Annotated in this window: 109 protein-coding genes and 1 pseudogene (2 of these 110 cut by a window edge); 41 read left to right on the top strand and 69 right to left on the bottom strand. The window is 65.5% G+C overall.

The window, feature by feature from the left end:
• Positions 1-580 carry the 3' portion of an alpha-L-glutamate ligase-like protein gene (locus A6723_RS16245; RefSeq protein WP_024765708.1) on the top strand. Its footprint begins 407 nt before the window's first position, so only the last 580 of its 987 coding nucleotides appear in the window; its start codon lies off the left edge, out of view; its stop codon occupies positions 578-580.
• A gap of 221 nt (positions 581-801) precedes the next feature.
• Here A6723_RS16245 and A6723_RS16250 read toward each other — a convergent pair whose 3' ends face one another.
• The 7 genes from A6723_RS16250 to A6723_RS16280 form a co-directional block, all read right to left on the bottom strand.
• On the bottom strand, positions 802-1,983 hold the full coding sequence (locus tag A6723_RS16250; RefSeq protein ID WP_054908502.1) for a MalM family protein: 1,182 nt from the start codon (positions 1,981-1,983) through the stop codon (positions 802-804).
• A 10-nt stretch (positions 1,984-1,993) separates the two neighbouring features.
• Positions 1,994-3,592 (bottom strand): outer membrane protein transport protein, encoded by a 1,599-nt coding sequence (locus tag A6723_RS16255; protein ID WP_139093005.1) that lies wholly within the window; start codon positions 3,590-3,592, stop codon positions 1,994-1,996.
• A gap of 18 nt (positions 3,593-3,610) precedes the next feature.
• Positions 3,611-4,615, bottom strand: a complete 1,005-nt coding sequence (locus tag A6723_RS16260) for a transporter (protein WP_054908496.1) — start codon at positions 4,613-4,615, stop codon at positions 3,611-3,613.
• Positions 4,616-4,663: 48 nt separating this feature from the next.
• Positions 4,664-5,425, bottom strand: coding sequence for a C39 family peptidase (locus A6723_RS16265; protein WP_024765704.1), 762 nt, complete (start codon positions 5,423-5,425; stop codon positions 4,664-4,666).
• A gap of 78 nt (positions 5,426-5,503) precedes the next feature.
• Positions 5,504-5,959: a DUF6160 family protein gene (locus tag A6723_RS16270; protein ID WP_037010433.1), complete on the bottom strand. Its 456-nt coding sequence runs from the start codon at positions 5,957-5,959 to the stop codon at positions 5,504-5,506.
• Between the two features lie 231 nt (positions 5,960-6,190).
• The gene (locus A6723_RS16275; protein WP_054908495.1) at positions 6,191-8,914 is read right to left on the bottom strand and encodes a helix-turn-helix transcriptional regulator; all 2,724 of its coding nucleotides are present in this window, start codon (positions 8,912-8,914) and stop codon (positions 6,191-6,193) included.
• 1 nt (position 8,915) lies between these two features.
• On the bottom strand, positions 8,916-11,624 hold the full coding sequence (locus tag A6723_RS16280) for a helix-turn-helix transcriptional regulator (protein ID WP_082450636.1): 2,709 nt from the start codon (positions 11,622-11,624) through the stop codon (positions 8,916-8,918).
• 162 nt (positions 11,625-11,786) lie between these two features.
• Here A6723_RS16280 and pabB point away from each other — a divergent pair, with 162 nt between their 5' ends.
• On the top strand, positions 11,787-13,130 hold the full coding sequence (gene pabB, locus A6723_RS16285; RefSeq protein ID WP_054908494.1) for an aminodeoxychorismate synthase component I: 1,344 nt from the start codon (positions 11,787-11,789) through the stop codon (positions 13,128-13,130).
• 88 nt (positions 13,131-13,218) lie between these two features.
• Here the strand turns inward: pabB and thrH are convergent, their stop codons facing one another.
• Positions 13,219-13,836, bottom strand: coding sequence for a bifunctional phosphoserine phosphatase/homoserine phosphotransferase ThrH (gene thrH, locus A6723_RS16290; RefSeq protein ID WP_024765701.1), 618 nt, complete (start codon positions 13,834-13,836; stop codon positions 13,219-13,221).
• 189 nt (positions 13,837-14,025) lie between these two features.
• On the opposite strand from thrH, the gene A6723_RS16295 reads away from it, so the two are divergent.
• The 3 genes from A6723_RS16295 (at position 14,026) to A6723_RS16305 (ending at position 15,932) form a co-directional block, all read left to right on the top strand.
• On the top strand, positions 14,026-14,760 hold the full coding sequence (locus tag A6723_RS16295) for a phosphoadenylyl-sulfate reductase (protein WP_054908493.1): 735 nt from the start codon (positions 14,026-14,028) through the stop codon (positions 14,758-14,760).
• A gap of 85 nt (positions 14,761-14,845) precedes the next feature.
• A complete protein-coding gene (locus A6723_RS16300) occupies positions 14,846-15,190 on the top strand; it encodes a hypothetical protein (protein ID WP_054908492.1) in 345 nt (114 codons plus the stop codon).
• Between the two features lie 112 nt (positions 15,191-15,302).
• Positions 15,303-15,932, top strand: coding sequence for a phosphatase PAP2 family protein (locus tag A6723_RS16305; RefSeq protein WP_054908491.1), 630 nt, complete (start codon positions 15,303-15,305; stop codon positions 15,930-15,932).
• A 55-nt stretch (positions 15,933-15,987) separates the two neighbouring features.
• Here A6723_RS16305 and cysB read toward each other — a convergent pair whose 3' ends face one another.
• From cysB to A6723_RS16330, 5 genes are all read right to left on the bottom strand, one after another.
• Complete coding sequence (gene cysB, locus A6723_RS16310) at positions 15,988-16,962, bottom strand: HTH-type transcriptional regulator CysB (RefSeq protein ID WP_024765699.1); 975 nt, start codon at positions 16,960-16,962, stop codon at positions 15,988-15,990.
• A 167-nt stretch (positions 16,963-17,129) separates the two neighbouring features.
• Positions 17,130-17,615: a universal stress protein gene (locus A6723_RS16315; protein ID WP_054908490.1), complete on the bottom strand. Its 486-nt coding sequence runs from the start codon at positions 17,613-17,615 to the stop codon at positions 17,130-17,132.
• Between the two features lie 96 nt (positions 17,616-17,711).
• Complete coding sequence (locus A6723_RS16320) at positions 17,712-18,623, bottom strand: 5'-nucleotidase (RefSeq protein ID WP_054908489.1); 912 nt, start codon at positions 18,621-18,623, stop codon at positions 17,712-17,714.
• A 17-nt stretch (positions 18,624-18,640) separates the two neighbouring features.
• A complete protein-coding gene (locus A6723_RS16325; RefSeq protein WP_054908488.1) occupies positions 18,641-19,591 on the bottom strand; it encodes a putative 2-dehydropantoate 2-reductase in 951 nt (316 codons plus the stop codon).
• Entirely contained in the window at positions 19,591-19,977 is a 387-nt protein-coding gene (locus A6723_RS16330; protein ID WP_054908487.1) for a hypothetical protein, read from the bottom strand. Before A6723_RS16330 ends, A6723_RS16325 begins: the two co-directional genes overlap by 1 nt.
• Here A6723_RS16330 and A6723_RS16335 point away from each other — a divergent pair.
• Together A6723_RS16335 and A6723_RS16340 are read left to right on the top strand one after the other, a co-directional pair.
• On the top strand, positions 19,976-20,395 hold the full coding sequence (locus A6723_RS16335) for a PilZ domain-containing protein (protein ID WP_024765464.1): 420 nt from the start codon (positions 19,976-19,978) through the stop codon (positions 20,393-20,395). The genes A6723_RS16330 and A6723_RS16335 overlap by 2 nt on opposite strands.
• A 180-nt stretch (positions 20,396-20,575) precedes the next feature.
• Entirely contained in the window at positions 20,576-21,652 is a 1,077-nt protein-coding gene (locus tag A6723_RS16340) for a 3-deoxy-7-phosphoheptulonate synthase (protein ID WP_024765463.1), read from the top strand.
• A 228-nt stretch (positions 21,653-21,880) separates the two neighbouring features.
• Here A6723_RS16340 and A6723_RS16345 read toward each other — a convergent pair whose 3' ends face one another.
• Both A6723_RS16345 and A6723_RS16350 read right to left on the bottom strand, forming a co-directional pair.
• Positions 21,881-22,165: a GNAT family N-acetyltransferase gene (locus tag A6723_RS16345; protein ID WP_024765462.1), complete on the bottom strand. Its 285-nt coding sequence runs from the start codon at positions 22,163-22,165 to the stop codon at positions 21,881-21,883.
• A 22-nt stretch (positions 22,166-22,187) separates the two neighbouring features.
• A complete protein-coding gene (locus A6723_RS16350) occupies positions 22,188-23,462 on the bottom strand; it encodes a hypothetical protein (protein WP_054908486.1) in 1,275 nt (424 codons plus the stop codon).
• A 236-nt stretch (positions 23,463-23,698) separates the two neighbouring features.
• On the opposite strand from A6723_RS16350, the gene A6723_RS16355 reads away from it, so the two are divergent.
• Both A6723_RS16355 and A6723_RS16360 read left to right on the top strand, forming a co-directional pair.
• The gene (locus A6723_RS16355) at positions 23,699-24,388 is read left to right on the top strand and encodes a crotonase/enoyl-CoA hydratase family protein (protein WP_054908485.1); all 690 of its coding nucleotides are present in this window, start codon (positions 23,699-23,701) and stop codon (positions 24,386-24,388) included.
• Between the two features lie 157 nt (positions 24,389-24,545).
• The gene (locus tag A6723_RS16360) at positions 24,546-24,737 is read left to right on the top strand and encodes a hypothetical protein (protein WP_024765460.1); all 192 of its coding nucleotides are present in this window, start codon (positions 24,546-24,548) and stop codon (positions 24,735-24,737) included.
• A gap of 109 nt (positions 24,738-24,846) precedes the next feature.
• Here A6723_RS16360 and A6723_RS16365 read toward each other — a convergent pair whose 3' ends face one another.
• Entirely contained in the window at positions 24,847-25,350 is a 504-nt protein-coding gene (locus A6723_RS16365) for a macro domain-containing protein (RefSeq protein WP_054908484.1), read from the bottom strand.
• A gap of 284 nt (positions 25,351-25,634) precedes the next feature.
• On the opposite strand from A6723_RS16365, the gene A6723_RS16370 reads away from it, so the two are divergent.
• Together A6723_RS16370 and A6723_RS16375 are read left to right on the top strand one after the other, a co-directional pair.
• A complete protein-coding gene (locus A6723_RS16370) occupies positions 25,635-25,856 on the top strand; it encodes a hypothetical protein (protein WP_037010437.1) in 222 nt (73 codons plus the stop codon).
• A 92-nt stretch (positions 25,857-25,948) separates the two neighbouring features.
• Positions 25,949-26,920: a magnesium and cobalt transport protein CorA gene (locus A6723_RS16375; RefSeq protein ID WP_054908483.1), complete on the top strand. Its 972-nt coding sequence runs from the start codon at positions 25,949-25,951 to the stop codon at positions 26,918-26,920.
• A 193-nt stretch (positions 26,921-27,113) separates the two neighbouring features.
• Here the strand turns inward: A6723_RS16375 and A6723_RS16380 are convergent, their stop codons facing one another.
• From A6723_RS16380 to A6723_RS16395, 4 genes are all read right to left on the bottom strand, one after another.
• A complete protein-coding gene (locus A6723_RS16380) occupies positions 27,114-27,866 on the bottom strand; it encodes an amidotransferase (protein ID WP_054908482.1) in 753 nt (250 codons plus the stop codon).
• 203 nt (positions 27,867-28,069) lie between these two features.
• On the bottom strand, positions 28,070-28,624 hold the full coding sequence (locus A6723_RS16385; protein ID WP_054908481.1) for a cysteine hydrolase family protein: 555 nt from the start codon (positions 28,622-28,624) through the stop codon (positions 28,070-28,072).
• 174 nt (positions 28,625-28,798) lie between these two features.
• On the bottom strand, positions 28,799-30,943 hold the full coding sequence (locus A6723_RS16390) for a 3-hydroxyacyl-CoA dehydrogenase NAD-binding domain-containing protein (protein ID WP_054908480.1): 2,145 nt from the start codon (positions 30,941-30,943) through the stop codon (positions 28,799-28,801).
• Between the two features lie 15 nt (positions 30,944-30,958).
• Entirely contained in the window at positions 30,959-32,164 is a 1,206-nt protein-coding gene (locus A6723_RS16395; RefSeq protein WP_054908479.1) for an acetyl-CoA C-acetyltransferase, read from the bottom strand.
• 688 nt (positions 32,165-32,852) lie between these two features.
• Between A6723_RS16395 and A6723_RS16400 the strand changes: the two genes are divergently transcribed.
• Complete coding sequence (locus tag A6723_RS16400; RefSeq protein ID WP_054908478.1) at positions 32,853-33,656, top strand: cytochrome c; 804 nt, start codon at positions 32,853-32,855, stop codon at positions 33,654-33,656.
• Between the two features lie 248 nt (positions 33,657-33,904).
• On the opposite strand, the gene A6723_RS16405 is transcribed toward A6723_RS16400, so the two are convergent.
• The 4 genes from A6723_RS16405 to A6723_RS16420 form a co-directional block, all read right to left on the bottom strand.
• On the bottom strand, positions 33,905-34,639 hold the full coding sequence (locus tag A6723_RS16405) for a proteasome-type protease (RefSeq protein ID WP_054908477.1): 735 nt from the start codon (positions 34,637-34,639) through the stop codon (positions 33,905-33,907).
• Between the two features lie 79 nt (positions 34,640-34,718).
• Positions 34,719-35,528 (bottom strand): transglutaminase family protein, encoded by an 810-nt coding sequence (locus A6723_RS16410; RefSeq protein WP_054908476.1) that lies wholly within the window; start codon positions 35,526-35,528, stop codon positions 34,719-34,721.
• Positions 35,525-36,475: an alpha-E domain-containing protein gene (locus A6723_RS16415; RefSeq protein WP_054908475.1), complete on the bottom strand. Its 951-nt coding sequence runs from the start codon at positions 36,473-36,475 to the stop codon at positions 35,525-35,527. The genes A6723_RS16410 and A6723_RS16415 overlap by 4 nt, the downstream gene beginning before the upstream one ends.
• Before the next feature lie 2 nt (positions 36,476-36,477).
• On the bottom strand, positions 36,478-37,890 hold the full coding sequence (locus A6723_RS16420) for a circularly permuted type 2 ATP-grasp protein (protein ID WP_054908474.1): 1,413 nt from the start codon (positions 37,888-37,890) through the stop codon (positions 36,478-36,480).
• Positions 37,891-38,240: 350 nt separating this feature from the next.
• Between A6723_RS16420 and ydcS the strand changes: the two genes are divergently transcribed.
• The 5 genes from ydcS to A6723_RS16445 all read left to right on the top strand — a co-directional run bounded on the left by ydcS (position 38,241) and on the right by A6723_RS16445 (position 43,994).
• Positions 38,241-39,413 (top strand): putative ABC transporter substrate-binding protein YdcS, encoded by a 1,173-nt coding sequence (ydcS, locus tag A6723_RS16425; RefSeq protein ID WP_139093006.1) that lies wholly within the window; start codon positions 38,241-38,243, stop codon positions 39,411-39,413.
• Between the two features lie 274 nt (positions 39,414-39,687).
• Entirely contained in the window at positions 39,688-40,707 is a 1,020-nt protein-coding gene (locus tag A6723_RS16430; protein ID WP_054908473.1) for an ABC transporter ATP-binding protein, read from the top strand.
• Positions 40,704-41,606, top strand: coding sequence for an ABC transporter permease (locus A6723_RS16435; RefSeq protein WP_054908472.1), 903 nt, complete (start codon positions 40,704-40,706; stop codon positions 41,604-41,606). Before A6723_RS16430 ends, A6723_RS16435 begins: the two co-directional genes overlap by 4 nt.
• Positions 41,596-42,417: an ABC transporter permease gene (locus A6723_RS16440; RefSeq protein WP_054908471.1), complete on the top strand. Its 822-nt coding sequence runs from the start codon at positions 41,596-41,598 to the stop codon at positions 42,415-42,417. The genes A6723_RS16435 and A6723_RS16440 overlap by 11 nt, the downstream gene beginning before the upstream one ends.
• 152 nt (positions 42,418-42,569) lie before the next feature.
• Positions 42,570-43,994 carry a gamma-aminobutyraldehyde dehydrogenase gene (locus A6723_RS16445; RefSeq protein WP_054908470.1) on the top strand — a complete coding sequence of 475 codons (1,425 nt, stop codon included), beginning with the start codon at positions 42,570-42,572 and terminating at the stop codon, positions 43,992-43,994.
• Between the two features lie 160 nt (positions 43,995-44,154).
• Here the strand turns inward: A6723_RS16445 and A6723_RS16450 are convergent, their stop codons facing one another.
• From A6723_RS16450 to A6723_RS16475, 6 genes are all read right to left on the bottom strand, one after another.
• Positions 44,155-44,859: a type 1 glutamine amidotransferase gene (locus tag A6723_RS16450; RefSeq protein WP_054908469.1), complete on the bottom strand. Its 705-nt coding sequence runs from the start codon at positions 44,857-44,859 to the stop codon at positions 44,155-44,157.
• A 187-nt stretch (positions 44,860-45,046) separates the two neighbouring features.
• Complete coding sequence (locus tag A6723_RS16455) at positions 45,047-45,385, bottom strand: ribonuclease E inhibitor RraB (protein WP_024765445.1); 339 nt, start codon at positions 45,383-45,385, stop codon at positions 45,047-45,049.
• 277 nt (positions 45,386-45,662) lie between these two features.
• Positions 45,663-46,346, bottom strand: a complete 684-nt coding sequence (locus tag A6723_RS16460) for a VIT1/CCC1 transporter family protein (protein WP_054908468.1) — start codon at positions 46,344-46,346, stop codon at positions 45,663-45,665.
• A gap of 33 nt (positions 46,347-46,379) precedes the next feature.
• Entirely contained in the window at positions 46,380-47,141 is a 762-nt protein-coding gene (locus A6723_RS16465) for an SDR family oxidoreductase (protein WP_054908467.1), read from the bottom strand.
• Positions 47,138-48,085 carry an alpha/beta hydrolase gene (locus tag A6723_RS16470; RefSeq protein WP_054908466.1) on the bottom strand — a complete coding sequence of 316 codons (948 nt, stop codon included), beginning with the start codon at positions 48,083-48,085 and terminating at the stop codon, positions 47,138-47,140. Before A6723_RS16470 ends, A6723_RS16465 begins: the two co-directional genes overlap by 4 nt.
• The gene (locus A6723_RS16475; protein WP_054908465.1) at positions 48,069-49,544 is read right to left on the bottom strand and encodes an NAD(P)/FAD-dependent oxidoreductase; all 1,476 of its coding nucleotides are present in this window, start codon (positions 49,542-49,544) and stop codon (positions 48,069-48,071) included. The genes A6723_RS16470 and A6723_RS16475 overlap by 17 nt, the downstream gene beginning before the upstream one ends.
• Before the next feature lie 156 nt (positions 49,545-49,700).
• On the opposite strand from A6723_RS16475, the gene A6723_RS16480 reads away from it, so the two are divergent.
• A complete protein-coding gene (locus A6723_RS16480) occupies positions 49,701-50,717 on the top strand; it encodes an AraC family transcriptional regulator (RefSeq protein ID WP_054908464.1) in 1,017 nt (338 codons plus the stop codon).
• A 139-nt stretch (positions 50,718-50,856) separates the two neighbouring features.
• On the opposite strand, the gene A6723_RS16485 is transcribed toward A6723_RS16480, so the two are convergent.
• The 3 genes from A6723_RS16485 to speE form a co-directional block, all read right to left on the bottom strand.
• Positions 50,857-51,642, bottom strand: a complete 786-nt coding sequence (locus A6723_RS16485) for a sulfite exporter TauE/SafE family protein (RefSeq protein ID WP_054908463.1) — start codon at positions 51,640-51,642, stop codon at positions 50,857-50,859.
• Between the two features lie 268 nt (positions 51,643-51,910).
• Positions 51,911-53,989 (bottom strand): LTA synthase family protein, encoded by a 2,079-nt coding sequence (locus tag A6723_RS16490; protein WP_054908462.1) that lies wholly within the window; start codon positions 53,987-53,989, stop codon positions 51,911-51,913.
• Between the two features lie 292 nt (positions 53,990-54,281).
• The gene (gene speE, locus A6723_RS16495) at positions 54,282-55,142 is read right to left on the bottom strand and encodes a polyamine aminopropyltransferase (RefSeq protein ID WP_054908461.1); all 861 of its coding nucleotides are present in this window, start codon (positions 55,140-55,142) and stop codon (positions 54,282-54,284) included.
• Positions 55,143-55,321: 179 nt separating this feature from the next.
• On the opposite strand from speE, the gene A6723_RS16500 reads away from it, so the two are divergent.
• Together A6723_RS16500 and A6723_RS16505 are read left to right on the top strand one after the other, a co-directional pair.
• Complete coding sequence (locus A6723_RS16500; RefSeq protein WP_054908460.1) at positions 55,322-56,227, top strand: DNA-3-methyladenine glycosylase; 906 nt, start codon at positions 55,322-55,324, stop codon at positions 56,225-56,227.
• Positions 56,228-56,229: 2 nt separating this feature from the next.
• Positions 56,230-56,706 carry a methylated-DNA--[protein]-cysteine S-methyltransferase gene (locus A6723_RS16505; protein ID WP_054908459.1) on the top strand — a complete coding sequence of 159 codons (477 nt, stop codon included), beginning with the start codon at positions 56,230-56,232 and terminating at the stop codon, positions 56,704-56,706.
• A 9-nt stretch (positions 56,707-56,715) separates the two neighbouring features.
• Here the strand turns inward: A6723_RS16505 and A6723_RS16510 are convergent, their stop codons facing one another.
• Complete coding sequence (locus A6723_RS16510) at positions 56,716-57,252, bottom strand: methylated-DNA--[protein]-cysteine S-methyltransferase (RefSeq protein ID WP_256233786.1); 537 nt, start codon at positions 57,250-57,252, stop codon at positions 56,716-56,718.
• 24 nt (positions 57,253-57,276) lie between these two features.
• On the bottom strand, positions 57,277-57,855 hold the full coding sequence (locus tag A6723_RS16515) for a TetR/AcrR family transcriptional regulator (protein WP_054908457.1): 579 nt from the start codon (positions 57,853-57,855) through the stop codon (positions 57,277-57,279).
• Between the two features lie 67 nt (positions 57,856-57,922).
• On the opposite strand from A6723_RS16515, the gene A6723_RS16520 reads away from it, so the two are divergent.
• Positions 57,923-58,450: a dihydrofolate reductase family protein gene (locus A6723_RS16520; RefSeq protein WP_054908456.1), complete on the top strand. Its 528-nt coding sequence runs from the start codon at positions 57,923-57,925 to the stop codon at positions 58,448-58,450.
• 75 nt (positions 58,451-58,525) lie between these two features.
• Here A6723_RS16520 and A6723_RS16525 read toward each other — a convergent pair whose 3' ends face one another.
• From A6723_RS16525 to aroC, 6 genes are all read right to left on the bottom strand, one after another.
• Positions 58,526-58,717 (bottom strand): PLDc N-terminal domain-containing protein, encoded by a 192-nt coding sequence (locus A6723_RS16525; RefSeq protein WP_024765432.1) that lies wholly within the window; start codon positions 58,715-58,717, stop codon positions 58,526-58,528.
• Positions 58,718-58,803: 86 nt separating this feature from the next.
• On the bottom strand, positions 58,804-59,487 hold the full coding sequence (gene mtnC / locus A6723_RS16530; protein ID WP_054908455.1) for an acireductone synthase: 684 nt from the start codon (positions 59,485-59,487) through the stop codon (positions 58,804-58,806).
• 175 nt (positions 59,488-59,662) lie between these two features.
• The gene (locus tag A6723_RS16535) at positions 59,663-60,208 is read right to left on the bottom strand and encodes an acireductone dioxygenase (protein WP_024765430.1); all 546 of its coding nucleotides are present in this window, start codon (positions 60,206-60,208) and stop codon (positions 59,663-59,665) included.
• 47 nt (positions 60,209-60,255) lie between these two features.
• Positions 60,256-60,882, bottom strand: a complete 627-nt coding sequence (locus A6723_RS16540) for a methylthioribulose 1-phosphate dehydratase (RefSeq protein ID WP_054908454.1) — start codon at positions 60,880-60,882, stop codon at positions 60,256-60,258.
• Positions 60,866-62,026, bottom strand: a complete 1,161-nt coding sequence (locus A6723_RS16545) for an MFS transporter (RefSeq protein ID WP_054908453.1) — start codon at positions 62,024-62,026, stop codon at positions 60,866-60,868. Before A6723_RS16545 ends, A6723_RS16540 begins: the two co-directional genes overlap by 17 nt.
• Before the next feature lie 59 nt (positions 62,027-62,085).
• The gene (gene aroC, locus A6723_RS16550) at positions 62,086-63,177 is read right to left on the bottom strand and encodes a chorismate synthase (RefSeq protein ID WP_054908452.1); all 1,092 of its coding nucleotides are present in this window, start codon (positions 63,175-63,177) and stop codon (positions 62,086-62,088) included.
• Between the two features lie 122 nt (positions 63,178-63,299).
• On the opposite strand from aroC, the gene A6723_RS16555 reads away from it, so the two are divergent.
• Positions 63,300-64,331 carry an alpha/beta hydrolase gene (locus tag A6723_RS16555; protein WP_054908451.1) on the top strand — a complete coding sequence of 344 codons (1,032 nt, stop codon included), beginning with the start codon at positions 63,300-63,302 and terminating at the stop codon, positions 64,329-64,331.
• A gap of 48 nt (positions 64,332-64,379) precedes the next feature.
• A complete protein-coding gene (locus A6723_RS16560; protein WP_054908450.1) occupies positions 64,380-65,162 on the top strand; it encodes a hypothetical protein in 783 nt (260 codons plus the stop codon).
• A 232-nt stretch (positions 65,163-65,394) separates the two neighbouring features.
• Here the strand turns inward: A6723_RS16560 and prmB are convergent, their stop codons facing one another.
• The gene (prmB, locus tag A6723_RS16565) at positions 65,395-66,309 is read right to left on the bottom strand and encodes a 50S ribosomal protein L3 N(5)-glutamine methyltransferase (protein ID WP_054908449.1); all 915 of its coding nucleotides are present in this window, start codon (positions 66,307-66,309) and stop codon (positions 65,395-65,397) included.
• Positions 66,310-66,489: 180 nt separating this feature from the next.
• On the opposite strand from prmB, the gene A6723_RS16570 reads away from it, so the two are divergent.
• From A6723_RS16570 to folE, 4 genes are all read left to right on the top strand, one after another.
• Positions 66,490-67,086: a cysteine hydrolase family protein gene (locus A6723_RS16570; RefSeq protein ID WP_024765423.1), complete on the top strand. Its 597-nt coding sequence runs from the start codon at positions 66,490-66,492 to the stop codon at positions 67,084-67,086.
• A gap of 173 nt (positions 67,087-67,259) precedes the next feature.
• Positions 67,260-67,580 (top strand): hypothetical protein, encoded by a 321-nt coding sequence (locus tag A6723_RS16575; RefSeq protein ID WP_045208670.1) that lies wholly within the window; start codon positions 67,260-67,262, stop codon positions 67,578-67,580.
• A 70-nt stretch (positions 67,581-67,650) separates the two neighbouring features.
• A complete protein-coding gene (locus tag A6723_RS16580; protein ID WP_054908448.1) occupies positions 67,651-68,208 on the top strand; it encodes a Smr/MutS family protein in 558 nt (185 codons plus the stop codon).
• 143 nt (positions 68,209-68,351) lie between these two features.
• Positions 68,352-68,897, top strand: a complete 546-nt coding sequence (gene folE, locus A6723_RS16585) for a GTP cyclohydrolase I FolE (RefSeq protein WP_024765420.1) — start codon at positions 68,352-68,354, stop codon at positions 68,895-68,897.
• A 63-nt stretch (positions 68,898-68,960) separates the two neighbouring features.
• Here folE and A6723_RS16590 read toward each other — a convergent pair whose 3' ends face one another.
• From A6723_RS16590 to A6723_RS16605, 4 genes are all read right to left on the bottom strand, one after another.
• Positions 68,961-69,809 carry a cache domain-containing protein gene (locus A6723_RS16590; protein ID WP_054908447.1) on the bottom strand — a complete coding sequence of 283 codons (849 nt, stop codon included), beginning with the start codon at positions 69,807-69,809 and terminating at the stop codon, positions 68,961-68,963.
• Between the two features lie 97 nt (positions 69,810-69,906).
• Positions 69,907-70,368: a bacteriohemerythrin gene (locus A6723_RS16595; protein WP_054908446.1), complete on the bottom strand. Its 462-nt coding sequence runs from the start codon at positions 70,366-70,368 to the stop codon at positions 69,907-69,909.
• A gap of 367 nt (positions 70,369-70,735) precedes the next feature.
• Positions 70,736-71,338 carry a glutathione S-transferase family protein gene (locus A6723_RS16600; protein WP_054908445.1) on the bottom strand — a complete coding sequence of 201 codons (603 nt, stop codon included), beginning with the start codon at positions 71,336-71,338 and terminating at the stop codon, positions 70,736-70,738.
• A gap of 10 nt (positions 71,339-71,348) precedes the next feature.
• Complete coding sequence (locus A6723_RS16605; protein ID WP_054908444.1) at positions 71,349-72,506, bottom strand: PLP-dependent aminotransferase family protein; 1,158 nt, start codon at positions 72,504-72,506, stop codon at positions 71,349-71,351.
• Positions 72,507-72,588: 82 nt separating this feature from the next.
• Here A6723_RS16605 and A6723_RS16610 point away from each other — a divergent pair, with 82 nt between their 5' ends.
• On the top strand, positions 72,589-73,029 hold the full coding sequence (locus A6723_RS16610; RefSeq protein ID WP_054908443.1) for a MarR family winged helix-turn-helix transcriptional regulator: 441 nt from the start codon (positions 72,589-72,591) through the stop codon (positions 73,027-73,029).
• Here the strand turns inward: A6723_RS16610 and A6723_RS16615 are convergent.
• The gene (locus A6723_RS16615) at positions 73,026-73,667 is read right to left on the bottom strand and encodes a hypothetical protein (protein WP_054908442.1); all 642 of its coding nucleotides are present in this window, start codon (positions 73,665-73,667) and stop codon (positions 73,026-73,028) included. The two genes, A6723_RS16610 and A6723_RS16615, sit on opposite strands and share 4 nt — an antisense overlap.
• Positions 73,668-74,029: 362 nt before the next feature.
• On the opposite strand from A6723_RS16615, the gene A6723_RS16620 reads away from it, so the two are divergent.
• Genes A6723_RS16620 through A6723_RS16630 form a run of 3 tightly spaced genes read left to right on the top strand, consistent with a single transcriptional unit; the run spans position 74,030 to position 77,056 of the window.
• Positions 74,030-74,632: a LysE family translocator gene (locus tag A6723_RS16620; protein ID WP_024765413.1), complete on the top strand. Its 603-nt coding sequence runs from the start codon at positions 74,030-74,032 to the stop codon at positions 74,630-74,632.
• Positions 74,633-74,645: 13 nt separating this feature from the next.
• Positions 74,646-75,845: a benzoate/H(+) symporter BenE family transporter gene (locus A6723_RS16625; RefSeq protein ID WP_054908441.1), complete on the top strand. Its 1,200-nt coding sequence runs from the start codon at positions 74,646-74,648 to the stop codon at positions 75,843-75,845.
• Between the two features lie 47 nt (positions 75,846-75,892).
• A complete protein-coding gene (locus A6723_RS16630) occupies positions 75,893-77,056 on the top strand; it encodes an AAA family ATPase (protein ID WP_054908440.1) in 1,164 nt (387 codons plus the stop codon).
• A 146-nt stretch (positions 77,057-77,202) separates the two neighbouring features.
• On the opposite strand, the gene A6723_RS16635 is transcribed toward A6723_RS16630, so the two are convergent.
• Both A6723_RS16635 and A6723_RS16640 read right to left on the bottom strand, forming a co-directional pair.
• Complete coding sequence (locus tag A6723_RS16635) at positions 77,203-78,093, bottom strand: bile acid:sodium symporter family protein (RefSeq protein WP_024765410.1); 891 nt, start codon at positions 78,091-78,093, stop codon at positions 77,203-77,205.
• Positions 78,094-78,528: 435 nt separating this feature from the next.
• Positions 78,529-79,290: an SDR family oxidoreductase gene (locus A6723_RS16640; RefSeq protein WP_024765409.1), complete on the bottom strand. Its 762-nt coding sequence runs from the start codon at positions 79,288-79,290 to the stop codon at positions 78,529-78,531.
• A gap of 228 nt (positions 79,291-79,518) precedes the next feature.
• On the opposite strand from A6723_RS16640, the gene A6723_RS16645 reads away from it, so the two are divergent.
• Both A6723_RS16645 and A6723_RS16650 read left to right on the top strand, forming a co-directional pair.
• Positions 79,519-80,523, top strand: coding sequence for an NADP-dependent oxidoreductase (locus A6723_RS16645; RefSeq protein WP_054908439.1), 1,005 nt, complete (start codon positions 79,519-79,521; stop codon positions 80,521-80,523).
• Positions 80,524-80,933: 410 nt separating this feature from the next.
• Positions 80,934-82,682, top strand: coding sequence for a SulP family inorganic anion transporter (locus A6723_RS16650; protein ID WP_054908438.1), 1,749 nt, complete (start codon positions 80,934-80,936; stop codon positions 82,680-82,682).
• Here A6723_RS16650 and A6723_RS32665 read toward each other — a convergent pair.
• Positions 82,650-83,531 (bottom strand): methyl-accepting chemotaxis protein, encoded by an 882-nt coding sequence (locus tag A6723_RS32665; protein WP_371914060.1) that lies wholly within the window; start codon positions 83,529-83,531, stop codon positions 82,650-82,652. The two genes, A6723_RS16650 and A6723_RS32665, sit on opposite strands and share 33 nt — an antisense overlap.
• Positions 83,508-84,626, bottom strand: a pseudogene (locus A6723_RS32670) (HAMP domain-containing protein); the annotation flags it as partial. The pseudogene A6723_RS32670 and the gene A6723_RS32665, both read right to left, overlap by 24 nt.
• Before the next feature lie 259 nt (positions 84,627-84,885).
• On the opposite strand from A6723_RS32670, the gene A6723_RS16660 reads away from it, so the two are divergent.
• Entirely contained in the window at positions 84,886-85,260 is a 375-nt protein-coding gene (locus tag A6723_RS16660) for a hypothetical protein (protein ID WP_054908436.1), read from the top strand.
• Between the two features lie 24 nt (positions 85,261-85,284).
• Here the strand turns inward: A6723_RS16660 and A6723_RS16665 are convergent, their stop codons facing one another.
• A complete protein-coding gene (locus tag A6723_RS16665; protein WP_054908435.1) occupies positions 85,285-85,893 on the bottom strand; it encodes a flavin reductase family protein in 609 nt (202 codons plus the stop codon).
• A 64-nt stretch (positions 85,894-85,957) separates the two neighbouring features.
• Positions 85,958-86,236, bottom strand: coding sequence for a hypothetical protein (locus A6723_RS16670; RefSeq protein WP_024767322.1), 279 nt, complete (start codon positions 86,234-86,236; stop codon positions 85,958-85,960).
• 150 nt (positions 86,237-86,386) lie between these two features.
• Between A6723_RS16670 and A6723_RS16675 the strand changes: the two genes are divergently transcribed.
• Positions 86,387-86,734 carry a GFA family protein gene (locus A6723_RS16675; RefSeq protein WP_054908434.1) on the top strand — a complete coding sequence of 116 codons (348 nt, stop codon included), beginning with the start codon at positions 86,387-86,389 and terminating at the stop codon, positions 86,732-86,734.
• Between the two features lie 110 nt (positions 86,735-86,844).
• Here A6723_RS16675 and mnmH read toward each other — a convergent pair whose 3' ends face one another.
• Positions 86,845-87,945 (bottom strand): tRNA 2-selenouridine(34) synthase MnmH, encoded by a 1,101-nt coding sequence (gene mnmH / locus A6723_RS16680; RefSeq protein ID WP_054908433.1) that lies wholly within the window; start codon positions 87,943-87,945, stop codon positions 86,845-86,847.
• Positions 87,945-88,979: a selenide, water dikinase SelD gene (gene selD, locus A6723_RS16685; RefSeq protein ID WP_054908432.1), complete on the bottom strand. Its 1,035-nt coding sequence runs from the start codon at positions 88,977-88,979 to the stop codon at positions 87,945-87,947. Before selD ends, mnmH begins: the two co-directional genes overlap by 1 nt.
• Before the next feature lie 107 nt (positions 88,980-89,086).
• Between selD and A6723_RS16690 the strand changes: the two genes are divergently transcribed.
• Positions 89,087-90,124 carry a patatin-like phospholipase family protein gene (locus A6723_RS16690; RefSeq protein ID WP_054908431.1) on the top strand — a complete coding sequence of 346 codons (1,038 nt, stop codon included), beginning with the start codon at positions 89,087-89,089 and terminating at the stop codon, positions 90,122-90,124.
• Positions 90,125-90,563: 439 nt separating this feature from the next.
• On the opposite strand, the gene A6723_RS16695 is transcribed toward A6723_RS16690, so the two are convergent.
• The 6 genes from A6723_RS16695 to kdpF all read right to left on the bottom strand — a co-directional run bounded on the left by A6723_RS16695 (position 90,564) and on the right by kdpF (position 98,856).
• Positions 90,564-91,256: a response regulator gene (locus tag A6723_RS16695; protein WP_054908498.1), complete on the bottom strand. Its 693-nt coding sequence runs from the start codon at positions 91,254-91,256 to the stop codon at positions 90,564-90,566.
• 43 nt (positions 91,257-91,299) lie between these two features.
• Complete coding sequence (locus A6723_RS16700; RefSeq protein ID WP_054908430.1) at positions 91,300-93,957, bottom strand: sensor histidine kinase KdpD; 2,658 nt, start codon at positions 93,955-93,957, stop codon at positions 91,300-91,302.
• Positions 93,958-94,227: 270 nt separating this feature from the next.
• Complete coding sequence (gene kdpC, locus A6723_RS16705; RefSeq protein ID WP_054908429.1) at positions 94,228-94,776, bottom strand: potassium-transporting ATPase subunit KdpC; 549 nt, start codon at positions 94,774-94,776, stop codon at positions 94,228-94,230.
• A gap of 214 nt (positions 94,777-94,990) precedes the next feature.
• On the bottom strand, positions 94,991-97,051 hold the full coding sequence (kdpB, locus tag A6723_RS16710) for a potassium-transporting ATPase subunit KdpB (protein ID WP_054908428.1): 2,061 nt from the start codon (positions 97,049-97,051) through the stop codon (positions 94,991-94,993).
• Positions 97,052-97,063: 12 nt separating this feature from the next.
• Entirely contained in the window at positions 97,064-98,758 is a 1,695-nt protein-coding gene (kdpA, locus tag A6723_RS16715) for a potassium-transporting ATPase subunit KdpA (protein WP_054908427.1), read from the bottom strand.
• Between the two features lie 8 nt (positions 98,759-98,766).
• Positions 98,767-98,856 carry a K(+)-transporting ATPase subunit F gene (kdpF, locus tag A6723_RS16720; protein ID WP_009618573.1) on the bottom strand — a complete coding sequence of 30 codons (90 nt, stop codon included), beginning with the start codon at positions 98,854-98,856 and terminating at the stop codon, positions 98,767-98,769.
• A 321-nt stretch (positions 98,857-99,177) separates the two neighbouring features.
• On the opposite strand from kdpF, the gene A6723_RS16725 reads away from it, so the two are divergent.
• The 5 genes from A6723_RS16725 to A6723_RS16745 all read left to right on the top strand — a co-directional run bounded on the left by A6723_RS16725 (position 99,178) and on the right by A6723_RS16745 (position 104,025).
• Entirely contained in the window at positions 99,178-99,933 is a 756-nt protein-coding gene (locus A6723_RS16725; RefSeq protein WP_054908426.1) for a response regulator, read from the top strand.
• Positions 99,914-101,023: a cell wall metabolism sensor histidine kinase WalK gene (locus A6723_RS16730; RefSeq protein WP_054908425.1), complete on the top strand. Its 1,110-nt coding sequence runs from the start codon at positions 99,914-99,916 to the stop codon at positions 101,021-101,023. Before A6723_RS16725 ends, A6723_RS16730 begins: the two co-directional genes overlap by 20 nt.
• Before the next feature lie 108 nt (positions 101,024-101,131).
• Positions 101,132-101,917, top strand: coding sequence for an EF-hand domain-containing protein (xopAW, locus tag A6723_RS16735; RefSeq protein ID WP_054908424.1), 786 nt, complete (start codon positions 101,132-101,134; stop codon positions 101,915-101,917).
• Between the two features lie 126 nt (positions 101,918-102,043).
• Positions 102,044-102,691 (top strand): FadR/GntR family transcriptional regulator, encoded by a 648-nt coding sequence (locus A6723_RS16740; protein WP_054908423.1) that lies wholly within the window; start codon positions 102,044-102,046, stop codon positions 102,689-102,691.
• 53 nt (positions 102,692-102,744) lie between these two features.
• Positions 102,745-104,025 carry an MFS transporter gene (locus A6723_RS16745; RefSeq protein ID WP_054908422.1) on the top strand — a complete coding sequence of 427 codons (1,281 nt, stop codon included), beginning with the start codon at positions 102,745-102,747 and terminating at the stop codon, positions 104,023-104,025.
• Positions 104,026-104,252: 227 nt separating this feature from the next.
• Here the strand turns inward: A6723_RS16745 and A6723_RS16750 are convergent, their stop codons facing one another.
• From A6723_RS16750 to A6723_RS16785, 8 genes are all read right to left on the bottom strand, one after another.
• Positions 104,253-105,308, bottom strand: a complete 1,056-nt coding sequence (locus tag A6723_RS16750) for an AI-2E family transporter (protein ID WP_054908421.1) — start codon at positions 105,306-105,308, stop codon at positions 104,253-104,255.
• Between the two features lie 62 nt (positions 105,309-105,370).
• The gene (locus tag A6723_RS16755) at positions 105,371-106,165 is read right to left on the bottom strand and encodes a DUF4892 domain-containing protein (protein ID WP_037007732.1); all 795 of its coding nucleotides are present in this window, start codon (positions 106,163-106,165) and stop codon (positions 105,371-105,373) included.
• A gap of 174 nt (positions 106,166-106,339) precedes the next feature.
• Positions 106,340-107,203, bottom strand: a complete 864-nt coding sequence (locus A6723_RS16760; RefSeq protein ID WP_024766922.1) for an alpha/beta fold hydrolase — start codon at positions 107,201-107,203, stop codon at positions 106,340-106,342.
• A 9-nt stretch (positions 107,204-107,212) separates the two neighbouring features.
• Entirely contained in the window at positions 107,213-108,013 is an 801-nt protein-coding gene (locus A6723_RS16765; RefSeq protein ID WP_054908420.1) for an alpha/beta fold hydrolase, read from the bottom strand.
• Between the two features lie 238 nt (positions 108,014-108,251).
• Positions 108,252-108,899 carry a LysE family translocator gene (locus A6723_RS16770; protein WP_038803673.1) on the bottom strand — a complete coding sequence of 216 codons (648 nt, stop codon included), beginning with the start codon at positions 108,897-108,899 and terminating at the stop codon, positions 108,252-108,254.
• A gap of 43 nt (positions 108,900-108,942) precedes the next feature.
• On the bottom strand, positions 108,943-109,746 hold the full coding sequence (locus A6723_RS16775) for an AraC family transcriptional regulator (RefSeq protein WP_024766924.1): 804 nt from the start codon (positions 109,744-109,746) through the stop codon (positions 108,943-108,945).
• 196 nt (positions 109,747-109,942) lie between these two features.
• A complete protein-coding gene (locus A6723_RS16780; RefSeq protein WP_017517381.1) occupies positions 109,943-110,368 on the bottom strand; it encodes a hotdog fold thioesterase in 426 nt (141 codons plus the stop codon).
• Positions 110,369-110,388: 20 nt separating this feature from the next.
• On the bottom strand, positions 110,389-111,530 hold the 3' portion of the coding sequence (locus A6723_RS16785) for an AMP-binding protein (protein ID WP_054908419.1). 526 nt of this gene lie beyond the right edge of the window; the window shows 1,142 of its 1,668 coding nt (coding positions 527-1,668); its start codon lies off the right edge, out of view; it ends in the stop codon at positions 110,389-110,391.

Here is a 111,530-nt window from a genome sequence, read left to right on the forward strand (position 1 = left end):
CCGCGACCGCGCGCTGATCGAGTACCGGGTGACCCCGGACCAGATCTTCAAGAGCATCAGCTACGAAGGCGTGCCGGACATCCGCATCATCGTCCTGATGGGCTACCCGGTGATGGCGATGCTGCGCCTGCCGACCCGCCAGTCCAACGGCAAGGCCAACCTGCACCAGGGCGCCATCGGCGTGGGTGTGGACCTGGCCACCGGCCTGACCCTGCGCGGCACCTGGCTGAACAACAAGATCAGCAAGCATCCGGACACCACCAATGCGGTGGACGGCGTGCAGCTGCCGAACTGGGACGGCTTCATGAAGCTCGCCGCCGGCTGCTACGAGCTGTGCGGCCTGGGCTACATCGGCGTGGACATGGTGCTGGACCAGGACAAGGGCCCGCTGATCCTCGAGCTCAACGCCCGCCCCGGCCTGAACATCCAGATCGCCAACGACTGCGGCCTGACCCTGCGCACCCATGCCGTCGAGGCGCATATCGCCGAGCTGGAAGCCAAGGGCGTGAAGGAGACGGTGGAGGAGCGCGTGCGCTTCTCCCAGCAGCTCTTCGGCCATGTTCATCCGAAGGAAGTCTGAGGCGCCCTGCGCCATGAAAAAGCCCGGCAATTGCCGGGCTTTTTCATGGGTGACCGCTGGGATGCAACCCCGTAGAGCGCATAACCTGGAACAGGTTATGCGCCGGATACTCTATGGCGGATAACGCTGACGCGTTATGCGCCCTACGCAACTGGACGGTTCGCGAGCAAGAACTAGGCGTCCCCCTCGCTCCTACGAAAAGCATCGACCCCGCGCACAGCTCAGCGCACCACGGCCAGCTCGAAGCCCCCCTGGTCGCCGTGATCGCGCACCTTCATCCCCGCCTCGTTCACCGCCAGGTTCTCCAGCGGGCGCTTGTACGGTTTGTTATCCAGAGTCTGCAGGCTGCGGTCCTCATCGGTGGTCAGCAGCAGCACGTAGCGCTCGCCCTGGTTCGCACGCACCGGGATGGTCCCCTCGATGAACGCATAGCGGTACCAGGTTTCCGGATTGAGCTTGTACACCGCGTCGCTCACCAGCCGGGTCGGGCGTTTCTGCTCGTCGAGGAACAGCAGCGACGGGTAGACCACCTGGTGATTGGCGAAGCTGCGCACGCGCAGGCCGTAGACGCGCTGGGAGCTGGGCAGCTTCATCGCCACGTAGTAGCTCTTGCCCATGGGGAAGTCGAAGCTCGGCGAGAACTTGTTCAGCTCCTCGTAACGCGGCTCCTCGGCCGACAGCTCGGTGAAATCGCCTTCGCCCATCTGGTCGCAGCAGCGCCGCTGCAGGTCGACGTAGAGATCATCCAGGGTCTTGCCGCTGCCCTTGAGCAGTGCCTTCATGGCGTCGGTCTGCTCGCCTGCGCCATCGAGCCCCGGCAAGTTGCTCGGGCGTGTTTTCAGGTCGATCTGGCGGCCTTCGGTGAAAGCGATCTGGCTGCCGCCCTGCTCGCCACGACGGAAGGTTTCGCCGCGCTGCTCCGCAGTGATCGGCGAGTTGCGTACCTGGCCCTTGTCGTCGACCCAGGTGAAGTACGGGCTGCCGTTCTCGCTGCGGACGAAGCCGCGGTCCTCATAGGACTCGGCATCGATGTACTCGGAGGAATGGTCGCCGTTGGGCAGCACATAGTCGGCCCGGCCGGGCGCGACCTGGCCGGCGGCGTAGAAGCTGTTCTGCAGGTTGCCCTGGGCATCGACCCAGGTGAAATAGCGCCTTTTGCTCTCCCCCGCTGGCCGGCTTCCCGGCCACTGGGTAGCGCTGACGTCGATCAACCGCGCTCGGTCGCTCTGGTCGATGCGCTTGTCCGCCTGGCGTTGCTGTTTGGCATAGCTGTCGTCGACGAAGGTGTTGTGCACCTGGCCGCTGTCGTCGATCCACGACAGGTAGCGGCCGCTGGCGGCCTGCGCCGACGCGCTGAGGCCGGCGGCGGCGATGCAGGAGATCAGGAGGGTCAGCCTGCCCATGTTCATGCCCTCAGAAGGTGGTGCGGTAAGTCATGGCGAAGACGTAGGCCTTCACCGTGGTGCTGACATCGAGGCCGGCATAAGGGTTGTAGACCAGGTTGTCGATGCCGGTGCAGTTCAGGTTGCAGCTGGTGCCCGCCTTGATGTTCTGCTTGGAGACGAAGTAGTTGAAGCCCAGGTCGATCACCGTGTCCTTGTCCCACTGATAACCCAGGCCCAGGCCGTAGAGGTTGGCATCGCCAATGGGCACCAGGGCGTCCGCCTTGTCCTTGGGGATCGCCGAGGGCCGGTATTCGTAACCGGCGCGCAGCTGCAGGCGGTCGTTGACGTCATACTGCATGCCCATGGCGTAGCTCCAGGTGTCCCGGTAGCCGCGGTCGAGGATGATGCTGTGGTCGGTGGCGCCGTTGGGTGCGAAGTTCTTGGCGATACGCAGCAGGTCGAGCTCCTTGTCGAACTCGATTTCCAGCTTGTTCCAGTCGCTGTAGTCGGTCCACTTCAGGTCGAAGTTGAACTGCCACTTGTCGAACGGACGCACCTTGATGCCGGTGGAGAAGCTGTCCGGGTTGACCATGTTCAGCGTCGCCACACCGTGCTCTTCCTCGGCATTGCCATAGGGGAACAGCGGGCTGAGGAAGGCGCCGAACACCGAGCTCTGCATGCCGGACCAGAAGCCCTGCCAGTCCTTGGTGTAGTCGACGCGGTATTTGCCCTTGAGGTGCATGCGTGACTCGCTCTGGTAGGTCGCGCCCCAGGCGAACCAGTCGTAGGGCTCCCAGAGCACCCCCAGGTTGAAGCTCGGCGACAGGGTTTGCTGCATGTCCAGCTTGAGGTTGGCCAGCGAATCGTAGGGGCCGATGCGGCCACCGCAGACGTTGAACACCAGTTCGACGATTTCCTGCGCGCCCGGCACGCAGGTGGTGTCGTGCAGGGTCTGCAGCAGGCCGGTGAGCAGGCCGGGGTTGCGGAAGTCGGTATCCAGCGCCATGGCCTGGTGCGAGAAGCCGATCGACAGGCCCGCCGACAGCGTGTCGTTGACCTCATAGCCCACCGAGGGCGAAAAGTAGGTGATGCGTTGCAGCGAGACGCGACGGCCTTCGTAGCGTGCCGGGTCGCTGTCGGAGTCGCGCGAATAGCCCAGCGCCTGGGGCGCGTAGACGTTGGTGGCGAAGGTGAACTTGGAGCCGGGCGGGTTGATCGACAGCCCCGCCAGTGGTGCCACCAGCAGCGGCATGTCGGTCATGCCGCCGAGGCCCGGCAGGTACATGGTCGGGGTCAGGGTACGGCTGTTCTGGCCGGCCACCGGGTCGTCGTCCAGGCCGAATGCGGCGGAGCCATAGTCCGGCGGTGCCTTGAAACCAGCACGGATGTCCATGACCCCGGTGATCAGCTTGATCTGCGTCTGGCGGCCCTTGAGCTTGGTCAGGGCGGCGGGGTTGTAGTGCACCGCATCGATGCCGGTGGAGTCGGCCGTGACCGCGTTGGCCATGGCCATGGCCTTGGGGTTGCCGATGGTCAGGTCGTTGGCCAACTGGGCGTTGGCGAGCGTCGCCCAGCCAAACCCTACCCCTGCCATCGCCACCGCGAGGGGCGAAATGCGCATAGTCATGTGGTAGTCGCTCGTCGGTTACTGGGCTTTGAGGCCTTGGATATCCAGGGGCAGGGAAACCCCCAGCAGTACATCCGGCGAGTCTTCGGTCAGACCGAAACCGGCGTTCACGTTGACGATGTAGTCCGGCGATGTTCGCAGGCCGAGCGAGAAGTTCATGATCGCGCTGGTCTGCTCGGGTGCCTCGACCGTACGGTCGTTGAAGTAGTACTTGTTCTTGAACGAGTAGGCCATCTGATAGGAAGTGGCCAAGGAAACGTCGTAGGACAGCGCATAGGCCATGCCCATGGCGAAGTTGAGGGTATCGCCCGGCACCACCTTCTCCAGCTCTTCGCCGTACTGGTTCTGGTGGATGTCGTCGACCTTCATGTTGTAGGTGTAACCCAGCGAGCCGTAGAGCACGACCGGGTCGATCACGTAGGACATGTTGGCCCCGGCGCCGAGGCTGTAGTAACCAGCGCCGGTGGATACGTCGTCCTGCACATTGCCCTTGTACGGGCTGTCGCCGGTGGGCAGGCCGAGGGTTGCGTAGAGCGTGGTGACCGGCCGGCCACGGCGCGCGGCCCAAGGCTGCCAACGCATCGTCGCGGAGATGTCACCCAGGCTGTAGGCATGGATGTCGCGCTCGGTGTCGTACTTGGCCACGAACGGCAGGCGCATGCTGAAGGTCAGGTTGTCCCAGATGCCGTAGTCGAAGGTGAAGGAGTTGGTGAAGGTGTGCTGCGCCTCGCTCTGGGCCAGCACGCTGTAGACGTTCTCGCCACTGCGCACGGCCTGCAGGCGCGTGTCGCGCATCAGGGTGTAGTCGAAGCCGTAGGTCAGCTGGCGTTCACCCTTCTTGAGCAGGGTGTAGCTCTTCTCGGCGGCCTGGAACACCTGCTCCAGCGCCTTGGCGCTGTCGGCGTCGGTGTCCTTCTTGGCCAGCGCGTCACGCGCATCTTCGGTTGTCGCTTCTTCGGCGATGGCGCTGGCATTCACCAGCAAGGCCAGAGCGGCAACGCACGCAAACCCCTTGAAATCCATGTTGCTATCCCCTGGTCTTGTTCTTATTCGTATGGGCCGATCGGGCGATCACTTGCGCCGGATGTACTGGACATCCCCCTTCGTGGCGGCTTCGCCAATCTGGTTCTGGGTGAGCTTGCTCATCTCCGGGAACTCGCGGAATGCCAGCAGGCTGACGGTCCGGTCGTCCACCAGGCGCAGGTCGGCCTCGCGCAGCTCCAGGGCGTTCTTCGGCTCCTGGCCGCTGGGGTAGATGACGAAGAGCACGTTCTGGTCCCAGATTTCCTCGAAGCGGGCGCGGGTGAAACTGATGTTGCCCAAGGCAGGATCGGCAACGAAAACGTGGTCGTTGTAGACGTCGCGGACCACGACGAAATGCTTGAAGCCGGCATAGTGGATCGGCACCAGCGCCGGGTGTTCGAGCGAGTCCAGGTCGGAGAACTCGGCACGGAAGCCGCCACTCTTGTAGCCGAGTGCGGCGGCATAACGCTTCATGTCCAGAAGCGAGAATCCACGGCGCTGGACGATCTTGTCGGCCTCGCCGTACTTGATCAGGCCTTCCATGACCTGACGCTCTTCCAGGTTGCGGCCCAGGTAGTAGTCCAGCAGCGTGGTCAGCGCCGCCGAGCCGCAGCTGTAGTCATAGGCCTGGCGGATAACGTTGCGGAACTGCACCTGGCTCATCGGTTCGAGCTGCACCGACTCGCGGAACGGTCCGTTGGGCGTGAGCGGCTGCGAGATATTCACTGTGCCCTGCTGCTGCGGCTTGGTATCCACCGCCTGGGTAAAACCGAACAGACCCAGCAGGCTTCCCAGCAGAATCTCGAACATCCAGCCCCCTTCTCTTCAATCCTGGAAGAACCTTGCCGGCGAGCGCCGGCAAGGGTTACCGCGCGTACAACCTCGGGATCAGTGACCCCAGACCTTCACGGTCGAACCGGCCAGGTTCAGGTTGGAAACGGTCAGCGAGCCAATGCTGGCTCCAGTGGTGCCAACCTTGACGGCGTCGATGGTAACGTCGCCGGTCACGGTGGGCAGACCGATGGCGAGCTGCTGGGTTGCAACAGCGGTGCCGCCACCGGACGGGGTGATGTTGGTGGTCACCACGTCGACAGTCATCGGGGCGTTGTCGGCGATGGTCACGCTCGGCAGGTGGATACCCTGCAGGACCAGGGAGCCGCCGCCGGCATCGGCGTCCTTGTAGGTAACGGCGCCGATGGAAGCGTTGAAGGTACCGGAAATGCTGATGCCATCCTGGCCGGTGATACCGGACAGTGCAGCGTCATCCATGGATTTCATGTCGGCATGTGCCAGGAACGGAGCGGCCAGAACTGCGCTTGCAAGAACCAGTTGCTTGATTTTCATTGTTATAACTCTCCAGTGTTCAGGTGGGGTTGCCCCAGGCACTGCAAGGGGCGTCCTACCCCGCTGCAGGTTGACCGGCTGCTGCCGATCTTCCAGACCCACGACTTCTTCCTTAGGCGCCGCGGGTATGGATTCGTGAAGCACGAAGCTTCGCGTCCTGATCTCCAAGCTACTGACCCGCCGTGAACCTGCCAGCCCATCCAAGGGATGGCGCAAAACCAACCGTCTGACTCAAGCTTCGCTCAGCAATCCCAGACTCTTCCCCTTGAGAACCGCCTGGGTCCGACTGCGCACGCCGAGCTTGGCGAACAGGTTGTGCAGATGCCACTTGATGGTGGCCTCCGACAAATGCACCGCCTGGGCGATGTCGCGGTTCGACAAGCCCGCCGCGACAAGTCGCAGGATCTCCCGCTCGCGATGGCTAACATCCTGATTTTCATCGAAACTTTCCGGATCGACAGACAGCCTGCGGCACTGCTCGCGGAGCATCTCCGCTACCCCCTGCCAGGCCGAGGCACGCTTGGGTTCCGCTACCTTCCAGGCCTCCCAGAGTGGCAGCAGCCACAGCGCGTCGTCCTGGAACAGGCGCCGGTAGCCCAGGTTCCAGGCTTCTTCCAGGGTGGGAGCGAACAAAGCGAAGGCTTTTTCGCTGTTACCTTTCTGCCAATACGCCACAGAAAGTAACAGCGAAAGACGCAGCCGTCGGTCGCGCTGGTAAGGCGAGGTAAAGCCCGCCAGGCACGATTCCAGACGCTGCTGGGCGCGCTCGGCGTGGCGCTCGGACAGTGCCAGGCGCGCCTCCGCCATCACCAGTGCGGAGTGGGCGTCGGCATAGCGTTCGGCGTTGAGCCCGGAGAGATGCCGCGCCAGCTGCAGGCACACCCGCTCGGCCTCGTTCGGCCGACGCATCCACAGCAGCAGTTGCACCTTGCAGCTCATGGCCAACGCATGCACCCGTTCGTAGCCCGGCGACTGCAGGCCAACCAGCCATTCGTCGAGCTGGGCCAGCCCCTGTTCGGCCTCACCGGCAAAGAAACGCGCCCGAGCCATCACCAGCTGACCACGGCTGATCAGCTCCACCGGCGTGGCGACGTCGCGCCAGGTGGTGGCCAGCGGCAATTCGGCGAGGATCGCCGCGTGGCGATCCTGCTCGTACAGCAGATCGGCATAGGCAAGGGACAGCGGTCCGCCGACCCGGCTGCGCCGGCCGAAGACCCGTTCCACGCGGCTGCGCGCGCTTTCGGCGATGGTCCGGCCGCGCTCCAGTTCGCCGCGCTCCTTGCAGATCAGCGCCTCGATCATGCTGACCACGACCTGCAGGTATTCGCTGTCGGCCATGCGCAGGCAATCGCGGGCGACACCGATGGCGTTGGCCGCCTCGGCATAATCCCCAAGCAGCGCATAGGCCGCCGCCTGGATGCACGACAGGCTGGCGCGAAACACCGGCTGATTGCCCGGCACCAGCGCCAACCACTGGCGCGCCACCTTCAGGCAGGCCTCCAGCTTGTCCTGGTAGAGCAGCACGAGCGCCTTCAGCACCTGGGCCACGGCGAGCAACTCGGCCATGCCGAAGTGGCGCACCTTGCCCTGGCCCTGCAGCAGCCGGACGCTGAGCTCTTCGATCAGCGCCTCGGCCTCGGCGAACTTCTGCTCGAAGGCCAACTGCCAGGCATAGAAGATCTGGAACACCGGATGTTCGCGGATCACCTCGGCGGGAATGCTGCTGAGCATGCCGAGGATGCCGTAGACGCGGTTACCGGCGATCAGCTTGGCACCCTGGCGCTCCAGCAGGTCGGCGGCAAACGCATAGTCACGGGCGCGCAGGGCGTACTTGATCGCGCGGTCGGCCATGTCGCGACTCTCGCACCAGCGCGCCGCGGCGTGCAGCAGCGGTGTCGGGTCGGAGTTGCGCGCCAGGCGCCCCTGGAGGAATTCGGCGAACAGGTGGTGATAACGGAACCACTCGCGCTGGTCGTCCAGCGGAATGATGAACAGTTGCTCGTTCTGCAACCGCATCAGCATGTCCAGGCCGTCGCGGCGCCCGGTCAGGGCATTGCACAGTTCGGCGCAGAATTCGTCCAGCACCGAGGTCTGGTCGAGAAACTGCTGCAGCGGTTCGGGCAGGCTGCGCAGCACGTCCTCAGCGAGGTAATCGGCGAGGTCGCGCTCGGTGCCGGAGAGCCCCTTGAGTAGCGCCGCCCGGTCCGGATTGCGCGCCAGCGCCAGCGCCGCGAGATGCAGCGCGGTGATCCAGCCTTCGGTGCGCTTGTGCAGCAGCTTGAGCTCGCTGTCGCTCAGCGCCAGGCCCTTGAGTTCGGTGAGGAAGGTATCGGTTTCCTCGCGGGTCAGGCGCAGGTCGTCACCGCTCAGGCAGAAGGCCCAGGGCGCCAGGCCCGGCTCGTCCACCAGGAAACGCGGACGATAACGGGTGCTGGTGACCAGGCGGATGTTGTCCGGCAGGTGCTCGATCAGGTAGCGCGCGCCGTGGGCCAGGGCCGGGTGGCGAATCTGGTGGAAGTCGTCGAGGAACAGGTACAGCGGTCCGTCGAGGCGGCTGAGATCCGAGAGGAAGGCGTCGATGATGCCTTCCAGCGGCAGGGTCATGTCCGACTGCAGCAGGTTCGAGGTGTTGGTGCCGAAGTCCGCCTCGACACTGCGAATGCTCGCCACCAGGTACTGCACCAGTCGCTGCGGTTCGCTGTCACCCTCGTCGCAGGACATCCAGGCGACCCGTGCCTCGCTCTGCATCAGGCGCTGGCGGAACAGGCTGAGAATGGTGCTCTTGCCGAAGCCGGCCGGTGCACTGAGGATCAGCACGCGCTGCTGGCGATTGGCGTACAGGCGATCGATCAGGGCGCGGCGCGGCAGCAGCGAATCGCTGTCGGTGCGCGGCGGGAACAGCTTGGTGCGCAGCAGCGGCATGGGCTGCTGCGGCAGTGTGGTCAGGGTCGTCATGTCAGAGCAGACTCAGCTCGCGGGCACGGCGTATCGCTTGGGTCCGATTGCGCACCTTGAGCTTCTCGTAGATGTTGTGCAGGTGCCATTTGACGGTGCCCAGGGCCAGCGACAGCTGCTGGCCGATCTCCTCGTTGGAGAGTCCCTGGGCCGCCAGGCATACCACCTCGCGCTCGCGGTCGGTCAGACCTTCCTCGAGCACCTCGGGTGACCTGCGTGCTTCCTGCCCCGGCCAGACGGTCAACATTCCGCGAATGAAGACCTGCAGTGCCGGTTGTCGCTCGGTGGATTCCAGCTGCTGCAGCAACTGGCGAATCCCCTCGCCTTCCTCGATGAAAATGCTCCGCACCCCCTCCCGCTCGGCACCGACCAGGCATTGGCCGAGCAGGCTGTGGGAGCGCTCCTGATAGCCCAGGCGCTGGTAGCTCAAGGCCGCCAGCAGGTCCAGGCGCAGCCGTTGGAGGCCGTGCCAGCCCGGCTGCAGCATGCCGCGCAGCTGGGTGATTTCGTGCAGCGCCTCGCTAAAGTGCCCGCGTGCCTGGAGCAGGCGAACCCGGCTGATGCCCTGTACCCAGAGCACCGGGTTGAACGGCATCTGCTTGTAGTGGCTGGCGAGCTTGGCCCAGTCGATGGCCTTGAGGCGCTGCTCGGCGCGCTTGCAGCGATCGGTGGCGGTTTCCTGGAGGATCAGGTTGATCTCCTCGCCCACTGCCATGGCAAAAAAGCGCCAGGATTGGTTGCGCGAGGCCAGGGTCTGCATCAGGCCCAGCGTGGCCAGCGCCTCCTTGCCGCGCCCCTGCAGGCGCTGGATGCGCGCCAGGCACTGCATGCCCTGGGCGTAAAGATCGATGGGATTGACCACGTCGACCCGCCCCAACGCCCAGCGCAGGCGCTCTTCCAGGCCGTCCAGCTCGGTACGGTAGTAGGCGGTCAGCGCTTCGGCGATGGCCGGCAGGGCGAGCGCCTGGGAGCGCTTGTCGAACAGCGGCATGGCCTGCTCGCGCACGCGCTCGATGAGCATCTGCGCCTGCTTGACCTGGCCCTGCTCCAGCGCCAGCACCACTTCGATGGTGCACTGCTGCATGTGCAGGTAGCGGCCATCGAGGAAGTGATTGCGCTGTTGTGCCAGCCCCATCAGCCGACGCGCCTGCTCCGCCTGGCCACGCACGACCTGGGCGAAGGCAGCGATCAGCAGGATGGCTCCCTCGAGAAACGCGGAGTTCTGTCCCAGCTGGCTCTCCACCTTGCGCGCCAGGGTGATGCACTGCTCCAGGTCATCCTTCTGCAGCGCCAGCACGGCCTTCACCGCCAGCGCCGAAAGGTACTGGTTGCCCATCGGGCCACTGCCGCGCGAGTCGCCCCAACGTGCCAGCAGCTCGTCGATCATGCGGTTGGCCTCGGGCAGGCTGAGCTCCGTGGCACGGGTCCAGACGTCGCTGAGCACGAGGATCGGGTAGCGCTCGGCGATCTCGTTGGGCACATGTTTGCGCCAGCGCGAAATCAGGTACAGCTGACCACGGTTGATCAGCTCCAGGCCGCAGCCGTCCACCAGCGCAGCGAGCATCTCCGGGTCCTCGGCAAGGCAGGCGTGCTCGATGGCCAGGGTCGGCATGTGGTGGTTGGTGAACCACAGGCTGGCGTTGAAGTGCAGTTGCTTGAAGCGTTCCGGGTCGCGCTCGCGCAGGCGGGCCCGGAGAAAGTCGGCGAACAGCTGGTGGAAGCGGTACCACTGGCGATCGCGGTCCAGCGGCAGGAGGAACAGCTGCATGCTGTCCAGGTGCTCCAGCAGCGCCTGGCCATCCTGGCGACCGGTCAGGGTGTTGGCCAGGTCGCCGTTCAGGCGATTGGCAATGCCCAGCGAGAGCAGCGCGCCCTGCACATCGGCAGGCAGGCGCTCGAACACCGCACGCAGCAGGTAATCGCCCACGGCCGCCTTATCGCTACTGAGCAGCTTGAGGTCCTCCGGCGCGCCAGACTGCTGGCGCAACCAGAGGCTGACCAGGTGCACCCCCGCCATCCAACCTTCGGTCTGGTTGTGCAGCGACTGCAGGCAGCTATCTTCGAGTTGCAGGCCATCGCGGGCCAGGTATTCGCGGGTTTCGTCGCGGGACAGGCGCAGCTCGTCCTGGCCGATTTCCAGCAGCAGCCCCTTGGCGCGCCAGGTGGCGAGGTTCAGCGGCGGCTGGGAACGGCTGCCGATGGCCAGGGTGAGGCCGGGCGGCGCGTATTGCACCAGGCGATTGAGGCCGGCGAAGACGTCGGAATGGGTGATCTCATGCAGGTCGTCGAGTACCAGCAGGACCTTGCGCTCGTCGCGGGAGAGGTCCATCAGCAGGCTTTCCATGACCGCGACCACGGGCACGCGCATGGTGTTGCGCACGTAGCCCAGCGCATCCTCGCCGATGCCCGGCACGGCAGTGGCCAGCGCCTGGATGAGTTTCAGGCAGAAGCGGCCAGGGTCGTCGTCGTCACTCTCCAGGGAGAGCCAGGCGACCTGGTGGCCTTCGCTCGCACGCTTGCCAGCCAACGCCGCCAGCGCGGTGGTCTTGCCAAAACCGGCCGGCGCGCAGAACTGCAGTATCGAGGCATAAGGATGACGGTCCAGGGCATTCTGGACCGCAGGACGAATCAAATAATCAGCAGGCACCCGAGGGGGTGTTAATCTGGAGCGCAGAAGGCTGCCGGCTGCGGGTTCGAGCACTACATCCACGGCCTGTATCCCTATGTCATTATCGTTGTTGGTACGGAGCATCGTCCGCGTGGGATTCGTCACTTCTTATCAGAATGCCTTTCCTACGTAAACTGAAGAAATAGCTCTAGGATCGATACTTCAGCCGACCTGATCACCTCATTTGCCTGCACGCTGTTACCCATGCCTGACTGTTTTTTGCACCCGCTTCCCTACCAGGAAGACCCGGGCGAACGCTTCGCCCTGATCCATCGGGCACCCGGCGCCGTCCTCCTGGACGCCGGTCGACCCATTGCCACACGTGGACGCTATGACCTTCTGAGCGCCTGGCCATTGGCAGAGTTGGCACCTTTGGCCGGAGAATCGGCCAACCGCTTTTTCGCTCGCGTCAGAAGTGCCCTTCAGAGCCTGGGCGAAGCTCGAGCACCCGATACTGTCGATGTGCCATTCGTCGGCGGAATGATCGGGTATCTCGGATATGACTTCGGCCGGCGCATCGAGCGCCTGCCTGAGCCGAACCAGGATGATCTCGGCCTGCCCGACGCACGCCTGGGGCTCTATGCCTGGGCGCTGGTCACTGACCACGAAGAACGCAGCAGCCGGTTGGTATTCCATCCGGCACTGGCGGCGGACGAGCGGGAGCGCCTGATCAGGCTGTTCGAAGATGGTCACGATGGCGACGCCCTGCCACCCTTCCAGCTGGCAGCGCCGTTCCGGCCGGACCTGAGCCGTGAGCAGTACCGCGACGCGCTGGAACGCGTACACGGCTACATCCTGGCCGGCGACTGCTATCAGGTGAACTACACCCAGCGCTTCCGCGCCCCCTGCAGCGGCTCACCCTGGCTGGCCTACCGCGCGCTGCGCGAGGCCTGTCCTACGCCGTTTGCCGGCTATCTGGCATTGCCTGAAGGCGCCGTCCTCAGCCTGTCGCCGGAGCGCTTTATCCAGCTTCACGGCGGCCAGGTGGAAACCCGCCCGATCAAGGGTACCCGCCCGCGCGGCGATACTCCCGAGACCGACCGGAACAACGCCGAAGCCCTGCTCGCCAGCGAGAAGGACCGCGCCGAGAACCTGATGATCGTCGACCTGCTGCGCAATGACCTGGGCCGCAGTTGCCGGCCGGGCAGCGTGCGTGTACCCGAGCTGTTCGCAGTGGAGACCTACCCCAACGTCCACCACCTGGTCAGCAGCGTGCGCGGCGAACTGGCGGCCGACAAGGATGCGCTGAACCTGCTCGAAGGCAGCTTCCCCGGCGGTTCCATCACCGGCGCACCGAAGGTTCGCGCCATGCAGATCATCGACGAACTGGAGCCGACCCAGCGCAGCATCTACTGCGGCAGCCTGCTCTACCTCGACGTGCGCGGCGAGATGGACAGCTCCATCGCCATCCGCACCGTGCTGGTGAAGGACGGCCAGGCAAGTTGCTGGGCCGGCGGCGGCATCGTGGCCGACTCCAACTGGGAGGAAGAATACGAGGAGTCGCTGACCAAGGTGGGCGTGCTGCTGCGCACACTGGAAAGCCTGTGAGGCTCGCTGGGACTGCCAGTTACCTACAGAAAAAGAAGCCGATAAGAAAAAGCCCCGCATCCGCGGGGCTTTTTCATCACAGCCGGTCTTACAGGCTGAGCGGGCGATTGGACGCCTTGAGGAATTCCTTCTTCAGGTCCTCATAGGTGTGCACCGCCGGGAACTGCGGGAACTCGCGAATCACGTTTTCCGGCGCATGGAACAGGATGCCGGCGTGGGCTTCGGAGAGCATGGTGGTGTCGTTGTAGGAATCGCCAGCGGCGATGACACGGTAGTACAGGCTCTTGAAGGCGATGACCGACTGACGCTTCGGATCCTTCTGGCGCAGCTGGTAATCCACCACGCGATCGGTCTCGTCGGTGATCAGCTTGTGGCACAGCAGGGTCGGGAAACCGAGCTGGCGCATCAGCGGCTGGGAGAACTCATAGAAGGTGTCGGAAAGGATCACCACCTGGAAGCGCTCGCGCAGCCAATCGACGAACTCCACGGCGCCTTCCAGCGGCTTCAGGGTGGCGATCACTTCCTGGATGTCGGACAGCTTCAGGCCGTGCTCGTCGAGGATGCGCAGACGCTGCTTCATCAGCACGTCGTAGTCCGGAATATCGCGAGTCGTCGCCTTGAGCGCTTCGATACCGGTTTTTTCAGCGAAGGCGATCCAGATTTCCGGAACCAGAACCCCTTCCAGGTCGAGACAGGCGATTTCCACGAACGATTTCCCCGCAGGATTGACTTGAGAGGCGGCACTCTAGCCGCTCGCTCCAAGCGGCGCAACGCGGCGCTTATACCCAAACACCTCAGTCGACCTTCCTGATGGTTATTTAGGGGCATATCCGCCTCTTTGCTACCATCGCGCCCACAGAGCGCACTGCGCCATTAAAACTAGGAATACCGCCTGATGAGCCTCCCGTTCGATATCGCGGAAATCGCCGCGAGCTACGCCAGCAAATCCCCGCAGGACATCCTGAAGTTTGCCTTCGAGCACTTCGGCGACGACCTGTGGATTTCCTTCAGCGGCGCCGAGGACGTGGTGCTGGTGGACATGGCCTGGAAGCTCAACAAGAACGTCAAGGTATTCAGCCTGGACACCGGCCGCCTGCATCCGGAGACCTACCGCTTCATTGAACAGGTCCGCGAGCACTATGGTATCGCCATCGAGGTGATGACCCCGGACCCTCGCCTGCTGGAGCCGTTCGTCAAGGAAAAGGGCTTGTTCAGCTTCTTCAAGGACGGTCACGGCGAGTGCTGCGGCATCCGCAAGATCGAGCCGCTCAAGCGCAAACTCTCCACCGTGACCGCCTGGGCCACCGGCCAGCGCAAGGACCAGAGCCCCGGCACCCGCAGCCAGGTCGCTATGGTCGAACTGGACGGCGCCTTCTCCACTCCGGAAAAGCCGCTGGTCAAGTTCAACCCGCTGGCCAACATGAGCAGCGAAGACGTCTGGGCCTACATCCGCATGCTGGAAATCCCCTACAACAGCCTGCATGAGCGCGGCTTCATCAGCATCGGCTGCGAGCCCTGCACCCGCCCCGTGCTGCCGAACCAGCACGAGCGCGAAGGCCGCTGGTGGTGGGAAGAAGCCACACAGAAAGAGTGCGGCCTGCACGCTGGCAATTTGATCAGCAAGGCCTGAAGCCTTACCCTCGGCTGACGGAAAATTCCTTGTCAGCCCGCAGCTCAGGATCGGACTCCTGCACGCCTGCGGCGGAGTCGATCCCATGCGTATCACCCTGGTGAAAAAGGTCCTGGCCGATGGCCAGGACTGCCGCAAGTGCCGCGAAGTGCACGAACGCCTGGTCAAGGGCGGCTACCTGAGCCGCATCGACCGCACCCTGGTCGCCGACGAGCGCAACCCCGCCAGCACCGGCTGGCTGGTCGCCGCACAGTACGGCGTGGACACCGCGCCGTTCTTCATCGTTCGTCACGATGACGGCCGCGAGGTCGTCTACACGGTGTTCATGAGCTTCCTCCACGAGGTGCTCGAAGGCCGTGGAGAGCTACCGCTGGACTCACGCGAGGCCCTCGCTGAACTGGCGCGGCGCGACGACCTCGACAATCTGTGACGCACGCATTTCTTCGCGCACAGCACCCGCTGCCCGCGCCTTAACGCGTCCTTCACACTCCCGCGAATAGGCTTGCTGACTTCATGCCCGGCCACCTGTCAGTCCTCTCCCGATGCCAAGCGCGCTTCCACCCGCCCCCAGCAATCTGCTGGAGGCCCTCAATCAATCCCTGTTCATCTCCATCAACGCCCGCCCGGACACCCCCGCCGGACTGATTCATCTGGCCCAACTGGTCGCCACGGTGCCGCTATTCCTGCTTCCGCTGGCACTGCTGTGGCTCTGGTGCCGGGGCAACTCCGTGAAACGCAATGCGTTGTTGCGGGCTGTGCTCGTCATGGCGACGGGCCTGACCTTGGCCCAGGCCATCGGTCTGCTATGGCCTATGCCTCGCCCCTTCGTCATGGGGCTTGGCCATGCCTGGCTGAATCACGCCGCCAATGCCTCGTTCCCCAGCGACCACATGACCCTGTTCGCCTGCGCGGCACTTAGCCTGCTGTGCGATGGAGTCATCCTGGCGGGTAGCCTGCTTGCCGTGATCGGCATTCTGGTCGGATTGGCACGGGTCTATCTGGGTATTCATTTTCCGCTGGACCTGTTCGGCGGCTGCGCCCTCGCGGCCATCGGCAACACGCTGGTGTGGATGGGCTGGGAGCACTGCGGAACACGCTGCACCCAGGCAGCAGAGAACATCCATCGCCGGTGGCTGGCCCCGCTGATTCGGCGCGGCTGGGTTCGCGCCTGAGGTGCAGACGTGAAAACGCCCGGCCGAGCCGGGCGTTTTTCTGCCGCCGTCGTACTCAGTAGACCGGCAGTTCGATACCGTCGAACAGTTCGTCCAGCTCGGTCTTGTTGTGGCACTGCACGGCCTTGGCCAACAGGTCGCGGGTCAGGTGCGGGGCAAACTTCTCGATGAAGTCGCACATGAAACCGCGCAGGAAGGTGCCGCGACGGAAGCCGATCTTGGTCACGCTGGATTCGAACAGGTGGCTGGCGTCGAGCATCACCAGATCGCTGTCCAGCTTCGGATCGACCGCCATGTGGGCGACGATGCCGACGCCCAGGCCCAGGCGCACGTATGTCTTGATCACGTCGGCGTCGGCCGCGGTGAACACCACCTTGGGCACCAGGCCGCGCTGGTTGAAGGCCTCGTCCAGCTTGGAGCGGCCGGTGAAGCCGAACACGTAGGTGACGATGGGCTGCTCGGCCAGCAGCTCCAGGGTCAGCTTCGGCACCTTGGTCAGCGGGTGGCCCTGGGGCACGATCACGCAACGGTTCCAGCGGTAGCAGGGCATCATGATCAGGTCACCGAACAGCTCCAGCGCCTCGGTGGCGATGGCGAAATCGACGGTGCCGTCGGCGGCCATCTCGGCGATCTGCATCGGCGTGCCCTGGTGCATGTGCAGGGAGACGTCCGGATACTGCTTGATGAAACCACTGATCACGCCAGGCAGCGCATAACGCGCCTGGGTGTGGGTGGTGGCGATGGACAGGGTGCCCTTCTTCTCGTTGGAGAACTCCTGGGCGATCTGCTTGATGCTTTCGACCTTGCGCAGGATCTCGCCGGCCGTGGTGATGATGCGCTCGCCGGCGGGGGTGACGCGGGTCAGATGCTTGCCGCTGCGAGCGAAGACTTCGACACCCAGTTCGTCTTCCAGCAGGCGGATCTGCTTGCTGATGCCGGGCTGGGAGGTATAGAGGCTTTGGGCGGTGGCCGAGACGTTCAGATCGTGGTGCGCGACTTCCCAGATATAGCGCAGTTGCTGAAGCTTCATGGACTTTCCTCGAAATGAATGTCGCGACCCGCGATCAGGGGCTTGTCGTTTTATAACCATATTAATGGTTTAAGGAATAAAACTAGACGTTTTTTTTTGCCCTGCATGCCATTCGTCTAAAGCCCCACGCAAATTCCGGGCTTGCCCGACGTATCGTCACAAAGCGCTCAGCGATGCTGCAGCATCGGTACCAGGTAGACCGGCACCTCGGCCAGTTGCACGAGCCGCCCGGCGGTGCGCCCCAGTGGCGTGTTCAGCCCCTCCCCGTGGCTGTGGCTGCCGGCGACTATGATGTCGACGCCCAGGCGCTTGGCTTCATCGAGGATCACCATCGGCGCATCCCCCTGCACCACGCGCACTGAACGGATCAGTTCGGCATCCTGGCGCGCTTCCCCCAGTTCGTCGCGGAACCCCTCCATCACCCGCTGCTCGATGCTGCCCATGACGTTGGTCAGGCCATTGGTGCGCATCTCGTTCAGCGTGCCTTCGTCCAGATAGGTCTGCAGGACAGACTCGGCGAACAGCCCCAGCGGCTCCACCGCGTGCACGACATACACCTCGGCTCCGTAGGCACGGGCCAGCGAGAGTGCGTGCTGAAGGACATAGGGGGCGTAGAGACCGAGGTCAGTGGCGTAAAGAATCGATCGGATCATGCGGCCTCCTCGACAGCCTGCGCGGCGGGGCCTATCCAGCAGCGTAGCAGGAGAACGCGAATCGCTCCGAGAAGGCCGGATGTCGCGGCCGAGCGGCTATCCGGCGACCTTCTTCTCGTTGCTCACACCGTGGGGGACATGACCGGTGGCCACCACCTCCCTGGCCTTCTCGCAGTGCATCGGCTGGTCGTCGAAGAACACGTCGGCAGCGAAGGCTTCGAGGAAAGCGGCCTTGTCCAGACCACCGAGGAACAGCGATTCGTCCAGGCGGATATCCCACTCGCGCAGCGTGCGGATCACCCGCTCGTGGGCCGGGGCGGACCGCGCAGTGACCAGCGCCGTGCGGATCGGGCAGGACTCCTGCGGGAAGGCCTGCTGCACACGGTTCAGCGCCGCCAGGAAGGGCTTGAACGGCCCGCCGCCCAGCGGCTCGCGGGCGGACTCGCGCTCGTGGGTCTGGAAGGCTTCAAGCCCGCCCTGCTGGTAGACGCGTTCGGAGTCGTCGGAGAACAGCACGGCATCGCCGTCGAAGGCAAAACGCAGCTCGCCATTGGCCTCCCGGCGGGTGCCGCCGGAGAGAATGGTTGCCGCGGCGAAGCCGGCATCCAGCGCGTTGCGCACATCCTCGATGTGGGTCGAGAGGAACAGGTGGCAGTTGAACGCCTTGAGGTACGGATAGGGGCTGCGGCCGCCTACAAAGGCGGCGCGCGAGATGCCCAGGCCGTAATGCTGGATGGAGTTGAACACGCGCAGGCCGGTGTCGGCACTGTTGCGCGAGACCAGGATGACCTCCACCGGCGCGCTGTCGGTCCCGCCATTGAGGGCCAGCAGCTTCTGCACCAGGGCAAATGCATCGCCTGGCGGCAGGACTTCGTCCTCGCGGGCGATCTGGTATTGGCGATAGGCCTCGACACCCTCGCTTTCATAGACCTGATGGCTTTCCCGCAGATCGAACAGCGCCCGCGAGGAAATCGCCACCACCAGCTTGTCGCCCAACCCTTTTGCCATGCTTCCCCCTGCGTTCGTCAGCGAGCCTGGTTGCGCGCGTCGATGAAGCGCAGCGCGCGATACAGCGCCTCGATCTTCGGCAGTTCGCACCCGGCCCGGCGTGCAGCTTCCAGCGGCGCCGCGTAGATTGCGCCCAGTTCCAGCGGTCGGCGCTGGGCGAAGTCATGGTACATGCTCGGCAGGTAGTCAGGCATGGCATCCGTGGAGCTGAGCATGGCGCCAACAATGCCCGAAGGCAGCGAATGCCCGCAGGCGGCGGCGCCGGCAATCACTTCTTCCATCAGCTCGGCGACCAGGGCGCGGCTGTCAGGGTTGTCCATGATCGCCCGCGTGCCGCTGTCGAGCAGCACGGAGAGGCCGTTGTAGGGGATGTTCCAGACCAGCTTCTGCCAGCGCGCCTGCTCCAGGTTCGGCATGGCGTTGGAGTCCAGGCCGGCGCTGCGAAACAGTGCGGCGCCCTCCTCCACGATCATCGCCTGGCGCGCCTCGGCCTCGTCGGCAGGGCCGGAGTGATAGCCGATGTTGACGCCGCCGAAGGCCTGGTGCTCGATCACACCCGGCTCGGCGCGATGCACGCAGATGAAGCACAGTCCACCCAGCAGATGGATGTGCTCGGGCAACAGAGCCCGCAATTCGTCTTCCACGGCGAGGCCGTTCTGCAGCAGCAGGACCTTCGCCCCCTGTGCAGCGGCCTGAATGATCAGCGGTGCGAGGTCTGCGTTGCTGGTGGTCTTGGCGCCCACCAGCAGCCAATCGCAGGGCGGCATCTTCGCCACGTCGGAATAGGCATTCACTGGCGCCAGGCTCAGAGTGCCATGCACCTGGCTGTTCAGGCGCAGGCCGTTCTGCGCAACAGCGGGGTATTCGCTACGCAGCAGGAAATGCACGTCGTGGCCGGCGCGGGCCAGCATCAGGCCGTAGAAACCGCCAATGGCGCCGGTTCCGATGATGCCGATTCGCAGATTCATCAAGGCAACTCCTCAGCAGGGCGCGACAGGGCAGCGCGCAGGGCTTGGATCAGGGGTTCGGGGCGCAGTGGTGCATGGACAGGGCCCAGGAAATGGCCGTCACGCACCAGGAACAGGGAAGGCAGGTGGAAGACTTCGTAGCGCTCGACCAGGCCGCCGCTGTGCCCGGCATCGATCCAGCACAGGCGATCCACCGGCAATTGGAACTGCGGCAGAGCCTGCCGCGCCCAGCGACAGGTGGAGCAGCCTTCCCCAGTGAAAATCAGCAGCGACACGCCCGGCAGCTCCAGCAGCCGGCGGTCGGCATCCAGGTCGGTCAGCTCCAGGGCCGGCACTATACTCAAGGTGCCAACACTATAAAGATTGCAGTCGGAGCGTTCCGTCATGCGTCAGTTCCTGCGTCACCCTTGCGATTTTCCGGTCGAGCTGGTCATCCGCAAACAGACTTTCCTGCCGCGCCAGCGGTTGCACAATATCAGCCTGGGCGGTGTCGCGTGCAATTCGCCACGGGGCTTTCGCCGCGGCACCTCCATCGAACTGCGCATCCCGCTGCTGGGCGACTCCGCCCGCTACCCCGGCATCATCGCCTGGAGCCGCAAGCAAGCCAGCGACTATCGCGTGGGTATCGCCTTCATCGACGAGGACACGCTGTTCCGGGCACGCATGGTGGAGCAGGTCTGCCAGATCGAGCAGTACCGCCGCCAGCGGGAACGGGCCAGCGGCAACAGCCTGCCTTTCGAGGACCTGGCACTGGAGTGGATCGCGCAGAACGCCGCGGACTTCCCATTGTTTTGCGCGGTCTGATCGACCCAGCGCAGAAAGTTGCGCAAATGCCCGTGTTGCGGGCACTTTCCTGCATCGAGCCATTGTCGAGGCCACGCCTGAACGGTTAAGGTTCGGGTTCCCCTTAGCGACACATTTGCCTGCGCCCCATCGCACGGGGATTTCTGGCGGCCGGCACCCGTGACCTGATTGAGTACCACGATGGCTGATTTACAGATCGACGACCTTAACGTTGCCTCCAACGAGACACTGATCACGCCGGAGCAGCTCAAGCGCGAAATCCCCCTGACCGATGCCGCCCTGCGCACCGTCGCCAATGGCCGCCAGGTCGTCCGCGACATCCTCGACGGCAAGGACCACCGCCTGTTCGTGGTGATCGGCCCCTGCTCGATCCACGACATCAAGGCCGCCCACGAATACGCCGAGCGCCTGAAGGTGCTGGCCGCGGAAGTCTCCGACACCCTGTTCCTGGTGATGCGCGTGTACTTCGAGAAACCGCGTACCACCGTCGGCTGGAAGGGCCTGATCAACGACCCGTACCTGGACGACTCCTTCAAGATCCAGGACGGCCTGCACATCGGCCGCCAGCTGCTGCGCGACCTCGCCGAGATGGGCCTGCCCACCGCCACCGAAGCGCTCGACCCGATCTCCCCGCAGTACCTGCAGGACCTGATCAGCTGGTCGGCCATCGGCGCACGCACCACCGAATCCCAGACCCACCGCGAGATGGCCTCCGGCCTGTCCTCGGCGGTCGGCTTCAAGAACGGCACCGACGGCAGCCTGACCGTGGCGATCAACGCCCTGCAGTCTGTTTCCAGCCCGCACCGTTTCCTGGGTATCAACCAGGAAGGCGGCGTCTCCATCGTCACAACCAAGGGCAACGCCTACGGCCACGTGGTGCTGCGCGGCGGCAACGGCAAGCCGAACTATGACTCGGTCAGCGTCGCCCTGTGCGAGCAGGAACTGACCAAGGCGAAGATCCCGCTCAACGTGATGGTCGACTGCAGCCATGCCAACTCCAACAAGGACCCGGCCCTGCAGCCGCTGGTGATGGACAACGTCGCCAACCAGATCGCCGAAGGCAACAATTCCATCGTCGGCCTGATGGTGGAAAGCCACCTGGGCTGGGGCGCTCAGCCGATCCCGAAGGATCTGTGCCAGCTGAAATACGGCGTGTCGATCACCGACGCCTGCATCGACTGGGACACCACCGAGAAGGCCGTGCGCAGCATGCATGCCAAGCTCAAGGACGTCCTGCCCAAGCGCCAGCGCGGCTGACGCTTCGAGCGGACAGGAAGAAGCCGGGCAGATGCCCGGCTTTTTCTTTGGCAAATTCTGCACCGGTGCTTTTTGTAGGAGCGAGCCTGCTCGCGAAGCGCTTGACGCTGGGCAGGAAGACCCTTCGCGAGCAAGCTCGCTCCTACAGAACTTCTGCCGGAAATGGAATTCCATCAGGCATAAAAAAGCCCGGCATTGGCCGGGCTTTTCGTTTCTGCACCCTGATGATCAGAGCGCGGTATCAGTGTGGCGCTGACGGCGCTCCAGGTAGCGCTCCACGTAGGAGCACGACGGGATGACGCTGTAGCCCTTGCGCTCGGCGAACTGCAGCGCGTGTTCGGTGAGGGCGGCGGCAATGCCGCGGCCGCGAAGGCTGTCCGGAACGAAAGTGCGATAGATGTCGAGCGTCTGCTTGCCCAGATCCATGTAGGCCAGATAGGCGCGATGACCATCAACAGTCGTTACGAACTGGTGGCTGGTTTCATCATGCTGGATGGACAACGACTCACTCACTTGCTCTCTCCTTCCGGGGGCCTCACAACATGACCCGCACCTGATTGATCTTGTTCAGGCGGAGGAACATTTCTGCCGAGCCGGTCCCCATCAGGACCGTGATATAGGCTCGACCGTTCTCCACCTTGTGCAGCACACCCTGGTAATAGGCACCATCGAACGTGATGAACTGCAGGCGCTTGCCGGTGTACTGGGCAAGGCTTTCAACGCTAACGAACTCATATTGCTGCGTTCTGGCCTGCGACTCAACCGTTTCTTGGGCCGAAACCATTTGATATTGGCTTTCCGGCGTGATTTTTTTCTTCAGCGGATCGACCCAGGCGAATCCCAGCGGTGTAACCGACTGCTGGTTTACTAAGACGACCGGATGCAGCATCTGAATCACATCCTTGGGCTCGAAAAATTGCAGGCCGTCCCAGGCCATACCCTCACTGGGGGTCAGCTCAACGCGCAGCGAGCGCGGGTCTTCCAGGTAACGGCCGTAAGCCTCGAGCACCGGCTTGTCCAGGGCGATACGCTGTTGGCGCAGCGCCTTGTCGAACTGTTCCAGCGAGAGCGCGGTATACGCCTTCTGGTCCACGCCCAGCTTGCCCCGGCAGAACTCGCTGACTCGGCGCTGGTACTGGTTGTCGTTCATCTCGACGACGACCTGAGACACTCGCGGAGGGTTCACACGCATATCGCCCGGGCGCTCGGAGACGTTCATCAGCGTCATGCTGGTGTGCATGTCCAGCATGTCGCGGGTGTCGCTACGCAGGTCGAAGGTCAGGGTCTGCGCGCCCGGCTGCAGGCGGTAGGAGAACTCGATGTCCGATTCGAGGGTGCGGTAACCCATCTGCAGCAGCTCATCGACACCGATGTTGCGTACGTTGCCGCAGGCCACTTCGCTCATGGCGGTGAAGGCGCTCTTCTCCGCCGGCTGGGCGTACAGCGACTGCATGAACGGGCCGTGAATCTGCAGTTCAACGCCCTTCAGGTCCACCGCCATCTGCTCCGGCAGCTTGCCCTCGCCCAGGCGTTCCTTGAAGCTGAGCAGTTCGCGCAGGCCATTGAACTTCAGCTGTGCATGGGAAACCTTCAGGCTGTCACCGGCCATCGGCACCCTGATCACCACGTTCTGCAGCCCCACCCGACCGTCGAAAGACGAGGAAATGCCGCCATAGGTGATCTCCATGAACGGCGAGACACGGGCAATGGCGTCGTTCACCACGCTACGCACGGAGAGCCAGAGCGACGCCTTGATGATCAGGGCGATCGCGACGACGGCAAAGAGGGACCACTTGAGAATCTTCGACATGACAGGCACATCCTGGATTGTGCGAGGGGGGACGCGGGGATGCTGGCAGCTTAACAGCACGCCTAGGACCTCTCTATGAGCACCTCAGGAATTTGCGTGCATAGCGCACAGAAATCTCTCCATTTCTGTGGCAAGCGCCTGACTCACCAGTCAGTCAAAACGCTTTACGCCCCCTCCCGGCGTCAGTATGTTCTGGCCACTTCCAATCCAAGGACTCCAACCCAGGACCCTCTGCCATGAGTGAGCTGATCAGCTACCAATTCGAAGACGGCATCGCCACCCTGACCCTGAACAACGGCAAGGTGAACGCCATCTCCCCGGCGGTCATCGATGCCTTCAACCAGGCCCTGGACCAGGCGGAGAAGGACCGTGCGATTGTCATTGTCACTGGCCAGCCGGGCATTCTCTCTGGCGGCTACGACCTCAAGGTGATGACCTCCGGCCCGGAGAACGCCGTGAACCTGGTGGCCGCGGGCTCGACCCTGGCGCGCCGCATGCTGTCGCACCCGTTCCCGGTCATCGTCGCCTGCACCGGCCACGCGGTAGCCAAGGGCGCCTTCATCCTGCTTTCGGCGGACTACCGCATCGGCGTCGATGGTCCGTTCCAGATCGGCCTGAACGAAGTGGCCATCGGCATGACCATGCACCACGTCGGCATCGAACTGGCCCGTGACCGCCTGCGCCGCTCTGCCTTCACCCGCTCGGTAGTGAACGCGGAGATGTTCAACCCGCGCGACGCCGTGGACGCCGGCTTCCTCGACAAGGTGGTACCGGCCGAGCAACTCCAGGCCGCTGCCCTGGAAGCCGCACAGCACCTGAAAAAGCTGAACATGACAGCCCACCGCAATACCAAGCTGAAAGTGCGCAAGCAGTTGCTGGAAACCCTCGACAAGTCCATCGAGCTGGACAAGAACCACCTGGCCTGATCGCTCGAGAACGAAAAGCCCGGCCTGTGCCGGGCTTTTTCATGCCCACACTGTTACCTAAAGAGCAACACTGATTAAGCCTGTTTGCTATTTTTCAAAAATTATTACGCATTAACCTATAGATGAACCCAAGCAAAACCAACCGGAGGTGTTCATCATGAAACTCAACATCATCGCCGCCAGCGTCCTGGCCGCCGCTACTGCCTTTGCCGCTCAAGCCAGCTTCGCCGAAGAGTCCCCGCTGATGCAGGACCGCATGGTTCACATGACCCAGGCCGCCATCCAGCAGCAACAGTCCGAGCAGTCTGCCAGCAAGGTGAATGTCGAAGCCGCTGCCAAGCAGGGCTGAGACCTTTACACCCCTCCAGCCGCCTGCAGCAGGTGACGTCATGCAGTCGAGCCCGAAGCCGAAAGCCCGGCGTGAAGCCGGGCTTTTCAGGGGCGACGACGCAGCGGCCTCAGAGCCCTTCGGCGGCCACGACTCCCCGGCGGTAGGTCTCATAGACCCACACTGTGGCGGCCAGGTCACCCAGGTAGCGTTCCACCAGTGGCTTGACGTCCTTCCACTCCAACCCACCGACACCCGTTGCCAGACAGGGCAGCGCAACGCTTTCAACGCGCTCACTCTGCAGGTATTTCGCCAGTTCCTTCAGGCAATGGCTGACGTTTTCCAGTGTCGCTTCGGCAGGCTTAGCACCGCGCCCCTCGCCCTGCATGCCCTGGGTGAGCAGGTTGGCGATGCAGCGGGTGGAGCCATCGGCGTCCACGCCCGACCAGATCCAGATCGAACCCGGTCTGGGCGCCTTCGAGTGCGACGCGTGACGGTAATCGCGAACCATCGACGGCCAGCGTTCGCGCAGGTCCAGCGCCAGGCCGCTATCGAAATGGTCCTGCGGCGCAATACCGTGCGCGATGACCTGGGCCTTGCTCAGCAGAATGTCGCCTTCAACGTATCGAATCATGGGGAGTTCCTTGCGTCCTGGGAGTCCGTGGCAGCTTCGCGCCACCGTCTGATTTCCACGCTACGCCAGGCAACCGCCCCCTCCTTGACGAGGGTCAAGCAGCCATGAAGACCGCCAGAGTCCCGGAAACGTCCGACGAGATCCCACCACCCGCAGCCTTGCGCCTGGTCGTTGCCCCGCCATCTATCAATTCGCCTGATACCGGGAACCAACCGGCATCGTTATTCAATCGAATTGGCCAAAGCGACACTGGGCCATCCCATCCCGGTCCCCGAGTCGCCAGCATGAATCGCCAAGCCCACCGCTATGCCCGCAACGGCGCCCTCGCCGCCCTGGGGCTCTATACCATCGTGATCCTGGTGGTCACGGCGCTCACTGCCGGCTTCGACGGCGCGCGCCGTGCTCCAGTGGACAATGTCGACCGCAACGGGCTCTTCGAGCGTTTCAACCAGGCGGTGCCCGTCGCGCTGCAAGGTATCCAGGCCGCCCTCACTCCCCACTCCTGACTGCACTTCACTGGCGCGTCTCGCCAGGCTGGCCAACACTCAATCCCTGCAGAACGACTCCCGACCGATCCAAGAGCAGGGTGGGTTTCAGCATGGGCCGAGTCATCGCTTCCGCCGTCTACAGCAAGGGCCGCAAGGTTTCCGATATTCCGCTCGAGGACGGCTATCGATGGGCCTGCCAGCCCGACCACTTTGTCTGGACCGGCCTGCAGGAGCCGACGCCGGAAGAAATGTTCAACCTGCAACGGCAGTTCAACCTTCACGAACTGGCTGTCTCCGACGCCCTGGAAAAGCACAGCCGGCCGAAGCTGGAAACCTTTGGTGATGCCCTGTTCATCGTCATCTATTCGCCGATCCGCGCCGATAGCCGACTGATGTTCGTCGAAACCCACCTGTTTGCCGGCATCGGCTACATCATCAGCGCGCGACATGGTTTCTCCCAGTCCTACTCCCAGGTCCGACAGCGCTGCGAAGCCCGGCCGCTGCTGCTGGCCCATGGCACCGACTTCGTGCTCTATGCCCTGCTGGATTTCGTGATGAGCAACTACGAACCGGTGGTGGAAGCGATCCGCGAGGAGATCGAGGAAGTGGAGCAGCAGGTGCTGCGCAAGTCGCTGACCCAGGAGCAGATCGAGAAGATCTACGGCCTGCGCCGCGAGGTGCTCAAGCTCAAGCACTACGCCGCGCCCATGGTGGAGATCTGCCAGGAACTGCAGCGCCTGGACTTTCCCTTCATCGACAAACAGATGCGGCCCTACTTCCGCGACGTGGCAATCCACGTGAACCGCCTCCTGGAAGACCTCACCACTTTGCGCGACGTCGCCAGCCAGACCATCGAAGTCGGGCTGGCGCTGGAGTCCTCACGGCAGAGCGTGGTGCAGCGCAAATTCGCTGCCTGGGCGGCCATCCTCGCCTTCCCCACCGCCGTGGCCGGTATCTACGGGATGAACTTCGAATACATCCCGGAACTGCACTGGCACTACGGCTACTTCCTGATCATGGGGCTGCTGGCGCTGGGCTGCGTCGGGTTGTATATCAGCTTCAAGCAGGCAGATTGGCTATAGAGACCATTGGCGGCCATTCGGCGACGCGGAACGTAGGATGGCGTGGAGCGCAGCGATACCCATTGAATGATACGTACCGGCCTGCATGGGTATCGCTGCGCTCCACCGATCCTACAAAAGCTGTTCAGCCTGACACCTGCGCAAACGAAAACGCCGCTCATCTGAGCGGCGTTTTCAGTAAGAGCGGCAAAAATCAGGCAGCGCTTTTCTTCTCGGCTTTCTTCTTCTCGTCGCTGCCCTGCTGGACGAAGCGCATCATCCACTCGCCCACCGCCGTGCCCTGGTGCGGGCGCGCAAGGCTGTCGATGCCGGACTGGAACACCGGCTCGCTGAAGATGTGCTTGCGCAGCTCCAGGATCGCCTGGGAATAGTCGCTCTGGAACTCCGGGTGGCCCTGGAAGCACAGCACCTGATCACCGATGGCGTAGGCGGCGTTCGGGCAGAAATCGCTGGAAGCGATGCGGCGCGCGCCGTGGGGCAGCTCGGTGACCTGGTCCTGGTGGCTGACCAGCAGGGTCAGGCCATCACCCAGCGACGGGCTCATCCACTCGGGCTGCTCCTCGATGCGGTAGTCGTGGATACCCACGCCCCAGCCCTGGCTGGCACGCTCGGTCTTGCCGCCTAGCACCAGCGCCAGCAACTGGTGGCCAAAGCACACGCCCAGCAGCTTGTCGCCGCGCTGGTAGAGCTTGAGCACGTAGTCCTTGAGGGTCTGGATCCAGGGATCAGTGCCGAAGGAGTCCGCCTTGCTGCCAGTCACCAGGTACGCATCGAACTTCTCATCATCGGGCGGGTAATGCCCTTCCACCACGTTGTAGACCTTGAACTCGGCCGGAACGGGTTGCTTGGCGAACAGTTGCTGGAACATCCAGCCATAGCCCTTGTACTGATCGATGAGTTCGGGGCGGAGGATGTCGGTTTCCAGAATGCAGATGTGCAACGACATGCAGGGGTGATTCCTGGGGGGTTGGCGGCTGATAAGAGTGGTTATCCTGACACTGATGAAACGCGCGTGAAAATTACGCCCTATTTTTTCACCGCACAAGATACCGAGCGGATTCTTGTGCAGGAATTTCAGGGGAAATACCGGAAAAAACGACTTCCTTCAATTGCACCGACGCACAAGGGTGACGGCCGGTTGGCAAGGATTCAGTCCAATGACCGCTCGCGCAGAACCAAGTTCGCGTCCACTACCTGCGCGTATTCGCCTTGCAGGTTGGCCAGGGACATCGCATGGACTTCCTCCGCGCTGCGCAGCATGCCGCTGAAATCGCGCTTATCGAAGGCGAAGCAGGCATCCGCCACCACCTGGACGAAGAAGCCCAGGTTGCCCGCGGTGCGGGCCGTGGATTCCACCGAGTTGTTGGTACTCACGCCGCAGATCACCACCGATTCGATGCCGCGCACGCGCAACCAGCGTTCCAGGGCGCTGTTGATGAAGGCGTCGGGGACGTTCTTCTCCACCACGTGCTCGTGCTCCAGCGGCGCCAGCTCCGGCTGGAATTCCGCGCCGGGCTGGCCGGGCCAGAACGGTGAGCCTGGTGTACGGGAAATGTGCCGCACGTGAACCACCGGCCAGCCTGCCTGGCGCCAGGCTGCCAGTAGCTCACCGATGCGCCGTTCGGCCTGCGGGTTGTTGCGTGGGGCGGGGCTGTCACGCATGCCTTTCTGCTGGTCGATGATCAACAGGGCGGGAGCGGTCATCGGTGCGGTCCTTGCAATTCGGAAGGCGCCATCCTACGGCTTGTACAGGCAAGAAAAAACCGGCCACCAAGGCCGGTTTTTCTGTAGGAGCGAGGGGAACGCCTAGTCCTTGCTCGCGAACCCAATCCCGCTGCGAGCCCGTTCGCGAGCAAGCTCGCTCCTACCAAGAGCCCATCAGAAGGGCTCGTTGCGCGCGGCCTTCTCCAGCAGCAGCGCCGGCGGCAGGAAGCGCTCGCCGTACTGCTCGGCCAGGTACTGGGCGCGGGCGACGAAGTCCTTCAGGCCGTACTGGTTGATGAACTGCAGCGCGCCGCCGCTCCAGGCCGCGAAGCCAATGCCGAAGATCGAGCCGATGTTGGCGTCGGCGGTGGAGGTCAGCACGCCCTCCTCCACGCAGCGCACCGTCTCGATAGCCTGCACGAAGAGAATGCGGTCGCGCACGTCCTCGGCGGAAATCTGCGCGTCAGCCTTTTCGAAGCGCTGTTTCAGCTCAGGCCACAGATGCTTCTTGCCGTTGGCCGGATAGTCGTAGAAGCCGGCGCCAGCGGCTTTGCCCGGGCGCTTGTACTCGTTGACCATCAGGTCCACCACGGCGAAGGCCGGATGCTTTGGCAATTGCTTGCCTTCGGCTTCCAGGTCCTTGCGGGTCTGCTCGCGGATATGGGTCATCAGGCTCATGGAGACTTCGTCGCTGATCGCCAGCGGGCCCACCGGCATGCCGGCCTGGCGCGCCTGGTTCTCGATCATCGCCGCCGACACGCCTTCGCCGAGCATCGCCAGGCCTTCGTTGGTGAAGGTGCCGAACACGCGGGAGGTGAAGAAGCCGCGGCTGTCGTGGACGACGATCGGGGTCTTCTTGATCTGCAGGACGTAGTCGAAGGCGCGGGCCAGAGTGGCGTCGTCGGTCTTCTCGCCGCGGATGATCTCCACCAGCGGCATCTTGTCCACCGGGCTGAAGAAGTGCAGGCCGATGAATTTCTGCGGCTGCGCGACGGCTTCGGCCAGGCCGGTGATCGGCAGGGTCGAGGTGTTGGAGGCGATCACCGCGTCCGCCAGCGCGGCGGATTCCGCAGCAGCGCTGACCTTGGCCTTCAGGCCACGGTCCTCGAACACGGCTTCGATGATCAGGTCACAGCCTTCGAAATCGGCGTCACTGGCGGTCGGCTTGATGCGGGCGAGGAAGGCGTCGCGTTTCTCGGCTGTCATCTGGCCCCTGCCGACTTTCTTGTCCAGCAGGCCGGCGGAGTACGCCTTGCCCTTTTCCGCCGCTTCGATGGAAACGTCCTTGAGCACCACCTCGATGCCGGCGGCGGCCGAGACGTAGGCGATACCCGCGCCCATCATGCCGGCGCCGACGACACCGACCTTCTTCGTCTGCTGCGGCGGGATGCCTTGCGGACGGGATTTGCCGGCGTTGATCTCGTTGAGCTGGAACCAGAAGGTGCCGATCATGTTCTTCGCCACCTGGCCGGTGGTCAGCTCGGTGAAGTAGCGCGCCTCGATCAGCTGCGCGGTATCGAAGTCCACCTGGGCGCCTTCGACGGCAGCGCACATGATCTTCTCCGGTGCCGGGAAGCAGCCTTTGGTCTTGTCGCGCAGCACGGACGGGGCGATGGCGAGCATCTGTGCCACGGCCGGGCTGGACGGCGTGCCGCCGGGGATCTTGTAGCCGGCGCTGTCCCACGGTTGCTTGGCGGCCGGGTTGGCGGCGATCCACTCGCGGGCCTTGCTCAGCATCTCGTCGCGGCTGGAGGCCAACTGATGGATCAGACCGGCCTTGAGCGCCTGGTCCGGGCGCACTTTCTTGCCTTCGGCCAGGTACGGCAGGGCCTTCTCCAGCCCCAGCAGGCGCACCATGCGCACTACCCCGCCGCCACCGGGCAGCAGGCCCAGGGTGACTTCCGGCAGGCCGAGTTGGACGTGGCTTTCGTCCAGGGCGATGCGGTGGTGGCAGGCCAGGCAGATTTCCCAGCCGCCACCCAGCGCCGCGCCGTTGATGGCGGCAACTACCGGCTTGCCGAGGGTTTCCAGGCGGCGCAGCTGGCCCTTGAGCACCAGGATGCCTTCGTAGAAGGCCTTGGCGTCCGCCTTGGTGACCTTGATCAGTTCATTGAGATCGCCGCCGGCGAAGAAGGTCTTCTTCGCGGAGGTGATCACCACGCCGGCGATCGAGTCCTTCTCGGCTTCCAGGCGCGCGACAGTGGCGGCCATGGCCTCGCGGTAGACACCGTTCATGGTGTTGGCGCTCTGGCCGGGCATGTCCATGGTCAGGACGACGATATTGTCCTGGCCTTTTTCAAAGCGGATGGCGTCGGTCATTTTTATTCTCCGGCCTCAGACGCGTTCGATGATGGTGGCGATACCCATGCCGCCGCCCACGCAGAGGGTGGCCAGGCCGTAGCGCAGGTTGCGCCGCTCCAGTTCGTCCAGCAGGGTGCCGAGGATCATGCAGCCGGTGGCGCCCAGCGGGTGGCCCATGGCGATGGAGCCGCCGTTGACGTTGACCTTGCTCTCCGGCACGCCCATGTCCTTCATGAACTTCATCACCACCGAGGCGAAGGCTTCGTTCACCTCATAGAGGTCGATGTCCTCGGCCTTCAGTCCGGCCTTGGCCAGCGCCTTGCGGGTGGCCGGCGCAGGGCCGGTGAGCATGATGGTCGGGTCGGTGCTGGTCACCGCGGTGGCGACGATGCGGCCACGGGCCTTCAGGCCCAGCTCGCGGCCCTTGGCTTCGGAGCCGATGAGCATGGCAGTGGCGCCGTCGACGATGCCGGAGCTGTTGCCCGGCGTATGCACGTGTTCGATGCGCTCGACGAAGCTGTACTTGCGCAGCGCGCTGGCGTCGAAGCCCATCTGCCCCATCATTTCGAAGCTGGGCTTGAGCGCGCCGAGGCCTTCGAGGGTGGAGTCGGCGCGGATGAATTCGTCATGGTCGAGCAGGACGATGCCGTTCTGGTCGGTGACCGGCACCAGGGATTTGGCGAACAGCCCCTCGGCGCGGGCCTTGGCGGCTTTCTGCTGGGAACGCAGGGCAAAGGCGTCGACGTCGGCACGGCTGAAGCCTTCCAGGGTGGCGATCAGGTCGGCGCCGATGCCCTGGGGGACGAAGCTGGTATGCAGGTTGGTCTCCGGGTCCAGCGCCCAGGCGCCGCCGTCGGAGCCCATGGGCACGCGGGACATGGATTCCACGCCGCCGACCACCACCAGGTCCTCGAAGCCCGAGCGCACTTTCATGGCACCCAGGTTGACCGCTTCCAGGCCCGAGGCGCAGAAGCGGTTGATCTGCACACCGGCGACCTGCTCGTCCCAGTCGGCCACGAGCGCGGCGGTCTTGGCGATGTCCGAGCCCTGGTCGCCCACCGGGGTCACGCAGCCCAGGACGATGTCGTCGACCTGGGCGGTATCCAACTGGTTGCGCTGCTGCAGCGCGCGCAGCACACCGGCCATCAGGTTGACCGGCTTGACGCTATGCAGCGCGCCGTCCTTCTTGCCTTTGCCGCGGGGAGTACGCACCGCGTCGTAAATGAATGCTTCGGTCATGGCGTTCTCTCTTAGAGTTGTCGTCACGCAGGCGTGGCGTGTCGGCCTACCTTAGCGGCGTATCGGCACGGAGCAATGACCGCAGCGCTCAGCGAAATTGACCGCCACGCTCAGCGACCGACCGGAGGCGATGAGGCCGAAGGCTCTGGAAAGGGGCTGCCGGCGGCAGCGGACGAGCGGTCGAAAAGCTGAACGGCTTTGTCACGTGCCAGTCATATAGAGGGAATATGCCTGAAGCTGCATCACTTGCTGCAAGATGGTCTAAGCCCGCGCGGCACTAGGCTTAGACTCCGTTATGCAGTGAATGAAAAGCGTGCAGATGATGCGAAAAGTGCCGTTGCCGGGTTTTGCCGGCTCGGCTCGAGAAACCAGAAGCCAAGGCATGCGCGCCACTATCAACAGGCAGTGGGTGGCCGTGCCAAGAACAAGAAAGGCGGAAGGACATCATGGACAAACAATCGAGAAAATGGCGTCAGGCAAGCCTGATCGTCTTCGCAACCACCGTTGTTCTGATCATTCCCAATCTGAGTCGTCTGGTCGGCTAGGGCCAACACCCGGCTTCCCCGCCGCTGCGTACCGCGTGCCGCCATCCGCGAGCCACGGTCAACGCAGCGCGGGAGCCACCTACCTCCTGCTGCGCCCACTCCTCTGCTAATGTTCCGCGGCCCACTCCGCCACGGATGCGACCATGCGCCCACTGCTGCTGACGCTGCTCCTGCTCTGCCCCACCGCTTTCGCCGCGACGCTCACCCTGGAACTGCCCGATGGCAAGCACAGCCTGACCAGTGAGCAATTGCTGGCCGATCCCCAGGCGCAGGACATCGAGATTCCCGCCGACGTTTCCTACAACCGCAGCATGCATTACCGCGCGGTGCCACTGGCCGCGCTGCTGAAAGGCGTGAAGCCCGGTGATCACCTGCAGGCAGTGGCGCTCGATGGATTTGCCGCCGAGCTGCCAGCCGCGCCGCTACTGGAGAGCAAAGGCTCGCGCGCCTGGCTGGCCATCGAGGAAGCCGATAAGCCCTGGCCGAAACTCGGCGACGGCAAGCCGTCCGCCGGGCCGTTCTATCTTGTGTGGAGCGATCCCAAGGCCGCCGGCATCGGCCCGGAGCAGTGGCCGTTCCAGGTTGCCAGCATCCGTTACCTGAAGCCGCTGGCCGAACGCTTCCCGGCGCTGCTGCCGGCGAAGAACGCACCGAAGCCAGTGCAGGAAGGTTTCGCCCAGTTCCAGAAGAACTGCCTGGCCTGCCATCGCCTGAACGGTGCCGGGGATTCGCAGTTCGGTCCGGACCTGAACATCCCGCACAACCCGACCGAATACTTCGCCGCGGGCTATCTCAAGCAGTACATCCGCGACCCGCAGAGCCTGCGGCACTGGCCGGAGGCACGGATGAAAGGGTTTGCGGCGGATGTGATCAGCGACAGGGAGCTGGATGAGATCGTCGCTTACCTGAAGCACATGGCGGGGCGCAAGGTGAAGGTTGGCGGCTAGAAGCCGGGGCTCTCTGTAGGGCGCATAACGCGCCAGCGTTATCCGCCTTATCGATATCGGCGGATAACCTGTTCCAGGTTATCCGCCCTACCGTACTGAATCGTCTGGCGGGACGGAAGGTTAACGCCTGCGGCTGATCGGCAAGGCCTGCGTAGCGGCTGTTCGCGAGCAAGCTCGCTCCTACACCCCTGCACCGATGCATCCCTGTAGGAGCGAGCTTGCTCGCGAACCCGCCCCGCAGCGAAGCGTCAGTGCCAATAATCCCCCGGCGGCGCCGGCAGCTCGCCGAGCAACTGGCGCAACCCCGCGCCCCACTGCCCGCGAATTCCCTCGAAATACGCATCGCCTTCCTGGATGCGGTACCCCGCCGGTACCTCCAGGCTGCCTTCGCGGTACACCAGCAGGTCCAGCGGCATGCCCACCGAGAGGTTGCTGCGGATGGTCGAGTCGAAGCTGATCAGCGCGCAGCGCAGCGCCTGTTCCAGCGGCGTCGCGTAGCTCATGGCGCGGTCGATGATCGGCTTGCCGTACTTGCTTTCGCCGATCTGGAAGTACGGCGTGTCGCGGCAGGACTCGATGAAGTTGCCCTGCGGGTAGACATTGAACAGGCGCGGCACCTCGGTGCCGATCTGCCCGCCCACGAGGAACGAACTGCCCAGGTCGACGCCCTGGTTCTGCCCGATGTTCTCGTCGTGGTCGACCACCTCGCGCAGCGTCGACCCCACCAGCCGGGCCGCTTCGAAGAGGTTGTCGACGTTCCCCAGGTTCGGTTCTTCGCTGCCCATACGCTGCCGCAGCACGCTGATCACCGACTGCGAGGTGGCCAGGTTGCCGGCGCTCTGCACCACGATCAGGCGCTCGCCGGGCGTGCCGAAGATGTGCAGCTTGCGGAACACGGCGATGTTGTCGACGCCGGCGTTGGTGCGCGAATCGGAAACGAAGACCAGGCCCTGGGCGAGGTTCATGGCGACGCAATAGGTCATGACGTTCTCATGGCAGGTTCAGGGAGCGGGAGGGCTGGCACCGATCTTAAGCCGGTGCCCGGCCTTTCGCCACGCCTGCTCATTGCTGCATCTGCTGGGCCTGCTGCAGGTGCCCCGGCGCCACGGTGACGCGGGCATGCATCTGCTCACCGCCGCCGCCCCGACGCATGCCGCGCACCGGGCAGGCGTCGAGGTAGTCCAGGCCCACCGCCAGTTTCAGGTGGCGTTCGGGGCGGTCCAGCACATTGGTCACGTCGAAGCTGTACCAGGCGTCGTCCAGCCAGGCTTCGACCCAGGCGTGGCTGGCGAGGTGTTCTTCGCTGTCGGTGTAGAGGTAGCCGGAAACGTAGCGCGCCGGCACGCTCAGGTAGCGCAGGCAGGCGAGGAAGGCGTGGGCGTGGTCCTGGCAGACGCCCTGCCCGGCCGCAAAGGCTTCGGCGGCGGTGCTGTCCACCTGGGTCGAACCGGGCACATAGGCGATGCGCTCGTTCAGCGCCTGCATCAGGCGGATCATCGCCTTGCGGTCGCGGCGCTCGGCGCACTGGGCGCGGGCAAACTCCTGCAGCGCGCCGTCAGCCAGGGTCAGGCGAGTGCTGCGCAGGAACGGCAGCGGCGACAGGTGATCGTGCTCGCACTCGTTCTCCACGTCGATTTCGACGTTGCCGTGGGCGGCGATGGCAATGGCCTCGTGGGGCTCGTCGAGGGTCAGCACATGGAGGATGTTGCCGTAGGCATCGCGCTGCGGGTGCGCCGGGCGCGGCAGATGCAGCTGCCAGTCCAGGACGTGCTGGCGTTCGCTCTCCTGGGGGGTCAGGCGCAGGTACTGGATGCTCGCGCGCACCTGGTCTTCGTAGCGGTAGGTGGTGTCGTGGCGGATGGAGAGTTTCATGCGGCCTCCAGGTACGAGCTGTGAATGGCGTTGGCGAGCTGGCGCACCAGCCCGATGTGGTCGGTGATCCAGGTGTGCAGGCCGGTGCCCAGCACCTCGTCGATGCCGGTGTAGCGCACCCGCGCTTCCAGTTCGGCGGCCATGCGCTGCGCCGGGCGGCCGTTGGCGCCGGGCAGGCTGGCGAGGATCTGGCGCAGCTCCTCGGCACAGGCCAGCAGCGAGCGCGGGACGTCCTCGCGCAGCAGCAGGAGTTCGGCGATGTTCCGTGCGTTCAGCGCATCGCGATAAAGCTCTGTGTAGCCCTCGAAGGCCGAGAGCGCGCGTAGCAATGCCGTCCACTGGTAGTAACCACGGGCGGAACCTTCCGCCGGGCCGGCGCTGTGTTCGCCCAGCACCTGATGACGCGCATCGAGCAGGCGCAGGGTGTTGTCGGCACGCTCGATGTAGGTGCCCAGGCGGATGAAGTGGAAGGCGTCATTGCGCATGCTGGTGCCGAAGGTGGCGCCGCGGAACAGGTGCGAGCGGTCCTTCACCCATTCGCAGAAGTGGCTGATGCCGTAGCGCAGCAGGCCCTGGTGGGCGATGTCGCGCATCTCCAGCCAGGTGGCGTTGATGTTTTCCCACATGTCGGTGGTGATGCGCCCACGCACCGCATGCGCTCCGGCACGGGCGGCGCCGAAGCAGGAATAGATGCTGGTGGGGTTCTGGGCATCCAGGGCGAAGAAGTTCAGCAGGCGCTCGGCGTGCAGCTCGCCGTGACGGGCGAGATAGGCGTCGAGATTGCCAGTGATCAGCAGCGGCATGGCCAGTTCTTCCAGGCCATCGCCGCGGCCATCCTGGGGCATCAGCGACAACGAGTAGGACACGTCGAGCATGCGCGCGAGGTTCTCGGCGCGCTCCAGGTAACGCGACATCCAGTACAGGTCGGAAGCGGTTCTACTCAGCATGGTCAGTCCCCCACCACCCAGGTGTCCTTGGTACCGCCACCTTGTGACGAATTCACCACCAGCGAGCCTTCGCGCAGCGCCACGCGGGTCAGCCCGCCGGGCACCAAACGCACGTTGTCCGGCGCGGACAGCACGAAAGGCCGCAGGTCGATGTGGCGCGGGGCGATGCCGTTCTCGACGAAGGTCGGGCAGGTAGACAGGCTCAACGTCGGCTGCGCGATGTAGGCCTCCGGCCGCGCCATCAGCCGCGCGCGGAAAGCTTCGATTTCCGCCGTGGTAGCCGCCGGGCCGACCAGCATGCCGTAGCCGCCGGAGCCCTGGGCTTCCTTCACCACCAGTTCGGGCAGGTGCGCCAGCACGTGGGACAGGTCCTGCGGGCGGCGACACTGCCAGGTCGGCACGTTGTGCAGGATCGGCTCCTGGTCGAGGTAGAAGCGGATCATTTCCGGCACGTAGGGGTAGACCGACTTGTCGTCGGCCACGCCGGTGCCGATGGCGTTGGCCAGGACCACGTTGCCGGCGCGATAGGCGGCCAGCAGGCCGGGTACGCCGAGCATGGAGTCGGGATTGAAGGCCAGCGGGTCGAGGAAGTCGTCGTCGATGCGCCGGTAGATCACGTCCACCTGCTGTGGGCCGGCGGTGGTGCGCATGTAGACGCGCTCGTCGCGGACGAACAGGTCGGCGCCCTCCACCAGTTCCACGCCCATCTCGCGGGCAAGGAACGCGTGCTCGAAATAAGCGCTGTTGAAGCGTCCCGGCGTCAGCACCACCACGCTGGGGTTATCCAGCGGGCTGGAGTTGCGCAGGGTGTCCAGCAGCAGGTTCGGGTAGTGGTCGATGGGGGCGATGCGCTGGGCGGAGAACAGCTCGGGGAACAGCCGCATCATCATCTTGCGGTTTTCCAGCATGTAGGAGACGCCGCTGGGAGTGCGCAGGTTGTCCTCGAGTACGTAGTAGGCACCGTTGCCGTCGCGCACCAGGTCGATGCCGGCGATGTGCGCATAGACATTGCCGGGCACGTCCAGGCCCTGCATCGCCAGCTGGTACTGGTCGTTGGCCAGCACCTGTTCGGGCGGGATCAGGCCTTCCTTGAGGATGCGTTGGTCGTGGTAGAGGTCGGCGAGGAACAGGTTGAGCGCCTGTACACGTTGGATGCAGCCGGCCTCGATGATCTTCCATTCGCTGGCGGGAATGCTCCGCGGGATGGTGTCGAAGGGAATCAGGCGCTCGGTGCCCTGGTCGTCGCCGTAGAGGGTGAAGGTGATGCCCGCGCGATAGAACAGCAGGTCAGCTTCGCGGCGACGCTGTTGCAGATGCTCTCCCGGCATGTCCGCCAGCCAGCGGGCGAACTCCGTGTAGTGCGGTCGGCAGGCGCCAGCGGCGTCATGCATTTCGTCATAGAACACCCGAGCCATTTTCTACTCCTTGTTGCCGCTCGTCCTCGGCTACGAAGGCCATCGCAAGGCCCGTGCCAGAGGTCGATTTCCTGTTGGTTCAATGACTTGCAAAGTCTGCCCGGACGCCACGCACCCGCTTGGTGCGCTTTTGCCGGCCGGCCACCCCGGCTCGCCCCGTTTGGGGCCGCAAGCGCCATGCGGCGGGCCTTTGCGGGGGCCGGAGGCTTTCTTGTCAGCCCCCTGGGCCGGAACTACGCTGCAAGAGCGTGCCCATTCGCTATGGACATGCAGCGGTCAACGGAGGTGCCATTTTTCTGCGCGCTGGTTCCGCAGTGGCTCCCACAACGAAGAACAACAGGAGTCCGTCCATGTCATCCGTGCAATTGTCCTTAGTGAAAGCCGCGGCACTGGCCTTTGCCGGCGTCAGCCTGCTCTCCAGCGCCTCGCTGCAGGCGGCAGAAGCACTCAAGCAGCTCGGCAACCCCGAAGGCGCGCTGGATATCATTGCCTGGCCCGGCTACATCGAGCGCGGCSAGWSCGACAAGAACTACGACTGGGTCASCCAGTTCGAGAAGGACASCGGCTGCMAGGTCAACGTGAAGACCGCCGCCACYTCCGACGAAATGGTCAGCCTGATGGCCAAGGGTGGCTACGACCTCGTCACCGCGTCCGGCGATGCCTCGCTGCGGCTGGTCTACGGCAAGCGCGTGCAGCCGATCAACATCGCCCTGGTGCCCAACTGGAAGAACGTCGACAAGCGCCTGCAGGACGCGCCCTGGCACACGGTGGACGGCAAGCACTACGGCACGCCGTACCAGTGGGGCCCGAACGTGCTGATGTACAACACCAAGGTCTTCCCCAAGGCGCCGGACAGCTGGAGCGTGGTGTTCACCGAGCAGAAGCTGCCCGACGGCAAGAGCAACAAGGGCCGCGTGCAGGCCTATGACGGGCCGATCTACATCGCCGATGCGGCGCTCTACCTGAAGACCACCCAGCCTGCGCTGGGCATCCAGGACCCGTACGAACTCAACGAGGAACAGTACGCCGCCGCCCTCAAGTTGCTGCGCGAACAGCAGAAGCTGATCCACCGCTACTGGCACGACGCAACGGTGCAGATGAGCGACTTCAAGAACGAAGGCGTGGCCGCTTCCGGTTCCTGGCCCTACCAGGTGAACGCGCTGCAAGGCGAGAAGCAACCGATCTCCTCGACTATCCCCACCGAGGGCGTCACCGGCTGGGCCGACACCACCATGATGCACGTGGACGCCAAGCACCCGGTATGCGCCTACAAGTGGCTGAACTGGTCGCTGGAACCCAAGGTGCAGGGTGACGTCGCCGCCTGGTTCGGCTCGGTGCCCGCCTCGCCCGACGGCTGCACCGGCAGCCAGTTGCTGGGCGCCCAGGGATGCGCCACCAACGGCTACGACCAGTTCGACCGCATCGCCTTCTGGAAGACCCCGCAGGCCAAGTGCGCCCAGGGGCAGTGCGTGCCGTATAGCCGCTGGACGCAGGACTACATTGCGATCATGGGTGGGAGGTGATCCCCCTGCTGGATCAAAAGCCCCTCACCCTAACCCTCTCCCGCAAGCGGGAGAGGGAACCGTTCGGTGCAGGATGAAACCTTGCCATCAGCCGGCACGGACGGCTCCCTCTCCCTAAGGGAGAGGGCTGGGGTGAGGGGATGCGTTGGCACAAACCTCTCCAGAAAACAGTCGCCGCTACAAATGCCCCACCTCACCCACAAGTCGGCAAGCACCCCCGCCCCCATGCGCTACCTTTTCTGATGCAGCCCCCGCCACGCAGGTAGCCCGCAGCATGACCACAGCCGTCCAGTTCACCGACGTGAGCCGTCACTATGGCGAGGTGCGCGCCGTCGACCGCGTGTCCATCGAGATCCGCGATGGCGAGTTCTTTTCCATGCTCGGCCCGTCCGGCTCCGGCAAGACCACCTGCCTGCGACTGATCGCCGGCTTCGAACAGCCCACCTCCGGCTCCATCCGCATCCACGGCAACGAAGCCGCTGGCCTGCCGCCCTACGAGCGCGACGTCAACACGGTGTTCCAGGACTACGCACTGTTCCCGCACATGAACGTGCTGGATAACGTCGCCTACGGCCTGAAGGTAAAGGGTGTGGCGAAGACCGAACGCTACCACCGCGCCGAGGAAGCCCTGGGGATGGTCGCCCTCGCCGGCTACGGCAAGCGCAAGCCGGCGCAGCTGTCCGGCGGCCAGCGCCAGCGCGTGGCACTCGCCCGCGCCCTGGTGAATCGCCCGCGTGTGCTGCTGCTGGACGAACCCCTCGGCGCACTGGACCTGAAGCTGCGCGAGCAGATGCAGGTGGAGTTGAAGAAACTGCAACGCCAGCTGGGCATCACCTTCATCTTCGTTACCCACGACCAGAGCGAAGCGCTGTCCATGTCCGACCGAGTGGCCGTGTTCAACAAGGGCCGCATCGAACAGGTCGATACTCCGGGCAACCTCTACCGTCGCCCTGCCACGCGCTTCGTCGCCGAGTTCGTCGGTACCGCCAACGTGCTGCGCGGCGATCTCGCCCAACGCCTGCTCGGCGAATCCCGCCCACATTCATTGCGCCCGGAACACGTGCGCTTCGGCCGCGCCGGCGAAGGCGAGCTGGAAGTCAGCGGTACCTTGTTCGACGTGCAATACATGGGCGCCAGCAGCCGCTACGAGATCGAACTGGATAACGGTGTGCGCCTGGTCGCCGCGCTGCCCAACGGCGAGCGCGAAGAACAGCGCCCGAAACCCGGCGACGCAGTGACCGCCTCCTGGGCGCGTAGCGCGCTGGTGCCGCTGCTGGAAGAACCGCCGTCATGAGGGCGATCTCCACCTTCCTCTACCGGCGCAGCACACTCTACCTGCTGATGCTGCTGATCCCGCCGCTGCTGTGGTTCGGCGTCATCTACATCGGCTCGCTGTTCGCCCTGCTCTGGCAGAGCTTCTACACCTTCGACGACTTCACCATGGCGGTGACGCCGGAACTGACATTGGCCAACTACCAGGCACTGTTCAACCCGGCCAACTACGACATCGTCCTGCGCACGCTGGGCATGGCCATCGCCGTGTCCATCGCCAGCGCCATCCTCGCCTTCCCCATCGCCTACTACATGGCGCGCTATGCCGGGCCGAAGGAAAAAGCCTTCTTCTACATCGCCGTGATGCTGCCGATGTGGGCCAGCTACATCGTCAAGGCCTACGCCTGGACGGTGATCCTGGCCAAGGGCGGCATCCTCTACTGGGTGATCGAGCACCTGCACCTGCTCGGCCTGCTGGACCTGCTGCTGGAGGTTCCCGGCGTGGGCGGCAACACCCTGTCCACGTCACACATCGGGCGCTTCTGGGTGTTCACCTACATCTGGCTGCCGTTCATGATCCTGCCGATCCAGGCCGCCCTGGAGCGCCTGCCGCCCACGCTGCTGCAAGCCTCAGCCGACCTCGGCGCGCACCCGCGGCAGACGTTCTTCCAGGTCATCCTGCCGCTGGCCTTCCCCGGCGTGGTGGCCGGGTCGATCTTTACCTTCAGCCTGACCCTGGGCGACTTCATCATCCCGCAACTGGTGGGCCCCAGCGGGCTGTTCATCGGCACCATGGTCTACGTGCAACAGGGAGCGGTGGGCAACATGCCGCTGGCGGCAGCCTTCACCCTGGTGCCCATCGTGCTGATCGCCGTGTATCTCTCCATCGCCAAGCGGCTGGGGGCCTTCGATGCGCTCTGATGCACCTTCCACCGACCGCCCCTCCTGGTTCCTGCGCCTGGCGGCCTGGGGCGGGCTGGTGTTCCTGCACTTCCCGATCCTGGTGATCCTGCTCTACGCCTTCAACACCGAGGAGTCGGCCTACAGCTTCCCGCTGCAGGGCTTCACCCTGAAGTGGTTCAGCATCGCCTTCGGGCGCGGCGACGTACTCGACGCCATCTGGCTGTCGGTGAAGATCGCCTGCGTCGCCACGCTGATCGCCATGGTCCTGGGCACGCTGGCGGCCGGTGCGCTGTACCGCCGCGACTTCTTCGGCAARGAAGGCATCTCGCTGATGCTGATCCTGCCSATCGCCCTGCCCGGCATCATCACCGGYATCGCCCTGCTCTCGGCGTTCAAGACCCTGGGGATCGACCCCGGCTTCCTGACCATCGTCATCGGCCACGCCACCTTCTGCGTGGTGATCGTCTACAACAACGTGATCGCGCGCTTCCGCCGCACCTCCTTCAGCCTGATCGAGGCGAGCATGGACCTGGGCGCCGACGGCTGGCAGACCTTCCGCTACATCATCCTGCCGAACATCGCCACGGCGCTGCTGGCGGGCGGCATGCTGGCCTTCGCGCTGTCGTTCGACGAGATCATCGTCACCACCTTCACCGCCGGCCATGAGCGCACCCTGCCGCTGTGGCTGCTCAACCAGCTGACCCGCCCGCGCGATGTGCCGATCACCAACGTGGTGGCCATGCTGGTGATGCTCGCCACCATGCTGCCGATCCTCGGCGCGTACTACCTGACGCGCGGGACCAGTGATGTGGCGGGGAGCGGGAAATGACTCTGGCGTTTTGCGAAACGCCCTCACCCCAGCCCTCTCCCTGAAGGGAGAGGGAGCATCCGTGCAGCGGGATACCACTGTGCAGAGGACAGCCCCCTCTCCCTCCGGGAGAGGGCTGGGGTGAGGGGAAACCCATTGAAGGAGGAGCCCCCATGCAAACCAAACTCCTGATCAACGGCCAGTTCGTTGCCGGCGAAGGCGCGAAGCTGGACGTCCTCAACCCCTCCACCGGCGAGGTGATCGGCCAGATCGCCGAAGCCAGCGAAGCCCAGGTGGATACCGCGGTGCGCGCCGCCAACGCCGCCTTCGACGGCTGGTCGCAGACCGCGCCGAAGGACCGCGCCATGCTCCTGCTGCGCCTGGCCGACCGTATCGAGGAACACGCCGAGGAACTGGCCCGCCTGGAGTCGGACAACTGCGGCAAACCCTACGCCGCCGCGCTGAATGACGAGATCCCGGCCATCGCCGACGTGTTCCGCTTCTTCGCCGGCGCCTGCCGCGTGCTGCCCGGCTCCGCCGCCGGCGAGTACCTGCCCGGCTTCACCTCGATGATCCGTCGCGACCCGGTGGGCGTAGTCGCCTCCATCGCGCCCTGGAACTACCCGCTGATGATGGCCGCCTGGAAGCTCGGCCCGGCGCTGGCCGCGGGCAACTGCGTAGTGCTCAAACCCTCGGAACAGACGCCACTGACCGCCCTGCGCGTGGCCGAATTCATCGCCGAGCTATTCCCCGCCGGCGTGGTCAACCTGGTCTTCGGCCGTGGCCCGAGCGTGGGCGCGCCGCTGGTCAGCCACGACCTGGTGCGCATGGTCTCGCTGACCGGCTCGGTGGGCACCGGCAAGGCGATCATCAAGAGTGCCGCCGACAGCGTGAAACGCCTGCACATGGAGCTGGGCGGCAAGGCCCCGGTGATCGTCTTCGACGACGCCGACCTGGAAGATGTGATCGCCGGCATCCGCACCTTCGGCTTCTACAACGCCGGGCAGGATTGCACCGCCGCCTGCCGTATCTATGCCGGCAAGAAGGTCTACGACAACTTCGTCGCCGATCTGGCCAGTGCGGTATCCAGCCTGAAGACCGGCCTGCAGAACGACCCGAATACCGAACTCGGCCCGTTGATCACCGCGGCCCAGCGCGACCGCGTCTCCGGATTCGTCGAACGGGCCAAGGCCAGCCCGCACATCCAGATTGCTACCGGCGGCAAGATGGTCAGCGGCAAGGGGTTCTTCTACGAACCCACGGTGGTAGCCAACGCCCAGCAGGACGACGAGATCGTCCGCCGCGAGGTGTTCGGCCCGGTGGTGTCGGTGACGCCGTTCAGCGATGCGGACGAGGCCGTGCGCTGGGCCAACGACTCCGACTACGGCCTCGCCTCGTCGGTGTGGACCAAGGATGTGGGCCGCGCCTCACGAGTCGCGGCGCGCCTGCAGTACGGCTGCACCTGGGTGAACACGCATTTCATGCTGTGCAGCGAAATGCCCCACGGCGGCTTCAAGCAGTCCGGCTATGGCAAGGATTTGTCGATGTACGGCCTGGAGGACTACACCGTGGCGCGGCACATCATGTTCAAGCATTGAGCCGCGCACGCATGCAGACACTGTAGGAGCGAGCTTGCTTGCGAACCCCAGCACCGCAGCCGGGGTTGTTCGCGAGCAAGCTCGCTCCTACGAAAAGCCTGCTCCTGCGTGGGAGAGGACTCCGTCCGCGATGTTCCATCGCCGCACCAGAATCGCCGGATCAGATCAACCCGGCCAGCTTCAACCAATGACGGTAGAAGCCTTCCGCCACCTGGTTCATCGCGGCGACCCGCTGTGGCAGGCCGTCGAGCATCACCTCGGCGCTTTCCTGGCTTGGCTGACTGGAATCGAGGTATTCCGGGAAACCGTTGACCCAATCGCTGACCAGTTCCTCGGTCATTTCCGGGTGGCCCTGCAGGCCGAGGATGCGATCGCCATAGCTGAAGCCCTGGTTCTCGCACCAAGGGCTGGACAGCAGGCGCGTGCCGCCTTCGGGGATGTCGAAGGTATCGCCGTGCCACTGGTAGATCGGGAACTCATCGGGCAGGTGCGCCAGCCACGGACTCTGGCCTTCCTGGCGGCGCATCGGCTGCCAGCCGAGTTCGGTGTACGGCAGGCGATGGATGTCCGCGCCCAGCGCCTTGGCCAGCAACTGGCCGCCCAGGCAGTGGCCGATCATCGGAACGTCGCGCTCGATGAAGCGGCGGATTGCCGCGATCTCGTCGCGCAGCCATGGCAGGTCGTCGTTCACGCTCATCGGCCCGCCCATGATGGCGACAGCCCTGGGCCGCTCCAGGTCGCAGCCTTGCAGCTCGCCCAGGTCGGCACGGCGGACGTCGAACAGCAATTGCAGACGGTCGAGCACCACGCCCAGATGGCCGGGCGGGCAGAAATCGACGTGGGTCAGGATCAGGATATCGGTCATGGTCACCTCCGCGCGGCAGTCTGCCGCATCGGTGGCGCCGGGGGAACCGGGCGTGTCCGCAAGGTCGTTCTTGCATCGCCGCCTTTGCCGACGTGAAGAAGCGCGCCGTCACTGCTGGCGACGGCGCGCTGTCTGGTTTCGCGGGTAGAAGATCGGCCGTCATGAAAGACGGCTCAACGACGTGCTGCTAGCGCAGGGAAGTGACCTCCTGGGTCACGCCCCATCCATCGAGAATACCGCCCAGTGGCACCACGACCTCCTCAAGATCGTGTTCGAAATCACCGATGGCGGCGTGGGTGGCGAACATCACCTTGCTGATCTGCAGGCTCCAGCCGCCGTCATCGCGGGCCTCGACCTGGGTTCTCAGCGATTCGCCGCGAAACTGCCGGGCAGCTTTGCGGGCGTTCTGTTCATCGGAAAAGATGGCGAAAAAGTCGATGGGATGAATGCGTGCGAAATCGAAGCCACCTTCCTTCATCCGGCGCAACACGTTGACGCTGATATCCTCCGAGAGGGGCTTTTCCATGGTACGCACCTCCTGTCGAGACGTTCAGAGTGTATTCCCCGCCAACGAACGCGGCCTTGGCGGTCGCGTTCCGGGCACTTCAGTGTGCCGCCAGGAAACGTCAAATGCCGCAACGTCCCCCGAAATGGTGGCCAACTCCGCCGAACGCGCCGAGCGGCGCAACGGAAATATACCGGCCACATTCCTCAGCGTAGCGTCTCGGCGCCCGACCTGCCGCTACTTTGACGCTTTGCTCCGCTCGGCGGCGACAGGCGGCGGATGGCGCAACCCCGCGGCACTAGCCGCCCAGCGCGATGCACAGGCCCGTCATGGCAACGCCAAGGGCCGTGAAGCCCAGCGCACCCGGCCAGGGGGAGTCTCCGGACCAGCGGCTGAGCAGCCAGCCCAGGCCAAACAGCATGACCACACCGATACCCTGGGCAATGCGCAGTGCCATCAGCTCGTCCGGCACCAGCCACAGCGGCAGGATCAACGGCAGGGTGATGCCGCTAACCAGCAGCACGATCAGCAACGCCGCCAGCCAGACAGCGGCGCCGCCACCGCGCGGCTGACCGATACCCAGTTCCGAGGCCATCAGCCGCTGGCGCAGGCTCCAGACCTCATCCGGATGGAGCACTGCCACCAGCCTCGGCGGCAGGAACTCGTCGAGACCTTCACGAAAGTCGGTGTCGCTCGAAACACCCCGCAAAGCGCGCAACCGCCCGTGCTGGTGCACCCGTTCCACCCGCAGGCGCACCAGCAGCATCAGGGCATCCACCACGCCCCAGGCGATGTTGCAGCCCAACGCGGCGACGATCAGGTCCTGTCGGCTCGCACCGCCACTGGCAGCAGAAATCACCGAGATGATGGTCAGGGTCATGATCACCCCGTAGGTCATCTCGCTGATCCGGTCGAACGGTGTGGTGATGTCCTGCAGCACTCGCTGCCAGACAGAGGGCTGGGGTTCGGGGATTCGCTGCATGGGACGGCCTCCTTCGCCGCCCCTGCAGTCTACTCAGGCACGGCTGAGCCAGGCCATCACCCAGCGGTTGATCGCCGGGGGCGACAGCTGACCGGACCAGTACATGGCGCGGAACACCGCGCCAATGGGCCGGTGTACGCCGCCACTCCGGGCCTGGCGCCAGGCGGCCCGAGCGATGTCTTCGGCGACCAGGGTGACGCCCAGGCGGCGCAATACCGGAGGCTCGAAGGTCTGGCTGGCGACCATCGGCGTGCGCACGAACGGCGGCATCAGGTCGGCGACGCGGATGCCGAGCTCGCGCCACTCCAGCTCCAGCGCCTCGGTCAGCCCACGGATGGCAAATTTCGAGGCCGAATAACTGGCCATCTGCGGCACGCCATACAGCCCGGAAGCCGAGCCCATGTTCAGCACCTGCGCACCCGGCGTGCGCTTGAGGTACGGCAGCGCGGCATAGCAACAGTTGAGTACGCCCTGCACGTTGATGGCGATGATGCGGTTGTGCTCGGCGAGGCTGATGTCCTCGAAACGCCCGAAGCGCAGGATGCCCGCGCAGTTGAACAGCAGGCGCAGGTGGCCGCCATTGGCTTCTGCGAACGCGTTCACCGCCGCCGTTACGGCCTCGGCATCGGTTACGTCCAGCGCCCTTTGCCAGGCACCGCCCAGTTCGGCGGCGAGGTTCTCCAGCGGCTCGGGATTGAGATCGATCAGACCGACGCGCCAGCCGTTGCGGTGGAAGAGCTTCGCGGTGGCCGCGCCGATGCCCGAGGCGGCCCCACTGATCAGGATGGAGTTCATCGGCGTGCTCCCTGCAGATGGCCGGCGAGATAGTTGGCAACGTCCTGCAGCGCCCGGTCTGCCACGTCCAGCAGGCCTGCGTGGGCCTGGAACACGTGCCAGCAGCCGGGGAAACGCTGCAGGCTCACGCTCACGCCGTGACGCCGCGCGGCGTCGGCGAAGCGCAGGCTGTCGTTGCGCAGCACTTCATCCTCGCCGACCTGGATCAGCAGCGGCGGCAAGCCGGTGAGATCGGCATGCAGCGGCGACAGTTGTGCGTCCGCGCGCGGCACGCCCGGCGGGCAGAACATCTCCATGGCGCTGTCCATCCAGGCGCGGGTGATCAGCGGATCGCCGGCCGCTGGCGCGTGCAGATGCTCGGCGGAGAGATCGGTCACCGGCGAGAAGGTCACCAGCGCGCCCGGCGTCGGCAGCCCCTGGGCCTTCGCCTCCAGCGCCAGTTGCAGGGTCAGGTGGCCCCCCGCGGAATCCCCGGCGACGGCGATGGCGGATGCCGGGATGTCTTTGTCCAGCAAGGCGCGGTAGGCCGCCACCGCGTCGTCGCGCTGGGCCGGGAAGCGGTGCTCCGGCGCCAGGCGGTAATCGATCACCCACACCTCGGCCTGGCAGCGCCGCGCCAGATTGGCGGTGATCGCCCGGTGCGTGGCCGGCGAGCCAACCAGATAGGCACCGCCATGCAGGTAGAGGATCACCCTGCCCTCGCCGCCCCCATCGGGACGCCAGACCTCGGCCGGGACGCCGCCCAGCGTCGTCTGCTGACGATGCACGCCGCGAGGCGTCAGGGTTGCGGCCGTCAGCCCGCGCAGCAATGCACGTTGAGCCTTCACCGGCAGCTGCGGGCCCATCAACCCGCGGAACAGCAGGTTGAGCGTGCCACGCAGGGTGGCGGTCAGGAGTTTCTGGCGGGTCGACAGCGGTACCACGGGCTCAACGGATGCAGTCATAGTCGGCGAACTCCGGCCGGCGGGTCTGTTGGCGGTAACGGAAGGTGAAGCCCGGCCAGTTGACGGTGTTGCGGCCGCTTTCGGTCTTGTACCAGCTGCTGCAACCGCGCTCCCAGATGGTGTGCTGCAGGTCGCGCTGCAACTGGCGATTGAAGCCCTGCTGTACCTGCGGTTTGAGGTCCAGGTACTTCAGGCCCTCGCGCTGGATGCGCTGCAGGCAGCCGAGCACGTAGGGGAACTGGCTCTCCAGCATGTAGATGATGGAGTTGTGCCCCAGGTTGGTGTTCGGTCCGTAGAGGATGAAGAAGTTGGGGAAACCGCTGACGCTGATGCCCTTGTACGCCTCGGCGCCGTCGCTCCAGGCCTGGTTCAGCTCGCGCCCGGCAAGGCCGGTGATGCGCATCGGCGCGAGGAACTCGGTGGCGGCGAAGCCGGTGCCGTAGATGATCGTATCCACCGGATGACGCTGGCCGTCGCGAGTGACGATGGCGTCTTCAGTAACCTCGCGGATACCGGTATCGACCAGCTTCACGTTGCTGCGCGCCAGCGCCGGGTAGTAGTCGTTGCTGATCAGGATGCGCTTGCAGCCCATGGGGTAATCCGGCTGCAGCCGCGCGCGCAGCTGCGGGTCGGCAATGCTCTTGCGCATGTGCAGGTGAAAGCTGATCCGCATGAATTTCATCATCGGCGGGAACACCGTGAAGGCCAGCGCCCGCGCCTCGTGCTGCACGTACTTCAGCCCACGATCCAGACGCTGCAGCCAGGGCAGGCGCGACTTGATGCGGCGCTCCCAGTCGGCGTAGGGGCGATCCGGCTTGGGAATCACGTAGGCGGCGCTGCGCTGGAACAGCAGCAACTCGGCGACTTTCGGCGCGATCTGCGGGACGAACTGGATGGCGCTGGCGCCGGTCCCGACCACGGCCACGCGCTTGCCCTCCAATGGCGTGCCATGGTCCCACTGCGCGGAATGGAAGGCCTTGCCCTGGAAGCGCTCGATCCCCGGCAGCTTCGGGATCAACGGGCGGCTCAGTTGGCCCAGGGCGCAGACCAGCGATTGCGCGCGCAATTCTTCGCCATCGGCGCAGGTAACGCGCCACTCGCCGGCAGCCTCGTCGAAGTTTGCCTCGCGCACCTCGCAGTTGAAGCGGATGCGTTCGCGCAGGCGGTATTTATCGGCGCAGTGCCGCGCGTATTCGAGGATTTCCGCCTGGGGCGCGAACTTGCGCGACCAGTCGGCCTTGGGTTCGAAAGAGAAGGAATACAGGTGCGAAGGCACGTCGCAGGCAGCGCCCGGATAGACGTTCTCGCGCCAGCAGCCACCCACGTCGGCGGCCTTTTCGAGGATCAGGAAGTCGTCGATCCCGGCCTTTTGCAGGCGGATCGCCAACCCCAGGCCGGCGAAGCCGGCACCGATGATCAGCACGCGCGGGGCGGCCGATCGACGGGATGATGTTGTCATTGTTGTGCTCCCGGTTCTGATGTCCGCACAGCGGCGGATGACAACATCCTAGTGCGACTTCCCGCCACGGGTTATGGCATAGTCGGACAGAAAATTGTGACTTTCGGTCAGAGAAATTTCTTTCCGCTCAACGATCCTTCACTGGAAGAGGACGTGATGCCAGCCACCCCGCCCTGGTCGCCCCGACGCAGCGCCATCAGTGTGCAGCTCATGACCCAGTTCGCCCTCGACCACGGCATGACCCTGGAGCAATGCCTGGACGGCACCGGCCTGGACATCAGCGTGCTCGCCGACCCCGGCGCGGAGGTCGAAGCGACCCAGGAACTGGCGCTGGTGCGCAACATCAATCGGCACATCGGCCAGCGCCCCGGCATCGGGCTCAAGGCCGGCCTGCGCTACCACCTCAACACCTACGGCATCTGGGGCTTCGCGATGCTCAGCAGCTCGACCTTCCTGAGTGCCGCGCACCTGGGCCTGCGTTACCTCGACCTGACCTATGCCTTCCACCGCATGACATTGGAGGAACACGACGGCGAAGCGCACCTGGTGCTGGACGACACGTCCGTGCCGGACGACCTGCGCGGTTTCCTCATCGACCGCGACGGCGGCGGCGTGCTGCGTATCCAGCGCGATCTCACCAACCAGCCGCCGCCGATCCGCCAGGCACTGTTCCGCCGCGAGGCGCCAGCCGACCTGCAGCCCTATATCGATGAACTGGGGGTAAAACCGCTGTTCGGCCAGACGGAAAACCGCATCGTCTTCGACAGCCGCATCCTCGAAATGCCGCTGCCGGGCGCCAACCCGGAAGTGGCACGGAGCTGCGAGGAGCAATGCCGCGCCCTGCTTGCCCGGCGCCAGGTACGCACCGGGCTTTCCGGGCAGATTCGCGACCGCCTGCTGGGCACACCGGGACAGCTGCCGGACATGGAGCAATTGGCGGATGAGCTGCACATGACCTCGCGCACGCTGCGGCGCCGGCTGGAAGGCGAAGGCAGCAGCTATCGTGCGCTGCTCGACGAGGTGCGCCAGGCGCTGGCCGAGGAATTGCTGGCCACGGGCGCGATTCGTCTGGAGGAAATTGCCGAGCGGCTCGGCTATGGCGAGGTGTCGAACTTCATCCACGCCTTCCGCCGCTGGAAAGGCGTGACACCGGGGCGTTTCCGCCGCCGTTAGAAAACCTGTTGACGATCTTGCGAGCTAGAGCCGTAGCAGGCGGAAACGCCCGAAGAATGGAGTTTACGTTCTGTAAATGAGCATCTGAGGGCGCTTCCAACGCCCTACGACCGACGCGCAGCAGATCGTGGACAGCTTTTTAGAAGACCAGCTTGTAGCCGATCATTGCCAGCATGATCGCCAGGCACGGACGCAGCACGCCGTCCGGAATACGCCCGGCCAGGTGGCTGCCGACGTAGATGCCCGGCAACGAGCCGATCAGCAGGTAGCCCAGCAGGCCCCAGTCCATGTTGCCCATGCTGGCGTGGCCGAGGCCGGCGACCAGGGTCAGGGGTACGGCGTGGGCGATCTCGGTGCCCACCAGACGGCGGGTGGCGAGGAAGGGATAGAGGATGAACAGCGCCACCGTACCCAGGGCACCGGCGCCAATGGACGTCAGCGCAACCATGCCGCCGAGGATGGCGCCGGTGATCACGGTCAGGGTATTCAGCCGGGGGCCGCTGAAGTGGAAGCTGTCGCCGGCGTGACGCTGGGCGAAGGCCAGCACCTGCTTCTTGAACAGCACGGCCAGCGCAGTGAGCAGCAGCACGACGCCCAGGGCGTTCTTGATCACGGTGTTCATGGCCGCGGTGTCGGTGTGCAGGCTGTGCAGGAACAGCAACGTCAACGCGGCAGCCGGGACGCTGCCCAGGGCCAGCCAGCCGGTGATGCGCCAGTCGATGTTGTCGTTCTTGCGGTGAACCAGGACGCCGCCGGACTTGGTGATGGCGGCATAGAGCAGGTCGGTGCCTACCGCGGCGGCAGGGTTGATACCGAACCAGAGCAGGATGGGCGTCATCAGCGAACCGCCGCCGACACCGGTCATCCCAACGATAAAGCCTACGACAAGACCCGCGACTACAAACCCGATATTGCCGAAATCCATCTACGCGTCCTGACTGGCGAAACTGATCACCTCGTGGTGTGGCCGGGAGGATACTGACTTTTCTTATAATCCATTAGACCGATGTGGTCTTACTTTATAACTTCCTCTTGTTACCGCATCGCCCCCTAACTGCGGGAACGAGCTGGCTCGTGGACAATTCCCAGACCACCAGGCCAGGGCGGTTCGCGAGCAAGCTCGCTCTAACAAAAGGCAAAACCCTCGCCCATGAAAAAGGGGCCCGAAGGCCCCTTTTCACTGAACTACCTCATCACTTCGCGTCGGGCTTGCCGTCCACCACGCCAGCGGTGTTGTCCAGCAGGCTCTTGGTCGCGGTCTGGATGAAGGACTCCAGGCGCACCCGCAGGCTCTCCTGGTCGGTCGCACCATCCACGCGCTTCACGCCAAAGTCGCTGCCCAGCTTGTAGTCATAGACGCGGATGTCGCCTTCCTTCGGACGGATCAGGATGCGGTTGCCGGAAATCACGGCGACCACCTGCTCGCTACCCGACGGCTTGATGACGCCGATGCCCTTGTCGCCAGCCGGCAGGTTCAGCAGGTCGCGGCCCCAGCACTGGTGGCGCACTTCGCCGCCCAGGCGACCCATGATGGTCGGCACGATGTCGATCTGGGTGCCAACGGTGTCACGGGTGGCGCCAAACTTCTCCTGGATGCCCGGGGCGACCAGCAGCAGCGGCACGTTGAAGCGGAACAGGTCCATCTCGGTCAGCTGCTCGGGGCTACCGAAACCATGGTCGCCGACGACCACGAACAGGGTGTCCTTGTAGTACGGCGATTTCTTCGCCTTCTCGAAGAACTGGCCCAGCGCCCAGTCGGAATAGCGCATGGCCGTCAGGTGCTCGTCGAGGCTGCCGTTACCGGTCACGCGCTCCACCGGCAGGTCCTTCGGCAGTGCGTAAGGCACGTGGTTGGAGAGGGTCTGCAGCAGGGCGTAGAACGGCTTACCGGTGGCTTCGAGCTTGTCCAGTTCCTCGTTGCCGCGGGCGAACATGTCCTGGTCGGACACACCCCAGGTCGGGTCGGAGAACACCGGGTTGACGAAGTCGTTGCGGCCAATGAAGGACGTCATACCCTGGTTGGCGAAGAAGCCGGACTGGTTGTCCCAGGCAAAGTCGCCGTTGTAGACGTAGACGTCCTCGTATTTGCGCGCCGACAGCAGCTGCGGCAGGCCGGAGAACTTGTGGCCGCCCTCGGGCGTCTGCATCAGGTATTCGAAGCCCGGCAGGTTGGGGAAGCACGCCATGGTGGCGAACATGCCCTGGTGGGTGTGGGTGCCGTTGGAGAAGTACTGGGTGAACAGCAGCCCTTCCTTGCTCAGCTTGTCGAAGTACGGCGTGATGTTGCCCTTGCCGCCCAGCGCGCCGACGTAATGACCGGCGAAGCTTTCCATCAGGATTACCACGACATTCTTGATCGGCAGGGTGCCATCGGCGGGCGGGGTATAGTCCCGGCGCACGGCGGCATCGTCGGCGTCGACCAGCTTGTCGTCCGGCATCACCAGCATCTGGCGCACTACGTCGCGCGCCTGGTCTACCGGCAGGGTAGCCTTCCAGATGTTGTCGCGGTCCTCGGAGAAGAAGCGGCTCTCGGCGGCCTTGATCAGGCTCAGGGTGCCGTTCAGGCCCAGTTGGTTGGCGAACATAGAGTCGGTGGTGAAGGCATCACCCCAGCGCAGCGGCGGGCCCTGGCGCAGGGTACCGCGGGCGGCTACCACGCAGACCACGATCACCACCAGCATCACGGCCACGCGGATGTACCAGGCGGCGGCGGACGGACCGGACGCATCCGGACGAGTAGCGCGGTCAATGCCACGGAACACCAGGTACAGCAGCCAGGTGGCGAAGGCCCAGGCCAGCAGGTAGCGGACCACCGGGTAGCCGTACCAGATCATGCTCATGACCGTCTTCGGGTCTTCTGACATGTACTGGAATACCAGGCTGTTCAGGCGCTGGTGGAATTCACGGTAGAAGTCCATCTCCAGCACGCCGAGGAACAGCGTCAGGCTCGCGGCGATGGTCAGCCAGGTCTTCCACAGCCAGCGCCAGCCCATGGCGCGCACACTGACGATGGCGAACACCAGCGGGGCAACGATGTAGACCACCGCGCGGATGTCGAAGCGCATGCCGGTGATGAAGGCCTCGACGAAGGTGGACGCCGGGGTGCTGCCGATCAGCTCGCGGTTATAGATGAGCAGCGCAACACGCAGCAGGGTGAACATCACCATCAGCGCTAGGACGCTGAGCGCGGTGAACGCCAGGTGGCCGGACAGGGTGGGCCGCGTGAGGCTCGCACCGGTCTGGCGGTTGGACAGGACTTCTGATTGGCCCATTTCTTGGTTCCGTTGTGAACGTTCGGGGTCGAAGGTGCATCGCCATTGCCGGACAGAACGGCTGCCCGCACGAGCGCGAAAGGCTGCGGCATTACACCGCAAAAGCTGCGGCGGCGCATTCTAATGTGCGCCGCTTAAGCGGACATTAAGCCTGACATGCCAATCGTTTCGGGATGATGCAGCGTGAATCGGCGCAGGTTGGGACCGCCCAAGGGCGGGCAGAGTGCCGTATGGCGCGTGAAGAAAGTGTCGTGGCGCAGAGATTGCCTCCGCGCCCACGATGGAATCGGAATCAGTCGTTGACCGATTTGCCGATGGCCTGCAGCACATACTGCGGCAGGGCAAAAGCGCCCTGGTGGATCGCCGGGTTGTAGTAGCGGGTCTGGATGCCGCTGGCGGCGAAGCGCTGGGCCAGGGTCGCCGTGTCGACATGGCGCAGGGCCGGGTTGGTCGAACCCCAGGCGAAGGTCATCGAACCGCCGATGTAGGTCGGTACCGCCGCCTGGTAGAAGTGCCAGTCGGCGAACAGGCCGTTCATGCGGCCGGCGGTATTGCGCACGGTGTCCAGTTGCATGAAGGGTGTGCCGTTCTGGGTCACCAGCACGCCGCCGTCGTTCAGGCAGCGGTGGCAGGCCTGGTAGAAGTTCTCCGAGAACAGCACTTCGCCGGGGCCGATGGGGTCGGTGGAATCGGAGATGATCACGTCGAACTTCTCCGTGGTGGTGGCGACGAAGCGCATGCCGTCATCGATCACCAGGTTGAGCCGCGCGTCGTCGAAGGCGCCCTGGGAATGGTTGGGCAGGAACTCCTTGCACATGTCGACCACGGTGCCGTCGATCTCGACCATGGTGATGTGCTCGACGCTGGCGTGCTTGGACACCTCGCGCAACATGCCGCCGTCGCCGCCACCGATAATCAGCACGCGCTTGGCGTTGCCATGGGCGAGGATCGGCACGTGGGTGAGCATCTCGTGATAGATGAACTCGTCGGCCTCGGTGGTCTGGATCACGCCGTCCAGCGCCATCACCCGGCCCATACGGGCATTCTCGAAGATCACCAGGTGCTGGTGCTCGGTGCGCACCTCGTGGAGCATCCTGTCGACGCTGAAACGCTGGCCATAGCCGTCGTAGAGGGTTTCCTGGTAATCGTGCATGAGTGCGCTCCCGTCGGGACAAGACAATAGGAGGGGACGGCGGGCCGCCCCGAAAGAGGCGCGCATTCTACGTGCCCATCGATGACAGGTCGAACCCTGCCGTCGGCGCCAGCCTTCCCGGGGAATTTGAAAGTCAGGCGCGGGAGGACAGCATCGCCGGCAACGGGTAATGTCGCCCCATGACCAACACGCCCCCCACTTCCCAACTTATTCGCCTGCCCTACCGTGTGCCCTGGGACTGGCAGCAGTTCCACGAGCATTTCGCCCTGCGCAGCCTGGCCGGCGTCGAATGCCTGTCGCCGCGCCGCTATGCCCGCAGTGTGCGCGTGGGCGGCGATATCGGCTGGTTCAGCGTGCGCCCGCTGGAAGACAGCGCCGAACTGGAACTGGACATTCACCTGGCGCCGCAGCACGCGCAACCGCTGGCGGCGCGGGTCAGCAAGATGTTTGACCTGGACAGCGACCCACTGCAGATCGCCACGCATTTCCAGGCCGATCCGCTGCTCGCCCCGCTGATACTGCAGGCGCCCGGCCTGCGCCTGCCCACCGCCTTCGACCCGTTCGAGCAGGCCGTGCGCGCCATCGTCGGCCAGCAGGTCACGGTGAAGGCCGCCGTCACCATCGTCGGACGCCTGGTGCAGCGCCTGGGTGAAGCGTTACCCGGCGATTGTGAAGGCCAGCCAACGCGACTGTTCCCCACCCCCGAGGCCCTGGCCGAAGCTGACCTTGCCGGCATCGGCATGCCCGGCAAGCGCGTGGAGACGCTGCAGCGCTTCTCCGCCGCCTGCGCCAGCGGCGCGCTGGAATTGCACGTGAACGACGGCGCCGACGACCTGGTACAGCGCCTCTGCGCCCTCCCCGGCATTGGTCCGTGGACGGCGGAGTACGTCGCCCTGCGCGCCTTCGGCGATCCGGACGCCTTCCCCGCCGCCGACCTGGGCCTGCTCAAGTCACCGGTCTGGGGCGCCGGAGGCATCACCGCTCGCGAGCTGCAACGTCGCGCCGAAGCCTGGCGGCCGTGGCGTGCCTATGCCGCCGTCTATCTGTGGCACGCCTATTCCCAGGCCGGCCGCACCGGAGGATGACCATGCACTACCGTTACCACGACAGCCCCACCGGCCGCCTGCTGCTGGCCGGCAACGAAGGCGGCCTGCGCATGCTCTACATGGACCTGGAGGTGCGCCATTACCCTCAGCCGGACTGGCACGAAGGCAGCCCGCTGCTGGACGATGTGGCGCGTCAGCTGGACGAATATTTCGCCGGCAAGCGCCAGCGCTTCGACGTGAAGCTGAACACCGGTGGCACCGAGTTCCAGCGCCAGGTCTGGCAGGCGCTGCTGGAGATTCCCTACGGCTACACCACTGTCTATGCAGAACTGGCGCGGCGGATCGGCCGGCCCAAGGCCATCCGCGCGGTGGGCGCGGCCAACGGCGCCAACCCGATCAGCATCATCGTCCCCTGCCATCGGGTGATTGGCAGCAACGGCAGCCTCACCGGCTACGCTGGCGGCCTGCCGCGCAAGGAATTGTTGCTGCGCCTGGAGGGCGCGCTGGAAACGGCCTAGCCGTCCGCTCTAGGAGAAGTCGAAGGCGGTCTGCGCTGCCTGCGGATCGACGTAGCCTTCCAACGCCAGCATGCGCATCTTCGAGCCGCTGCCACCGGGTGCGGAGAAGCCACCGGTCTTGCCGCCACTGGCAAGCACGCGGTGACAGGGAATGATCAGCGGGATCGGATTGGACCCCATCGCTTGCCCCACCGCGCGGGACAAGCCGACATCGCCCAGGCGCCGGGCGATCTCGCCATAGGTCGTGGTCTCCCCGCGGTCCAGCTGGAGGATGTCGTCGTAGACGCGGCGGTGGAAATCGCTCTGCCCGGACAGGTCCAGCGGCAACGTCTCGAACGACACCGCCTCGCCCTGCGCATAGCCGAGGATCAACCGGCGCGCTTCATCGATGAATGGAGGCCATTGGGCAGTCTCGGTGCCTAGCTTGTCGAAGCGCTCGCGCACGCTGTGCACGGAGTCCCCCGGCAGATAGGCGCGCGTGATTCCCTGCGAGCTCCAGGCGAGCCCGAACCAGCCGAGGTCTGTTTCGATCAGGCAGTAATGCATCGAACGAGTCTCCATCGCGGCGCCTTATCCCGCAACCCTTTCCGCCTTCAGCACGACATCGCACCAACGGCGCAGCTCGCCGCCGATGGCACTCGCCGGATCGCCCCGGCGTTCGAAAGCCCACCACAACTGCGCGCCCTGCCACTGGCTGGCCATCAGCCGGCCGAGAATTGGCTGCCGTTGCGGATCATCGCTCAATCGCCGTCCCAATGCCGCGGCCAACGTCGCGCCCCATCGTGCCCCACGTTCACGAAGCAATGGATCGCGCATGTCCTCGCGCAGGATCAGCAACCCTTCCGCGTAATCGGCCTCACCCTCGCCCACCGGGAACATCGCCACCAGCATCCGAATCGCGCCTTCCGGGCTCAACTCGGTGCTCTCGTCGAGTCGGGCGGTCTGCTCATCCAGTTGGTCCCAGGCGCGCAGCAGCACGGCGCGGAGGAAATCCGCCTTGGTCGCGTAGCGCTGCACCAGCGTCGCGGCGCAAAGCCCGACCTCGCGGCCCACGGCAGCGAAAGTCACGGATTCCGGCCCTTCGCGCACCATCAATGCCATGGCGGCGTCGAGTATCGCTGCGTCGCTCACCGTCTTGGTTCGAGCCATGCGAATCTCTTTTATAAATGAATATTCATTTATATATTGGCACAAAGCTTACCCAGGGAGACGCAACATGGCCAGAATTCTCGGCTACATCGCCACCAGCCTTGACGGCTTCATCGCAACGCCCGAACACGAGCTGGACTGGCTGTTCAGGCATGACCAGTTGCAGTTGGGCGAACATGACTACACCCTGTTCCTCCAGCGCATCCGCACGGTGGTCATGGGCCGCGCGACCTACGACTTCCTCGCGGCCGACCCCAGCCCCTGGCCCTATGGCGCACAGCGCGTGCTGGTGGTGACGTCCCGCCCCATCGACGAACCGAAGGGCCCGCTGGAAACCCGCAGCGACGTCGATGCGCTGATCGGGGAACTGCGCGCATTGGAAGATGGCGACGTATGGATGCTCGGCGGAGGCCAGCTGCAGATGGCCTTCCTGGAACGCGGGGCGCTGGATGAGCTGGAGATCTACGTGATGCCGGAGATCATCGGCGGCGGCTTTGCGCTATTCCCCGCGACCGGGCTGCGGGTGTCACCGACGCTGCTGTCGGCCAAGGTGATCGAGCCGGGCTGCGTGCGGATGCATTACCGGTTCGACTGAGGCTGTCGACCTGCAGGAGCGTTCCATGGGCGCTATCGCGAACATGGCCCGCTCCTGCGGCAGTCGAAATGACGCTCAGACCCGCACGTTGCCGCGCGGCCCTGCCACCGCCCAGATGATCAGGCCGAGCACCGGCAGGATGACGATCACCAGGATCCAGATGATCTTCATCGGCATCTCGGCGTTGCTTTTCACCACGTTGATGATCGCCCAGATATCCAGGGCAAAGATGATCAGGCTGATCAGGCCACTGAGGGTCGAGCCCATTTGGAAGATCCTTCTATGAGAATGTCGGCCTGATCAGCATAGCTGCCCGCGCCGCAGCGGCACGGGCGTGCATTCAAGGCAGGGGGTCAAACCCGCGCCGGGTCGATCACCGCGAAGCTTGCCACCGTGTCGTGGCCTTCCAGTACCCCACCCTCGCGGGCCAGGCCGATGGTCTGCAGGCCGGCCTGCTGTGCGGCATCCAGCTCCTGGACGATGTCGGAAAGGAACAGGATGTCTTCGCCCGGCAGACCGATGGCAGCGGCGATGCGGCGGTAGGACTCCACCTCGCGCTTGGGTCCGCTGGTGGTGTCGAAGTAGCCGGAGAACAGCGGCGACAGGTCGCCCGCCTCCGAGCAGCCGAAGATCAGCTTCTGCGCCTGGATAGAGCCGGAGGAATAGACGTACAGCCGGTAGCCCTCGGCGTGCCAGTGGCGCAGCGCGTCGACGGCGTCCGGGTAGACGTGGCCCTTGAGCTGGCCGGCGCTGTAGCCCTGCTCCCAGACCATGCCTTGCAGTGCCTTGAGCGGCGTGGCCTTGCGGTCTTCGGCGATCCAGCCGAGAAGGATTTCGATGCAGCGTTCGGTGTCGGCGTTCGCCTCACCGCTTTCGGCGCGCACGGCGGCGAGTTGCTCGGCCACGGCCGGATCGTCGGCATGCTCACGCACGAAGTCCGGCAGGTGCGCGGCGGCATAGGGAAAGAGCACGTCGAAGACGAAGCTGACCGCGCTGGTGGTGCCTTCGATGTCGGTGAGGATGGCTTTGATGGGCATGGGGACTCCAAAGGCCCGCCTTTAACCCAGGCGGGATGACATGCAGGACCGAGGGGGGACGCCCAGTCCTTGCTCGCGAACGGCATGGAACCGAGTGGGCCGGCAACACTGTTCGCGAGCACGCTCGCTCCTACGAAGAGCAGGAAACAGCCTACCCTCCCCGGCTAAGGAGGGATCAGTCTTCCAACAACGGAAAACGCTTGGCGATCTCATCACCGGTGAATTTCGCGACCCAGCCTTCGGCATTGTTGAACAGGCGGATGGCCACGAAGTGCGGGCGCTCGCCCATGTCGAACCAGTGGCGGGTGCCGGCGGGCACCGAGATCAGGTCGTTCTTCTCGCACTGCACGGCGTAGACGTGATCCTCGATGTGCAGGGTGAACAGCCCGCGGCCGGCGACGAAGAAGCGCACCTCGTCCTCGCCATGGCGATGTTCATCGAGGAACTTGGCGCGCAGTTCATCCTTTTGCGGATGGTCGGCGGTCAGGCTGACCACGTCGACGGTGACGTAGCCCTCCTCCTCCTGCAGGCGGCGAATCTCGTGCTGGTAGGCGGCGATCACCTCTTCCTGGCTGGCGCCGGGAACGATGGGGGCATTCGCCGCCCAGCGCTGGAAGCGCACGCCCAGCTCGCCCAGGGTGGAAGCGATGTCCTCGGCGTGGGTCAGCAGCTTCAGCGGCTGCTCGGGGTTGGATTCGTGGTAGACGGTCAGGCTGCTCATGGTCGTTGTCCTTCTGGGCTTTTTTCTCAAAAGCGGGTCGGGTTCGCTCAGCGCGTGCCGCCGCGAAGGCTCAGTACTTTCAGTTCGCATTCGAAGAGGAATTCGAAGGCTTCGATCTGGCGCAGGGCATCGGCCATGCGTGGGCCCCAAGTGTACAGGCCGTGGCCACGGATCAGGTAACCCGGGCAGTCCGGATGCGCATCGAGCCAGGGTTGCATCTTGGCGGCCAGGCGGGCGATGTCCTGGTCATTGTCGAAGATCGGCACGGTGACGCGGCCTTCGTGGGTACTGACGCCGGCGAACGCTTTCTGCAGTTCGTAGTCTTCCAGCTCCAGGCGGTCGCCCACAGTCAGGCGCGACAGCACGGTGGCATTGACCGAATGGGTGTGCAGCACCGCGCCGATCTCCGGGCGCCAGGCGTAGAGCTGGGTGTGCAGCAGGGTTTCCGCCGAGGGCTTCTTGCCCGGCTCCAGGCTGTTGCCGGCGAGGTCGGTTTCCAGCACATCGTTCTCACCGAGCTGGCCCTTGTGCTTGCCCGAAACGGTGAGCAACGCACGGTCGGCGGCCAGGCGCGCGGAATAGTTGCTGCTGGTGGCCGGCGACCAGCCACGGCCATAGAGGAAACGGCCGGCCTCGATGATCTGTTGGGTCAGCTGTTCACGGGTGTCGTTCATGCGGGTCCTCGTTCAGACGGGTCCAGATGATGAAGGCGGCGGCCAGCGCAGCCACGCTGGCGATGGCAAAGGTCCAGGCCGGCCCAAGGCTACCCCAGCTGTAGCCGGAGTAAAGCGCGCCGAGCGCGCCACCGGTGCCGGCCAGCGCGGCGTAAAGCGCCTGGCCCTGCCCCTGCTGGCGAGCCTGGAAGCTGCGCTGGACGAAATGAATGGCGGCAGCGTGGAAGCTGCCAAAGGTCGCCGCGTGCAGCAACTGGGCGAATAACAGTACCGGCAGGTGCCCGGCCAAAGTGCCCAGCAGCAGCCAGCGCAAGGCCGCCAGCAGGAAGCTCGCCACCAGCACCTGGCGCAGCGAGAAGCGCTTGAGCAGGCGCGGCATGACCAGGAACAGCAGCACCTCGGCCACCACCCCCAGTGCCCAGAGCTGGCCGATCAGCCCACGAGCGTAGCCGAGCGACTCCAGGTGCAGGGTCAGGAAGGTGTAGTACGGGCCATGGGACAGCTGCATCAGGCACACGCACAGGTAGAAGGCGAGCACGCCGGGCTTGAGCAGTTGCTGGAGAAAACCGCCCGCGCTGGCCTCATCCTGCCGCGCCGGTGGCTGGGCGTTCGGCACCCACCAACTGGCGCCGACGATGCCGAGCATGATCGCCAGCAGCGCCAGCGGATAGGCGTCCAGGCTGGCGAACTCGAACAGCCAGCCCAGGCCGACCACGGTGCAGATGAAACCGATGGAACCCCACAGGCGGATACGGCTGTAGCTCTCGGTGCGCCCGCGCAGGTGCGCCAGCGTGATCACCTCGAACTGCGGCAGTACCGCGTGCCAGAAGAACGCGTGCCCGGCCATGATCAGCGCCAGCCACGCATAGCTGTGACCGAGGAAGATGCCGGCGAAACACAGCGCCGTGCACACCGCGCCAAAGCGCACGATGGCCAGTCGCTGGCCGCTGCGGTCGCCCAACCAGCCCCACAGGTTCGGCGCCACGCAGCGCATCAGCATGGGGATCGCCACCAGTTCGCCGATGCGTGGCGCAGAGAACCCCAGGTGATGGAAATACAGCGCGAGGAACGGCGCCGTCCCGCCCAGCAGGCAGAAGTAGAAGAAGTAGAAACTGGACAGCCGCCAGTAGGGAACCTGAGTCATCGGCGGCGAATATCCGACGCTCCCGCCACCTGATCAGGCCGGCGGGAGCGCCAGGTCACTCAAAGCTGACCGAGGACCGGGGTGCCGACCTTCACGTCGGCATTCTGCGCGCGATTGCGCAGCAGGTGGTCGAGCAGCACGATGGCCATCATCGCCTCGGCGATGGGTGTAGCGCGGATGCCCACGCACGGGTCGTGGCGACCTTTGGTGATGACGTCCACCGGGTTGCCGTCCACATCGATGGAACGGCCGGGGGTGGTGATGCTGGAGGTCGGCTTCAGCGCCAGGTGGGCGATGATCGGCTGGCCGCTGGAAATACCGCCGAGGATGCCGCCAGCATTGTTCGACAGGAAACCTTCGGGGGTCAGCTCGTCGCGGTGCTCGGTGCCGCGCTGGGCGACGCTGGCGAAGCCGGCGCCGATTTCCACGCCCTTCACCGCGTTGATGCTCATCAGCGCGTGGGCCAGTTCGGCGTCCAGGCGGTCGAAGATCGGCTCGCCCAGGCCCGGCGGCACGCCTTCGGCGACCACGGTGATCTTCGCGCCCACCGAATCCTGGTCACGGCGCAGCTGGTCCATGTAGGCCTCCAGCTCCGGCACCTTGTCCGGGTCGGGGCTGAAGAAGGCGTTGTCTTCGACGCTGTCCCAGGTCTTGAAGGGGATTTCGATGGGGCCGAGCTGGCTCATGTAGCCGCGCACGCTGATGCCCATGCCTGCCAGGACCTTCTTGGCGATGGCGCCGGCGGCCACGCGCATGGCGGTCTCGCGCGCCGAGGAACGGCCGCCGCCACGGTAGTCACGGATGCCGTACTTGTGGTGGTAGGTGTAATCGGCGTGGGCCGGGCGGAACAGGTCCTTGATCGCCGAGTAGTCCTTGGACTTCTGGTCGGTGTTGCGGATCAGCAGGCCGATCGGGGTGCCGGTGGTCTTGCCCTCGAACACGCCGGAGAGGATCTCCACCTCGTCGGCTTCCTGGCGCTGGGTAGTGTGGCGGCTGGTGCCGGGCTTGCGGCGGTCCAGGTCGCGCTGCAGGTCTTCCAGGGAAATCTCAAGGCCGGGCGGGCAGCCGTCGACGATGGCGACCAGCGCCGGGCCGTGGCTTTCGCCAGCGGTGGTGACGGTGAACAGCTTGCCGTAGGTGTTGCCGGACATGCGAGGCTCCGCGAAAAGACTGGTATCGAAAAGGCCGAGCAGTATACCTGCGTCAATCCGCCCTGCGAACCTTCGCCGCCCGCGAGGATCAAAGCGCCATCAGCCCCATCACGAAGTCTTCGATGCGCCGTCTCGCCCTGCTCCTCTTCTGTTTCGTCACCAGCATCGCCCAGGCCGCCCCCACCAGCATCCTGCAGCGTCCCTATGACCTGGATACCGGCCACGGCGTGCTGCGCGGGACGATGCTGCTGCCCCAGGGCGATACCCCTCCGCCAGTAGCACTGCTGATCGCCGGCTCCGGCCCCACCGACCGCGACGGCAACAACCCCGAGGGTGGACAGAACGCCTACCTGCGCAAACTGGCCGAGGCCTTGGCGGAAAACGGCATTGCCAGCGTACGCTACGACAAGCGCGGCGTGGCCCGCAGCCTGCCGGCCGCGCCGCGTGAGGAAGAGCTCAGCGTTGAAGCCTACGTCAGCGACGTGGTGGCCTGGAGCGACAAGCTGGCCCACGACCCGCGCTTCGGCCGGCAGATTCTCATCGGCCACAGCGAGGGCGCGCTGATCGCCAGCCTCGCCGCGCCGCGAACCCACGCCGAGGCATTGGTTTCCCTCGCCGGCAGTGCCCGCCCGATCGGCGACGTATTGCGCGAGCAGTTGCAAGCCCGCCTGCCGCCGCCCCTGCTCGCCCAGGCTGACCAACTGATCGACGGCCTGCAGGCCGGGCAACTGCAGCCACGGGTGCCGGAGCCCCTGAAGGTGCTGTTCCGCCCCAGCGTGCAGCCCTACCTGATCTCGCTGTTCCGCCAGGACCCGGCCCGCGCCTTCGCCGAGTTGAAATTGCCGACGCTGGTCCTGCAGGGCACCAACGATATCCAGGTTGGCGTCGAGGATGCGCAGGCGCTCAAGCGCGCCAAGCCCGACAGCGACTTCCACCTGATCTCGGGGATGAACCATATCCTGCGGATCGTCCCGACCAGCGGTCCGCAGCAGCTCGCCTCCTACAACAATCCCAACCTGCCGCTGGCCCGAGAGCTGGTGCAGCGCATCACGACTTTCATCCAGCACGCGCCGAGCCTTCCCGGCAGTACGCTTGCCGAAAATGCGCCGGGATCTGGAGCGAACGTCTCAAGAAATCCGCCGGTGCGTCGATAAACCACGGGAGAGCCCTGGCCACGCCCGCCAGGCCCCGAGGTAGACCCCATGACCGAAGCCGAACAGACTGCCGTCGCCGCCGACGAGAGCGCCGCCGCCCGCCCGCATCCCTGGGCGGACCTGGCGCCGGAACACTATCGCCTGCTGCGCCTGGCGCCGCTGCCCACCGACCGCACCACTGGCGCGCGGCCGCTGCGCTTCGTGCAACTGGGCCGGGTGGAACGCCACAACGGCGAGCAGAGCCTGCTGCGGCTGACCGTACAGGTGCCCGGCCAGGTGCTGCGCAAGGAAGTGAACCTGCTGGAGGTCTGGGCGGACCACCGCAGCAAGGAAGTGCGCTTCGGCGCCGACTCGGGCTTCACCACCGAACCGCTGAACCGCGGACTGGGGCGATTCCTGCTGGCCCAGGGAGTGGCCTGGGCGAAAAAGAAGTGGTCGCACTACCGTGTCGAGGGTGGCGCGCTGGCGATGAAGGACGCACCCAACGAAGAGGCCCGGCAGCGCCGCGACCACTTCCTGCGCGCCCAGGGCTTCGACGTGATCTACGAGGATTCGCGGCTGCTGAAGGCGCGCTACAGCGTCGGCCGGGTCAGCGAGCTGTACGACGACTGGCACAAGGACAAGGTGCAGATAGTCCCGCTGCTGGAAGCCGGCTCGATGCTGGAACAGGCTGACCAGAACCTCGCCACCCAGTCCAACGAGATCCGCCGGCTGGAGCAGCGCATCGAGACCTTCCGCCGCGACGACACCAGCCTGCGCTTCACCATCGCCTGCCTGACGGTGTTCGCCGTGTTCCAGGCGGGATTGCTGATCTGGATCGCCACGCACTGAGGCGCGGCTTGGCGTCTTTGGCTTTCCGCCGACCGTTCGGCGTGGCCGGATAATGATCGCGGACGAAGTCTGCTCCTACCCAAAGCCGACCTCCGCGATGGGCTGAACCCCACGCCGAAGCATTCTTTTGTAGGAGCGAGCTTGCTCGCGAACCGGCCAGGCGCCGGACCAACCGGTAAATCCGTTCGCGAGCAAGCTCGCTCCTACAGATTCAGCCCACCCTTGGAGTGGATCAGGCCTTTACCCGCCCCCTGAACAGCTCCTGATGCTCGCGGCATTGCTGCGCCGAGAGCAGGAATACCCCGTGGCCGCCGTACTCGAAGTCGAGCCAGGTGAAGTCCACTTCCGGGTAGAGCGCCGCCACGTGCACCTGGCTGTTGCCCACCTCCACCACCAATGTGCCGCGCTCGGTCAGGTGGTCCGCCGCCTCGGCTAGCATGCGCCGTACCAGGTCCAGGCCGTCGTTGCCGCAGGCCAGGCCCAGCTCCGGCTCGTGGTGGTACTCGGCGGGCATGTCGGCGAAGTCTTCGGCGTCGACATAGGGAGGGTTCGACACGATCAGGTCGAAACGCTGGCCCGGCAGGCCTTCGAAACCGTCACCCTGCACGGTGTAGACGCGCTCGCCCAGCTCGTGGCGCTCGATGTTGATATTGGCCACTTCCAGGGCGTCGAACGACAGGTCGCCCAGCACCACTTCGGATTCCGGGAAGGCGCTGGCGCAGGCGATGCCGATGCAGCCCGAGCCGGTGCACAGGTCGAGGATTCGTGCAGGGTCGGCCGCCAGCCAGGGCTCGAAGCGACGTTCGATAAGTTCGGCGATGGGCGAGCGCGGCACCAGTACGCGCTCGTCCACCACGAAGGGCATGCCACAGAACCAGGCTTCGCCCAACAGGTAGGCAGTCGGCACACGCTCCTCGATGCGTCGGCGCAGCAGGTGCATCAGGTATTCGCGCTCCTCGTCCTCGAGGCGGCAATCCAGGTAGGCGTCGGCCATTTCCCAGGGCAGATGGAGCGCGCCCAGCACCAGTTGGCGGGCTTCATCCCAGGCGTTGTCGGTACCGTGGCCAAAGAACAGTTCCTCGGCGTGGAAGCGGCTGACGGCCCAGCGGATGTGGTCACGCAGGGTCAGCAAACGAGATTCGGTCACGGCAGCAGTCCTCGCAGCTCGCAAAAAGGGACGCATTCTAGCGGAACGCGGGCACTCCGGGGGCTTTCCAGCCCGTTCCGCCAAAGAATGCCATTACCACTTTGGCGCGAGTTCGCAAAGATTCACAGCGGACGCGTTACGGCCCACAATGAGTGAACATGCATTTACAGGAGTCGTGACATGTCCCTTCCGCTCAGCATGCTGCAGATCAGTGGGCGCGGATATCCGCCGGCCACCCTGCGCCAGAGCACTCTGTTGATCATCGATGCCCAGGAGGAGTACCGCAGCGGCGTACTGGCCCTGCCTGACCTGGATGCCGCGGTGGCGCAGATTCGCCTGCTGCTGGAGACGGCCCGGGCCATGGGCACCCCCATTGTCCACGTGCACCACCTGGGCGTGGTCGGCGGCCTCCTCGACCCGCAGGGCCCGCGCGGCCGCTTCCTGCCCGAACTGGCGCCGCTGCCGGGCGAGGTGGTGGTGGACAAGCGCCTGCCCAACGCCTTCGCCGGCACCGACCTGCATGACCGCCTGCAGGCCGGCGGCCGCCTGGACCTGATCGTCTGCGGGTTCATGACCCACTCCAGCATCAGCACCACCGTCCGCGCCGCCAAGGACTACGGCTACCGTTGCACCCTGGTGGATGCCGCCTGCGCCACCCGCGACATTCCCACCCCCGAAGGCGGCGTGCTCGCCGCGCGGGACCTGCACCGCGCCGAAATCGCCGCCCTGGGCGACAACTTCGCCGCCGTGGTCGCGCAAGCCCAGGCGCTGGTCTGAAGCCATTCGTCCCGACGGGCGGCAACGACAAGCACCCGGGGTTAGGCTCAGCTTAGGCGCGATAGCCCGCGAACCCGCTCATCCAGCGGGTTCGCCGCGCTTCCCGACCCTGGGGTTGGAACCCCTCCCCTCCCCACCGGTCATAGCCTCGTTCAATAGATGAGGAAGTCGGGATGAAGATGACCGATAAATTCGATCCACCCAGCCTGCGCCCGAAGCGTCCGGGTCGCTGGCGCTGGCGCTTCGCTGCCGCGATCGCCGCGGTAATCGCCACCTTCGGCATCCTGTCCGCCATGGCCGGCGTCGCCGCCCTGCTCCGCCGCCAGCCCGCGGTGGGCGTGCTGCACATCGAACCGGGAGCCGGCGCCGTGCTGCTGGTAATCGGACTGTTCTGTCTGTGGCTGGGCGTCACATTCTGGCGCGCCGCGCGCCGCCGCGCCCGTGGCCGTGAAGGCCTGAGCCTGTCGCCCCGGCTGATGAAGCGCCGCGACTGATCCCCGCACGGCGCATTTCCGCAGGACCGGCGCGATCCGTTAGACTGCGCGGCTGTTTGAGGAGGTGCGCATGCAAGACGACGATTTTTCCCAATTCGCCAGCGAAATGCGCGGCGTCAGGCGGATCACCGTGGACCAGGCCGACACCGGTAAACCCAAGGCCGACCGCAAGCAGCTCAAGGAGCTGCGACAGAACGCGACCGTACGCACCGAGAACATCCGGGTGGACGGTCTCTCCGACCAGTTCGTCATCGACGTCGGCCCCGAGGACGAACTCTACTGGGCCCGCGACGGCGTCCAGGAAGGCCAGATACGCAAGCTCAAGGCCGGCCAGATCAGCTTCGAAGGCAGCCTCGACCTGCACGGCATGAAGATCGAAACGGCCCGCGAAACCCTCTGGGACTTCATCGCCGAAGCCACGCGCTTCGAGATCCGCTGCGTCCGCGTTACCCACGGCAAGGCGGCGCGCGTCGACGGCCGCAGCCCGATGGTAAAGAGCCATGTGAACACCTGGCTGCGCCAGCACCCGCAGGTACTCGGCTTCACCTCCTGCCTGCCGCGCCACGGCGGTACCGGCGCCATCTACGTGATGCTGCGCCGCAACATGCTCGAAGGCCGCGACGAGTAAAAGGCCCGCGCCCGGCTTGCACCAGCGCCCGGCGACAATCCGCCTGCCATAACGCGCCAACCGGCGCTCGGGCCTTGCCAGCCAAGGCTGAGCGCCCTACCCTGCGCCACGGTTTTTATTTTTGTCATTGCCACAGGTAGATCATGTCCCTGGAACAAAACTACTCCGCGATCCTCAGCCAGCTCGGTGAGGACGTCACCCGCGAAGGCCTGGTGGACACGCCCAAGCGCGCCGCCAAAGCCATGCAGTACCTTTGCCGCGGCTACCAGCAGACGCTGGAGGAGATCGTCAACGGCGCCCTGTTCAGCTCCGACAACAGCGAGATGGTGCTGGTCAAGGACATCGAGCTCTACTCGCTGTGCGAACACCACCTGCTGCCGTTCATTGGCAAGGCCCACGTGGCCTACATCCCCAACGGCAAGGTGCTGGGGCTGTCCAAGGTGGCACGTATCGTCGACATGTACGCCCGCCGCCTGCAGATCCAGGAAAACATGTCGCGGCAGATCGCCGAGGCGGTCCAGCAGGTCACCGGCGCGCTGGGCGTGGCCGTGGTGATCGAGGCGAAGCACATGTGCATGATGATGCGCGGCGTGGAGAAGCAGAACTCCTCCATGGTCACCTCGGTGATGCTCGGCGAGTTCCGCGAGAACGCCGCCACCCGCAGCGAGTTCCTCAGCCTGATCCGCTGACAGCCGCTGCCATGAAAAAACCGGCCCTCGGGCCGGTTTTTTTGTGCCTGTGAATCGCTGCAATCAGCGCGTGTAGTAACCCACCGCAACGAGGTAGTGGCCGGACTTGCGCAGGAAGGCGTGCTTGTTCTCCACCTTGCTGGTCACCGGGTTGCGCCACTGGTACTCGAATTCCGCCTCGCCCTTGGACTTGGCCAGTTCCAGCATGGCGTGGCCGATCGGGTTGCCGCCCGGGTCCTTCAGCGAATCGAAGTCCGTGCCGACCATGCGCGTATTGAAGCCATGAGCGACGAATTTCGACGTATCCAGGTCGACGACGAAGACGTAGAGGTCGTCCTGGATAAACGCGGGATCGCGCGCGGTGATCTTCTTGAAGGTGTCCTGTGGATCGGCCTCAACGGCCTTCACCGCCTTGTCCAGCATGGCCGCCGCCTGCTGCGCCGACGCGCGCGGGATGTAGTAGCCCACCGCGAGGAAGCGCTCACCCACACGCTGGTAATAGACGTGCTTGCGCTCGACCTTGCCGTCCGCCCAGTTCTTCCAGCGGTAGTCGGCCTGTTGCACCTTGCCGGTCTCCGGCGATTTCAGCGCCTGCGCAAACTGCTTCTGCAACGATGGATCGAGTGTGGTCGACACATCCCGATCGATCAGCACCACCGACGGCCCGCCGCTGGCAAGCATGGTGCCCTTGCTGTCCACGACGAACACATACAGGTCCCCATCGACGAACTCGCCCTGGCGGCTGAACGCAGCGAAGGCCTTGTCGCCCTCCTGCTTGTAGGCAGCCACCGCCTTGGACAGCAACGCCTTGGCGCGCTGGTCGTCCGTTGGCGAGGTCGTCGGCTGGGCGGCGAACAATGGGAAGGATGAGAGGAAAGAAAGCAGCAGCAGTGACTTCAACAGCGTCTTCATGCGCGAATACCCCCGTGGCATTGCTTGTAGTTGTGCACAGAGCATAGTCAGCCGAAGGGGATTCGCGTCGGCATTCACCGCCGAAGTGACTGAAAATTCAGCCGAAGAATCGCTTCATCGAGCGCGACAGCCAGCCACCGTGGCTCTGGTCGCGGGTCAGCTCGTGCATGCTGGCCATCACCGACTCCACGTAGTTGGCGTCGTCATTACGGATATGGTTGAACAGCCAGCGTCCGAGCAGGCCCTTGAGTTCCTCGGCGACGTCCTCGCCGGCGTCGAAGCGTTGGCGGTAGTCGGAAACGCGCTTGATAAAGAGTTCGTGGACCTTCTTGTGCGCACGGGTGAACTGGTAGCCGGAATCCTCCAGCAGCGTCTCCTCGAAGGCGAAGTGCGAGATGGTGTAGTCGACCAGTTCCTCGATCACGCCACCGAGCATGGCTCGGTCGTGATGGGCCTGGGCCTCGTGCAGCTGGTTGATCATTTCGACGATGCGTTTGTGCTGCGCGTCGATCACTCCGATCCCGGTGTCGAGATCCGCCTGCCAGACCAGATAGGCCATCTTTCCCCTCCCCACGCCGGGCGACGACACTGCCTGCCGCTCGCGCCCGGCCACATCGGTACGTCCCGCATGGCAGCCCGTCCAGATTAGGGAGGGCGACAAAACGCCGCCATGATGCCGGTCAACCTCAAAGTGCCGGAATCAGCGGATTAGAGCGGTTATTTAGGATTCGTCTGATGGCAAATTGCCGGTTTTCAGTCTCGAGGCGCGGCTTGACCTGTAGGAGCGAGCTTGCTCGCCAACCGCCCGACATCAGCGTGGCCGGGTAATTTGTTCGCGAGCAAGCTCGTTCCTACAAAAAAGCTCGGCGCACAATGAAAAACGCCGCTTCCAGGGAAGCGGCGTTTTCACTGGCCGGGCGTGGTGATCAGTCCTGCATCGCCACGTGCCGCGGATGGTCCGCCACCCGCGCCAACCAGGCATTGATCGCCGGGAAGTTCGACAGATCGAAGCCGCCCTGGTGCGCCACATGGGTGTAGGCATACAGGGTGATGTCAGCGATGGAGTACTGGTCACCCACCAGGTAAGGCGTCTGCTGCAGCTGCTTTTCCATCACCTTCAGCGCCTTGTAACCACCCTTCTGGCAGCGCGCGTATTCCTCGCGGCGCTCTTCGGGCAGGCCCAGGTAGAACTCGATGAAACGCGCCACCGCCACGTAGGGCTCATGGCTGTATTGCTCGAAGAACTGCCATTGCAGCACCTGGGTGCGCAGGCGCGGTTCACGTGGCAGGAGATCGCTGCCATCGGCGAGGAAGTTGAGGATGGCGTTGGATTCCCACAGGCAAGTGCCATCTTCCAGCTGCAGCACCGGCACCTTGCCGTTGGGGTTCATCGCCAGGAACTCGGCGGTCTGCGTCTCGCCCTTGAGGATATCGATCTCGCGCCACAGGTAAGGCAGGCCGAGCAGGTGCAGGGCCAGCTTGACCTTGTAGCAGTTGCCGGACAGTCGATCGCCGTAGACGGTGTACATGCTCATCTCCTCATTGGGCCTGGGCTTCGCGGATGACCGTCGCCAGGCGGCGCAAACCTTCGCCGGCACGTTCTGGCGCCACGTGGCTGAAGTTAAGCCGCAAATAGCCGGGATTGGCATCCGGTTGTGTGAAGAAAGGCTCGCCCGGCATGAAGGCCACGTTCTGCGCCAACGCCGCGTCCAGCAATGTGCGGGTATCCAGCGGCTGCTTGAGCTTGAGCCAGAAGAACAAGCCGCCCTGGGGCACATTCCACTCCGCCAGCTCGGCGAAATGCTCTTCCAGCTGCCGCTGCATGGCGTCGCGGCGAATGCGATAGAAATCGCGCAGCTCGGCCAGGTGGCCGCGATAGGCCTCGGTGCCGAACCATTGCAGTGCCTGCCACTGGCCGACGCGGTTGGTGTGCAGGTCGGCGGACTGCTTCAGGCGCAGCAGGTGCGGGAACAGGTCCGGCGTGGCGATCAGGAAGCCCACGCGCAGCCCCGGCAGCAGCGTCTTGGAGACGGTACCGGTGTAGATCCAGCTGGATTTCTTCAGGCGGCTGACCAGCGGAGTCGCGGCGCCCGCATCGAACACCAGCTCGCGGTAAGGCTCGTCCTCGATCAGGGTCACGCCGAACTCGTCGAGCACGGCAGCCACCTCATCGCGGCGTTGCTCGCTGTAGCGCACGCCGGACGGGTTCTGGAAAGTCGGGATCAGGTAGGCGAAGGCCGGCTTGCTGGCCTGCAGGCGCTGGCGCAGCGCGGCGACATCCGGGCCTTCGGCGCCCAGCGGCACGGTCAGGCAGTTCGCGCCGAACAGCTGGAAGGCCTGCAGCGCGGCAAGATAGGTCGGCGCTTCGAGCAATACCTCGGTGCCCGGATCGATGAACAGCTTGCTGGCCAGGTCCAGCGTCTGCTGCGAACCGCTGACGATCAATACCTGGCTCGCTTCGCAGGGCACGCCCAACGCTCGCGCCTCGGCGGCGATGGCCTCGCGCAGCGCCGGCTCCCCTTCGCTCATGCCGTACTGGCCCATGCTCACCGGCATGTCGTCCCAGTTCACCTTCGGCAACATCGGCTCGGCGGGCAGGCCGCCGGCAAAGGACATCACCTCCGGGCGCTGCGCCGCGGCGAGGATTTCACGGATCAGAGAGCTTTTCAGTCGGGCGATGCGTTCGGAGAAGGCCATGGGGGTCACCGGTAGCGGGAGCACGGAAGAATGAGTCAAACTGCTTGACCGAAGCTACGACGCCCGGGACGGATACGTCAATATGCCTGACCTAACAAAAAACAGCCTGCAACTCGAAGCGATCCAGGCCTTCTTCTACAGCTACCGGGCCTTCACCGCGAAACCCGACGAGATGCTCGCCCGCCGCGGGCTGAGCCGGGTGCACCACCGCATCCTGTTCTTCATCGCGCGCAACCCGGGGCTGAGCGTCAGCCAGTTGCTGGCTGCCCTGGGTGTGACCAAGCAGGCGCTGAACGTGCCGCTGCGCCAGTTGCTCGAGCGCGAACTGATCCGCAGCGAAGCCTGCGACAACGACAAGCGCCGGCGCCTGCTGGAGCTGACGGCCGAAGGCGGCAAGCTGGAAAAGGCCCTGCGCCGCGAGCAGGAGCGCTTGCTGCAGCGCGCCTTCGGCGAGGCCGGAGAAGAAGCGGTGAAAGGCTGGCTGGCAGTGAACCAGGCTATCGCCCGCACGCAGGACGACTAGCGTGCCGCCCCCTCCAGCTCGCGGGCGGCACGCAGGAACATCAGCGCCAGCGGCAGCAGGCTGGCCATCGCCAGCGCGGTGCCGGGCAGGAACAGCAGGACGCTGAGCAGGCACACACCTGACGTGACCTCCAACCAGCCCATGACCTTTACCGACGGATACGGCAGTTCGATCTTCAACAGGCGGATGCCATACCAGAGGGTGACGATGCCGGTGGGCACGAACAGGCCCATGAAGCCTATCAGCGCGCCGTTGAATTCACCGCTGAGCTGCTCGTCGAAGATCAGGCTGTAGACCTGCATCACCAGCGCGATGGCGATCGACAGCCCCACGGGCCAACCCAGCCCGCGAGCGTTGAAGCGATCCTCGAGAAAATTGCGGGTACGCCACAGCAGGAAGCAGCCGAGCACCGTGCTGAGTACGCCGATCCAGAGTTCGTAGCGTTGCCAGGTGGTCGACTCATGCAGTGCGGCCGCGAAGGACAGGACGAACAGCACCAGGTTGCACAACAGCAGCGCCAGGCTCAGGCCACCGAGCAGGCGCAGGTGGCCTGGGTTCCAGCGCCCGGCGAGGAATGCCCCCGGAGCGCTCTGATCCACCAGTTCCACCTTGGGGGCGGCGTAGGGATTCTGTTCCATGGTGGCGAACTTCCATCAGTTGTACGGCTCTCCCGCACCATACCGGCGCACTTCCGCGCATGCCACTGCCGCTCGTACTGTACGGGCCACTCGGCCACTGGCTGTTATGGGACAGCTCCGCGCTGGCGGGATTAGGCTGGTCCCAATTGAGATTCTGCATGGGGCTTGCCCTCTCCCCCGCCCTTTCCCTGAAGGGAGAGGGAGCTGTTCGTGCCGGCTGACACTTTTGTTTCAACCTGCGCCATACAGTCCCCTCTCCCTTCGGAGCGGGGCGCACAGCCAGGGTTAGGGCGAGAGAACTCCCGGCACGATGAACCAGAAGAAGACAACCGTTGTTCCAACAACAAGACCGGTAATCCGCCATGCCCCTCGAACTCCTCGGCGCCTTCGTGCTGTTCGCCTTCGTCACCTCCATCACCCCCGGCCCCAACAACATGATGCTGCTGGCCTCGGGCGTGAACTTCGGCGTGCGCCGTACCATTCCGCACATGCTTGGCATCAGCATCGGCTTCTTGCTGCTGGTGGTCGCCGTGGGCCTGGGCCTGCACCAGTTGTTCGAGCGTTTCCCGGCGACCTACACGGCGCTGCGCTATGCCGGAGGCGCCTACCTGCTGTACCTGGCATGGAAGATTGCTCGCTCCGGCGCGCCCGAAGCGAAGGGTGAGAACGCCGCCAGACCCATGACCTTTCTCCAGGCCGCCGCCTTCCAGTGGGTCAACCCCAAGGCCTGGGTGATGGCCGTCGGCGCCATCGCCACCTACCTGCCGGCCAACAGCTGGATCGGCAACGTCGTGCTGATCGCCACCCTGTTCGCTGTGGTCAACCTGCCCAGCGTGGGCGTCTGGACCATACTCGGCAGCCTGCTGCGGCGCTGGCTGGAAGACCCGCTACGGCTGCGCCTGTTCAATGTCGGCATGGCCGCCCTGCTGGTAGCCTCGCTCTACCCGCTGTTCACCCGCACCTGATGGAAGTTCGTGCATGACTGACACCACTCCCGCCGCCGCGCCCTTGCGCCCGCTGGCCGATTCATCCCCCGCTGCCATCGTTGCCGGGTTCGTCGCCATGCTTACCGGCTACACCAGCTCGCTGGTGCTGATGTTCCAGGCCGGCCAGGCTGCGGGGCTAAGCACCGCGCAGATTTCTTCGTGGATCTGGGCGCTGTCCATCGGCATGGCGTTGACCACCATCGGCCTCACCCTGCGCTACCGCACCCCCATCGTCATCGCCTGGTCCACCCCCGGCGCGGCGCTGCTGATCAGCAGCCTGCCCGGCGTGCCGTATGGCGAGGCCATCGGCGCGTTCATTGTCTGCGCCGCTCTGATCACGATCTGCGGCGTCACCGGCAGCTTCGACCGCCTGATGCGCCAGGTGCCCGGCTCGCTGGCCTCGGCGCTGCTGGCCGGCGTGCTGTTCCGCATCTGCATCGAGATCTGCAACGCCGCGCAGCAGCAGACGGCGCTGGTGGTGGCGATGTTCGTCAGCTACCTCGTCGCCAAGCGCCTGTCGCCACGTTACGCGGTGTTCGCCGCGCTGCTGGTTGGCGTCGCCCTGGCCGGCTTCCTCGGCCTGCTCAACTTCAGCCACTTCCAGCTGGAGATCGCCCGTCCGGTGTGGACGACGCCGAGCTTCTCCCTGGCCGCCACCATCAGTATCGGCATCCCGCTGTTCATCGTCGCCATGGCCTCGCAGAACATGCCGGGCCTCGCCGTACTGCGCGCCGACGGCTACCAGGTGCCCGCCTCGCCGCTGATCTCCACTACCGGCATCGCCTCGCTGCTGCTGGCGCCCTTCGGCTCCCACGGCATCAACCTGGCGGCCATCAGCGCGGCGATCTGCACCGGCCCGGAAGCCCACGAGAACCCGCACAAGCGCTACACCGCCGCGCTCTGGTGCGGGCTGTTCTACGGCATCGCCGGCATCTTCGGCGCCACCCTGGCAGCGCTGTTCGCCGCGCTGCCCAAGGCGCTGGTGCTGTCGATCGCCGCGCTGGCGCTGCTTGGTTCGATCACCAATGGCCTGACCAACGCCATGGCCGATGCGCGCCAGCGCGAAGCGGCGATGGTCACCTTCCTGGTCACAGCCTCTGGTTTCACCCTGTTCTCCGTGGGTTCAGCGTTCTGGGGATTGGTTGCAGGCCTGCTGACACAGCTGGTACTGAACTGGCGTCGTTCCGCGTAAGACCCTTCTGCTAGCATGCGGGCGTTTGCCCGAACCGGATCGCCCGCATGCTGCACACCCTCGCCGTCGCCAATTACCGCTCGATCAACTCGCTGGTGCTGCCGCTGGGCCGGCTGAACCTGATCACTGGCGCCAACGGCAGCGGCAAGTCCAATCTCTACCGTGCCCTGCGCCTGCTCGCCGAGACCGCCCAGGGCGGCGTGGTGAATGCATTGGCGCGCGAAGGCGGGCTGGAGTCCACCTTCTGGGCCGGGCCGGAGACCCATTCCAGGCGCATGCGCACAGGCGAGGTGGAAGTCCAGGGTGGCCCGCGCAACGAGGTGAAGCGCCTGCGCCTGGGCTTCGCCGGCGAGGACTTCGGTTACGCCATCGCCCTCGGCCTGCCGCCACCGCCGGTGGTCAGCGCCTTCGGCCTGGACCCGGAAATCAAGCACGAGAGCATCTGGGCCGGCCCTTGGTATCGCCCCGCTTCACAGCTGGTGGAACGCAACGGACCCATGCTGCGCGCCCGTGAAGGCCGCAGCTGGCAGGTGCTGGAGCAGCACGTTCCAACCTTCGACAGCCTGTTCACCCAGATCGGCAGTGGCTCGGACTGCCCCGAAGCACTGCTGCTACGCGACCAGATTCGCGGCTGGCGCTTCTACGACCACTTCCGCACCGACGCCGACGCCCCCGCACGCCAGCCGCAACTGGGCACCCGCACGCCGGTGCTGCACCACGACGGCCGCGACCTGGCCGCCGCGCTGCAGACGATTCGGGAAATCGGCGATGCCAATGCCCTGGAAGCCGCCATCAGCGACGCCTTCCCGGGCGCCGAACTACAGATCGATTGCCAGCTTGGCGGGCGCTTCGCCGTCGCGCTGAAACAGCACGGGCTGCTGCGCCCCCTGAGCGCGGCGGAACTCTCCGACGGTACGTTGCGCTACCTGCTGCTGGTCGCCGCCCTGCTCACTCCACGGCCGCCGTCGCTGATGGTGCTCAACGAGCCGGAAACCAGCCTGCACCCGGACCTGCTGCCCGCGCTGGGACGGTTGATCATCGCGGCGTCGAAACACACCCAGGTCTGGGTCGTGTCCCACGCCAGCCGGCTGATTGCCACGCTGGAGGAACACCCCGAGTGCAATTGCCTGCACCTGGACAAGGAACTGGGCCAGACGCGCATCCGCGACCAGGGCATGTTCGATGCCCCGGCGTGGCATTGGGCGGATTGAGCTCGGAGTCAGGCAGCGGTATGGCGTAGGAGCGACGGGAAAACAATCGCGGACGGAGTCCGCTCCTGCGCTCACGAGAACAATGGACACCCGCTGGCGGGAGCGCGCCATGCGCGAATCATGCGCATGGCGGGTGCGGTAGCGGATCAGGCAGGCGCCTGCTCCGCGGCTGTCTTCGCCACGCCACGGCTGACCCACCAGCCGAACAGACCGGCGGTGAAGAACATCAGCACGCCGTAGATCGCCGCCGGAATCGCCATGGTGCTGTTGTTCAGCAGCATCGGGCTGAGCGCCAGGGCAATGGCCAGGGTGCCGTTGTGGATGCCGATCTCCATGCCGATGGCGATGGACTGCGGCTTGGACAGCTTGAGCAGGCGTGGCACCCAGTAGCCCACGGCGAGGCTCAGCAGGTTGAAGCTCAGGGCGGCCGCGCCGACGATGGGGGCGTAGGTCAGGAAGGTCTGCCAGTCCTTGGTCACGGCCACGCCGATGATCACCGCCAGCAGCAGCGCCGAGAGGATCTTCACCGGCTTCTGCAGCGCCGCCGCCACGCTCGGCAGCAGGCGCCGCACGATCATGCCGATGGCGACCGGTCCCAGGACGATGACGAACACCTGCAGCACCTTGCCGAATTGCAGCGGAATGGTCTGGCCGTCGTTCATGAAGTACAACAGCGACATGTTGACGATCAGCGGCATGGTGAGGATGGCGATCACCGAGTTCACCGCGGTCAGCGTGATGTTCAGCGCCACGTCACCGTGGGCCAGGTGGCTGTAGAGGTTCGCGGTGGTGCCGCCGGGGGACGCGGCGAGCAGCATCATGCCCACCGCCAGTGCGGCTTCGAGGGCAAAGCCGACGGTAATAAGGAAGCACGCCAGGGGCAGCAGGATGATCTGGCAGACCAGGCCGATGAGCACCGGCTTGGGATAGCGCACCACGCGGGCGAAGTCGGCGACGGTCAGGGACAGGCCGAGGCCCAGCATGATGATGCCCAGGGCGATGGGCATGAAAAGCGTCAGCAAGGGATCGTTGGTCATTGTCATTATTCTCCAACTGGGGTGGGCCGATTGTTTCGGCCTCTTGGGCGCTTGTAACTGGCCTTGCAGGCCAAAACCACTTCATCCTGTAACAGAATGCAAAGACTTGTAGCGAACGGGTCGGGATCGTCGGCGGGTACGCTTTTTGTAGGAGCGAGCTTGCTCGCGAACCGCCCAGCGCCGAATCGGCTGGTAAATGCGCTCCTACAGGTGATTCATGAAGTAATAGGACTGGGAACACCCTCTCCCTGAAGGGAGAGGGATTCGTCCTCCGCCACATTCAGCTCGTCGCTCACCTGACACCGTTTCGGTTACATGAAACGGGGGACGAGCCGGCTAAACGGGCGTGTCACCCGCATGCCGAACAGCCCCCTCTCTCTTCAGGGAGAGGGTTGGGGAGAGGGAACACTCGAGCGCACCGCTCCCCCGAGACGATCAGATCGCCGTGGCCCCGCCATCCACCGGCAGCGCGATGCCCGTGGTGAAGCCGGCGTGGTCGCTGCACAGGTACAGCACCGCGCTGGCGATTTCCTCGACGCGACCGACGCGACCCACCGGGTGCATGGCAGCGGCGAACTCGGCCTTCTTCGGGTCGGCCTCGTAGGCGCGACGGAACATGTCGGTGTCGATCACCGCCGGGCAGACGGCGTTGACGCGGATTTTCTTCTTCGCGTACTCGATGGCGGCGGACTTGGTCAGGCCGATCACCGCATGCTTGGAGGCGGCGTAGATGCTCATTTTCGGCGCAGCGCCCAGGCCGGCCACGGAGGCGGTGTTGACGATGGCGCCGCCACCCTGCTCCAGCATCACCGGAATCTGGTGCTTCATGCACAGCCAGACGCCCTTGACGTTGACGCCCATGATGGCGTCGAACTCGCTCTCCTCGCCGTCGGCCAGCTTGCCCTTCTCGATCTCGATGCCGGCATTGTTGAAGGCGTAGTCCAGGCGGCCGTAGGCGGCCACGGTGCCTTCCACCAGCGCCTTGACCTCGGCGTCGCGGGTCACGTCGCAACGGATGAAGGTGGCCTCGCCACCGGCGGCGCGGATCAGCTCGACGGTAGCTTCGCCGCCCTTGGCGTCAACGTCGGAAACCACGACCTTCACGCCCTGCTGGGCGAAGGCCTGGGCGGTGGCGCGGCCGATACCGTTACCGGCGCCAGTGACCAGGGCAACCTGGCCGGAAAGCAGCTGACTCATGAGCGAACCTCGAAGCGGTTTGGGAAATAACCGTCGCAGTCTAGCCAGCGCTCCAGCGACGCGAAGCACTATCAGGCGGGGCGACGTTCCTGCATCCATGGCAATGATGATTCCTGCAAATCCGGATCACTGGAACCGATGGGCGAACATTCCTCCGGCGGACGGAACTTGCCCCGGCGCGGCAGGCGGACTATCACCTAGGCTTTCCCACTGACTGAGTCCATTGCCATGTCTGCCCAGATCAACCGCCAGTTTCAGCTCGCCCAGCGCCCGGTCGGCGCCGCCACCCGCGACACTTTCGCCTACGTGGAAACCCCGGTCGGCGAGCCCGGTCCGGGGCAGATCCTGGTGCAGAACCAGTACCTGTCGCTGGACCCGGCCATGCGCGGCTGGATGAACGATGCCAAGTCCTATATCGCCCCGGTGGCCATCGGTGACGTGATGCGCGCCCTCGGCGTGGGCAAGGTGGTCGCCTCGCAGCACCCGGACTTCAAGGTCGGCGACGAGGTGAACGGCGCACTCGGCGTGCAGGATTATTTCCTCGGCGAGCCGAAGGGTTTCTACAAGGTCGACAGCCAGCGCGCGCCGCTGCCGCTCTACCTCTCGGCGCTGGGCATGACCGGCATGACCGCCTACTTCGGCTTCCTTGACGTCGGCCTGCCCCAGGCCGGTGACACCGTGGTCGTCTCCGGCGCCGCCGGCGCGGTGGGCAGCGTGGTCGGGCAGATCGCCAAGATCAAGGGCTGCCGCGTGGTCGGCATCGCCGGGGGCGCCGACAAGTGCCGCTACCTGATCGATGAACTGGGCTTCGACGGCGCCATCGACTACAAGGCCGAGGACGTCAACGCCGGCCTCAAGCGCGAGTGCCCCAAGGGCGTGAACGTGTTCTTCGACAACGTCGGCGGCGACATCCTCGACGCCGTGCTGGCCCGCCTGGCGCCCAAGGCACGCGTGGTGATCTGCGGTGCGATCAGCCAGTACAACAACAAGGAAGCCGTGCGCGGCCCGGCCAACTACCTGTCGCTGCTGGTCAACCGCGCGCGCATGGAGGGCATGGTGGTGATGGACTACGCCCACCGCTTCCAGGAAGGCTTCAAGGACATGGCGACCTGGATCGGCGAAGGCAAGCTGAAATCGAAGGAAGACATCGTCGAGGGCCTGGAAACCTTCCCCGAGACCCTGGCCAAGCTGTTCAGCGGCGAAAACTTCGGCAAGCTGGTGCTGAAGGTCTGACGACCAGCGCCACCCTCTTGCAGGAGCGAGCTTGCTCGCGAACCCGCCCGGCACCGATGTCGCTGGCAAAAGCGTTCGCGAGCAAGGACTAGGCGTCCCCCTCGGTCCTACAGGACCAACAGCGCCGGCCTGGCCTCCCGAGGGAGAGGGGATTGATCGGTGCAGGATGAAACAGCCGCATCAGCCGGCACACTCGCCCCCTCTCCCTCTGGGAGACGACTGCATGGATGCAGGAGGTAGGGCGACGCAGGATGCCAAAGCCGAGGGTTGGGGTGAGGGGTAAACCCAGCACTGAAGTTGCCTGCAGAGGCTGACCTGGCTTTCCACCCTCTATCTCGATGATTTCCGACAAGCTCTGAGGCGCCTTTCCAGCTAGGATTTCCCTTGGCCGACTCCAAGGAAGATCCCCGATGTCCCTCGCCCGCTGGCTGCCCGGTCTGGACAGCCTGCTGCACTACCGTTCCGACTGGCTGCCGCGCGATATCCAGGCCGGCCTGTCGGTGGCTGCGGTGCAGATTCCCACTGCTATCGCTTACTCGCAGATCATCGGCTTCCCGCCGCAGGTCGGGCTGTACGCGTGCATCCTGCCGATGCTGATCTACGCCATTGTCGGCAGCTCGCGGCAACTGATGGTCGGCCCCGATGCCGCCACCGCCGCCATGGTCGCGGCGGCCATCACGCCGCTGGCGGCAGGCAACCCGGAGCGACTGTTGCAACTGTCGATGATCGTCGCGGTGCTGGTGGGCGCGCTGTCCATCGCCGCCGGCTTTGCACGTGCGGGATTCGTCGCCAGCTTCCTGTCGCGGCCGACGCTGGTGGGTTACCTCAACGGCATCGGCCTGAGCCTGATCGCCGGCCAGCTCGGCAAGATCCTCGGCTACCACAGCGAGACCAGCGGTTTCGTCCGCGGCCTGATCGCGCTGATCCGCAACCTCGCCGATACGCACCTGCCGACGCTGGCGCTGGGCGTGGGCACCCTGGCGCTGATGATCCTGTTACCACGTCGCTACCCGAAGATTCCCGGCGCGCTGATCGGCGTGTTGTTCGCCTCGGTCATCGCCGCCGTGTTCGGCCTGGACCAGTACGGCATCAAGCTGCTGGGCGAGGTGCCGCAAGGCCTGCCGCACCTGACCTGGCCGAAGACCAGCGTCGAAGAGGCCGGCAGCCTGTTCCGCGATGCCATGGGCATCACCATCGTCAGCTTCTGCAGCGCGATGCTCACCGCGCGCAGCTTCGCCGCCCGCCACGGCTATGCCATCGACGCCAACCACGAGTTCATGGCGCTGGGCATGGCCAACATCGGTGCGGGGATTTCCCAGGGCTTCGTCATCAGCGGCGCCGACTCGCGTACCGCGGTGAACGACATGGTCGGCGGCAAGAGCCAGATGGTCGGCGTGGTCGCCGCCCTGGTGATCGGCCTGGTCCTGCTGCTGTTCAGCAAGCCGCTGGGCTGGGTGCCGATGCCGGCGCTGGGCGCGGTGCTGCTGATGGCCGGCTGGGGCCTGATCGACTTCCGCGCACTGCGCGGTTTCTGGGCACTGAGCCGGTTCGAGTTCGGCCTGTGCGTGCTGACCACGGTCGGCGTGCTCAGCGTCGGCGTGCTGCCGGGCATCTTCGTCGCCATCATGCTGGCCCTGCTGCGCCTGCTCTATCTCACCTATCGCCCGCACGACGCGGTGATGGGCTGGGTGCATGGCATCGACGGCCAGGTGGAGATCGAGCAATACCCCAACGCGCGCACCTTGCCGGGGCTGGTGATCTACCGCTTCGACGCGCCGATCCTGTTCTTCAATGCCGACTACTTCAAGCAACGCATTCTCGAGGTGGTGGCCCAGACGCCGAACGCCCGCGCCGTGCTGCTCAACGCCGAAGGCATCCTCAACCTGGACATCAGCGGCCTGACCACGCTACGCGAAGTGCAGCAGACCCTCGAGGCCCAGGGCGTTTACCTGTCGCTGGCGCGGGTCACCGGCGAAACGCTGGCCCTGCTCAAGCGCTCGCAACTGCTGGGCGAGGTGAAGCCGCCGCTGGTGTTCAGCTCCGTGCGTGCGGGCGTCAACGCCTACCGGCGCTGGCACCAGCAGCGCAAGCGCGAGCAGGAAGCGGCCGAGCGCGCCGCGGCGGCGTCACAGGCGGAACTGCCCCACCAGCCCCTGTAGCTCGCGGCTGAGCTGCGCCAGCTCGACGCTAGATGATGCGGTGGACTCCATGGCCTGCGCCGATTCGTCGGCGATGCCACGGATGCTGGTGACGCTGCGGCTGATCTCCTCGGCGACCGCGCTCTGCTGTTCGGAAGCGGCGGCGATCTGCTGGTTCATCTGGTGGATCACCGCCACCGCCGAGGCGATGTTGCCCAGCGCGGCCTCGGTCTGTACCGCGTCACCCACGGTCATCTCCACCAGCGCGTGACTGCGCTGCATGCGCTGGACCGACGTGGTCGCGCCGCTCTGCAGGGCGGCGATCAGCGTCTCGATTTCAGCGGTGGACTGCTGGGTGCGCCGCGCCAGCGCCCGCACTTCGTCGGCCACCACGGCAAAGCCCCTACCCTGCTCGCCGGCCCGCGCCGCCTCGATGGCAGCGTTGAGCGCCAGCAGGTTGGTCTGCTCGGCGACGTTCTTGATCACCACCAGCACGCTGCCGATGCTCTGGCTCTCGCGGCCGAGCTGCTCGATGCTTTCGGTGGCCGCGCGCACGGCGTCGGCCAGTTGCTCGATACGGCCAAGGGTCTGGCGCACCACATCCTGCCCGCTGGCGACCTTGCCATCAGCCTGTTCGGCGGAACTGGCGGCTTCCTCAGCGTTGCGCGCGACATCATGCACGGTGGCCGCCATCTGGTTCATCGCCGTGGCAACCTGGTCGGTCTCGGCCTTCTGCGAGTTCACCCCGTGCTGGGTGCGCTCGGTGACACTGGAAAGCGCCTGCGCCGACGCGGTGATCTGCCCTACGCCATCGCTGAGCCGGCTGACAATGCCGCGCAGGCTGTCGGCCATGCTGCCCACCGCGCCCATCAGTTGGCCGACTTCGTCCTTGCGCCGCACCTCGATGCTCACGCTCAGATCGCCCTCGGCGATGCGGCTGGCCATGCCGATGACCTGGCGCAGCGGCCGCACGATCATCCAGGTGATCAGCAGCGAAGCCAGTGCGCCCACCAGCAGCGCCAGCGCCGCCGAAGCGACGATCAGCAGCGTATTGGTGCGCAGCTGGGTCTGCATGGCCGCCCGCTGGGCCGCATAGGCGTCATCGACCTGCTGCATGACCTGGGCCGCGCGGTCATTCATCTGCGCGTGGACCTGTTTTTCCTGCTCGAGGCTGGCGGTGTATTCGTCGAGCTTCTCGACGAAGGCGTTGATGTTGGTGATCACGTCCTTGAGCACCGAGACGTAGGTCGGATCGGTGATGGCCTCCTGCAGCTTGGCGGACAGTTCCAGCGCCTCGGCGGCGGACTTGATGCGCCCTCCCTCGGCCTTCTCGCCGCTCTCGCCGCCGGCCTCCATGCGCGAGCGCGCCTCGTTCAGGCCCTGCAGCACCAGACGGTAGAGCTGGCTGACCTGGGCGGCCTGCTGCAGCAACTCCTCACCCTTCTGGCCCTGGGATTCCTTGAGTTCGTAGGCGCCGTCATCGGCCAGGCTGGATTGCAGGATGTCCAGGCTGTTGGACGCGCCGTTCACCGACCAGGTGGCGGCGTCCAGCGACAGCCGCCGGCTCTTGCTGGACTTCTCGAACTTCTCGAATGCCGCCAGGTAATCGGCGATGCCCTGCTCCACCCGGGCCATGGCTGCCGCCTGGTCCGGCCGGGCCTTGAGCCGCGCCACCGCCTCGCCGAGATTGCCGGCGTGCTCGCGCAGGCGCTTGGCGGAAGCATCGCCGGCGTCGATGACGAAATCCTTCTCGCTCTGGCGCATCTCCAGCAGTTCGCGGTTGATGGTCGACATGTCGCCGAGCAGGTCGAAGCGCTGGGAAATGGCGCGCAACGACGTCACGCCGATGACCGCCACCAGCGCCGTGAGCAACAGCACCAGGCCGAAGCCGATGGCCAGTTTCTTCGCCGTGCCCATGTCGGCCAGACGACGCTGCACGAAGGCAACCATGGCTACTCCCCCCATCCGCAATGGCGTTGCAGGAAATCCTCGTAGGTCTCCTGCTCGTTATCGGTGCTTGTGGGCGGAACATTAGGAGCGCTGCCCACCGACTGGATAGAGGGCGCGACGGTGATGGCACGGTGATGCTGCGCAGGGATACGTGGAGGTCGTATCCAGAACACTGAACAGAACTTTCCTGTCACGGATACGGAAATCGCCGACAGCGACCTGCCTGCCCGACCGTTCAGATTCCGCCCCTTGCCCTTCCACTCCAGGTGCGCGGATGAACGCCTTCTATCAACTGGTCCTGCAGCGCCCGCTGACGGGATTCGCCGACGAACTCTTCCTGCCGGAGTTGTACCGCGAGCAACGCCGCCTCGACCCCCTGCTGCTGACGCGCGGGCATCTGCCGATTCGGCATTTCGTCTGTCCGCAGACCTACGACGAGGACAAGGGCGAATGGCTGGACTGCTGGTTCGAGGCGCAGGCCGGCTGGCGCCTGGTACAGGTCGTCGTCAGCCTGGTTCACGGCAGTACGCTGGAATTCACCCGCCGCGACGAATTGCTCTCGGAACTCTTCGCCCTCGGCGAGCGACTGGACGAGGCGCGCCTCGGCGACATCCGCTGGCAACTCAGCCTGGAGCTGGAATTTGCCTGACGTGGCAGCGCCAGGCGGGCAGCCCTACTTCGGACGAATCATGCTGAAGGTGTCACGGGTGTAGCTGTACTGGGTGCCGCCCAGACGGCCCACCAGGTCCAGCCGCGCCGGGTCGATATGGCGTTCGTCCTGCATCACCGCATCGTCGATATGCGCCAGTAGCACGCGGGCGAAGATCAGCATGCTCGAGGGATTTTCCGCCGGGTACGGCATGATTTCCGCCAACTGGCATTCGAAGGCCACCGGCGCGCCCACGACGCGAGGTGGAGCAACACGCTCGCTGGGCACCGTGGCGATGCTGGCGTGCTCGATCTCGCTGACGCCGTGGGGCAGCCAGGCGGCGGTGGCGTTCATGGCCTCGGCCTGCGCGGCGCTGACCAGGTGGATCACCAGCTCGCCGGTCTCGCGCACGTTGCGCAAGGTGTCCTTGACGCTGCCGTCGTCGCGCACGCTGGTATTGACCAGCAGGGTCGGCGGCGAATCGCTGATGACCTGGAAGAAGCTGAACGGCGCGAGGTTGCCTTGCCCCTCTTTCGACAGCGTGGAGACCCAGGCGATGGGCCGCGGCGTGACGGTGGAAGCCAGCCAGCGATAAGCCTCGGCCTTGGACAGTTGAGTGAAGTCGAGTTGCATGGGCAGATCCGGACAAATCGGTGGGAAGACGCGGACCGCGCCAGGCGGCCCGGCGGTGCGCGGCTCAGCGGCCGGCGCGGGATTCCTTGATGTAGAAACGCGCGCGGCTGGCCTTGTCGGAGCAACCGGTGTACGCCTCGACCTGCTGCTGGGTCTTGGCAGCGGTCAGCAGGCCCAGGGCCTTGGAGTAGCTGACGGTGCCGGCGAAGCCTTCGGCCTTGGCCAGGTCCAGTTCGTGCCAGGCGGCGTCCAGTTGCGAGGCGCAGCTGTCGCGGTTGACGGTCTTGCCCGAGCAGCCAGCGACGGCCAGCGCCAGGGCGATGATCAGGGGAATGCGCGGCATGACGGAACTCCTGGGAATATTCGCGGTGAATCCAGCTTAGAACGCGGCGCAGGGGCCTGCCGGATGGCGCCGCAGTATGCCATCGGACGGATGGCGTTCAAGCGACTACTACACTGTTTGACCACGGGATATCCCGACAGGAGAAGGATCATGGTGCATCAGGGCAGTTGCCATTGCGGGCAGATCGCGTTCGAAGTGGAAGGGGATGTCGGTGAGGTTGTGTCATGCAACTGCTCGATCTGCCGGCGCAAGGGCTCGCTGCTCTGGTTCGTGCCGCGCGGCAAGCTGAAGCTGACGACTCCTGAGAGTGCGATGAGCACCTATACGTTCAACACCCATCGCATCGAGCATCGCTTCTGCCCCACCTGCGGCTGCGCACCGCTGGCCTACGCCAGTGCGCCGGATGGCACGCCGATGGCGGCGATCAATGTGCGCTGCCTGCCGGGTGTGGAACTCGCCGGGCTGACGGTGAAGGAGTACGACGGCAAGAGCCGGTGAGAAATGATTGCTCCGCTGCGGGCCTGACGACATCGCGGACGGAGTCCGCGATCGGCCAGCCGCCGCAGCGGTTCAAACGGCTTCGCGAGCAAGCTCGCGCCTACAAAGAGCTAGCGCTCGGCGCGGAAGCGCAGGTACTCCACCACTTCGTCCTGCGTCCCGCGGAACTCCACGCGCTCGCCCTTGCTCTCGCGCTGGAAGGCATACATCGGGTCGTAGTATTCGCCCAGCAGGCCCTCGATCCAGCCCCGGTGCAGGTCCACCGCACCGCTGCGCTTCTGCTCTTCCAGGGCTTCGTCCATGATCGCTGCCAGGCGCTGGTAGCGCTCGCCGCCCAGCCGCTTGACGATGCCCGACAGGCTCTTGCGCAGGTAAGCCGCGAAGGAGTCGAACCCGCCCTCCTCGCCCACCACCTGGACATGATCAGCGCACAGGTTCACCACGTAGTCCTTGAGGATGCGCTCCACGCGCTGCTCGAAACTGTCCTCCAGCCACACCAGCGGGTAGTGCTGCATGCCCTGGTACAGCTCCAGCGGCACCGAACAGCTGCCAACGATGCGGCCCTCATCCTCCAGCACGAACTGCTCCATGCCGGCGTGGCGCTTCTTCAGGATGTCGATGGCCAGGCGGTTCTCGAAGTCGATCTGCGCCGGCTGCGGCGTGGCGCGGCGGCCGAAGGCGGAGCCGCGGTGGTTGGCGTGGCCTTCAAGGTCCAGGCTGTTGGCCAGTTGGGCGATGACCTCGGTCTTGCCGGTGCCGGTCAGGCCGCCCACCAGCACGAACTGGCATTCCTCGGTGGCGGCGCGGGTGGTATCGAAGAGGAAGCCGCGCATCGCCTTGTAGCCACCCACTACTCGGGGGTAGTCGATGCCAGCCTCGGTCTTCAGCCACTGCTGGGTGATCTGCGAGCGCAGGCCACCGCGGAAGCAGTACAGGTAGCCCTCGGGGTTGGCCTTGGCGAAGTTTGCCCAGGCTTCGATCCGCTCGGCCTTGATCTGGCCGCAGACCAGTTCGTGGCCCAGGGCGATGGCCGCCTGCTGGCCGTTCTGCTTGTAGCTGGTGCCGACCTTCTGCCGCTCGATGTCGTTCATCAGCGGCAGGTTGATCACATTGGGGAAGGCGCCCTTGTCGAATTCGACCGGGGCGCGCACGTCCATCATCTTCACATCGCCGAGGAACAGCTCGCGGTAGTGGCGGGTGTTGTCGCGCATCACTCCACCTCGACCGCGTGGCGCTGTCGGCCAACCAGTTCGCCGATGGGCGCCAGGTCCATGCCCAGCTCCTTCGCCGTGGCGAGGAATTGCGCTTCTCCCTCCGGCTCCACTGCCACCAGCAAGCCGCCACTGGTCTGCGGGTCGCACAGCAGCAGCTTGTGCAACTCGGGTAACGGCGCAATGCGTTCGCCGTAGCTGTCGAAATTGCGCAGGGTGCCGCCGGGCACACAGCCGGCTTCCAGGTAATGCTCGACGCTGGCCAGGCGCGGTACGGCGTCGTAGCGCACGCGAGCGGTCAGCCCGCTACCGTCGGCCATTTCCACCAGGTGGCCTAGCAGACCGAAGCCGGTGACGTCGGTCATCGCCTTCACGCCGTCGAGCTTGCCGAAGCGCGCGCCGGGCTTGTTCAGGGTGCACATCCAGTCGCGGGCGACGCCCACGTCTTCGGCGCGCAGCTTGGCCTTCTTCTCGGCGGTGGTGAGGATGCCGATGCCCAGCGGCTTGGTCAGGTATAGCTTGCAGCCGGCGGTGGCGGTGTCGTTGCGCTTCATGAAGCGCTTCTCCACCAGCCCGGTGACGGCCAGGCCGAAGATCGGCTCGGGCGCGTCGATGGAATGCCCGCCGGCCAGCGGGATGCCGGCTTCGTCGCAGACCTTGCGGCCACCGGCGATCACTTCACGGGCGATTTCCGGCGCCAGCACATTCACCGGCCAGCCGAGAATGGCGATCGCCATCAGCGGGTCACCGCCCATGGCGTAGATGTCGCTGATCGCGTTGGTGGCAGCGATACGGCCGAAATCGAAGGGATCGTCGACGATCGGCATGAAAAAGTCGGTGGTGGACACCACGCCGCGCTCGGCGTCGATAGCGTAAACCGCAGCGTCATCGCGCGAGGCGTTGCCGACCCACAGCTTCGGGTCGAGGTTCTGCGCGCCGCTGCCGGCGAGGATCACCTCCAGCACCTTGGGGGAAATCTTGCAGCCGCAACCGGCACCATGGCTGTACTGGGTCAGGCGGATCGGTTCGCTCATCGGGAGGCTCCGGCAGGGAAATCAAACGCCGATTCTAGCAAAGCCCGGCTTGGCTCGACCGGTGTGCCCGGCGTATCGTCGGGCAGTTCGTAACGCGGAGTTGCCCTATGTCAAAACAGATTGCGCTGGTGCTTGGCTCCGGCGGAGCCCGAGGTTATGCGCACATTGGCGTAATCGAGGAAATCGAACGGCGCGGCTATGAAGTGGTGTGCATCGCCGGCTGCTCCATGGGCGCGGTGATCGGCGGCATCTACGCCGCCGGCAAACTGGGCGAATACCGCGACTGGGTGGAAAGCCTGGACTACCTCGACGTGCTACGCCTGCTGGACGTCAGCTTCCGCCTCGGTGCGATCCGCGGCGAACGGGTGTTCGGCAAGATTCACGAACTGCTCGGCGAGATCAATATCGAGGACTTGCCGATCCCCTACACGGCGGTCGCCACCGACCTGACCAACCAGCAGGAAATCTGGTTCCAGGAAGGCTGCCTGCACCAGGCCATGCGCGCCTCGGCGGCGATTCCCAGCCTGTTCACCCCGGTCATGCAGGGCACCCGCATGCTGGTGGACGGCGGCCTGCTCAACCCGCTGCCCATTGTCCCGGTGGTCTCGACCCACGCCGACCTGATCGTCGCGGTCAACCTCAACGCCACCAACCAGCGCCAGTATTCGCTGCCGGTGATCGAGCGCCCCGCCGCCCTGAAAGGCCGCTTCGACGCAGTGCTCTCCGGGCTGTCCAACAAGCTGAGCTTCTTCCGTAAAGGGGAGTCCGAGCCGCCACCCGAGCTGATCGCCGACGCCCTGCTCCACCCCGTCCCGGCCGCCTCCGAGGAACCGGCCGAACCGGAGATGCAGCAACCCGCCGCCGCCCCGCAGGCCAAGGGCTCGCCACGCTCCGCGACCGGCAGCCACGTGATCGACAGCAGCAGCCCGGCCTCCTTGCTGGAACTGGTGAACCAGAGCTTCGAGGTGATGCAGACGTCGCTGGCGCAGTACAAGATCGCCGGCTACCCGCCGGACATCCTGATCAACGTGCCCAAGCGCGTGTGCCGCTTCTTCGAGTTCTACAAGGCCCCGGAACTCATCGCCCTCGGCCGGCAGATCGCCAGCGATACGCTGGATCGGTATGAGGCGGAGAATCCCTACTGACCGGTTGATCCGGTGCCGTGCGGGTTCGCGAGCAAGCTCGCTCCTACGAAGAGCGACTGCGCGATGCTTCGGCTCTGGCTCGCGAAGACTTCCAGAGAAACATCCGAGCACGCCGAATGCCCCGTTCAGGAGGCCTCGTTGAAGCGGAGTTTCAGGGGTTGAGCGGCATGGATGCCGCGAGAGCYGCGATGGGCCAGGGAYGGCCCTTCGCRGCGKGCCCCTGAAACTTCGSTTCAACGAGGGHATTTTTCGCCCCAAGCGAAAAACCGGATGATTGGGGCAAGACCTTTGCCYMCTTTGGGTCGTTTGCCAAAGGAGGTCGCCCGAGGGGGCGAAACAGGAAGCCAGGGCATACACCGGCGCGACGCGGGAAACAAAGGCGCGAGGCAGGCACATCGCGGACGGAGTCCGCTCCTACGCGGGAACGTACGTCGCGCGATCAGGCGTCGCGCAACCGATAGCCAACACCGGCTTCAGTAACAATGAATCGCGGTGTCGCCGGATCGTCAGCAAGCTTCTGCCGCAGATGCCCAACCACCACCCGCAGGTAATGCGTGTCCTCGGTATGCGTCGGCCCCCAGATATCCTTGAGCAGTTGCTGCTGGGTAACCACCCGCCCGACGTGCCGAGCGAGGGTCGAAAGCACCGCGTACTCCTTGCGCGTCAGCGAGACTTCGTCACCGTCGAGCAGCACCCGGCGGTAGGAGAAATCCACGCTCAGCGGCCCCACCGCCACCACCGCTTCCTGCGTCTCGCCACTGCCGCCCTGGCGCAGCAACACACGAATGCGCGCAAGAAACTCCTGGATACCGAAGGGCTTGGTCACGTAGTCGTTGGCGCCGCTGTCCAGCGCCAGCACCTTCTCGCTTTCGCTGGCGCGCACCGACAGCACCAGCACCGGCACCGGCGACCATTCGCGCAGCTCACGCAGCACGTCCTGGCCGTCCTTGTCCGGCAGGCCGAGGTCGAGCACCACCAGGTCCGGGCGCCCCAGCGCGGCCTGGGCCAGCCCTTCTTCACCGGTTCCGGCCTCCAGCACCTTGTAGCCGCCAGCGCTGAGGCTGATGCGGAGAAACTTGCGGATCTGCGGTTCGTCGTCGACGACCAGAATCGTGGCGGCGCTGGCGTTCATCGGGGTGTTGGGCTGGCTGGCGGAAGCGTCCAGCTTGAGCCTTTCAGACAGCAGCATCAAGTTCCTCCATATCCGGCTGCTGCTGCAGTGGCAGGTGCAGCACGAGGGTCGTGCCGCGGCCGTCGATGCCGTCTTCCACCGTGATGCGCCCACCATGGGCGCCGACCATCCCCTGGCAGATCGCCAGGCCCAGTCCGGTGCCCTGCCCACCACGGTCGCCGCGCGCGGCGGTGTAGAACATGTCGAAGATCTTCTCCCGCTCGGCCGGCGGAATGCCCGGCCCTTCGTCGCTGACCGAGAAGCGCAACTCCTCCTCGATAGAATCCACTGCAACGCGCAAGCGGCCCTGTGGCGGCGAAAAGCGTGCGGCGTTTTCCAGCACATTGACCAGCGCCTGCTCGATCAGCGCGGCGTGTACGTAGAGCAGCGGCAACTCCGGCGGCACACGGGTTTCCACGTGATACGGCGCGACCACGGCACGCAGGCGATTGAGCGCGCTGCCGACGATGTCGCCGGGCGATACCCAGTCCCGCGACAGCTTCAGGCCGCCATGACCGAGCCGGGTCATGTCCAGCAGGTTCTGGATATAGCGGTCCAGGCGTTCGGCCTCGTCGCGGGTGCTTTCCAGCAATTCGCGGCGGTCTGGTGGCGGGATCGCGTCGCCCAGAGCCAGCAGGCTGTCGATGGCGCCGCGCATGGAGGTCAGTGGCGTGCGCAGGTCATGGCTGACCGAGGCCAGCAGCGCGCTGCGCAATTGTTCGGTTTCACCGTGCAGGCGCGCGGCTTCCAGGTCTTCGGCCAGGCGCGCGCGGGCCAGGGCCTGCCCCAGCGGCTGGCCGAGGGCGGCGAGCAGGCGGCGGCGCGAGCCTGGCAGCGGCTGGCCGTCGCGCGGGCTGACACCCAGCAGAGCCAAAGGGCCGTCCTCGCCGAACAGCGGCCACCACCACCAGCGCCCACCCGGCAGCGTGCCGGTGCCCAGCCCGGCGGGCTGGTCGTGCTGCCAGGCCCAGTCGGCGGCGGCGCGCTCCTGGTCGTCGAAGGGCCGGTTCAATCCTCCTTCGACTTTCCACTCGCGGTTGACCTGCCCGAGCAGGCAGATGTCCAGCCCATCCCAGCCCCCCAGCTGTTGCGCGGCGGCGGTCATCACCGCCTGGCGGTCGGTGGCGGCGGTGAGCTTGCGCGACAGGTCGAGCAGTTGGCTGGTTTCTTCCTGTGTCTCACGCAACGCCTGCAATTGCCGGCGCTGGCGGGCGGCAAGGTTGCCAGTGAGGCCGGCCATGAGCAGGAAGAACAGCAGGGTCAGCACGTCTTCTTCGCGCTGGATGGAGAAGGAGAAATGCGGCGGGATGAACAGGAAGTCGTAGGCCAGGAACGACAGTACCGCGCAGGCCAGCGCCGGGCCGAGGCTGCTGCGCACCGCCACCAGCAGCACGGCGGCAAGGAACACCAGGGAGATGTTGGGCAATTCCAGCACGCTGGCCACGCCCCAGGCGAGCGCGCTGGCGCAGGCAGCGGCCAGCGCGGCGAGCAGGTAATTGCCCCAGGGCCAGGGCGTTTGCGCGCGAACCTTGGGTTGCGTGAGATCAGCCTCGCTGTCGAGCACGCTGATTTCCAGCCCGCCGCCCAGGCGCAGCAGGCGCGCCGCAAGGCCGCCGCCGAACAACTGGCGATACCAGCGTTGTCGTGAACGGCCAACCAGCAACAGCGTGGCGCGACGCTCCTTGGCGTGTTCGACCAGGGTTCGCGCGACTTCGCCACCGCGCAGTTCGACGACATCGCCGCCCAGGCGCTCAGCGAGTTGCTGGGCGCTCTGCAATTGCATGCGCGACTCTTCGCTGCGCGCCTCGCCGGTGTCGACATGCACCAGCGACCAGGGCAGGTGCCGGCGTTCGGCTACGCGACTGGCGTGGCGCACCAGGCGTTCGGCGTTGTGTTCGCCATCCACACCGACCAGCAGGCGCCCACGCACGGCGGGCGCCTCGCCGCCCTGCTGGCGATAGCGATGGGCAAGGTCGGCATCGACCCGCGCGGCGGCCGTCTGCATGGCCAGCTCGCGCAGCGCGGTCAGGTTGGTCTGGCTGAAGAAAGCGTCGATGGCAGCGCGCGCCTGTTCGGGCACGTAGACCTTGCCCTCGCGCAGGCGCTCCAGCAGTTCGCGCGGCGGCAGGTCCACCAGCAACAGTTCGTAGGCTTCCTGCAGGACCCAATCGGGCACGGTTTCGCGCACCTGCACGCCGGTGATGTCGCGGACGTGGTCGTTGAGGCTTTCCAGGTGCTGGACGTTGACCGTGGTGTAGACGTCGATGCCGGCGGAAAGCAGCTCCTGGATGTCCTGCCAGCGCTTGGCGTGGCGGCTGCCGGGTGCATTGCTGTGGGCCAGTTCGTCCACCAGCGCCAGCGTGGGCGGGTCGGCGAGCAGGCCGTCGAGGTCCATTTCTTCGAGGGTGATGCCACGGTAGACGGAGCGCTTGAGCGCCTGCTGCGGCAGACCGGCGAGCAGTGCTTCGGTTTCGGCGCGGCCGTGGGTTTCGACGATGCCGACGCGCAGCTTGACCCCCTGGCGCAACTGGCTCTGGGCGGCCAGGAGCATGGCGTAGGTCTTGCCGACGCCCGGCGCAGCGCCGAGGAAAACCTTGAGGCGGCCACGGCCCATGGCTGGCAGGTCGGCCAGCAGGGCATCGGCGCGGTTGGGGTCGGTCATGTGGCTATCCTCGAAGTGCCTGATGGCGCTCGTTCATGTGTTGCTGGAGAAGGGGTCGAAACCTCTTTCCCACGGGAAGATACCGTCAGCCAGCGCCGCATTCCTGCATAGCGTCGACGGCGCTCCTACCAGAACAACGCGCGCGTGCTTTTGTAGGGTGCATAACGCGCCAGCGTTATCCACCACGATCAGAGCCGGCGGATAACCTGTTCCAGGTTATTCGCCCTACGGTCCAACCCTGGCTGCACCCTGCTACACAGGCGCTGGAGTCTAGCGAGGCAGGCTGGCCAGGGCCATGTTCAGCGCCAGCACGTTGACCACGGCGGGGCCGATCAGCGGGCGTTCGGTGTTGGCTTCCACCAGCTTCTCCAGGCTCGCTGCCGGCACGCCACGTTCCAGCGCGATGCGCGGCACCTGGTACAGCGCGGCGGCGGGCGGCAGCTGCGGGTCGAGGCCACTGCCGGAGGTGGTGACCAGCGCCAGCGGCACCGGTTGCCCACCCACCTGCTGGGCGGCAGCATCCTTGGCAATGCGTTCGGCCAGCGCCGGGTTGCCGGGCGCAAGGTTGCTGGCGCTGCTGGAGACGGTGGCGAAATCACCGGCCGAGGGGCGCGAATGGAACCACTGGGCGCCGTCGAATTTCTGCGCGATCAGGGCCGAGCCGCGGACGTTGCCCTGGTCGTCGCGCACCAGGCTGCCATTGGCCTGTTCGTGGAAGGCCACCTGGGCGATGCCGGTGACGGCCAGCGGATAGACAACACCGGTGATCGCGCTGAGCAGGACCAGCGAGGCGATGGCGGGGCGGAGTTGGTTGAGCATGTTGGTGTTCCTCTGTTGGGTCGGGAGCGGGGCTGGTTACCCTCTCCCCCGCCCTCTGACTAGGCGCCCCCCTGAAGGGAGAGGGCGTTGTTCGGTGCATCCGGCCAGTTCAGCGCCGGGCGCGGCCTGTAGGAGCGAGCTTGCTCGCAAACAGTCATCCGGCTGCTCCGGCGCTCGGGCGATTCGCGAGCAAGCTCGCTCCTACGAAGAGCCGTCAGGCGAGGCCCACGGCGACGAGCAGCATGTCGATCACCTTGATCCCCACGAACGGCGCCAGCAGTCCGCCCACGCCGTAGATCAGCAGGTTGCGCCGCAGCAGCTGCGAGGCGTCGCTGGCCTGCACGCGCACACCGCGCAGGGCCAGGGGGATCAGCGCAACGATGATCAGCGCGTTGAACACGATGGCCGAGAGGATGGCGCTCTGCGGGCTGGCCAGCTTCATCACGTTGAGCACGCCCAGCTGCGGGTAGATGCCGGCGAACAGCGCGGGAAGGATGGCGAAGTACTTGGCCACATCGTTGGCCACCGAGAAGGTGGTCAGCGCGCCACGGGTCACCAGCAGTTCCTTGCCGACCTGCACCACGTCCAGCAGCTTGGTCGGGTCGCTGTCCAGGTCTACCAGGTTGGCGGCCTCGCGGGCGGCCTGGGTGCCGTCGTTCATGGCCATGCCGACATCCGCCTGGGCTAACGCGGGGGCGTCGTTGGCGCCGTCGCCGCACATGGCGACCATGCGCCCCTCGCCCTGTTCCTGGCGGATGCGCGCCAGTTTCTTCTCCGGCGTGGCTTCGGCGATCACGTCGTCCACACCGGCTTCGGCGGCGATGGCGGCGGCGGTCAGCGGGTTGTCGCCGGTCACCATCACGGTGCGGATGCCCATGCGGCGCAACTCGGCGAAGCGCTCGCGGATGCCCGGCTTGACCACGTCCTTGAGGTGGATGGCGCCCAGCAGCTTGCCGTCGGCTACTACCAGCAGCGGCGTGCCGCCGCTCTGGGCGATCCGTTCGATTTCCTTGGCCAGGCTTTCCGGCATCTGCGCGCGGTCCAGGCCAACGAAGGCCAGCGCGGCGTCGACGGCGCCCTTGCGGTAGACGTGGCCGTCCATGTCGATGCCTGACAGGCGCGTCTCGGCGCTGAAGGCGATCGGCGTCACGCGGCTGCGCTCCGGCTCCGGAAGGACGATCTGCGCGCGCAGGAACTCCACGATGGATTTGCCTTCCGGCGTATCGTCCGCCAGCGAGGCGAGGAACGCGCCCTCGGCCAGTTCCAGCGGCTGCACGCCGGGTGCGGTATGCAGCGCGCTGCAGCGGCGGTTGCCGAAGGTGATGGTGCCGGTCTTGTCGAGCATCAGCACATGCACGTCCCCCGCCGCTTCCACGGCGCGGCCGGACTTGGCGATGACGTTCAGGCGCACTAGGCGGTCCATGCCGGCGATACCGATGGCCGACAGCAGGCCGCCGATGGTGGTGGGGATCAGGGTCACCAGCAGCGCCACCAGGAACACCAGCGGCAGATTGCCGCCGGCGAACAGTGCGAAGGGTTTGAGGGTCACGACCACCAGCAGGAAGATCAGCGTCAGGCCGATCAGCAGGATGTCCAGCGCAACCTCGTTGGGGGTCTTCTGCCGCTTGGCGCCTTCCACCAGCGCGATCATGCGGTCGAGGGTGGATTCGCCGGGGTTGGCGGTGATCTTCACCAGCAGCCAGTCGGAGACCAGCCGGGTGTTACCGGTGACGGCCGAACGGTCGCCGCCGGATTCGCGGATCACCGGCGCGGATTCGCCGGTGATGGCGGCCTCGTTGACCGCCGCCACGCCCTCGATCACCTCGCCGTCGCCGGGGATCAGCTCGCCGGCTTCAACGCGTACCACGTCGCCCTTGCGCAGGCTGCTGGCGGCGACTTTCTCGAACTTGCCGGTCACCGCCATGCGCATGGCCTGCAGGCCCTGGGTACCGGCCTTGAGGCTGTCGGCGCGGGCCTTGCCGCGGCCTTCTGCAAGGGCTTCGGCGAAGTTGGCGAAGAGCACGGTGAACCACAGCCACACGGCGATCTGCACGGCGACGAAGGTAGGCACCGACTCACCACCGACCACACACAGCACGGTGGTCAGCACGGCGGTCAGGGCGACCACCAGCATCACCGGCGAGCGTTGCAGCTGGCGTGGGTCGAGCTTGATGAAGGCCTGCAGCAGTGCCGGCTTCCAGAGGGCGGACAGCGCGGTGGTCGGGCGCTTTTCAACGGCCTTTTTCATCGCGAGTTCCTGGGTATGTGCGTTCATTCAAGGAGCTCCTCAGAAGCCAAGCGTCAGGTGATCGGCCACCGGGCCCAGCACCAGCGTTGGCAGGAAGTTCAGGCCGCCGACCAGCAGGATGGTCGCGGTCAGCAGGCTGACGAACAGCAGGCCGTGGGTCGGGAAGCTGTTGGGGCCGACCGGCGTGGCCTTCTTCGCCGCCAGGCTGCCGGCGATCGCCAGCACCGGCAGGATGTAGCCGAAGCGGCCGATCAGCATGGCCAGGGCGATCATCAGGTTATGGAACGGCGTATTGGCGCCGAAGCCACCGAAGGCCGAGCCGTTGTTCGCGGTGCCCGAGGTATAGGCGTACAGCAGCTGGCTGAAGCCATGCGGGCCGGGGTTGCTCACTGCCGAGGCCGGGCCCGGCAGGCTGGCGGCGATGGCGCCGAGCACCAGCACGCCGACCGGCATTACCAGCAGGGTTGCCACCAACAGGCGGACTTCGCGGGCTTCGAGCTTCTTGCCGAGGTATTCCGGGGTGCGGCCGACCATCAACCCGGCGAGGAACACGGCGATCAGGACGAACAACAGCATGCCGTAGAGCCCCGCGCCGACGCCGCCGAAGATCACTTCGCCGACCATCATGTTGAGCATCGCCACCATACCGGACAGCGGATTCAGGCTGTCATGCATGGCGTTCACCGAGCCATTGGAGGCCGCAGTGGTGGTCACCGACCAGAGCACGCTGGCAGTGGTGCCGAAGCGGCTTTCCTTGCCTTCCAGCGGGGCGGCCTGCTCCACCGGCAGCGCGCTGAGCGCCGGGTTGGGCTGGTACTCGGCCCACAGCGAGGCGCCCAGGCCGAGGGCGAACAGCACCAGCATGCAGCCGAGGATGGCGCGGCTCTGGCGCAGGTCCTTCACGTAGTGGCCGAAGGTGAACACCAGCGCAGCCGGGATCAGGATGATCGAGACGACTTCGAACAGGTTGCTCCAGATGGTCGGGTTCTCGAACGGGTGCGCCGAGTTCACGCCGAAGAAGCCGCCGCCGTTGGTGCCCAATTGCTTGATGGCGATCTGGCTGGCCGCCGGGCCCAGCGGGATGGACTGGTCGGCGCCCTGCACGGTCAGCGCGTGGGCGTAGTCGAGGAAGGTCTGCGGCACGCCCTGCCAGACCAGCAGCAGCGCCAGCAGCAGGCACAGCGGGATCAGCCCGTAGAGGGTGGCGCGGGTCAGGTCGACCCAGAAGTTGCCGAGGTTGTTCGTCGACTTGCGCGAGATGCCGCGGGCCAGCGCCACCAGCACAGCCAGGCCGACGGCGGCGCTGACGAAGTTCTGCACGGTCAGGCCGAGCATCTGGCTCAGGTAGCTCAGCGAAGCCTCACCGCTGTAGGCCTGCCAGTTGGTGTTGGTGACGAAGCTCACCGCGGTGTTGAACGCCAGCGTCCACTCCAGGCCCGGCAGGTGCTGCGGGTTGAGCGGTAGGCCGCCCTGCAGCAGGAGGATGGCGAACAGCAGCGCGAGCCCGGCCAGGTTGAAGGCCAGCAGCGCCAGGGTATAGCTCTTCCAGTTCTGCTCATCGTCAGGGTGGATGCCACATACGCGGTAAATGGCCCGCTCCACCGGCAGGAAGACCGGGCTGAGGAAGGTCCGCTGGCCCTCCATCACCTTGTAGTAGAAACGCCCGAGGAAGGGCGCCGGCACCAGCACCAGCGCCAGGAAGGCAACGATCAGCAGTACGTCATGGCTGTTCATGGCCACTCCTAGGAACGGTCGGCGCGCAGCAGCGCCACCAGCAGGTAGATGAACAGTCCCGTGGCCAGGACCAGGGACACACCGTCGAGCACGCTCATGATTGCTTTCTCCTCACGCGGGCGATTCCATCGCTTGATGCGGCTGTTGCCGCTTGACGGAAAGTTTCCGCAAGGAACGCGTAAAGGAGCGATTCCCGGGCTCGCCGGGCGGCGTAAAGAAGGCGTAAAAAACCGCATGGGAGCGGCGCCCGGCGGGCATGTATCGAAACCGATACACAGCGGACACGCTGGCGACACCCGTCGGCTGCAGCCTCGCCGACCATGGCCCGCGCACGCGATGACGGGTTAGCATGCGTGCGTCGCATGCCCCTGGCGGCCCCTGGCCATCCTGCCCCACGTTCTCCCGCGACAGGTTTCTTCATGCACCCGACCACTTCCGACGACCCACGCCGCTGGACCACCCGCGCCCTGCTGGTGGATGACGACGAGCCGATCCGCGAGCTGCTCTGCGGTTACCTGGCACGCTTCAACATCGAGACCCATGGCGTCGCCGACGGCGTGGAGATGCGCCGTGCGCTGGAGAACGACAGCTACGACGTGGTGGTGCTCGACCTGATGCTGCCGGGCGAAGACGGCCTGTCGCTGTGCCGCTACCTGCGCGCCGAATCGGACATCCCGATCCTCATGCTCACCGCCCGCTGCGAGCCGGCGGACCGCATCATCGGCCTGGAACTGGGCGCCGACGACTACATGGCCAAGCCCTTCGAACCGCGCGAGCTGGTAGCACGCATCCAGACCATCCTGCGCCGCGTGCGCGGCACCAGTCTCCCCAGCGAGGAAGGCACCCGCGGCGAACCGCGTGCCCAGGTGCGCTTCGACCAGTGGCGGCTGGACAGCGTGCTGCGCCAGCTGCATGCCCCGGATGGCCTGGTGGTGCCGCTGTCCAACGCCGAATTCCGCCTGCTCTGGGTGTTCCTCGAACGCCCGCGGCGGGTGCTCAACCGCGAACTGCTGCTGGACGCCGCCCGTGGCCGCGCCATCGAGGCCTTCGACCGCAGCATCGACCTGCTGGTCTCGCGCCTGCGGCAGAAGCTCGGCGACGATCCGCGCTCGCCCCGGCTGATCAAGACCGTACGCGGCGAAGGGTACCTGTTCGATGTCCGCGACATCGCCTGAGTCCGCGCCCGTGCGCGCAAAGGAAAAACCCCTGGAGCGCGCCGACAGCCTGTTCGCCCGGCTGTTCGGCGTGTTCCTGCTGGCCATCGTGGTCGCGCACCTGCTGGCCTTCGCCTGGTTCCATCACTACGGGCCGCGCCACGAGCCGCCACCGCCGCCACCAGCGGGAGCAGGTTTCGAACGCGGACCGCCACCACCGGGCATGATGCCGCCGCCGCCACCGCCCGGCCCGCGCCTGCCGTTCTGGAGCGTGCCGTTCGCCTTCCAGCTGCTGACCCTGATCCTCGCCGCCTACATCGGCGCGCGCCTGCTGGCCCGCCCGGTGCAGCATCTGGGTGACGCTGCGCTGCGCCTCTCCGAAGACCTGGACAGCCCACCCCTGCCGGAAACCGGCACGCGTGAAGCGCGCCAGGCCGCGCGCGCCTTCAACCGCATGCGCGAGCGCATTCGCGAACAGGTGCAGCAGCGCAGCCGCATGCTGGTGGCGGTTTCCCATGACCTGCGCACGCCGCTCTCGCGCCTGCGCCTGCGCGTCGAGGAAGTCGACAACCCGCAGCTGCGCACCCGCATCAGCCAGGACCTGGCCGAAATGATCGGCATGCTCGACTCCACCCTGCACTACCTGCAGCAGGAGCGCGCCAGCGAACCCCTGCAGTGGTTCGACGTGAAGGCGCTGGCCGACTCCCTCGCCGAGGACGCCTGCGAGCGCGGCGCCGACGTCGGCGTGGAAGGCTACTGTGCGCCGCTCAAGGTGCAGCCGATGGCACTGCGCTCCTGCCTGAACAACCTGCTGGACAATGCGTTGCGCTATGCCGGCGATGTCAGCATCGAACTGCGTGACGGCACCCGCGAGCTGGAAATCCGCGTGCGCGACCACGGCCCAGGCATCCCCGCGGAGCTGCGCGAGCAGGTGTTCGAGCCGTTCTTCCGCCTGGAAGGCTCGCGCAACCGCAACTCCGGCGGCGTCGGCCTGGGCCTGGCCATCGCCCGCGATGCCGCGCGGCGCCAGGGCGGCGACCTGTTCTTCGAGGAAACCCCCGGCGGCGGCGCCACCGCCGTACTGCGCCTGCCCAGAAGCACGACTGCGTAACGCCGTTGTAGCCACCAGCAAACAAAGCGCACAAACCCGCGACACAGGCGCGCCCGAGGCTGTCATCACCGGAGAACCCTCCGGCTTGGCAACCATGGAGACTCTCCTATGATCAGCGGCGTGAGCAGCAGCTATGCGAGCTACTACACCAGTTCGCTCGCCCGGACCCAGACCGCCAGCAGCACTACCACCACGCAGAGCGGTAGCACTGGCGCGTCCCAGGGCGCGGCGAAATTCCAGGAAGACCTGTTCAAGTCCATCGACAGCGATGGCGACGGCAGCATCAGCAAGGACGAACTGACCAGCGCGCTGTCGTCCGGCGACGATTCGGACAGCAGCGATATCGACATCGACGCCCTGCTCAGCGAGTTGGACAGCGATGCCAGCGGTGGCATCTCCCAGGACGAACTCTCCGCCGCCATGCCCCCGCCTCCCCCACCGCCGGGCGGCATGGGGGGAATGGCCGATGCGGGTGAATCGGCCGACGACCTGATCAGCGCCCTGGACAGCGACGGCGACGGCAGCCTCAGCAGCGACGAGCTTTCCGCCCTGGGCAGTAGCGACGACAGCGAGCGCCTGAGCGAGCTGTTCAGCCAACTCGACGCCGACGGCAACGGCTCCATCAGCAGCGACGAACTCGCCAGCGCACTGCAGGCGCAGCGCAGCGACGGTCCGCCGCCACCGCCGCCTTCGGCCTCCAGTGGCTCGTCCAGCGACTCTTCCAGCGGTTCCTCGGACAGCTCGACGACCACCGCCTCCAGCACCTCCTCAGGCAGCGCCAACACCGGCGCTGCCTACCAGAAGCTGGTGGCCAACCTGCTCAAGCAATACCAGAGCAGCGAGGTCACTGCGCTCCAGGCTACCAGCGGCAGCCTGGTGAACATCGCCGCCTGATCCGCGTCGTCCCCACCGCCGGAGCCCCCGCTCCGGCGGTATCACCCGTCAGTCCTGCATTGCCAGCGACCCCGTCCCTGGCCTAGTCTTGGCTTCTTCAAATTCATCCGATGATTGGATGTTTCCATGCCAAGCCCTCTTCAAAAGCGCTCCCTGGTCGACATCGCCCTGGAGCAGATCCACCAGCGCATCGGCGACGGCACCTGGCCGCTGGGCCAGCGCCTGCCCCCCGAACCCGAACTGGCCGAAGCCCTCGGCATGAGCCGCAATACGGTTCGAGAGGCCGTGCGCGTGCTGACCTTCTCCGGTGTACTGGAAGTGCGCCAGGGCGATGGCACCTACGTGCGCGCCTGCGCCAACCCACTGGACGCCATGCTGGTGCTCGCCCGCAGCTCGGTGGAGCAGGCGCTGGAGGCACGCGGCATCATCGAGGTGGAAGCCAGCCGACTGGCTGCCGAGCGCCGCAGCGAAACCGACCTCGCCGCGCTGCATGAGGCCCTCGAAGCTTCCGCCATGCACCACGGCGGATCGCTGGACGAGTACATCGCCCACGACCTGGCCTTCCACCAACGCGTGGTGGACAGCGCCCACAACCCGGTGCTCAGCGAGCTGTACCGCTACTTCTCCCAGGTCATCCGCGCTGGGCTGGAGCGCACCATCGGCGACCCGAGCCGTCCGCAACCCAGCTTCGAGTTGCACCGCGAGCTGGTGGACGCCATTGCCCGTGGCGACGCCGAAGCCGCCGCGAAAGCGAACCGCGCGCTGCTGATCTGACTCCCATTTCCTATACCGAACGCTTTCTGCCTTGCTGCCCTGGAATGCCCACCATGTCCCTGCCCAATGACCCGAAAGACACCGAACACAAGGTGTCCTGCCCACCCGAAGAACTGCTGATCGACGCCGAAGACGACAGCGCGCCGAAGATCGAACCGCGCCCGCAACGTACCTGGCTGTTGCTGCTGGGCCTGGTGCTGGTGGCGATCAACCTGCGCCCGGCACTTTCCAGCCTGTCGCCGCTGCTCAACACCGTGCGCGACAGCACCGGCCTTTCCGCTGCCGCCGCCGGCCTGCTGACCACCCTGCCGGTACTCTGCCTGGGCCTGTTCGCGCCGCTGGCGCCGATGCTCGCGCGGCGCCTGGGCGCCGAGCGTACCGTGCTGCTGATCCTCTTCACTCTGGCCGGCGGCATCGTCCTGCGCAGCCTGTTCCCGGTGGCCGGGCTGTTCCTCGGCAGCCTGGTGGCCGGTGCCAGCATCGGCATCATCGGCGTGCTGCTGCCGGGCATCGTCAAGCGCGACTTCCCGCATATCGCCGGGACCATGACTGGCGTCTACACCATGGCCCTGTGCCTGGGCGCCGCCACCGCCGCTGGCTCCACCGTGCCGCTGGCCGGACTGATGGGCAACAGCTGGCAACTGGCCCTGGCGTTCTGGGCTATTCCCGCCGTGGTCGCGGCGGCGATCTGGCTGCCGCAGACGCGCCAGAACCACCACGCCCACCGTGCGGTGTACAAGGTGAAGGGCCTGTGGCGCGACCCGCTGGCCTGGCAGGTGACGCTGTACATGGGCCTGCAATCGTCGCTGGCCTACATCGTCTTCGGCTGGGTGCCGTCGATCCTCATCGACCGTGGACTCAGTGCGGTGGAAGCCGGGCTGGTGCTTTCCGGTTCGGTGATGGTGCAGCTGTTCAGCGCCCTGGCCGCCCCCTGGCTGGCCACCCGTGGCAAGGACCAGCGCCTCGCCGTGGTAATCGTCATGAGCCTGACCCTGGCCGGCCTGCTCGGCCTGCTGCTCGCCCCGCTCTCGGGTATCTGGGGCTGGGCGGTGGTGCTCGGCCTCGGCCAGGGCGGCACCTTCAGCATCGCCCTGGCGCTGATCGTGCTGCGCTCGCCGGACTCCCACGTCGCCTCCAACCTCTCCGGCATGGCCCAGGGCGTGGGCTACACGCTGGCGGCCTGCGGACCTTTCCTGGTTGGCGTGGTGCACGACGTCACCGGCGGCTGGGCGGCAACCGGGGTGATCTTCGTGGTGGTGACGGTGGCGGCGATCATCTTCGGCCTGGGCGCCGGGCGGGATCGGTTGGTGCAGGTGAAGAGCGAGCACGTCTGACTTCGCCGGATCGTAGGGCGCATAACGCCCCAGGCGTTATCCGCCGTGGCAGCGGATAACCAGTTCGGGATTGCGCCTTACCTGTAGGAGCAAGCTTGCTCGCGAACCCGCCCAGCACCTGAGCCGCCGGGCAACCCGTTCGCGAGCAAGCTCGCTCCTACAATGTGCAACGGCTAACGTGGCGCGGTCATCCTCACCACAGGGCCGTAGGGCGCATCCTGCATGCCTCAAGCCACCGGCGGCGACGGCGGTCGTTGCGAGCTATCTACCCAGGCGCTGATCAGGTTGTAGACCACCGCCAGCAATACCGGCCCGAGGAACAAGCCGATGAAGCCGAAGCTGAGCAAGCCGCCAAGCACGCCCAGCAGCACCACCACCAACGGCAGGTTGCCGCCGCGGCTGATCAGGTAGGGCTTGAGGATGTTGTCCACGCCGCTGATCACGAAGAAGCCCCAGATCGCCATGAATACCGCGTAGCCGTAGCTCTCCTGGTAGAACAGCCAGATCACCGCAGGCCCCCAGATCAGTGGCGGCACCATCAGCAGGCTGCAGACGAAGGTCAGCAGTCCCAGCACCAGCGGGCCCGGCACGCCGGCGATGAGGAAACCGATGGTTGCCAGCACCCCCTGCGCAGCGGCGGTGCCGATCACCCCGTTGACCACCCGTTGCACGGTACCGGCGATGATGTCCATGTACTGCTGTGCGGTGTCGCCGATGAGGCGCTGCAGCATGCCGTGGGCAAAAGCCTGCAGGCGCAGGCCGTCACGGTAGAAGAAGAAGATCAGCACCAGGCTGAGTACCAGCTCGAAGATTCCCGCCCCCAGTTTGGCGCTGCGCGCCAGCACCCAGTTGCCGACCTCGCCCATGTACGGCTTGAGCGCGGAGAACATTGCCACGCCCTGCTGGTCGGCCTGGTACCACCAGCCGATCAGGCGATCGCCGATCAGCGGCACGCGAGCCATCCACTCAGGCGGCGGCGGCAGGCCGGAGACCTGCAGGTTCTTCACCAGCTCCACGCCTTCGCGCACCCGGTCGACCAGCCCGAAGCCCAGCCACACCAGCGGCAGCGCCACCAGCACGATCCAGCAGACAGTGAGCACGCCGGCCGCCGCTGCCTGGCGGCCGCCCAGCAGTTGGGTGAGCAGGCGCATCAGCGGCCAACTGGCGAAAGCCAGCACTGCCGCCCAGACCAATGCCGACCAGAAGGGCAGCAACACCCAGATGCTGGCCGCAAGCAGGCCCAGCAACAGCAGGCGCAGCAACAGGCGATCATTGTCGAACATTGGAAACCCCGGTTGGCTCGAAAGCCCCAGTGTAGGGCGTTTCGCCCTTCAGCGTAGGGGAATCAGCGCAGCCAGGTCAGGTGCAGGCCGTCACTGTCGTCCTTGCCCTGCTCCAGACGCGCATCGCGCACGCCCTGGGCAGTGAGTGCTGCACGCCAATCGCTGGCGTGCTTGCCAGCCAGCTCGACGCGCACCCCGGTATCCAGGCGCAGGGTACGCACCAGCAGGTCGAGCCAGGCACCGCCCGGCTCCTGCGGTACATGGCTGAGGGTCAGCTCGCCGTTGGCCTTGAGCAGGCGCATCAGGGTCGCCGGGCTGGGCAGCAGCTCGCCGAGCGCGGCGGCGCTGTCCAGTTGTTCGGCATGCAGGTAGGCGCGGCGGTTGCCGCGGGTGATGGTGTAGACCGCTACCAGGCTGTCCTCGTGGGGCGCGGCAAGGCGCACCAGCAGGTAAGCCTGCTGGTCGTCCGGGCCGAACAGCTTGGAGTTGCCGAACACCGAATTGGCCAGCAGGTTGCTGGAGCCGCAATCGCGGCTCTCGCACCAGAACAGCGGCGTGGCGTCGGCCTTGAGCAGGTCCTTGCGCGCGGCGGCGAAGGCGCTCTGGCTGGAGTCCTCGTCGGGCAGGCGGTAGGTCACGGCGGTCAGGTCACCGATGGCACGCACCTCCCCCTCCATGCGCAGGCGCCCGCTGATACGACTGATCGAGCCCTGTGGGTAGATGCGCTCCTGGCCGGCAGCCTGGTTGAAGTCGACGATCTCCGAACGCGGGAAGCGCGGGAGGATGTCCAGGTCGTGGCTGTCGGGCAGGTCGGCGGCGACGACTGCGCCAGCGGCAGCCATCGCGGTGGTGAGCATCAGGGACTGAAGGAGCCGTGAGATCCGGGCCTTCTGCGCGTCCGCCGGATGGGTTTTGCCGTCTTGGCGCGCGGTGGTCTGGACGTCGAGCATGCACAATCTCCCTGAAACGATCCGTGCAGACTCGCGGCAGGCCCCGCTTTAGTCAAGCTGCGCGCCGCTACAGGGTATTGCTCAGTCCGCCAGCAGGAACGGCCGGAAGATCGCGGCAACCGCTTCGGCGCCTGCCTCGTCATCCAGGTGCAGGTGGTGCTGGCCCGGCAGTTCATGGACCTCGAAGGGCCTGTCCTTGAGCAGTTCGCGGGTGGCCGGCTCGACCATCATCAACCCCTGCTGCGCCAGCACCAGGCTGGTCGGGCACTGCACGGACTGGACGAATTGTCGCGCATGGGCGCGGGTCAGGCGCAGTGGCGAAGGCAGTGTCAGGCGCGCGTCAGTACGCCAGGTATAACCACCGGGCACCGGCACCAGGCCACGGGATGCCAGCAGTTCAGCGGCTTCCCGGCTCACCGCACCGACGCCCTTCATGCGCGCTTCCACCGCACGGTCGATAGCCTCGTACACCGGCTTGCGCTTGTTCGGCAGCGCCAGTTGCGCGCGCAGGGCTTCGCCGAGTTTCTGCGGCGACGTGTCCGGTTCACCGGTGTAGGGCACCAGGCCGTCGATCAGCGCCAGGCGCTCGATGCGCTCGGGCATGGAGCCGGCCAGCAGCACCGAGACAATCGCGCCCATGGAGTGCCCGAGCAGGGAGAAACGTTCCCAGCCCATCTGGTCGGCCACCATCAGCACGTCCAGCGCGTAATCCCAGAGCAGGTAGCTGGCCCCCGGTGCGCGGTGACCGGAGTGGCCGTGGCCGGCGAAATCGAGGGCGAGGATGCGCACACCTTCGAGCTTCGGTGCCAGGCGGGCGAAGCTCATGGCGTTGTCCAGCCAACCGTGCAGGGCAATCACCGGCCGGCCGTCTTCCGGGCCGAACAGGTGCGCGGCCAGCTCGATGTGCGGCAGGTTCAGGCGGATTTCCTGGACTTTGGCGGTCATGGCGGTTCCTCAGGCGTTGGTGCGCTGTTGCCAGCGGGCGAAGACGGTCTTGAGCAGAGCGGCGGTGTCCTGCGGGCGCTCCAGCGGGAACATGTGCCCACCGGGCAGCGACAGGCTCTCCCCCATGGGAATGCGGCCGATCATACGGGCGTGGTGCGGCAGCACCACCCGACTGTGGCGGCCGCGCACCATGGTCAACGGCACGGCGAGCTGCTTCGCGCGGCCGGGGCTGGTGTGCGGCACATTGCGGTAGATGGAGATTTCCGTGGCCGGGTCGAACTTCAACCGCAGGCCCCTTGCGTCGGCCGGCGCCAGCCCGTGGCGCACGTAGGCTTCCAGGCAATCGCGGTCGAAACGCTTGAACAGCGGCTTGCCGGCGAAATATTCCAGCGCCTCGGCAAAATCGTCGAAATCCTCGCGGCGACCGAGCGTGCGGCCGGCGGGCGTCAGCCGGTCGATGAAGCCGAAGCGCTTGGCGACACGGATCACCAGTTGATCGGCCAAGGTCAGCAGGGGCGAATCGAGCATGACCACCCCGCGATACAGCTCGGGCCTGCGCAGCGCCGCGTGGTAATGCAGCACGCCGCCCAGGGAATGGCCGACGCCCCACACCGGTTCATCCAGCGCCTCCAGGTGATGCAGCAGCTCCTCCACCAGGTTTTCCCAGTTGGCGTTCACCGGGAAGCGCGGGTCATGGCCGTGCATGTCCAGCCGATGGACCCGGTAATCCGGCTCCAGGGCGTCGAACAACTTGCCGTAGGTTCCCGAGGGGAAACCGTTGGCGTGGGCGAAGAAGACCGCTTGCGACATGCTGGGTGAACTCGGGGAAATGACAGCCTGGATTTTCCGACAGCAACCCGAGTGCGGCAATGACCCGCACTCCCGCGAATGACGGCACTACGGCCAAAGTCCATGGCGCTCCGGCGGATTTGCCCTGATCCACCCTTCTTGCGGCACAGCTTCGGCGGACAACCGCGAACGGTTATGCGCCCTACAGGAGGCTCATCGTAGGGCGCATAACGCGGAACGCGTTATCCGCCGCCAACCATCACACCCAATGCACCGCGTGGTTCACCACGCTGAAAAGGATGCCGCCAGCCACCAGCAGGAACACCAGCCCACAAGCTCCATCGATCACCGGCACCGCCCGCAGCAGGCGCTTCTGCCAGACCGGTCGGGTGAGGATCACGCTGAGCAGGCTGAACCAGAGGAAGCCAGTGCCGAACAGCATCACAGCCACCGCCACCTTGCCGGGTGCCGACATGTCTACCGGGATCAGGCTGGTCAGCAATGCGAGGAAGAACACCAGCGCCTTGGGATTGAACAGGTTGGTCGCCAACCCGCGCAGCCAGGGGCCAAGCCTGGATTCAGCCAACTCACCGTCGATCCGCCCTGCCCCGCCCGGCTTGCGCAAGGCACGCAGAGCGCCGATGCCCAGCCAGCCGAGGTAGACCGCGCCCACCAGCTGCAACGCACTGAACAGCAGCGGCGAGCGGCTGAGCAGCAGCGACACGCCGGTCAGCACCAACGTGCCGTGGACCAGGATGCCGCAGGCCAGCCCCAGGGCGCTGAGCACGCCGGCGCGGCGGCCCTGGTGCAGTGACGTGCGCACCACCAGCGCGACGTCCGGGCCGGGGCTGACCAGGGCGACGGCAAACACGGCGGTGAGCATGAGCAAGACGTGAACCTCCTGCATGGCGGGATTCTCCAGTGGAAAAGGGATACGAAGAGTGTCTGGGTCAGCGCTGGCGCAGTCGCGCGGGCGGCAATCCGTAGGTGCGGCGGAACAGGCGGCTGAAGTGCGCCTGGTCATAGAAGCCCAGGCTCAGGGCGATCTCCGACAACGGCTGGCCCTTGAGCACCCGAGGCAAGGCGCGCTCGAGGCGCAGGTGCGTCAGCCACTGGTGCGGCGGCAATCCGCACTGGTGGCGGAAGCGGCGCAATACCTGCCAGGGGCTGAGGTCGCAGAACTCGGCGATCTCCTCCAGCGTCGGCGGCGTTTCCAGGCGCGACTCCAGCCATTCGCGGATACGTGCCCAGGTCGGCGCGTCGAAGCCCTGTCCCGGCTCACGGATGCGCAGGCTGGAGGCGCGTTCCAGCAAGGCGGCCAGCGCCTGCCACAGCTGGCCTTCCTGCTCCAACCGCTCGCCACCCAGCATCAGGGCATGGGCTTGTTGCAGTTCGGCCTGCAGCCGTGGATCGCGCAGTTGCGCGGCCGTCAGCCGCGGCGCGCCCTGGCGGCCATCGCTGAAGGCGCGGCAGGCATCGTCCAGCCAGTGCGGGTCGATGGACAATACGCGGATGCGATAGCCATCCTCACCGTCGCTGGAGCCGTCGTGGATACTCTCGGGGCTCATCAGCAGGATGTCGCCATTCCCGGCCAGCGAGCGCTCACCGCGATGGGTGTAGCGCTGGCGACCGTCGAGCATCAACCCGACGTGATAGTCGAGGTGAAAATGCCGCGGAAAGGCGAAACGGCGGTACTCGGCGTCGATGAAACGGACGCCGGGCAAGCCGCTGCTGTGGTGTTCGATGCGTTCCATAGGCCTACTTTACCGGCGCAGGAACGGCGGGTCTTGGACAAAATTGCGAGCGCCCGCTCCTACAGTCAGATGCAACCGCAGGGAGCGCCCTTGTAGGATGGGTGGAGCCTAGGCGATACCCATGCTGACAGAGCTGTAATTGATGGGTATCGCTTCGCTCCACGCCATCCTACGTTCGAGCCAGTTCCCGGCCCCCTCAACGCTCCAGCGGCACCACCGCCATGGTCAGCCGCGAAATGCAACTCGGCTTGCCATCATCCCCGTGCAGGCGGATTTCCCAGACGTGGGTCGAGCGGCCGATGTGCACCGCCTTCGCCACTGCCGTCACCCGCCCGCTGCGCAGGCCGCGCAGGTGGTTGGCGTTCACTTCCAGGCCAACGCAGTAGTACTTGGACGTATCCAGGCACAGGTAGCTGGCGGTGGAGCCGACGGTCTCCGCCAGCACCACCGAGGCGCCACCATGCAGCAGGCCGTAGGGCTGGTGGGTACGCGAATCCACCACCATGCTGGCGGTCAGCGAGTCGTCGTCGAACGCCTCGAAGCGGATGTCGAGCACTTCACCGATGGTGTTCTTCAGGTTCGCGTTGAGCTTTTCCAGATCGGGCGTGGTGCGCCAGGTCATGCCATTCCCCTCATGTCGTCTCATTCATGCCATTGCACCGCCTCGCGGCGCTCCGCCCATTCATTGAAGCGCTGACCGTAGGTACCTTCCACCACATTGCGCTTGATCTTCAGAGTGGGCGTGAGGAAGCCGTTATCCACCGTCCAGACGTCCTTGACCAGCACCAGTCCGGCCAGGCGTTCGTGCTTGTCCAGCGCCTCGTTCACCTCCGTCAGCAGCGCCTGCAGGCTCTGTTCGAGCTCGATGCGCGAGCCGTTGGCGGCTTCCTGGCGGCCAACCTCGGAGAGCACGCACAGGCCCAGCGGGGCGATCAGGCCGTCGCCGACCACACAGATCTGCTCGATCCGCGAATGCACGGCCAGGCGGTTCTCGATGGGCGCCGGGGCCACATACTTGCCCTTGGCGGTCTTGAAGATTTCCTTGATGCGTCCGGTCAGGCGCAGGTGGCCTTCGGCATCCTGCTCGCCCTTGTCGCCGGTACGCAGGAAGCCGTCCTCGGTGATGGTCTCGGCAGTGCGCTCCGGGTCCTTGAAGTAGCCGACCATGGTCGCGCCGCTGCGCACCTGCACTTCGCCCTCGTCGCTGATGCGCACTTCCACGCCGGGGCTGTTGCGGCCGATCCAGCCGGTCTTCTGCTCGCCGGGACGGCAGACGTGGGAGTAGCCGCAGTTCTCGGTCATGCCGTAGACCTCGAGCACATTCAGGCCCAGGCGCTGGTACCAGTTCAGCAGCGCCTCGGGCACCGGCGCGGCCCCGCACAGGGCGTAGCGCACGGCGTCCAGGCCAAGGCCGGCGAGTACCTTGCGACCGACCAGGCGGCCGACGATGGGCAGGCGCAGCAGGCGGTCGAGCTTTTTCGCCGGCATCTGCGCGTAGACGCCCATCTGGAACTTGGTCCAGATGCGCGGCACGCCGAAGAACACCGTGGGCCGCGCCCGGCGCATGTCGGCAACGAAGGTGTCCAGGCTCTCGGCGAAGAAGATCGTCTGCCCGGCATAGATCGACGCCATCTGCACAAACATCCGCTCGGCCACATGGCACAGCGGCAGGTACGACAGCAGCCGGTCCTCCTCGCCGACACCGAACAGGTCGATGGCATGGCTGGCGGCGAAGGCGAAGTTGCCGAAGGTGTGCATCACGCCCTTGGGCGTACCAGTGGTGC

It is taken from the genome of Pseudomonas sp. AU11447, assembly GCF_001672555.2.
GTDB classification, from domain to species: domain Bacteria; phylum Pseudomonadota; class Gammaproteobacteria; order Pseudomonadales; family Pseudomonadaceae; genus Pseudomonas; species Pseudomonas nitroreducens.

Excerpts from the sequence above, each read along its gene's own strand:
- A6723_RS16250 (WP_054908502.1), bottom strand. The coding sequence starts at position 1,983 with ATGGGCAGGCTGACCCTCCTGATCTCCTGCATCGCCGCCGCCGGCCTC.
- A6723_RS16255 (WP_139093005.1), bottom strand. The coding sequence starts at position 3,592 with ATGACTATGCGCATTTCGCCCCTCGCGGTGGCGATGGCAGGGGTAGGG.
- A6723_RS16260 (WP_054908496.1), bottom strand. The coding sequence starts at position 4,615 with ATGGATTTCAAGGGGTTTGCGTGCGTTGCCGCTCTGGCCTTGCTGGTG.
- A6723_RS16265 (WP_024765704.1), bottom strand. The coding sequence starts at position 5,425 with ATGTTCGAGATTCTGCTGGGAAGCCTGCTGGGTCTGTTCGGTTTTACC.
- A6723_RS16270 (WP_037010433.1), bottom strand. The coding sequence starts at position 5,959 with ATGAAAATCAAGCAACTGGTTCTTGCAAGCGCAGTTCTGGCCGCTCCG.
- A6723_RS16275 (WP_054908495.1), bottom strand. The coding sequence starts at position 8,914 with ATGACGACCCTGACCACACTGCCGCAGCAGCCCATGCCGCTGCTGCGC.
- pabB (WP_054908494.1), top strand. The coding sequence starts at position 11,787 with ATGCCTGACTGTTTTTTGCACCCGCTTCCCTACCAGGAAGACCCGGGC.
- A6723_RS16295 (WP_054908493.1), top strand. The coding sequence starts at position 14,026 with ATGAGCCTCCCGTTCGATATCGCGGAAATCGCCGCGAGCTACGCCAGC.
- A6723_RS16300 (WP_054908492.1), top strand. The coding sequence starts at position 14,846 with ATGCGTATCACCCTGGTGAAAAAGGTCCTGGCCGATGGCCAGGACTGC.
- A6723_RS16305 (WP_054908491.1), top strand. The coding sequence starts at position 15,303 with ATGCCAAGCGCGCTTCCACCCGCCCCCAGCAATCTGCTGGAGGCCCTC.
- cysB (WP_024765699.1), bottom strand. The coding sequence starts at position 16,962 with ATGAAGCTTCAGCAACTGCGCTATATCTGGGAAGTCGCGCACCACGAT.
- A6723_RS16315 (WP_054908490.1), bottom strand. The coding sequence starts at position 17,615 with ATGATCCGATCGATTCTTTACGCCACTGACCTCGGTCTCTACGCCCCC.
- A6723_RS16320 (WP_054908489.1), bottom strand. The coding sequence starts at position 18,623 with ATGGCAAAAGGGTTGGGCGACAAGCTGGTGGTGGCGATTTCCTCGCGG.
- A6723_RS16325 (WP_054908488.1), bottom strand. The coding sequence starts at position 19,591 with ATGAATCTGCGAATCGGCATCATCGGAACCGGCGCCATTGGCGGTTTC.
- A6723_RS16335 (WP_024765464.1), top strand. The coding sequence starts at position 19,976 with ATGCGTCAGTTCCTGCGTCACCCTTGCGATTTTCCGGTCGAGCTGGTC.
- A6723_RS16330 (WP_054908487.1), bottom strand. The coding sequence starts at position 19,977 with ATGACGGAACGCTCCGACTGCAATCTTTATAGTGTTGGCACCTTGAGT.
- A6723_RS16340 (WP_024765463.1), top strand. The coding sequence starts at position 20,576 with ATGGCTGATTTACAGATCGACGACCTTAACGTTGCCTCCAACGAGACA.
- A6723_RS16350 (WP_054908486.1), bottom strand. The coding sequence starts at position 23,462 with ATGTCGAAGATTCTCAAGTGGTCCCTCTTTGCCGTCGTCGCGATCGCC.
- A6723_RS16355 (WP_054908485.1), top strand. The coding sequence starts at position 23,699 with ATGAGTGAGCTGATCAGCTACCAATTCGAAGACGGCATCGCCACCCTG.
- A6723_RS16360 (WP_024765460.1), top strand. The coding sequence starts at position 24,546 with ATGAAACTCAACATCATCGCCGCCAGCGTCCTGGCCGCCGCTACTGCC.
- A6723_RS16365 (WP_054908484.1), bottom strand. The coding sequence starts at position 25,350 with ATGATTCGATACGTTGAAGGCGACATTCTGCTGAGCAAGGCCCAGGTC.
- A6723_RS16370 (WP_037010437.1), top strand. The coding sequence starts at position 25,635 with ATGAATCGCCAAGCCCACCGCTATGCCCGCAACGGCGCCCTCGCCGCC.
- A6723_RS16375 (WP_054908483.1), top strand. The coding sequence starts at position 25,949 with ATGGGCCGAGTCATCGCTTCCGCCGTCTACAGCAAGGGCCGCAAGGTT.
- A6723_RS16380 (WP_054908482.1), bottom strand. The coding sequence starts at position 27,866 with ATGTCGTTGCACATCTGCATTCTGGAAACCGACATCCTCCGCCCCGAA.
- A6723_RS16385 (WP_054908481.1), bottom strand. The coding sequence starts at position 28,624 with ATGACCGCTCCCGCCCTGTTGATCATCGACCAGCAGAAAGGCATGCGT.
- A6723_RS16390 (WP_054908480.1), bottom strand. The coding sequence starts at position 30,943 with ATGACCGACGCCATCCGCTTTGAAAAAGGCCAGGACAATATCGTCGTC.
- A6723_RS16395 (WP_054908479.1), bottom strand. The coding sequence starts at position 32,164 with ATGACCGAAGCATTCATTTACGACGCGGTGCGTACTCCCCGCGGCAAA.
- A6723_RS16400 (WP_054908478.1), top strand. The coding sequence starts at position 32,853 with ATGCGCCCACTGCTGCTGACGCTGCTCCTGCTCTGCCCCACCGCTTTC.
- A6723_RS16405 (WP_054908477.1), bottom strand. The coding sequence starts at position 34,639 with ATGACCTATTGCGTCGCCATGAACCTCGCCCAGGGCCTGGTCTTCGTT.
- A6723_RS16410 (WP_054908476.1), bottom strand. The coding sequence starts at position 35,528 with ATGAAACTCTCCATCCGCCACGACACCACCTACCGCTACGAAGACCAG.
- A6723_RS16415 (WP_054908475.1), bottom strand. The coding sequence starts at position 36,475 with ATGCTGAGTAGAACCGCTTCCGACCTGTACTGGATGTCGCGTTACCTG.
- A6723_RS16420 (WP_054908474.1), bottom strand. The coding sequence starts at position 37,890 with ATGGCTCGGGTGTTCTATGACGAAATGCATGACGCCGCTGGCGCCTGC.
- A6723_RS16430 (WP_054908473.1), top strand. The coding sequence starts at position 39,688 with ATGACCACAGCCGTCCAGTTCACCGACGTGAGCCGTCACTATGGCGAG.
- A6723_RS16435 (WP_054908472.1), top strand. The coding sequence starts at position 40,704 with ATGAGGGCGATCTCCACCTTCCTCTACCGGCGCAGCACACTCTACCTG.
- A6723_RS16445 (WP_054908470.1), top strand. The coding sequence starts at position 42,570 with ATGCAAACCAAACTCCTGATCAACGGCCAGTTCGTTGCCGGCGAAGGC.
- A6723_RS16450 (WP_054908469.1), bottom strand. The coding sequence starts at position 44,859 with ATGACCGATATCCTGATCCTGACCCACGTCGATTTCTGCCCGCCCGGC.
- A6723_RS16455 (WP_024765445.1), bottom strand. The coding sequence starts at position 45,385 with ATGGAAAAGCCCCTCTCGGAGGATATCAGCGTCAACGTGTTGCGCCGG.
- A6723_RS16460 (WP_054908468.1), bottom strand. The coding sequence starts at position 46,346 with ATGCAGCGAATCCCCGAACCCCAGCCCTCTGTCTGGCAGCGAGTGCTG.
- A6723_RS16465 (WP_054908467.1), bottom strand. The coding sequence starts at position 47,141 with ATGAACTCCATCCTGATCAGTGGGGCCGCCTCGGGCATCGGCGCGGCC.
- A6723_RS16470 (WP_054908466.1), bottom strand. The coding sequence starts at position 48,085 with ATGACTGCATCCGTTGAGCCCGTGGTACCGCTGTCGACCCGCCAGAAA.
- A6723_RS16475 (WP_054908465.1), bottom strand. The coding sequence starts at position 49,544 with ATGACAACATCATCCCGTCGATCGGCCGCCCCGCGCGTGCTGATCATC.
- A6723_RS16480 (WP_054908464.1), top strand. The coding sequence starts at position 49,701 with ATGCCAGCCACCCCGCCCTGGTCGCCCCGACGCAGCGCCATCAGTGTG.
- A6723_RS16485 (WP_054908463.1), bottom strand. The coding sequence starts at position 51,642 with ATGGATTTCGGCAATATCGGGTTTGTAGTCGCGGGTCTTGTCGTAGGC.
- A6723_RS16490 (WP_054908462.1), bottom strand. The coding sequence starts at position 53,989 with ATGGGCCAATCAGAAGTCCTGTCCAACCGCCAGACCGGTGCGAGCCTC.
- speE (WP_054908461.1), bottom strand. The coding sequence starts at position 55,142 with ATGCACGATTACCAGGAAACCCTCTACGACGGCTATGGCCAGCGTTTC.
- A6723_RS16500 (WP_054908460.1), top strand. The coding sequence starts at position 55,322 with ATGACCAACACGCCCCCCACTTCCCAACTTATTCGCCTGCCCTACCGT.
- A6723_RS16505 (WP_054908459.1), top strand. The coding sequence starts at position 56,230 with ATGCACTACCGTTACCACGACAGCCCCACCGGCCGCCTGCTGCTGGCC.
- A6723_RS16510 (WP_256233786.1), bottom strand. The coding sequence starts at position 57,252 with ATGCATTACTGCCTGATCGAAACAGACCTCGGCTGGTTCGGGCTCGCC.
- A6723_RS16515 (WP_054908457.1), bottom strand. The coding sequence starts at position 57,855 with ATGGCTCGAACCAAGACGGTGAGCGACGCAGCGATACTCGACGCCGCC.
- A6723_RS16520 (WP_054908456.1), top strand. The coding sequence starts at position 57,923 with ATGGCCAGAATTCTCGGCTACATCGCCACCAGCCTTGACGGCTTCATC.
- A6723_RS16525 (WP_024765432.1), bottom strand. The coding sequence starts at position 58,717 with ATGGGCTCGACCCTCAGTGGCCTGATCAGCCTGATCATCTTTGCCCTG.
- mtnC (WP_054908455.1), bottom strand. The coding sequence starts at position 59,487 with ATGCCCATCAAAGCCATCCTCACCGACATCGAAGGCACCACCAGCGCG.
- A6723_RS16535 (WP_024765430.1), bottom strand. The coding sequence starts at position 60,208 with ATGAGCAGCCTGACCGTCTACCACGAATCCAACCCCGAGCAGCCGCTG.
- A6723_RS16540 (WP_054908454.1), bottom strand. The coding sequence starts at position 60,882 with ATGAACGACACCCGTGAACAGCTGACCCAACAGATCATCGAGGCCGGC.
- A6723_RS16545 (WP_054908453.1), bottom strand. The coding sequence starts at position 62,026 with ATGACTCAGGTTCCCTACTGGCGGCTGTCCAGTTTCTACTTCTTCTAC.
- aroC (WP_054908452.1), bottom strand. The coding sequence starts at position 63,177 with ATGTCCGGCAACACCTACGGCAAGCTGTTCACCGTCACCACCGCTGGC.
- A6723_RS16555 (WP_054908451.1), top strand. The coding sequence starts at position 63,300 with ATGCGCCGTCTCGCCCTGCTCCTCTTCTGTTTCGTCACCAGCATCGCC.
- A6723_RS16560 (WP_054908450.1), top strand. The coding sequence starts at position 64,380 with ATGACCGAAGCCGAACAGACTGCCGTCGCCGCCGACGAGAGCGCCGCC.
- A6723_RS16570 (WP_024765423.1), top strand. The coding sequence starts at position 66,490 with ATGTCCCTTCCGCTCAGCATGCTGCAGATCAGTGGGCGCGGATATCCG.
- A6723_RS16575 (WP_045208670.1), top strand. The coding sequence starts at position 67,260 with ATGAAGATGACCGATAAATTCGATCCACCCAGCCTGCGCCCGAAGCGT.
- A6723_RS16580 (WP_054908448.1), top strand. The coding sequence starts at position 67,651 with ATGCAAGACGACGATTTTTCCCAATTCGCCAGCGAAATGCGCGGCGTC.
- folE (WP_024765420.1), top strand. The coding sequence starts at position 68,352 with ATGTCCCTGGAACAAAACTACTCCGCGATCCTCAGCCAGCTCGGTGAG.
- A6723_RS16590 (WP_054908447.1), bottom strand. The coding sequence starts at position 69,809 with ATGAAGACGCTGTTGAAGTCACTGCTGCTGCTTTCTTTCCTCTCATCC.
- A6723_RS16595 (WP_054908446.1), bottom strand. The coding sequence starts at position 70,368 with ATGGCCTATCTGGTCTGGCAGGCGGATCTCGACACCGGGATCGGAGTG.
- A6723_RS16600 (WP_054908445.1), bottom strand. The coding sequence starts at position 71,338 with ATGTACACCGTCTACGGCGATCGACTGTCCGGCAACTGCTACAAGGTC.
- A6723_RS16605 (WP_054908444.1), bottom strand. The coding sequence starts at position 72,506 with ATGGCCTTCTCCGAACGCATCGCCCGACTGAAAAGCTCTCTGATCCGT.
- A6723_RS16610 (WP_054908443.1), top strand. The coding sequence starts at position 72,589 with ATGCCTGACCTAACAAAAAACAGCCTGCAACTCGAAGCGATCCAGGCC.
- A6723_RS16615 (WP_054908442.1), bottom strand. The coding sequence starts at position 73,667 with ATGGAACAGAATCCCTACGCCGCCCCCAAGGTGGAACTGGTGGATCAG.
- A6723_RS16620 (WP_024765413.1), top strand. The coding sequence starts at position 74,030 with ATGCCCCTCGAACTCCTCGGCGCCTTCGTGCTGTTCGCCTTCGTCACC.
- A6723_RS16625 (WP_054908441.1), top strand. The coding sequence starts at position 74,646 with ATGACTGACACCACTCCCGCCGCCGCGCCCTTGCGCCCGCTGGCCGAT.
- A6723_RS16630 (WP_054908440.1), top strand. The coding sequence starts at position 75,893 with ATGCTGCACACCCTCGCCGTCGCCAATTACCGCTCGATCAACTCGCTG.
- A6723_RS16635 (WP_024765410.1), bottom strand. The coding sequence starts at position 78,093 with ATGACCAACGATCCCTTGCTGACGCTTTTCATGCCCATCGCCCTGGGC.
- A6723_RS16640 (WP_024765409.1), bottom strand. The coding sequence starts at position 79,290 with ATGAGTCAGCTGCTTTCCGGCCAGGTTGCCCTGGTCACTGGCGCCGGT.
- A6723_RS16645 (WP_054908439.1), top strand. The coding sequence starts at position 79,519 with ATGTCTGCCCAGATCAACCGCCAGTTTCAGCTCGCCCAGCGCCCGGTC.
- A6723_RS16650 (WP_054908438.1), top strand. The coding sequence starts at position 80,934 with ATGTCCCTCGCCCGCTGGCTGCCCGGTCTGGACAGCCTGCTGCACTAC.
- A6723_RS32665 (WP_371914060.1), bottom strand. The coding sequence starts at position 83,531 with ATGGGCGCGGTGGGCAGCATGGCCGACAGCCTGCGCGGCATTGTCAGC.
- A6723_RS16660 (WP_054908436.1), top strand. The coding sequence starts at position 84,886 with ATGAACGCCTTCTATCAACTGGTCCTGCAGCGCCCGCTGACGGGATTC.
- A6723_RS16665 (WP_054908435.1), bottom strand. The coding sequence starts at position 85,893 with ATGCAACTCGACTTCACTCAACTGTCCAAGGCCGAGGCTTATCGCTGG.
- A6723_RS16670 (WP_024767322.1), bottom strand. The coding sequence starts at position 86,236 with ATGCCGCGCATTCCCCTGATCATCGCCCTGGCGCTGGCCGTCGCTGGC.
- A6723_RS16675 (WP_054908434.1), top strand. The coding sequence starts at position 86,387 with ATGGTGCATCAGGGCAGTTGCCATTGCGGGCAGATCGCGTTCGAAGTG.
- mnmH (WP_054908433.1), bottom strand. The coding sequence starts at position 87,945 with ATGCGCGACAACACCCGCCACTACCGCGAGCTGTTCCTCGGCGATGTG.
- selD (WP_054908432.1), bottom strand. The coding sequence starts at position 88,979 with ATGAGCGAACCGATCCGCCTGACCCAGTACAGCCATGGTGCCGGTTGC.
- A6723_RS16690 (WP_054908431.1), top strand. The coding sequence starts at position 89,087 with ATGTCAAAACAGATTGCGCTGGTGCTTGGCTCCGGCGGAGCCCGAGGT.
- A6723_RS16695 (WP_054908498.1), bottom strand. The coding sequence starts at position 91,256 with ATGAACGCCAGCGCCGCCACGATTCTGGTCGTCGACGACGAACCGCAG.
- A6723_RS16700 (WP_054908430.1), bottom strand. The coding sequence starts at position 93,957 with ATGACCGACCCCAACCGCGCCGATGCCCTGCTGGCCGACCTGCCAGCC.
- kdpC (WP_054908429.1), bottom strand. The coding sequence starts at position 94,776 with ATGCTCAACCAACTCCGCCCCGCCATCGCCTCGCTGGTCCTGCTCAGC.
- kdpB (WP_054908428.1), bottom strand. The coding sequence starts at position 97,051 with ATGAACGCACATACCCAGGAACTCGCGATGAAAAAGGCCGTTGAAAAG.
- kdpA (WP_054908427.1), bottom strand. The coding sequence starts at position 98,758 with ATGAACAGCCATGACGTACTGCTGATCGTTGCCTTCCTGGCGCTGGTG.
- kdpF (WP_009618573.1), bottom strand. The coding sequence starts at position 98,856 with ATGAGCGTGCTCGACGGTGTGTCCCTGGTCCTGGCCACGGGACTGTTC.
- A6723_RS16725 (WP_054908426.1), top strand. The coding sequence starts at position 99,178 with ATGCACCCGACCACTTCCGACGACCCACGCCGCTGGACCACCCGCGCC.
- A6723_RS16730 (WP_054908425.1), top strand. The coding sequence starts at position 99,914 with ATGTCCGCGACATCGCCTGAGTCCGCGCCCGTGCGCGCAAAGGAAAAA.
- xopAW (WP_054908424.1), top strand. The coding sequence starts at position 101,132 with ATGATCAGCGGCGTGAGCAGCAGCTATGCGAGCTACTACACCAGTTCG.
- A6723_RS16740 (WP_054908423.1), top strand. The coding sequence starts at position 102,044 with ATGCCAAGCCCTCTTCAAAAGCGCTCCCTGGTCGACATCGCCCTGGAG.
- A6723_RS16745 (WP_054908422.1), top strand. The coding sequence starts at position 102,745 with ATGTCCCTGCCCAATGACCCGAAAGACACCGAACACAAGGTGTCCTGC.
- A6723_RS16750 (WP_054908421.1), bottom strand. The coding sequence starts at position 105,308 with ATGTTCGACAATGATCGCCTGTTGCTGCGCCTGCTGTTGCTGGGCCTG.
- A6723_RS16755 (WP_037007732.1), bottom strand. The coding sequence starts at position 106,165 with ATGCTCACCACCGCGATGGCTGCCGCTGGCGCAGTCGTCGCCGCCGAC.
- A6723_RS16760 (WP_024766922.1), bottom strand. The coding sequence starts at position 107,203 with ATGACCGCCAAAGTCCAGGAAATCCGCCTGAACCTGCCGCACATCGAG.
- A6723_RS16765 (WP_054908420.1), bottom strand. The coding sequence starts at position 108,013 with ATGTCGCAAGCGGTCTTCTTCGCCCACGCCAACGGTTTCCCCTCGGGA.
- A6723_RS16770 (WP_038803673.1), bottom strand. The coding sequence starts at position 108,899 with ATGCAGGAGGTTCACGTCTTGCTCATGCTCACCGCCGTGTTTGCCGTC.
- A6723_RS16775 (WP_024766924.1), bottom strand. The coding sequence starts at position 109,746 with ATGGAACGCATCGAACACCACAGCAGCGGCTTGCCCGGCGTCCGTTTC.
- A6723_RS16780 (WP_017517381.1), bottom strand. The coding sequence starts at position 110,368 with ATGACCTGGCGCACCACGCCCGATCTGGAAAAGCTCAACGCGAACCTG.